The organism is Pseudomonas sp. AC083, from assembly GCF_979253165.1.
On record NZ_CEEDDH010000002.1, the window covers coordinates 456352 to 567073 of the forward strand.

The 110722-nt window shown below is 60.0% G+C and carries 114 protein-coding genes (2 of these 114 running past the window's edge); 57 read left to right on the plus strand and 57 right to left on the minus strand.

Annotation, left to right across the window (positions count from 1 at the left end; all coding sequences use genetic code 11):
• Nucleotides 1–516: the 5' portion of a murein L,D-transpeptidase catalytic domain family protein gene (locus AC0IXA_RS05220; protein ID WP_136493681.1), read on the minus strand. 198 nt of this gene lie to the left of the window's left edge; only the first 516 of its 714 coding nucleotides appear in the window; its start codon is at nt 514–516; its stop codon lies off the left edge, out of view.
• Between the two features lie 152 nt (nt 517–668).
• On the opposite strand from AC0IXA_RS05220, the gene AC0IXA_RS05225 reads away from it, so the two are divergent.
• Complete coding sequence (locus AC0IXA_RS05225; RefSeq protein ID WP_471812053.1) at nt 669–2285, plus strand: L,D-transpeptidase family protein; 1617 nt, start codon at nt 669–671, stop codon at nt 2283–2285.
• 150 nt (nt 2286–2435) lie between these two features.
• Here AC0IXA_RS05225 and AC0IXA_RS05230 read toward each other — a convergent pair whose 3' ends face one another.
• From AC0IXA_RS05230 to AC0IXA_RS05245, 4 genes are all read right to left on the minus strand, one after another.
• Nucleotides 2436–3278, minus strand: a complete 843-nt coding sequence (locus tag AC0IXA_RS05230) for an NAD-dependent protein deacetylase (RefSeq protein ID WP_471812055.1) — start codon at nt 3276–3278, stop codon at nt 2436–2438.
• Between the two features lie 54 nt (nt 3279–3332).
• Nucleotides 3333–4379, minus strand: coding sequence for a class I SAM-dependent methyltransferase (locus AC0IXA_RS05235; RefSeq protein ID WP_125918733.1), 1047 nt, complete (start codon nt 4377–4379; stop codon nt 3333–3335).
• A 149-nt stretch (nt 4380–4528) separates the two neighbouring features.
• The gene (locus AC0IXA_RS05240) at nt 4529–5839 is read right to left on the minus strand and encodes an ATP-binding protein (protein WP_471812057.1); all 1311 of its coding nucleotides are present in this window, start codon (nt 5837–5839) and stop codon (nt 4529–4531) included.
• Entirely contained in the window at nt 5836–6576 is a 741-nt protein-coding gene (locus AC0IXA_RS05245; RefSeq protein ID WP_024013314.1) for a response regulator, read from the minus strand. Before AC0IXA_RS05245 ends, AC0IXA_RS05240 begins: the two co-directional genes overlap by 4 nt.
• Nucleotides 6577–6873: 297 nt before the next feature.
• Here AC0IXA_RS05245 and AC0IXA_RS05250 point away from each other — a divergent pair, with 297 nt between their 5' ends.
• The 3 genes from AC0IXA_RS05250 (at nt 6874) to AC0IXA_RS05260 (ending at nt 8892) form a co-directional block, all read left to right on the plus strand.
• Nucleotides 6874–7137, plus strand: coding sequence for a DUF2790 domain-containing protein (locus AC0IXA_RS05250; RefSeq protein ID WP_016775158.1), 264 nt, complete (start codon nt 6874–6876; stop codon nt 7135–7137).
• A gap of 33 nt (nt 7138–7170) precedes the next feature.
• Nucleotides 7171–7593, plus strand: a complete 423-nt coding sequence (locus AC0IXA_RS05255; RefSeq protein WP_122751049.1) for a hypothetical protein — start codon at nt 7171–7173, stop codon at nt 7591–7593.
• 87 nt (nt 7594–7680) lie between these two features.
• Nucleotides 7681–8892: a cytochrome c biogenesis protein DipZ gene (locus AC0IXA_RS05260; protein ID WP_122700636.1), complete on the plus strand. Its 1212-nt coding sequence runs from the start codon at nt 7681–7683 to the stop codon at nt 8890–8892.
• Nucleotides 8893–8909: 17 nt separating this feature from the next.
• On the opposite strand, the gene AC0IXA_RS05265 is transcribed toward AC0IXA_RS05260, so the two are convergent.
• A complete protein-coding gene (locus tag AC0IXA_RS05265; RefSeq protein WP_341637224.1) occupies nt 8910–9371 on the minus strand; it encodes a GNAT family N-acetyltransferase in 462 nt (153 codons plus the stop codon).
• Nucleotides 9372–9601: 230 nt separating this feature from the next.
• Between AC0IXA_RS05265 and AC0IXA_RS05270 the strand changes: the two genes are divergently transcribed.
• Nucleotides 9602–10414 carry a class I SAM-dependent methyltransferase gene (locus tag AC0IXA_RS05270; RefSeq protein WP_024013311.1) on the plus strand — a complete coding sequence of 271 codons (813 nt, stop codon included), beginning with the start codon at nt 9602–9604 and terminating at the stop codon, nt 10412–10414.
• Nucleotides 10415–10547: 133 nt separating this feature from the next.
• Here the strand turns inward: AC0IXA_RS05270 and pcsA are convergent, their stop codons facing one another.
• Complete coding sequence (gene pcsA, locus AC0IXA_RS05275) at nt 10548–11270, minus strand: phosphatidylcholine synthase (protein WP_323164383.1); 723 nt, start codon at nt 11268–11270, stop codon at nt 10548–10550.
• Nucleotides 11271–11530: 260 nt separating this feature from the next.
• Between pcsA and AC0IXA_RS05280 the strand changes: the two genes are divergently transcribed.
• Both AC0IXA_RS05280 and ligD read left to right on the plus strand, forming a co-directional pair.
• A complete protein-coding gene (locus AC0IXA_RS05280; RefSeq protein WP_341637225.1) occupies nt 11531–12268 on the plus strand; it encodes a tellurite resistance TerB family protein in 738 nt (245 codons plus the stop codon).
• A gap of 132 nt (nt 12269–12400) precedes the next feature.
• Nucleotides 12401–15025 carry a DNA ligase D gene (gene ligD, locus AC0IXA_RS05285; RefSeq protein WP_471812061.1) on the plus strand — a complete coding sequence of 875 codons (2625 nt, stop codon included), beginning with the start codon at nt 12401–12403 and terminating at the stop codon, nt 15023–15025.
• Here the strand turns inward: ligD and AC0IXA_RS05290 are convergent, their stop codons facing one another.
• Nucleotides 15026–15427 (minus strand): hypothetical protein, encoded by a 402-nt coding sequence (locus AC0IXA_RS05290; RefSeq protein WP_471812063.1) that lies wholly within the window; start codon nt 15425–15427, stop codon nt 15026–15028.
• Nucleotides 15428–15507: 80 nt separating this feature from the next.
• On the minus strand, nt 15508–15822 hold the full coding sequence (locus AC0IXA_RS05295; RefSeq protein ID WP_039762352.1) for a DUF2388 domain-containing protein: 315 nt from the start codon (nt 15820–15822) through the stop codon (nt 15508–15510).
• A 161-nt stretch (nt 15823–15983) separates the two neighbouring features.
• Between AC0IXA_RS05295 and AC0IXA_RS05300 the strand changes: the two genes are divergently transcribed.
• The gene (locus AC0IXA_RS05300; protein ID WP_341637227.1) at nt 15984–16637 is read left to right on the plus strand and encodes a DUF2238 domain-containing protein; all 654 of its coding nucleotides are present in this window, start codon (nt 15984–15986) and stop codon (nt 16635–16637) included.
• Nucleotides 16638–16641: 4 nt separating this feature from the next.
• On the opposite strand, the gene sodC is transcribed toward AC0IXA_RS05300, so the two are convergent.
• The gene (gene sodC / locus AC0IXA_RS05305) at nt 16642–17163 is read right to left on the minus strand and encodes a superoxide dismutase [Cu-Zn] SodC (protein ID WP_471812066.1); all 522 of its coding nucleotides are present in this window, start codon (nt 17161–17163) and stop codon (nt 16642–16644) included.
• Nucleotides 17164–17406: 243 nt separating this feature from the next.
• Here sodC and AC0IXA_RS05310 point away from each other — a divergent pair, with 243 nt between their 5' ends.
• Complete coding sequence (locus AC0IXA_RS05310; protein ID WP_471812068.1) at nt 17407–19020, plus strand: methyl-accepting chemotaxis protein; 1614 nt, start codon at nt 17407–17409, stop codon at nt 19018–19020.
• Between the two features lie 55 nt (nt 19021–19075).
• Here the strand turns inward: AC0IXA_RS05310 and AC0IXA_RS05315 are convergent, their stop codons facing one another.
• From AC0IXA_RS05315 to AC0IXA_RS05325, 3 genes are all read right to left on the minus strand, one after another.
• Complete coding sequence (locus AC0IXA_RS05315; protein ID WP_041480879.1) at nt 19076–19573, minus strand: hypothetical protein; 498 nt, start codon at nt 19571–19573, stop codon at nt 19076–19078.
• The gene (locus AC0IXA_RS05320) at nt 19570–20805 is read right to left on the minus strand and encodes a hypothetical protein (RefSeq protein WP_471812071.1); all 1236 of its coding nucleotides are present in this window, start codon (nt 20803–20805) and stop codon (nt 19570–19572) included. Before AC0IXA_RS05320 ends, AC0IXA_RS05315 begins: the two co-directional genes overlap by 4 nt.
• Before the next feature lie 154 nt (nt 20806–20959).
• Complete coding sequence (locus AC0IXA_RS05325; RefSeq protein ID WP_471812073.1) at nt 20960–21391, minus strand: nuclear transport factor 2 family protein; 432 nt, start codon at nt 21389–21391, stop codon at nt 20960–20962.
• A 528-nt stretch (nt 21392–21919) separates the two neighbouring features.
• Here AC0IXA_RS05325 and mqo point away from each other — a divergent pair.
• Nucleotides 21920–23566 (plus strand): malate dehydrogenase (quinone), encoded by a 1647-nt coding sequence (mqo, locus tag AC0IXA_RS05330; RefSeq protein WP_071172807.1) that lies wholly within the window; start codon nt 21920–21922, stop codon nt 23564–23566.
• A gap of 211 nt (nt 23567–23777) precedes the next feature.
• Here mqo and AC0IXA_RS05335 read toward each other — a convergent pair whose 3' ends face one another.
• Entirely contained in the window at nt 23778–24206 is a 429-nt protein-coding gene (locus AC0IXA_RS05335; protein WP_186566573.1) for a nuclear transport factor 2 family protein, read from the minus strand.
• Between the two features lie 177 nt (nt 24207–24383).
• On the opposite strand from AC0IXA_RS05335, the gene AC0IXA_RS05340 reads away from it, so the two are divergent.
• Both AC0IXA_RS05340 and AC0IXA_RS05345 read left to right on the plus strand, forming a co-directional pair.
• Nucleotides 24384–24551: a hypothetical protein gene (locus AC0IXA_RS05340; protein ID WP_341637232.1), complete on the plus strand. Its 168-nt coding sequence runs from the start codon at nt 24384–24386 to the stop codon at nt 24549–24551.
• Between the two features lie 96 nt (nt 24552–24647).
• Nucleotides 24648–25451, plus strand: coding sequence for an OBAP family protein (locus AC0IXA_RS05345; RefSeq protein WP_471812076.1), 804 nt, complete (start codon nt 24648–24650; stop codon nt 25449–25451).
• Between the two features lies 1 nt (nt 25452).
• Here the strand turns inward: AC0IXA_RS05345 and AC0IXA_RS05350 are convergent, their stop codons facing one another.
• Entirely contained in the window at nt 25453–26319 is an 867-nt protein-coding gene (locus AC0IXA_RS05350; RefSeq protein ID WP_471812078.1) for a CAP domain-containing protein, read from the minus strand.
• A 251-nt stretch (nt 26320–26570) separates the two neighbouring features.
• A complete protein-coding gene (locus AC0IXA_RS05355) occupies nt 26571–27341 on the minus strand; it encodes an alpha/beta hydrolase (protein ID WP_471812080.1) in 771 nt (256 codons plus the stop codon).
• A gap of 111 nt (nt 27342–27452) precedes the next feature.
• Between AC0IXA_RS05355 and AC0IXA_RS05360 the strand changes: the two genes are divergently transcribed.
• On the plus strand, nt 27453–28412 hold the full coding sequence (locus tag AC0IXA_RS05360) for an aldo/keto reductase (RefSeq protein WP_177421662.1): 960 nt from the start codon (nt 27453–27455) through the stop codon (nt 28410–28412).
• Between the two features lie 6 nt (nt 28413–28418).
• Here AC0IXA_RS05360 and AC0IXA_RS05365 read toward each other — a convergent pair whose 3' ends face one another.
• Nucleotides 28419–29312, minus strand: a complete 894-nt coding sequence (locus tag AC0IXA_RS05365; RefSeq protein ID WP_471812082.1) for a LysR family transcriptional regulator — start codon at nt 29310–29312, stop codon at nt 28419–28421.
• 96 nt (nt 29313–29408) lie between these two features.
• On the opposite strand from AC0IXA_RS05365, the gene AC0IXA_RS05370 reads away from it, so the two are divergent.
• Nucleotides 29409–29879, plus strand: a complete 471-nt coding sequence (locus AC0IXA_RS05370) for a (R)-mandelonitrile lyase (RefSeq protein WP_258603012.1) — start codon at nt 29409–29411, stop codon at nt 29877–29879.
• Nucleotides 29880–30001: 122 nt separating this feature from the next.
• Here AC0IXA_RS05370 and paoC read toward each other — a convergent pair whose 3' ends face one another.
• From paoC to AC0IXA_RS05390, 4 genes are all read right to left on the minus strand, one after another.
• Nucleotides 30002–32200, minus strand: a complete 2199-nt coding sequence (paoC, locus tag AC0IXA_RS05375; RefSeq protein WP_471812084.1) for an aldehyde oxidoreductase molybdenum-binding subunit PaoC — start codon at nt 32198–32200, stop codon at nt 30002–30004.
• Complete coding sequence (locus AC0IXA_RS05380) at nt 32197–33153, minus strand: FAD binding domain-containing protein (protein WP_471812086.1); 957 nt, start codon at nt 33151–33153, stop codon at nt 32197–32199. Before AC0IXA_RS05380 ends, paoC begins: the two co-directional genes overlap by 4 nt.
• A complete protein-coding gene (gene paoA / locus AC0IXA_RS05385) occupies nt 33150–33773 on the minus strand; it encodes an aldehyde dehydrogenase iron-sulfur subunit PaoA (RefSeq protein ID WP_110645584.1) in 624 nt (207 codons plus the stop codon). The genes AC0IXA_RS05380 and paoA overlap by 4 nt, the downstream gene beginning before the upstream one ends.
• 270 nt (nt 33774–34043) lie before the next feature.
• On the minus strand, nt 34044–35798 hold the full coding sequence (locus AC0IXA_RS05390; protein WP_339101419.1) for an L-lactate permease: 1755 nt from the start codon (nt 35796–35798) through the stop codon (nt 34044–34046).
• Nucleotides 35799–36042: 244 nt separating this feature from the next.
• On the opposite strand from AC0IXA_RS05390, the gene AC0IXA_RS05395 reads away from it, so the two are divergent.
• Nucleotides 36043–36249 (plus strand): hypothetical protein, encoded by a 207-nt coding sequence (locus AC0IXA_RS05395; protein WP_016775135.1) that lies wholly within the window; start codon nt 36043–36045, stop codon nt 36247–36249.
• Nucleotides 36250–36299: 50 nt separating this feature from the next.
• Here the strand turns inward: AC0IXA_RS05395 and AC0IXA_RS05400 are convergent, their stop codons facing one another.
• The gene (locus AC0IXA_RS05400) at nt 36300–36581 is read right to left on the minus strand and encodes a hypothetical protein (protein WP_471812088.1); all 282 of its coding nucleotides are present in this window, start codon (nt 36579–36581) and stop codon (nt 36300–36302) included.
• 279 nt (nt 36582–36860) lie between these two features.
• Between AC0IXA_RS05400 and AC0IXA_RS05405 the strand changes: the two genes are divergently transcribed.
• The gene (locus AC0IXA_RS05405; protein WP_123442218.1) at nt 36861–37883 is read left to right on the plus strand and encodes a hypothetical protein; all 1023 of its coding nucleotides are present in this window, start codon (nt 36861–36863) and stop codon (nt 37881–37883) included.
• Nucleotides 37884–37973: 90 nt separating this feature from the next.
• Complete coding sequence (locus AC0IXA_RS05410; RefSeq protein ID WP_024013291.1) at nt 37974–38594, plus strand: TetR/AcrR family transcriptional regulator; 621 nt, start codon at nt 37974–37976, stop codon at nt 38592–38594.
• A 164-nt stretch (nt 38595–38758) separates the two neighbouring features.
• Here the strand turns inward: AC0IXA_RS05410 and preA are convergent, their stop codons facing one another.
• From preA to hydA, 3 genes are all read right to left on the minus strand, one after another.
• Nucleotides 38759–40033 (minus strand): NAD-dependent dihydropyrimidine dehydrogenase subunit PreA, encoded by a 1275-nt coding sequence (preA, locus tag AC0IXA_RS05415; protein ID WP_071172797.1) that lies wholly within the window; start codon nt 40031–40033, stop codon nt 38759–38761.
• A complete protein-coding gene (locus AC0IXA_RS05420) occupies nt 40034–41401 on the minus strand; it encodes an NAD(P)-dependent oxidoreductase (RefSeq protein WP_323168136.1) in 1368 nt (455 codons plus the stop codon). It lies immediately after the preceding gene.
• Nucleotides 41402–41565: 164 nt separating this feature from the next.
• Nucleotides 41566–43005, minus strand: a complete 1440-nt coding sequence (gene hydA, locus AC0IXA_RS05425) for a dihydropyrimidinase (RefSeq protein WP_262140327.1) — start codon at nt 43003–43005, stop codon at nt 41566–41568.
• Nucleotides 43006–43629: 624 nt separating this feature from the next.
• Between hydA and AC0IXA_RS05430 the strand changes: the two genes are divergently transcribed.
• The 4 genes from AC0IXA_RS05430 to AC0IXA_RS05445 all read left to right on the plus strand — a co-directional run bounded on the left by AC0IXA_RS05430 (nt 43630) and on the right by AC0IXA_RS05445 (nt 48630).
• Nucleotides 43630–45114, plus strand: coding sequence for an NCS1 family nucleobase:cation symporter-1 (locus AC0IXA_RS05430; RefSeq protein WP_471812091.1), 1485 nt, complete (start codon nt 43630–43632; stop codon nt 45112–45114).
• 136 nt (nt 45115–45250) lie between these two features.
• Nucleotides 45251–46534 (plus strand): Zn-dependent hydrolase, encoded by a 1284-nt coding sequence (locus AC0IXA_RS05435; RefSeq protein ID WP_471812093.1) that lies wholly within the window; start codon nt 45251–45253, stop codon nt 46532–46534.
• Nucleotides 46535–46735: 201 nt separating this feature from the next.
• Nucleotides 46736–48232, plus strand: coding sequence for a helix-turn-helix transcriptional regulator (locus AC0IXA_RS05440; protein ID WP_471812095.1), 1497 nt, complete (start codon nt 46736–46738; stop codon nt 48230–48232).
• Between the two features lie 140 nt (nt 48233–48372).
• Nucleotides 48373–48630 carry a DUF1652 domain-containing protein gene (locus tag AC0IXA_RS05445; protein ID WP_024013284.1) on the plus strand — a complete coding sequence of 86 codons (258 nt, stop codon included), beginning with the start codon at nt 48373–48375 and terminating at the stop codon, nt 48628–48630.
• Between the two features lie 1067 nt (nt 48631–49697).
• On the opposite strand, the gene AC0IXA_RS05450 is transcribed toward AC0IXA_RS05445, so the two are convergent.
• The 4 genes from AC0IXA_RS05450 to AC0IXA_RS05465 form a co-directional block, all read right to left on the minus strand.
• Nucleotides 49698–50465, minus strand: a complete 768-nt coding sequence (locus tag AC0IXA_RS05450; RefSeq protein ID WP_041480848.1) for an SDR family oxidoreductase — start codon at nt 50463–50465, stop codon at nt 49698–49700.
• A gap of 37 nt (nt 50466–50502) precedes the next feature.
• Nucleotides 50503–51570 (minus strand): phosphotransferase family protein, encoded by a 1068-nt coding sequence (locus tag AC0IXA_RS05455; RefSeq protein WP_471812097.1) that lies wholly within the window; start codon nt 51568–51570, stop codon nt 50503–50505.
• A gap of 163 nt (nt 51571–51733) precedes the next feature.
• Nucleotides 51734–52702: a 2-hydroxyacid dehydrogenase gene (locus AC0IXA_RS05460; RefSeq protein ID WP_024013281.1), complete on the minus strand. Its 969-nt coding sequence runs from the start codon at nt 52700–52702 to the stop codon at nt 51734–51736.
• A gap of 156 nt (nt 52703–52858) precedes the next feature.
• Nucleotides 52859–53242, minus strand: coding sequence for a tautomerase family protein (locus AC0IXA_RS05465; protein WP_471812099.1), 384 nt, complete (start codon nt 53240–53242; stop codon nt 52859–52861).
• 137 nt (nt 53243–53379) lie between these two features.
• Between AC0IXA_RS05465 and AC0IXA_RS05470 the strand changes: the two genes are divergently transcribed.
• The 3 genes from AC0IXA_RS05470 to AC0IXA_RS05480 all read left to right on the plus strand — a co-directional run bounded on the left by AC0IXA_RS05470 (nt 53380) and on the right by AC0IXA_RS05480 (nt 55419).
• Nucleotides 53380–53664 carry a hypothetical protein gene (locus AC0IXA_RS05470; protein ID WP_373877948.1) on the plus strand — a complete coding sequence of 95 codons (285 nt, stop codon included), beginning with the start codon at nt 53380–53382 and terminating at the stop codon, nt 53662–53664.
• Between the two features lie 52 nt (nt 53665–53716).
• Entirely contained in the window at nt 53717–53887 is a 171-nt protein-coding gene (locus tag AC0IXA_RS05475; RefSeq protein ID WP_016775119.1) for a hypothetical protein, read from the plus strand.
• Between the two features lie 251 nt (nt 53888–54138).
• The gene (locus AC0IXA_RS05480; protein WP_471812101.1) at nt 54139–55419 is read left to right on the plus strand and encodes a serine/threonine transporter; all 1281 of its coding nucleotides are present in this window, start codon (nt 54139–54141) and stop codon (nt 55417–55419) included.
• A gap of 166 nt (nt 55420–55585) precedes the next feature.
• On the opposite strand, the gene acnB is transcribed toward AC0IXA_RS05480, so the two are convergent.
• Nucleotides 55586–58195, minus strand: a complete 2610-nt coding sequence (gene acnB, locus AC0IXA_RS05485) for a bifunctional aconitate hydratase 2/2-methylisocitrate dehydratase (protein WP_024013276.1) — start codon at nt 58193–58195, stop codon at nt 55586–55588.
• 467 nt (nt 58196–58662) lie between these two features.
• Between acnB and AC0IXA_RS05490 the strand changes: the two genes are divergently transcribed.
• Nucleotides 58663–59133, plus strand: coding sequence for a DUF1289 domain-containing protein (locus tag AC0IXA_RS05490; RefSeq protein WP_024013275.1), 471 nt, complete (start codon nt 58663–58665; stop codon nt 59131–59133).
• A gap of 86 nt (nt 59134–59219) precedes the next feature.
• On the opposite strand, the gene AC0IXA_RS05495 is transcribed toward AC0IXA_RS05490, so the two are convergent.
• Nucleotides 59220–60083: a universal stress protein gene (locus AC0IXA_RS05495; RefSeq protein ID WP_122507981.1), complete on the minus strand. Its 864-nt coding sequence runs from the start codon at nt 60081–60083 to the stop codon at nt 59220–59222.
• A 158-nt stretch (nt 60084–60241) separates the two neighbouring features.
• On the opposite strand from AC0IXA_RS05495, the gene AC0IXA_RS05500 reads away from it, so the two are divergent.
• The 3 genes from AC0IXA_RS05500 (at nt 60242) to AC0IXA_RS05510 (ending at nt 63106) form a co-directional block, all read left to right on the plus strand.
• Nucleotides 60242–60850 carry a MiaE family protein gene (locus AC0IXA_RS05500; RefSeq protein WP_041480839.1) on the plus strand — a complete coding sequence of 203 codons (609 nt, stop codon included), beginning with the start codon at nt 60242–60244 and terminating at the stop codon, nt 60848–60850.
• Nucleotides 60851–61111: 261 nt separating this feature from the next.
• Nucleotides 61112–61819 carry a response regulator gene (locus AC0IXA_RS05505; protein WP_016775114.1) on the plus strand — a complete coding sequence of 236 codons (708 nt, stop codon included), beginning with the start codon at nt 61112–61114 and terminating at the stop codon, nt 61817–61819.
• Nucleotides 61820–63106, plus strand: a complete 1287-nt coding sequence (locus AC0IXA_RS05510; RefSeq protein ID WP_471812104.1) for an ATP-binding protein — start codon at nt 61820–61822, stop codon at nt 63104–63106.
• 99 nt (nt 63107–63205) lie between these two features.
• On the opposite strand, the gene AC0IXA_RS05515 is transcribed toward AC0IXA_RS05510, so the two are convergent.
• A complete protein-coding gene (locus AC0IXA_RS05515) occupies nt 63206–63694 on the minus strand; it encodes a GFA family protein (RefSeq protein ID WP_341637246.1) in 489 nt (162 codons plus the stop codon).
• A 139-nt stretch (nt 63695–63833) separates the two neighbouring features.
• On the opposite strand from AC0IXA_RS05515, the gene glsB reads away from it, so the two are divergent.
• Nucleotides 63834–64742 carry a glutaminase B gene (gene glsB / locus AC0IXA_RS05520; protein ID WP_471812106.1) on the plus strand — a complete coding sequence of 303 codons (909 nt, stop codon included), beginning with the start codon at nt 63834–63836 and terminating at the stop codon, nt 64740–64742.
• 182 nt (nt 64743–64924) lie between these two features.
• The gene (locus AC0IXA_RS05525; protein ID WP_471812108.1) at nt 64925–66427 is read left to right on the plus strand and encodes an aldehyde dehydrogenase family protein; all 1503 of its coding nucleotides are present in this window, start codon (nt 64925–64927) and stop codon (nt 66425–66427) included.
• Nucleotides 66428–66546: 119 nt separating this feature from the next.
• Here AC0IXA_RS05525 and AC0IXA_RS05530 read toward each other — a convergent pair whose 3' ends face one another.
• Together AC0IXA_RS05530 and cynS are read right to left on the minus strand one after the other, a co-directional pair.
• Complete coding sequence (locus tag AC0IXA_RS05530; RefSeq protein WP_110645597.1) at nt 66547–67206, minus strand: carbonic anhydrase; 660 nt, start codon at nt 67204–67206, stop codon at nt 66547–66549.
• A 58-nt stretch (nt 67207–67264) separates the two neighbouring features.
• Nucleotides 67265–67732 (minus strand): cyanase, encoded by a 468-nt coding sequence (gene cynS / locus AC0IXA_RS05535; RefSeq protein WP_341637249.1) that lies wholly within the window; start codon nt 67730–67732, stop codon nt 67265–67267.
• A gap of 121 nt (nt 67733–67853) precedes the next feature.
• Here cynS and cynR point away from each other — a divergent pair, with 121 nt between their 5' ends.
• Nucleotides 67854–68735 (plus strand): transcriptional regulator CynR, encoded by an 882-nt coding sequence (cynR, locus tag AC0IXA_RS05540; RefSeq protein WP_471812110.1) that lies wholly within the window; start codon nt 67854–67856, stop codon nt 68733–68735.
• Nucleotides 68736–68908: 173 nt separating this feature from the next.
• Here cynR and AC0IXA_RS05545 read toward each other — a convergent pair whose 3' ends face one another.
• Both AC0IXA_RS05545 and AC0IXA_RS05550 read right to left on the minus strand, forming a co-directional pair.
• Nucleotides 68909–69238, minus strand: coding sequence for a hypothetical protein (locus tag AC0IXA_RS05545; protein ID WP_041480831.1), 330 nt, complete (start codon nt 69236–69238; stop codon nt 68909–68911).
• Between the two features lie 542 nt (nt 69239–69780).
• A complete protein-coding gene (locus AC0IXA_RS05550; protein ID WP_341637251.1) occupies nt 69781–71724 on the minus strand; it encodes a DNA topoisomerase III in 1944 nt (647 codons plus the stop codon).
• A gap of 192 nt (nt 71725–71916) precedes the next feature.
• On the opposite strand from AC0IXA_RS05550, the gene AC0IXA_RS05555 reads away from it, so the two are divergent.
• Nucleotides 71917–72279 carry a DUF427 domain-containing protein gene (locus AC0IXA_RS05555; RefSeq protein WP_341637252.1) on the plus strand — a complete coding sequence of 121 codons (363 nt, stop codon included), beginning with the start codon at nt 71917–71919 and terminating at the stop codon, nt 72277–72279.
• 52 nt (nt 72280–72331) lie between these two features.
• Here the strand turns inward: AC0IXA_RS05555 and AC0IXA_RS05560 are convergent, their stop codons facing one another.
• A complete protein-coding gene (locus AC0IXA_RS05560) occupies nt 72332–73954 on the minus strand; it encodes an MFS transporter (RefSeq protein WP_024013261.1) in 1623 nt (540 codons plus the stop codon).
• Between the two features lie 176 nt (nt 73955–74130).
• Entirely contained in the window at nt 74131–75777 is a 1647-nt protein-coding gene (locus AC0IXA_RS05565) for a GMC family oxidoreductase (protein WP_341637253.1), read from the minus strand.
• A gap of 133 nt (nt 75778–75910) precedes the next feature.
• On the opposite strand from AC0IXA_RS05565, the gene AC0IXA_RS05570 reads away from it, so the two are divergent.
• The 6 genes from AC0IXA_RS05570 to AC0IXA_RS05595 all read left to right on the plus strand — a co-directional run bounded on the left by AC0IXA_RS05570 (nt 75911) and on the right by AC0IXA_RS05595 (nt 80896).
• Nucleotides 75911–76795, plus strand: coding sequence for a LysR family transcriptional regulator (locus AC0IXA_RS05570; RefSeq protein WP_016775104.1), 885 nt, complete (start codon nt 75911–75913; stop codon nt 76793–76795).
• A gap of 198 nt (nt 76796–76993) precedes the next feature.
• On the plus strand, nt 76994–77341 hold the full coding sequence (locus tag AC0IXA_RS05575; protein ID WP_016775103.1) for a metalloregulator ArsR/SmtB family transcription factor: 348 nt from the start codon (nt 76994–76996) through the stop codon (nt 77339–77341).
• 27 nt (nt 77342–77368) lie between these two features.
• Nucleotides 77369–77839 (plus strand): arsenate reductase ArsC, encoded by a 471-nt coding sequence (locus AC0IXA_RS05580; protein WP_471812113.1) that lies wholly within the window; start codon nt 77369–77371, stop codon nt 77837–77839.
• Between the two features lie 9 nt (nt 77840–77848).
• Nucleotides 77849–78547 carry an arsenical resistance protein ArsH gene (arsH, locus tag AC0IXA_RS05585; RefSeq protein ID WP_212616558.1) on the plus strand — a complete coding sequence of 233 codons (699 nt, stop codon included), beginning with the start codon at nt 77849–77851 and terminating at the stop codon, nt 78545–78547.
• A gap of 148 nt (nt 78548–78695) precedes the next feature.
• Entirely contained in the window at nt 78696–80237 is a 1542-nt protein-coding gene (locus tag AC0IXA_RS05590; protein WP_341637254.1) for a DUF2235 domain-containing protein, read from the plus strand.
• Entirely contained in the window at nt 80237–80896 is a 660-nt protein-coding gene (locus tag AC0IXA_RS05595) for a DUF2931 family protein (RefSeq protein ID WP_341637255.1), read from the plus strand. Before AC0IXA_RS05590 ends, AC0IXA_RS05595 begins: the two co-directional genes overlap by 1 nt.
• 106 nt (nt 80897–81002) lie before the next feature.
• Here the strand turns inward: AC0IXA_RS05595 and AC0IXA_RS05600 are convergent, their stop codons facing one another.
• The 3 genes from AC0IXA_RS05600 to AC0IXA_RS05610 all read right to left on the minus strand — a co-directional run bounded on the left by AC0IXA_RS05600 (nt 81003) and on the right by AC0IXA_RS05610 (nt 83684).
• Entirely contained in the window at nt 81003–82106 is a 1104-nt protein-coding gene (locus tag AC0IXA_RS05600) for a DNA alkylation repair protein (RefSeq protein ID WP_341637256.1), read from the minus strand.
• 2 nt (nt 82107–82108) lie between these two features.
• Entirely contained in the window at nt 82109–82714 is a 606-nt protein-coding gene (locus AC0IXA_RS05605; protein WP_341637257.1) for a glutathione S-transferase, read from the minus strand.
• A 61-nt stretch (nt 82715–82775) separates the two neighbouring features.
• Nucleotides 82776–83684, minus strand: a complete 909-nt coding sequence (locus AC0IXA_RS05610) for a MurR/RpiR family transcriptional regulator (protein WP_341637258.1) — start codon at nt 83682–83684, stop codon at nt 82776–82778.
• A gap of 405 nt (nt 83685–84089) precedes the next feature.
• On the opposite strand from AC0IXA_RS05610, the gene AC0IXA_RS05615 reads away from it, so the two are divergent.
• The 3 genes from AC0IXA_RS05615 to AC0IXA_RS05625 all read left to right on the plus strand — a co-directional run bounded on the left by AC0IXA_RS05615 (nt 84090) and on the right by AC0IXA_RS05625 (nt 86642).
• Nucleotides 84090–84494, plus strand: a complete 405-nt coding sequence (locus tag AC0IXA_RS05615) for a TraR/DksA family transcriptional regulator (RefSeq protein WP_016775095.1) — start codon at nt 84090–84092, stop codon at nt 84492–84494.
• Nucleotides 84495–85105: 611 nt separating this feature from the next.
• Complete coding sequence (locus AC0IXA_RS05620; RefSeq protein ID WP_471812192.1) at nt 85106–86329, plus strand: methyl-accepting chemotaxis protein; 1224 nt, start codon at nt 85106–85108, stop codon at nt 86327–86329.
• A gap of 109 nt (nt 86330–86438) precedes the next feature.
• Nucleotides 86439–86642, plus strand: a complete 204-nt coding sequence (locus AC0IXA_RS05625; RefSeq protein WP_471812116.1) for a hypothetical protein — start codon at nt 86439–86441, stop codon at nt 86640–86642.
• Nucleotides 86643–86648: 6 nt separating this feature from the next.
• Here AC0IXA_RS05625 and AC0IXA_RS05630 read toward each other — a convergent pair whose 3' ends face one another.
• Together AC0IXA_RS05630 and AC0IXA_RS05635 are read right to left on the minus strand one after the other, a co-directional pair.
• The gene (locus AC0IXA_RS05630; protein WP_122507964.1) at nt 86649–86888 is read right to left on the minus strand and encodes a DUF2789 family protein; all 240 of its coding nucleotides are present in this window, start codon (nt 86886–86888) and stop codon (nt 86649–86651) included.
• 49 nt (nt 86889–86937) lie between these two features.
• Nucleotides 86938–87150, minus strand: coding sequence for a hypothetical protein (locus tag AC0IXA_RS05635; protein ID WP_236168680.1), 213 nt, complete (start codon nt 87148–87150; stop codon nt 86938–86940).
• Nucleotides 87151–87629: 479 nt separating this feature from the next.
• On the opposite strand from AC0IXA_RS05635, the gene AC0IXA_RS05640 reads away from it, so the two are divergent.
• From AC0IXA_RS05640 to AC0IXA_RS05655, 4 genes are all read left to right on the plus strand, one after another.
• Nucleotides 87630–88079: a hypothetical protein gene (locus AC0IXA_RS05640; RefSeq protein ID WP_024013252.1), complete on the plus strand. Its 450-nt coding sequence runs from the start codon at nt 87630–87632 to the stop codon at nt 88077–88079.
• Nucleotides 88076–88273 (plus strand): hypothetical protein, encoded by a 198-nt coding sequence (locus AC0IXA_RS05645; RefSeq protein ID WP_016775089.1) that lies wholly within the window; start codon nt 88076–88078, stop codon nt 88271–88273. Before AC0IXA_RS05640 ends, AC0IXA_RS05645 begins: the two co-directional genes overlap by 4 nt.
• Before the next feature lie 125 nt (nt 88274–88398).
• Nucleotides 88399–89415 (plus strand): ABC transporter substrate-binding protein, encoded by a 1017-nt coding sequence (locus AC0IXA_RS05650; protein ID WP_076562406.1) that lies wholly within the window; start codon nt 88399–88401, stop codon nt 89413–89415.
• 92 nt (nt 89416–89507) lie between these two features.
• A complete protein-coding gene (locus AC0IXA_RS05655) occupies nt 89508–89948 on the plus strand; it encodes a DUF3995 domain-containing protein (protein ID WP_071172759.1) in 441 nt (146 codons plus the stop codon).
• Between the two features lie 114 nt (nt 89949–90062).
• Here the strand turns inward: AC0IXA_RS05655 and AC0IXA_RS05660 are convergent, their stop codons facing one another.
• From AC0IXA_RS05660 to AC0IXA_RS05685, 6 genes are read right to left on the minus strand one after another with little or no spacing between them, the layout of a single operon-like run.
• Nucleotides 90063–90425 carry a Na+/H+ antiporter subunit G gene (locus AC0IXA_RS05660; protein ID WP_130901912.1) on the minus strand — a complete coding sequence of 121 codons (363 nt, stop codon included), beginning with the start codon at nt 90423–90425 and terminating at the stop codon, nt 90063–90065.
• Nucleotides 90422–90700, minus strand: coding sequence for a K+/H+ antiporter subunit F (locus AC0IXA_RS05665; protein ID WP_016775085.1), 279 nt, complete (start codon nt 90698–90700; stop codon nt 90422–90424). Before AC0IXA_RS05665 ends, AC0IXA_RS05660 begins: the two co-directional genes overlap by 4 nt.
• Nucleotides 90697–91185: a Na+/H+ antiporter subunit E gene (locus AC0IXA_RS05670; protein ID WP_130901913.1), complete on the minus strand. Its 489-nt coding sequence runs from the start codon at nt 91183–91185 to the stop codon at nt 90697–90699. Before AC0IXA_RS05670 ends, AC0IXA_RS05665 begins: the two co-directional genes overlap by 4 nt.
• Nucleotides 91182–92861: a monovalent cation/H+ antiporter subunit D gene (locus AC0IXA_RS05675; protein ID WP_130929385.1), complete on the minus strand. Its 1680-nt coding sequence runs from the start codon at nt 92859–92861 to the stop codon at nt 91182–91184. The genes AC0IXA_RS05670 and AC0IXA_RS05675 overlap by 4 nt, the downstream gene beginning before the upstream one ends.
• Nucleotides 92858–93202 carry a Na+/H+ antiporter subunit C gene (locus AC0IXA_RS05680; protein ID WP_016775082.1) on the minus strand — a complete coding sequence of 115 codons (345 nt, stop codon included), beginning with the start codon at nt 93200–93202 and terminating at the stop codon, nt 92858–92860. Before AC0IXA_RS05680 ends, AC0IXA_RS05675 begins: the two co-directional genes overlap by 4 nt.
• Nucleotides 93202–96120 carry a monovalent cation/H+ antiporter subunit A gene (locus AC0IXA_RS05685; protein WP_024013245.1) on the minus strand — a complete coding sequence of 973 codons (2919 nt, stop codon included), beginning with the start codon at nt 96118–96120 and terminating at the stop codon, nt 93202–93204. The genes AC0IXA_RS05680 and AC0IXA_RS05685 overlap by 1 nt, the downstream gene beginning before the upstream one ends.
• Nucleotides 96121–96455: 335 nt before the next feature.
• On the opposite strand from AC0IXA_RS05685, the gene AC0IXA_RS05690 reads away from it, so the two are divergent.
• On the plus strand, nt 96456–96815 hold the full coding sequence (locus AC0IXA_RS05690; protein WP_471812121.1) for a hypothetical protein: 360 nt from the start codon (nt 96456–96458) through the stop codon (nt 96813–96815).
• Nucleotides 96816–96908: 93 nt separating this feature from the next.
• On the opposite strand, the gene AC0IXA_RS05695 is transcribed toward AC0IXA_RS05690, so the two are convergent.
• A complete protein-coding gene (locus AC0IXA_RS05695) occupies nt 96909–97853 on the minus strand; it encodes a DMT family transporter (RefSeq protein WP_471812123.1) in 945 nt (314 codons plus the stop codon).
• Between the two features lie 85 nt (nt 97854–97938).
• Between AC0IXA_RS05695 and AC0IXA_RS05700 the strand changes: the two genes are divergently transcribed.
• Complete coding sequence (locus tag AC0IXA_RS05700) at nt 97939–98502, plus strand: helix-turn-helix domain-containing protein (protein WP_024013243.1); 564 nt, start codon at nt 97939–97941, stop codon at nt 98500–98502.
• Nucleotides 98503–99906 carry an FAD/NAD(P)-binding protein gene (locus tag AC0IXA_RS05705; protein ID WP_471812125.1) on the plus strand — a complete coding sequence of 468 codons (1404 nt, stop codon included), beginning with the start codon at nt 98503–98505 and terminating at the stop codon, nt 99904–99906.
• Nucleotides 99907–100106: 200 nt separating this feature from the next.
• Here the strand turns inward: AC0IXA_RS05705 and ppnN are convergent, their stop codons facing one another.
• Complete coding sequence (ppnN, locus tag AC0IXA_RS05710) at nt 100107–101480, minus strand: nucleotide 5'-monophosphate nucleosidase PpnN (RefSeq protein ID WP_471812127.1); 1374 nt, start codon at nt 101478–101480, stop codon at nt 100107–100109.
• Between the two features lie 222 nt (nt 101481–101702).
• Between ppnN and AC0IXA_RS05715 the strand changes: the two genes are divergently transcribed.
• A complete protein-coding gene (locus AC0IXA_RS05715; protein WP_471812129.1) occupies nt 101703–102230 on the plus strand; it encodes a DUF3087 domain-containing protein in 528 nt (175 codons plus the stop codon).
• Here AC0IXA_RS05715 and AC0IXA_RS05720 read toward each other — a convergent pair.
• Nucleotides 102227–102613, minus strand: a complete 387-nt coding sequence (locus tag AC0IXA_RS05720; protein ID WP_041480792.1) for a DUF2784 domain-containing protein — start codon at nt 102611–102613, stop codon at nt 102227–102229. The genes AC0IXA_RS05715 and AC0IXA_RS05720 overlap by 4 nt on opposite strands.
• Nucleotides 102614–102742: 129 nt before the next feature.
• Here AC0IXA_RS05720 and AC0IXA_RS05725 point away from each other — a divergent pair, with 129 nt between their 5' ends.
• Complete coding sequence (locus tag AC0IXA_RS05725; RefSeq protein ID WP_024013238.1) at nt 102743–102886, plus strand: hypothetical protein; 144 nt, start codon at nt 102743–102745, stop codon at nt 102884–102886.
• A 44-nt stretch (nt 102887–102930) separates the two neighbouring features.
• On the opposite strand, the gene AC0IXA_RS05730 is transcribed toward AC0IXA_RS05725, so the two are convergent.
• Entirely contained in the window at nt 102931–103203 is a 273-nt protein-coding gene (locus AC0IXA_RS05730; RefSeq protein ID WP_016775076.1) for a hypothetical protein, read from the minus strand.
• Between the two features lie 263 nt (nt 103204–103466).
• On the minus strand, nt 103467–104147 hold the full coding sequence (locus AC0IXA_RS05735) for an SOS response-associated peptidase (protein WP_471812131.1): 681 nt from the start codon (nt 104145–104147) through the stop codon (nt 103467–103469).
• A 198-nt stretch (nt 104148–104345) separates the two neighbouring features.
• Between AC0IXA_RS05735 and AC0IXA_RS05740 the strand changes: the two genes are divergently transcribed.
• Together AC0IXA_RS05740 and AC0IXA_RS05745 are read left to right on the plus strand one after the other, a co-directional pair.
• The gene (locus tag AC0IXA_RS05740; RefSeq protein WP_471812133.1) at nt 104346–105245 is read left to right on the plus strand and encodes a polysaccharide deacetylase family protein; all 900 of its coding nucleotides are present in this window, start codon (nt 104346–104348) and stop codon (nt 105243–105245) included.
• Between the two features lie 105 nt (nt 105246–105350).
• Complete coding sequence (locus AC0IXA_RS05745) at nt 105351–105593, plus strand: DUF1652 domain-containing protein (RefSeq protein ID WP_016775073.1); 243 nt, start codon at nt 105351–105353, stop codon at nt 105591–105593.
• Between the two features lie 3 nt (nt 105594–105596).
• On the opposite strand, the gene AC0IXA_RS05750 is transcribed toward AC0IXA_RS05745, so the two are convergent.
• A complete protein-coding gene (locus tag AC0IXA_RS05750; protein ID WP_186566706.1) occupies nt 105597–105959 on the minus strand; it encodes an NUDIX hydrolase in 363 nt (120 codons plus the stop codon).
• 218 nt (nt 105960–106177) lie between these two features.
• On the opposite strand from AC0IXA_RS05750, the gene AC0IXA_RS05755 reads away from it, so the two are divergent.
• A complete protein-coding gene (locus tag AC0IXA_RS05755) occupies nt 106178–106375 on the plus strand; it encodes a hypothetical protein (RefSeq protein WP_024013234.1) in 198 nt (65 codons plus the stop codon).
• A gap of 55 nt (nt 106376–106430) precedes the next feature.
• On the opposite strand, the gene AC0IXA_RS05760 is transcribed toward AC0IXA_RS05755, so the two are convergent.
• Nucleotides 106431–106670, minus strand: coding sequence for a hypothetical protein (locus tag AC0IXA_RS05760; protein ID WP_051600740.1), 240 nt, complete (start codon nt 106668–106670; stop codon nt 106431–106433).
• Between the two features lie 184 nt (nt 106671–106854).
• On the opposite strand from AC0IXA_RS05760, the gene AC0IXA_RS05765 reads away from it, so the two are divergent.
• Nucleotides 106855–107190 (plus strand): hypothetical protein, encoded by a 336-nt coding sequence (locus tag AC0IXA_RS05765; protein ID WP_024013232.1) that lies wholly within the window; start codon nt 106855–106857, stop codon nt 107188–107190.
• Between the two features lie 189 nt (nt 107191–107379).
• Nucleotides 107380–108024 (plus strand): DUF6338 family protein, encoded by a 645-nt coding sequence (locus tag AC0IXA_RS05770; protein WP_471812135.1) that lies wholly within the window; start codon nt 107380–107382, stop codon nt 108022–108024.
• A 104-nt stretch (nt 108025–108128) separates the two neighbouring features.
• Here the strand turns inward: AC0IXA_RS05770 and AC0IXA_RS05775 are convergent, their stop codons facing one another.
• Complete coding sequence (locus AC0IXA_RS05775) at nt 108129–109028, minus strand: LysR family transcriptional regulator (RefSeq protein ID WP_471812137.1); 900 nt, start codon at nt 109026–109028, stop codon at nt 108129–108131.
• A gap of 119 nt (nt 109029–109147) precedes the next feature.
• On the opposite strand from AC0IXA_RS05775, the gene AC0IXA_RS05780 reads away from it, so the two are divergent.
• Both AC0IXA_RS05780 and AC0IXA_RS05785 read left to right on the plus strand, forming a co-directional pair.
• Entirely contained in the window at nt 109148–110515 is a 1368-nt protein-coding gene (locus tag AC0IXA_RS05780; protein WP_471812139.1) for an MFS transporter, read from the plus strand.
• A gap of 30 nt (nt 110516–110545) precedes the next feature.
• Nucleotides 110546–110722, plus strand: the 5' portion of a protein-coding gene (locus tag AC0IXA_RS05785; RefSeq protein WP_471812141.1) for a glucarate dehydratase family protein. Its footprint extends 1098 nt past the window's final position; 177 of the gene's 1275 nt are visible here — the first part of the coding sequence; it begins with the start codon at nt 110546–110548; its stop codon lies beyond the right edge, outside the window.

Below are 110722 nucleotides of genomic sequence, written 5' to 3' on the forward strand. Positions count from 1 at the left end.
GCTCCACAGCGGGTTCACGTAACTGGCGGCATGAATCACGATCGCGCGATCACGGGCCAGATCATTGAAACCGGGTTCCAGACCATCCATGCGCAGCGAATAGCCGTGAGTACCTTCGTAGCTTTCCTGAGTGCGGAACAGACCGAGGCTGGACTGATAACTGCCTTCGCGATTGGAAAACTGCGTGGCGAAGTTTTCCCCGGAGTTGGAACCGTGGGCAACCAGATCACGCAGCACCAGTTTCTTTTTGCTCAGGTCGAAGATCCACAGGCGGCGTTCGGTGGACGGTCGCGAATAATCGATGATCGCCAGATGCCGCGAGGGTTTCGCGCCGTTGTTGACCGCGCATTGCATGGCGTTCAATGCACCTTTGAGCGCCTGGGGATTGAGTTCCGGCGCGGCGTGGGCGAGGCTGTTGTAGAGAACCGGCGATGGCTTGCCGGCGGCAAATACTGGGCTGGTCACGGCGACAAGGGTCGCGGTGCTCAACAGAAGTCGGCGCAAAAACGTCAACATTTTATAAAGTGTCCTCAACTTGCTACATAAACGGCACTTTGGCTCCTGACTCCCAGTCAATACCCGCAGGCTCGCGGTTCGAGCCTGACTGTTCAGCGCACCTGATGTAAGGTTGACCGTCATCTGGACGGCCATGGATTGGAGTAAAGCAGTTGTTCAAAAAGTACGCATGCTACTTGAGCATTTGTTTGCTCGCTGCGCCGTTTGTCGCTTGCGCCGATGAGCCGCTGCCCCCGCTCGAAACCCTGCCGACGCCGGAAACGCAATTGCCGGTCGAGCCGCGCAGCCCGTTGCAGGCGGTTTTGATCAGCCTGGCGCAGTCGTGCCCGGCCATTGCTCCGCGCCTCAATGGCCCGGCGTTGAGCCAATTGCAGGCGTTTTATGAACAGCAGGACTGGATGCCGGTGTGGGCGAGTGAGTCGGCACGCTTGCCGGCATTGCGCGCGCAATTGCAGCTGTTGGCCGATGATGGGTTGAATCCGAATCGCTACGCCGTGGCTACAACGCCGCCGCAGGACGGCGAGTTGTGCGCCGACATCGACATCAGCCGCAACTACCTGCAGGCCTTGCAGGATCTGCATTACGGCCGTCTGTTGCAATCGCATTTCGAACCGCTGTGGCGTGTCGACGGCCCGCCGACCGACCGTCAGGCGCAATTGCTCAGCATTGCTGTGCCGGGCATGAACGATATTGCTGCGGCGTTCGACCTGGCGCGTCCGCATCTGCCGCAATATCAAAGCCTGCGTCAGCTGTACGCTGCGCAACGCTTGCAAGCCTTGCCGCAATGGCAGCCGGTCGGCAACGGCCCGTTGCTGCGTCCGGCGATGGCAGACCCGCGCGTGCCGGAATTGGCCCGACGCTTGTACAGCGAAGGTTATCTGGCACACGCACTGGTGACACCGGACAACGCCTATGATGACGTGCTGGTGGAGGCAGTGAAGCACTTTCAGGCCAGCCATTCGTTGCAGGCTGACGGCGTGGTCGGGCCGGGCACCATTGCCGAGCTGAACATCAGCCCGCTGACCCGTCGCGACCAGTTGCGGGTCAATCTCGAACGTTTCCGCTGGATTGCCCAGGACATGGAGCCCAGCGGGCTGGTGGTCAACGTGGCCGCCGCTGAGCTGACGCTGTATCAGGGCGGTCAACCGGTGTGGCAGACCCGCACTCAGGTCGGCCGCGCCGAACGCCAGACGCCGCTGCTCAAATCCCGCGTCACCCGTCTGACGCTGAACCCGACCTGGACCGTTCCGCCGACTATCTGGAAGGAAGACAAACTGCCGGAAATCCGCAAGGATCAGACGTTCCTCAGCCGTCAGAACCTGCAAGTGCTCGATGCCAACGGCCAGCCTTTGGCAGCGGCGGATATCGACTGGGACAACCCCGGCAATATCCTCCTGCGTCAGGACGCCGGCCCGCGCAATCCGCTGGGGCAAATGGTCATCCGTTTCCCCAATCCGTTCTCGGTCTACCTGCACGACACGCCGAGCAAGGCGCTGTTCGACAAAGGCCCACGGGCGTTCAGTTCCGGTTGTGTGCGCGTCGAGCACCCGCTGCAACTGCGCGATCTGCTGCTGTCCCCGGCGGAAAAAGCTCGCACCGAGACTTTGCTGGCGACCGGCACCACCCATGAATTTCGCCTGTCGGCGCCGGTGCCGATCCTGATGACCTACTGGACGGCGCAAGTCGACAGCAGCGGCCAGGTGCGTTATGCGCCAGACATCTACAGCCACGACAGCGCATTGCTGGCGGGGCTGGATCGGGCGCATTGAGTCCGGCACCAGCACGGCAGTCAAAGATCTGAGTTCGATGAGTGATTTCAGGTCGACGAATCCCGTACAAACACCTCGGTCAGTCCCCTCTCCCTCGGGAGAGGGCTAGGGTGAGGGGCCGATTTCAAGCCGAACCCATTACTCAAAATCTCACCGCCTCAGCTCCTCCACCAACCAAGGCAAAAGCTCCTCACACGAGCCTTCAATCTTCAAATCGAGCAGATCATCCGCCCGGGTGTTGCCCAGATTGATCGCCATCAACGGCTTGCCACGCTCGGCAATCACCCGACACAAGCGAAACGCCGAATACGCCATCAACGACGATCCCACCACCAGCAAGCCCGCCGCATTCTCGGCGGCGGCCAGCGCCCGCGCGGCTGTCGGTTGCGCCACGTTCTCGCCGAAAAACACCACATCCGGTTTCATCCGCTCACCTGCGCAATGCGGGCACTGCGGTACCTGAAAGCGCGCTTCAAATGCCGGGTCCAGCAAGGTGTCGCCATCCGGCGCCTGCACCGCATCAACACCACTCAGGTAGGGATTGTGTGCCTCCATCTGTTGCTGGATCGCATCGCGCTCGCTGCGCTGCCCGCAATCCAGGCACAGCACTCGGTGCAGGCTGCCGTGCAGTTCGATCACATCGTGGCTGCCGGCCTGATCGTGCAAGGTATCGACGTTCTGCGTGATCAAAGCGCTGATCCGGCCACGCTGCTGCAACGTCGCCAGCGCCTCATGCGCGGCATTCGGTCGGGCCTGACGCACGCGCGGCCAGCCGAGCATCGCTCGCGCCCAATAACGTCGGCGTGATTCCGGGGCGGCGAGAAACTCCTGATACATCATCGGCTGCCGCCCGCGACGCACGCCGTCACTGTCGCGATAGTCCGGAATGCCCGATGGCGTGCTGATGCCGGCGCCGGTCAATATCAGGAATTTATCGTCGGCCATGGCCTGCAACAGCGTATCGAGATGTTCGCGGATCGGGCTATCGAGCATGCTCAGCACTCCAGAATGGGCAGTGCCGGCAGGTTAGCACGCGATCCGCACGGGTTACTTGCGCGCCTCCAGAATCAGATTGAACGGCGTTTGCGTGGCGCGGCGGAACTGCTTGAACCCGGCCTCGACAAAGACTTTGCGCAGGCGCAATTCACCGGCCTGCGCACCAAGCCCGAGGCCGACTTCCTGGGACAGCGAATTGGGCGTGCAGATAAACGTCGAGGCGGCGTAGAACAGGCGCCCGACCGCGTTGAGATTGTCGTCCAGTTTGTCGTTGGCGAACGGTTCGACCAGCAACACCGTGCCGTCGTCTTTCAGCGACTCATAAGCGTGGCGGGCGGCGCCGACCGGGTCGCCCATGTCGTGCAGGCAGTCGAAAAAGCAGATCAGGTCGTAGTCGCCGCCGGGATAGTTTTTCGCCGTGCCCTCGAAGAATCTGGCGCGATTGCCCACGCCACCTTCTTCGGCCCGTTGCGTGGCGACGGTGACTGACGGCGCATGGAAGTCGAAGCCGACAAACTGCGATTTCGGAAACGCCTGGGCCATGATCACCGTCGAGGCGCCGTGGCCGCAGCCGATGTCGGCAACTTTGGCGCCGCGTTCCAGCTTCGCCACCACGCCGTCCAGGGCCGGAAGCCATTCGGCAATCAGGTGACCTTTGTAACCGGGGCGGAAGAAACGTTCGGTGCCGCTGAACATGCACGGATGGTGATCGCCCCACGACAAGGCGCCATTGCCGCGCATGGCCTTGACCAGTTTGTCCTTGTCATGGAAAAACGACGCCACCACGCCGAGACCGCCAGCGACATACACCGGCGAATCCTCCACGGCCAGCGCCAGTGCCTGTTCTTCAGGCAAGCGAAATTGACCGTCAACGTGTTCCATATAGCCCGATGCGGCATGGGCGCTGAGCCATTCGCGTACCAGGCGCGGATTGCAGGTGGTTTTCGCCGCAAGGGCTTCGGGGCTGATCGGTTGGCTGTCGGCCATTGCCCGGTACAGACCGAGTTCTTCGCCGACAATGACATTGGCCAGCATCGCCGCGCCGCCCATGTCGTTGACCAGTTTGCCCATGAATTCGTTGAGCTTCGCCTCATTCATCACGTGTGCTCCTGAAACAGGATCACCGTCCGGCGGCGTTGAATGTCGAGGCAGGCGCCACCGGCGGTGGTCACGGATAGGGGCAGGGCACAGCAGACGTCCTGCGGCCCCCTCGACTGGGTAATGAATGAGTCTAGTCGGTGTTTTTCTCAGCGTGGCAGCGGCAACTTCAGTTCCGCGCACAACCCGCCACCTTCACGATTGCTCAACATAAGCGAGCCACCGAGCGCCAACGCCAATTGCTGGGCGATCGCCAACCCGAGCCCGGTGCCGCCGGTATCACGATTGCGCGAGTTTTCCACGCGGTAGAACGGTTCCAGTACATGCGCCAACTCGGCCTCGGCGATGCCCGGGCCGCGATCGAGGACTTTCACCGACAGGCTGTTGCCCTGCGCTTCGACCTGCAATTGCGCGGCGCCGGCGAATTTCAGGGCGTTGTCGGTCAGGTTCACCAGCACCCGGCGCAGGGCCTGCGGGCGGGTTTCGATTACCGCTTTGCTTTTGCCGCCGAGCTGCACGTCCTTGCCCATGTCCTGATAGTCGAAGACCAGGCTGTCGAGGAACGAGTCGAGATCAGTACGCCGGCTTTCTTCGGTGGCGCCGTGAACGCTGCGAGCGTAAGCCACGCCTTCGCGCACCAGATGTTCGATCTCGCCCAGGTCGCTGCTCAGTTTGTCTTTCTCGACCGAGTCGTCCATGAATTCTGCGCGCAGTTTCATCCGGGTGATCGGCGTTTGCAGGTCGTGGGAAATCGCCGCGAGCAGTTGCATGCGTTCTTTCAGGTAGGCGGCGATGCGCGTCTGCATGGCGTTGAACGCCCGTGCCGCGTGGACGACTTCGGTCGGCCCTTGCTCGTCGAGTTTGATCGGGTGAGCGTTGGGGTCGAGGGTTTCCACGGCGTTGGCGAGGCGAGTGAGGGGACGGATGGCGATGCGCACGGCGAGCCAGGTGCAGAGGATCAGCAACGCCAGTTGGCCCAACAGCACCACCGGCAACCACGGTGACAACGGCACCATCGCCGGACGGATATCGATGGTCACCGGGCTGCCGTCGCTCAGGCGCAAGTGGCCCTGGAAATGTTGTCTCGGACCGCCGGGAACTTCGGTAAACACGATGGGATAAGTGTCGCCGATGGCCGCCGTAATCGAGGCAATCGCGACGGACTTTTCAGCCGAGGTCACCGGCATGCCCGGTTCGCCCTCATTGAGCAGGTAGCCGTAATTGCGCCGGGCCAGACGCGGCAGCCAGGCCTCGCGTTCGGCGGCGGGCAGGCGATCGAGGATCGCCATCGACGTCGAGACGTCGGTTTCGAGGTTGCCGAGCATGGTGCTTTTCGCGCTCTGGTAGCGCTCGTAGTACTGCGCGCCGAACGACAGGCCCTGCGCCAGAATCAGCCCGATCAGAAAGATCAGCGACAGGCGCGAGGCGAGGGTGCGCGGCCATTGCAGCTTGAGTTTCATGCCGACGCCCCGAGCAGTTCGACCGGCAGCGAAAACACATAACCTTCACTGCGCACGGTCTTGATATAGGCCGGCTCGCGAGCATCGTCCAGCAGGCGTTGACGCAGGCGACTGACCAGCAGATCGATCGAGCGATCGAACAGATCGGCCTCGCGGCCCTGGGTCAGGTTGAGCAGTTGATCGCGGCTGAGCACCCGTTGCGGATGGTCGAGGAACACCCGCAGCAGGCGGTATTCGGCACCGCTGAGGGCAACCATGGTGCCGTCGCTGTCGAGCAGGTGGCGGGCCGAGGTGTCCAGCTGCCAGCGACCGAACGCCAGCAGGCGTCCGGCTTCGGTGACCACCAGATTCGGCGGCAACATGCGTGTGCGGCGCAACACGGCGTTGATCCGCGCCAGCAGCTCGCGGGCGGCGAAAGGTTTGCTCAGGTAATCGTCGGCGCCCATTTCCAGACCGATGATGCGATCGGTCTCATCGTTGCGCGCGGTGAGCATCAGCACTGGCGTCGCCTTGTGTTTGCCCACACGCAATTCGCGGCACAGCTGCAGGCCATCGTCGCCGGGCATCATGATGTCGAGCACGATCAGGTCGACGGTGTTGGCATCAAGGAAGCTGCGCATCTGCCGGCCATCGGCGACCACTGTTGTGCGCAGGCCGTTCTTCTTCAGGTAGTTGCCTACCAGTTCACGGATCTCGCGGTCGTCGTCGACGATGAGAATGTGATCGACATGTTCCATCGGTTCAAGCCTCTGTCAAAGGGGGAATGCCGTGCAGTCTATAGCGCCGTAGACCGCACGCCTGCCTGCCTTTGTATTGCAGTGTATCTGCCGCAGCGGCGGATACACACCGACGCAAAATCACGATTTTTTCGGGGTTTTGTATCGCTCTGTATCTACACGCTGCATGGATACACAACGAGTGATTCTCGTCCTTTCCTGACACAGACGCGATACCTCGAAGGCCTCAAATAGGCTCCATCGAGGCACACACAGACCGCCTCGGCTCAAACCCACTGAAGCCTTGAGGACTACACCATGAACAACAAATCCGTATTCGCCGCCTGCCTGTTCGCCGCTCTGAACATCTGCACCCTGTCGGCTCACGCCGAAGCTGACGTCAGCCGGCAAACCTACACCTACGGCACCCATCTGGATATCCAGAAAGTGCTGTCGATGACCGAAGACACCTCGGTGACCTGCGGCATCACCGAGGCGCGCATGACCTACCTCGATTCCGCCGGCAAAACCCGCGAGCTGGATTACAGCAAATTCGCTGACGGCTGCAACAACCAGAACTGAGTCATCCCTACTTTTTCTGCAAGGAGTTTTGCCATGAACAACGTCTCGCGCTTTCTGACCGCAGCAGCCTTCGCCTTCACCGGTGCCGCCGCCCACGCCAACAGTGCTGTGGAGCAGAGCAGTTGCGCCAGCAGCACCTGCTTCCAGCTGACCACCGTGGCGAAGGAGGGCAGCGATGCCTTGATCGCCGCTGACGGCTCCAGCCGCACACCGCAGGGGCAGATGGTTGCCGCTGACGGTTCCAGCCGCACACCGCAGGGGCAGATGGTCGCCGCTGACGGCTCCAGCCGCACGCCGCAGGGGCAGATGGTTGCCGCTGACGGTTCCAGCCGCACACCGCAAGGCCAGATGGTCGCCGCTGATGGTTCCAGCCGTACACCGCAAGGCCAACTGGTCGCGGAAAACGGTGCCAGTCGTACGCCTCAAGGGCAGTTGCTCGACGGCCAGATTGCATGAGCCACGGTGTAAATAAAGCGAGCTAGCGAGGGGACGTTTCCCTCGCTGCCCGGTTGTGTGCCCAGCCCCATTCCAAGGTGACCCCTTATGTACCTCATCGCATTTCTCGGCGGTCTGCTGACCGTTCTCAGTCCGTGCATCCTGCCGGTGGTGCCGTTTCTGTTCGCTGGCGCCAACCGTACCCGCTCCTCGATCCTCCTGACTCTCGCCGGCATGGCGCTGACCTTTGCGCTGATCTCCAGCCTTGCCGTGGTCAGCAGCGAGTGGGTGATTCAGGCCAGCAACACCGGCCGCCACGTCGCCTTGCTGGTCATGGCGCTGTTCGCCCTGTCGCTGATCTCGGCCCGCGTCGGTGACTGGCTGACCAGGCCGTTTGTCGCGCTCGGCAATCGTCTCGATCAGGACACGCGTAAACGTGCCGGACCGATGGGCTCGATCATGCTCGGTGTCGCCACCGGCCTGTTGTGGGCGCCCTGTGCCGGGCCGATCCTTGGGGTGATTCTGACCGGCGCAATGTTGCAAGGCGCCAATGCCCAGACCAGCCTGTTGCTGCTGGCTTACGGCGTCGGCAGTGCCTTGTCGCTGGGCACGTTGATCTTCGCCGGGCGCGGTCTGGTCAATCGGCTGAAACCGTCGATCCCGTTCAGCGGCTGGTTGCGTCGCGGTGCCGGGGTTGCGGTACTTGCTACGGTCGCGGTGATCTCGACGGGCGCCGACAAAACCCTGCTCGCCAATACGTCTTCGGAGGGCGTGGCCAGCGTCGAGAAAAACGTCCTGGAAAACGTGCCGAAAGTGGTCGACTACTTCGTCAGCAAGGTCCGCGCCGATTCGATGATGGACGAGGCCCGGGGCGCGATGCCGTCGCTGTCGGGCGCTGTGCAGTGGCTCAATTCACCAGAGCTCAGTGCCGAATCCCTGCGCGGCAAAGTGGTGCTGGTGGACTTCTGGACCTACGACTGCATCAACTGTCAGCACACCCTGCCGTACGTCAAAGACTGGGCGAAGAAATACGAGAAGGACGGCCTGGTGGTGATCGGCGTGCATACGCCTGAATACGGCTACGAGCGCATCATCAACAACGTCAAGGATCAGGTGAAAAAACTCGGTATCACCTACCCGGTAGCGATCGACAACGACTACGCGATCTGGCGCAACTTCGACAATCAATACTGGCCGGCGCATTACCTGATCGACGCCAAGGGCCAGATGCGTTACAGCCACTTCGGTGAAGGTCGCTATGCCGAGCAGGAGCAGATGATCAAGCAGTTGCTGGAGGAGGCGAAAGCTCCGGCAGCCTGATCAACAAAACCAATGGCTCACAGGTCGCGGACCATGAGCCATTGTTGTTTTTCCCACGCCTGGAAACCCTCCAATAGCTGCCAGCCGCGTTTACGGTAGTAGTCGTGTTTGTCTTGCGTGTGCAAGTACAAGCGCGACACCCCACGCTGCTTTGCTGCCTCGCAAATCCCTTCAATCAGCTGCTCCGCCAACCCTTGCCCGCGCGCCTCGGGGTCAACGAATACGCAGGCGAGCCATGGGCCGAGATCGTCGCGTTCAGTCAAATCGTTGCGGGCCAGTGCGGCACCACCGAGCAGGCGTTCACCGTCCATGGCAATCAGGCACGACCATTCACCATTGCTTTGGCCCTCGGCAAATTCGCGCTGCCATTGAGCCAGGGGCTGGTCGGCGTATTCGTAGTGGAATTGTTGGTGAATCCACGCCGCGTAGCGATCGCTGTGTTGCATGTGCGCGGCGAGCCAGTCGAGGTGCAGTGACATCGGTCGAGTCCTTTGCTTGGGCGAGCCCGCATCAGAAACCAATCCCGCAACGCTGACAATGCGCAAGGTGTATCAGGCGCTTGACAAATCTTCACCACTCATCGGCAAAGTGCCCGGTTTACGGGGTTGCCGGACGATTGACAGGGACGCCGGGCAGCCTCGGCGCGATAGTGAGCAAGCACGGTCCGCGTCGCAGCCTGTGCATTCTCTCTGCCACGGAGCTCGCTGTCATGAGTACCCCGATTGATCTCACTGCCCTGAAGGAACGTCAGAAAGTCGCTTGGGCCAGTGGCGACTACGCCGTGATCGGCACGACTTTGCAGATCGTCGGTGAAAGCCTCGCCGAGGCCTGCGATCTGCGCTGTGATGAACAGGTGCTGGATGTCGCCGCCGGTAACGGCAACGCCACCCTGGCAGCGGCGCGGCGCGGTTGTGTGGTGACCTCCACCGATTACGTCGCGGCACTGCTGGAGCGTGGTCAGGATCGCGCCCGGGCCGAACATCTGGAGGTGATTTTTCAGGTGGCCGATGCCGAGGCTTTACCTTTTCCCGATGAAAGCTACGACGCCGTGTTGTCGACGTTCGGCGTGATGTTCGCGCCTGACCAGGTCAGCGCCGCTAATGAGCTGGGGCGGGTCTGTCGGCGGGGCGGGCGGATCGGTATGGCGAACTGGACGCCGGAGGGCTTCGTCGGGCAGATGTTCAAGATTCTCGGCCAGCATCTGCCACCGCCCGCGGTTGCTCAGCCGCCATCGAACTGGGGCTCGGATGCGTGGCTGCACAAGCATTTCGATGACCGCGATTTTGTCGTACGCGTGACCCGCAGCCACTTCAATTTCCGCTACCGCTCGGCGGCGCATTTCATTGACATCTTTCGCCACTGGTACGGGCCGGTGCACAAGGCTTTTGCAGTGTTGTCGGCGGAAGCGGGGCAGGCGTTGGAGGATGATCTGACGGAGCTGCTCAATCGCTCGAATCGCGCGGGGGAGGCATCGCTGGTGGTGCCGAGTGAGTATCTGGAGGTGGTGATTACCAAGCGCTAGTCCACATCGGATCTCCTGATCGATGAAGATCTCTGTGGGAGCGAGCCTGCTCGCGAAAGCGGTGTGCCAGCCAACCTTGATGTTGATGGAACCACCGCATTCGCGAGCAGGCTCGCTCCCACAGGGGATGTGCTTATTTCAAATGGCTGCGATCAAACCACTCCAGCGCCGTGCGCCAGATGCAGATCCCCAGGAAATAAGCCGACATCAGCAACCACAAGCCCATCACCAGCGGGTTGATCACCGGGTGATTGAGCACCAGTGACAGGCTGCACAACAGCCAGATCGCCGTCACCGCGATATTGATTGGCATGAAACGCCGCACGCGGAACGGGTGCAGGAATTTCATCCGCGTCACCGTCAGCAATGCCAGCGCGATCACGGTGAGAAAGGTGATCCACGGCCCCGGGCCGATGATGTACAAACACAACGCAACCACGTTCCAGGCCGCCGGGAAGCCAACAAAATAGTTGTCCTTGCTCTTCATGTTGACGTTGCAGAAACAGAACAGCGACGACACCAGAATCACCGACACCGTCAGCAACAGGGTGTAATCGGGCAGGGGAATGTAGCGGTAGATAAACAGTGCCGGGATGAATACATAAGTCAGGTAATCGATGACCAGATCAAGGATCGAACCGTCGAAACTCGGCAGCACCGATTGCACATTGACCTTGCGCGCCAGTGCGCCATCGAGGCCGTCGACGATCAGCGCCACGCCCAGCCACATCAGGCAATGAATCGGCTGGTTTTCCAGCAGAGCGAGGGTGGCGAGGAAGGCGGTGACCACGCCAGTCGCGGTAAAACCATGGGCGCCCCATGCTTTGAGCCTGGCGATGTGTACGGTGGATATCACGGGGGCGTTCTCCAGAAAGTGAAGCAAGCCGGGTATCGCCCATTATCAGAAAGGGCGTCGGCAAACCGGGTCGGGTTGCAGCTATCGACCGGTTTCGCCGGGATAAGGTTCACCACCCATGAATCTTAGCTGGCTCGCGGAAAATTTCTCGGGTGCGATTTCATCGGTTACCCGGCGTCAGCCCAACGGTGCTGGCGCTATGGCTGCGTCGGTCTATCGTTGCCTGACGCAATCAGGCCGGGGCCTCGGAGGATAACGTCATGAACACCAGCGATTTGCTTGAACAACTGCTGCGAGGCCAGGCCTCGGCGGGACAACAACGCGGGGCTTCGGCCAGTGACGGTTTGGGCGGATTGCTCGGTGGCCTGTTGGGCGGCGGCAGTCAGACCGGAACGGGTGGCGCGGCTGTTTCGGGTGGCCTCGGCGGCCTGGGTGGTTTGCTCGGTGGCTTGCTCGGCGGTGGCGGCTTGGGAAGCGCCCTCGGTGGCAGCAGCCGAAGCCGTTCCGGGGGCACCAATTACGCCGCACTCGCTTCGCTGGGCATGATGGCCTACCAGGCGTACCAGGCCTGGCAACGCAGCCAGGCCAGCACCGCGCCGCAAGATCTGCCACAAACCGCCGACCTGCTCGCCGGCCCGCAAATCGAAACCCACAGCCACGCGGTACTGCGCGCCCTGATCGCCGCCGCCAAGGCTGACGGCCGCATCGATGAAGCGGAAAAACACCTCATCAGCAGCGAAATCGGCAAACACACCGCCGACCCGCAGTTGCAACAATGGCTCGACGCCGAAGTCGCCAAGCCGCTGGATGCCCGCGAAGTGGCGCAATCCGCTGACGGCGACCCGGCCGTAGCCGCCGAAATGTACCTGGCCAGCGTCATGCTGGTGGACGACCAACATGACGCCGAACGCAGCTATCTCGATGAGCTGGCCGCAGCCTTGAACATCGATCCCGACTTGCAGGTGCATCTGGAACAGCAGGCGAAAGGGCAAGCCTGACACGCTGTAAAAATCCCTGACACTGCCAGCCCCGGCTATTCCATCCGTCCGGGGCTTTTTTACCTCGATTGAATTTTTCCGCCGCCGTGTCGCTCTTCTGCATAACAGAACCCGTCTGCCATCGGTGTGCTCATGAACAGGAACCTCGACGATTACAACCGCATGCGTGATTTTTCCGCGACGTCGGAACCGGCCGCAGTCAAGCGTTCGGGCCGTAAGTCGGCCAAGGATCATGCGTTGCAGTTCTGCATCCAGAAGCACGACGCTTCGCACCTGCATTACGACTTTCGCCTGGAACTCGACGGCGCCCTGAAGAGCTGGGCGGTGCCGAAGGGGCCTTCGCTGGACCCGTCGGTCAAGCGTCTGGCCATTCATGTCGAGGATCATCCGCTCGATTATGCGACGTTCGAAGGCAGCATTCCCGAGGGGCATTACGGCGCCGGCGATGTGATCGTCTGGGATCGCGGCGTGTGGATTCCGCTGGAGGATCCGCACAAGGCCTATGCCAAGGGCCGACTGAAGTTCGAGCTGCAGGGCGAGAAGCTCGGCGGCGTGTGGAATCTGGTGCGCACGCACATGCCGGGCAAGAAAGAACAATGGTTCCTGATCAAGCATCAGGACAACGCCGCGCGACCGCAGGATGATTTCGACGTGCTGGTCGCCGAGCCCGACAGCGTGCTCAGCGAGCGCACGATTGTCGGCAAATCGGCGACTGCTGCCGATAAAGCCAAACCGGTAAAAAAGGCCCCGGCCAAGCCGCGCAAGCAGGCGTCCGGGCAGCTTACCGGCGCGCGCAAGGCCAAGTTGCCGGCACTGATCAAGCCGGAACTGGCGACGCTGGTCGACAGCGCACCCGAAGGGCAGTGGAGCTACGAGATCAAGTTCGACGGCTACCGTGTCATGGCGCGGATCGATCACGATGAGGTGCAGCTGTTCACCCGCAATGGTCACGACTGGACGCACAAGCTGCCGCAGCAGGCCAAGGCACTGGCGGCATTGGGTCTGGAATCGGCGTGGCTGGACGGTGAAATGGTCGTGGCCAATGAGCAAGGCGTGCCGGACTTTCAGGCGTTGCAGAATGCCTTCGATGCCGGGCGCAGCGGCAACATTGTTTATTACCTGTTCGACGTGCCGTATCTGAATGGCGTCGACCTGCGCGATGTGCCGGTGGAAGAACGCCGCGCCGCGCTGAGCACCATCCTCGGTGCGCAGAAAGAATCCTCAACGCTGCGCTTCTCCGAAGCCTTCGAAGAAACCCCGGACGCGCTGCTCAACAGCGCTTGCCAGATGCAGATGGAAGGCCTGATCGGCAAACGCCTCGGTTCGCCATATGTATCGCGGCGCAGCGGCGACTGGATCAAGCTCAAATGCAAGCATCGCCAGGAATTCGTCATCGTCGGCTACACCGATCCGAAAGGTGCGCGCAGTGCTTTCGGTGCCTTGCTGCTCGGCCTGCACGACCGTGACAGCGGCGAGTTGCGCTATGCCGGCAAGGTCGGCACCGGGTTCAACGAAACCACATTGAAAAGCATCCTCGCCCAACTCAAGCCGTTGCAGACCAAAAGCGCCGCAGTGGTCAATCCGCCCAGCGGTTTCGAGGCCAAAGGCGTGCACTGGCTCAAACCCAAACTGCTGGCCGAAGTGGCATTCGCCGAGATGACCAAGGACGGCTCGGTGCGCCACGCCGTGTTCCATGGTTTGCGCGATGACAAACCGGCCAAGGACATCACCGAGGAGCGAGCGAAGCCTGTGAAAGCTGCCAAGTCCGAAAAGAACGAAAAAACCGAAAAGACCAAAACCGCCGACAAGCAGCCGGCAAAGAAAACCGCCGCCAGCAAAAAAGCCGAGACCGCACCGTCGCAATCAGGACTGGCCGGCGGCAAGGTACGCATCACCCACCCGGATCGGGTGATCGACGCGGTCAGCGGCACGACCAAAATGCAACTGGCGCAGTACTACGCCAGTGTCGCCGAATACATCCTGCCGCAACTCAAGGATCGCCCCGTGGCGTTGGTGCGTGCACCGGACGGCATTGCCGGCGAATTGTTTTTCCAAAAGAACGCCGAACGCTTGGCTATCCCGGGGATTACTGCACTAGACAAGGACATCACCGGCCAGCCAGTGATGATGATCAACAATCCCGAAGCGCTGGTCGGCGCGGTACAGATGAGCACGGTGGAGCTGCACACCTGGAACGCGACGACGGTGGATCTGGACAAGCCAGATCGCTTCGTCCTTGACCTCGACCCGGATCCGGCGCTGCCATGGAAAAGCATGGTAGAAGCCACCGCGCTGACCCTGACCGTGCTCGATGAGCTGGGCCTCAAAACCTTCCTGAAAACCAGCGGCGGCAAAGGCATTCACCTGGTGGTGCCATTGACGCGCAAGCACGGCTGGGACGAGGTGAAGGACTTCAGCCACGCCATCGTCAGCCACATGGCCAAGTTGCTGCCGGATCGCATTTCGGCGGTGTCCGGGCCGAAAAACCGCGTCGGGCGGATCTTCATCGATTACCTGCGCAACGGCCTCGGCGCCACCACCATTTGCGCCTATGCCGCACGGGCACGGGAAGGCATGCCGGTTTCGGTGCCGCTGTACCGAGAGGAAGTCGCTGAAATCAAGGGGGGCAATCACTGGAACATCTACAACGTTCACGAACGTTTGACCGAAGTCGGCGATGAGCCTTGGGCGGACATGAAGAAAACCCGTCAGACCATCACTGCCGAAATGCGCAAGCGCGTCGGCATGAAAAAGTGATCAGGTATCGCGCAGCAAGTCGTGGGCGTTGAGCAGTTCGAAGGCGATTTGCGGGTGGTTTTCCAGACCCTTGCGGATCGCCGCCGGGATTGCCGCGCGAGTCTTGCGACACAGGCCTGGCAGTTCCTCGATCTGAATGGCGATGCCGCGCATGGTGCGGACTTCGTTGAAACCGGGGGCGACGTCGACACGGATGCCGAGTTGCTCGTACATGCGCTGTTGCAGGCGTTTGAGGTCATCGAGGTCTTTGAGTTGTTCCAGTCGCGCCAGGAGAATTTTTTCCTCGGCACGAGTCAGGCGCAGAATGCGCAAGTCCGCGCCAGGCGTTTCCAGCAACGGATCGCGCCCGCAGATGCAGGCGCCGGGTGGGCAGGGTGAGCGCAAGGGCAGGGTCGTCGTCATGGCCTCCATCATAGAGGCCGTCGGACGGATTTGCCTATGCGCACTCAGCGGCCGTCCATCGGCCGCTGCTTCCCTCGTGACTATTGATGCACGCCTTCGTATTGCACCAGAATGGCGTTGGCCAGGTCTTCATCGCTGGCGTTCAAGCCAGGGTTGGCCTGGCGCACCTGTTGCAGTACCGACTCAAGATAAACCCCACGGATGGCCCCGCCGCTGGCGACAAAGGCAGACACGTCGTCACGGGCCGGAATCACCATTTTGTCGTCCTTGAAGGTCGAGTACAGCGACGCGGAAACACCTGCCGAGGTGGCGACGTCACCCGCGTCAACGCGGGCCAGCGCCGAACCGACCGGCAGGCAAAGCATTAAAGAAGAAATCAGGACTAACTTGCGCATGACGTGTTCCTCCACAGGCGCTAAGCAAAAAGGGAAGGGACTACATAACCTCAGAGGTGAACGGCGCGCCGGAGTTCCGTTAGCGCTGAAAACGAAGCGGCGAGGAACCGGGCCGAACGGTGGGCGGTCTACCGCTTGCCTGTATAGCTGAGAAATCAACCATGCTCGTCAGAGCCAGCCACGACATTGCCCGCCCCGCAGACCCGCGTATCGAAGGCGCATTGCTCAGCGGATTTGTCCTGTTGACCTTCGTCCTCGGCATCGACCCGCGCAGCCGCGTCGACTGGCTACTGGAGAATGTCCTAGCGCTAGCGCTGGTGGTGACCCTGCTGCTGGCGCATCGGCGTTTTCGCCTGTCGACTTTGTCGCTGGGCATGATCTTCGCCTTCCTGTGCGTCCACGAAGTCGGTGCGCATTACACCTATTCCCGCGTGCCGTACGATCAGTGGAGCACCCTGCTGACCGGCGTCAGCGTCAACAAAGTCCTTGGCCTGGAACGCAATCACTATGACCGGCTGGTGCACCTGAGTTACGGGCTGCTGCTGGTCTGGCCGATGCGCGAAGTACTGCAGCGCCTGACGCCGTTGCGTGGTGCGTGGCTGGCGCTGCTGACCTTGAATGTGGTGCTGGCGACGTCGGCGTTATACGAATTGATCGAATGGGTCGGCGGCGCTTACCTGGGCGACGACACTGGCCAGGCCTTCGTCGGTGCGCAGAATGATCCGTGGGATTCGCAGAAGGACATGGCCCTGGCGCTGTTCGGCGCCGGGCTGTCCTTACTGGTATTGACGCGCTGGCGCCGAGCGCCGCGCTGAGGGATCAGATTACGCCGCAAGCCATGCGATCGCCGCCACCGCCCAGAGGCTTGGGCATGTCGGAATGGTTATCGCCGCCGGCGTGAATCATGAGGGCGTGGCCCTTGATCTCAGAAATCTTCTTCAGGCGCGGCGCCAGCACCGGGTAGTTGGCGACACCATTAGCCGTCACATATACCGCCGGCAGATCGCCCAGATGCCCATCGGCGTACGGGCCAAGGTGCTTGCCGGTTTTCGCCGGATCGAAGTGTCCGCCAGCGGCCAGTGCGGCGCCTTTGACGCCATCCTTGGTGCCTGCTTCGCAGCTGCCGTTTTCATGGACATGGAAACCGTGAATGCCGGCCGGCAACGATTTCAGGTCGGGGGTGAACAGCAGGCCGTATGGCGTCTCGCTGACAGTGACCGAGCCGATCGCCTGCGGCGCGCCGTCGGCGCTGACCAGGTTGATCGCGACTTTCTCCGTTGCCGCTTGCGCGGTGCCGATTGCCAGGGTGCCGAGCAGACCAAACCACAGTGCGCGTTTCATAAGCGTTTCCTTCAGCTGCATGAATGTTCGAAGCGCTGGATTGATAGCCTGCCGGGGTTAACCGGCGATGAAGGCATTATCCAGCGGCGCTGCAAGGTGTGACCGGGTTCACGCTTGAAAAGTTTTGCCGGGTTCAAGTCGCCGCTGACATCAGCCGATACGCTCTGTGTCGGCAGTTCCCTGCACATAGGCTTAACTGAAATCCGACAAGCGCAATCCAGCGTGCCCACGGGAGATTCCACGGTGTCAATCAAACTGCGTTTGGTGTTGCTGATTGCGACCAGCCTGCTGACGGCGCTGATCGTGAGTCTGGTCAGTTACGTCGGCAATCTGCGGATGGCCACGGCGGTCGGCGATAACACGGTGAGCATGAGCGCGCTGCGCAATCACATGGAAGCCGACATGATGCACGACGCCCTGCGCGCCGATGTCTATTCGGCGATGCTGGTCGGCCTGGGCAAAAGCACCGCCACCGCCACCGAAGTGCGCGATTCGCTCACCGAGCACGCCGGGCATTTTCGTGAAGTGCTGAATGACAACCTGAAGCTGCCGATCAACCCGCAGTTGCGCACGGCGCTGGAGCAGATCAAGCCGAGCCTCGACACGTACATCAAATCCGCCGAGCAGATCGTCGGCGTGGCGCTGGACAAACCGGATGCCGCCCAACAGCAGCTCGGCACGTTCAATAGCGCCTTTACTCAGCTCGAAGAGCAGATGGGCGCGCTCAGCGAACTGATCGAAAACAACACCCTGCACACCAGCGAAGGCACCGAAGCGGCCATCCGCCACGCCAATCTTGCGCTGGCAGTGGTGCTGGTCGTCAGTCTGTTGCTGCTGCTGATTCAGGGGCGCTGGGTGATCCTGAGTATCATGGGGCCGCTCAAATCCGCCAGCCGCATCGCTGAAAGCATTGCCCATGGCAATCTCAGCGAACCGATTGTCGAGCCCGCCGGCAAGGACGAAGCCAGTGTGCTGATCCGCACTCTGGCGACCATGCAGCGCGATCTGCGCAGCATGATCGACGTGGTCCGGCGCAATGCCCACGGCGTCAGCGGCATGAGCGAGCAGCTCAGCCACGGCTGCCATCAGGTCGCTGACAGCAGCCAGCAGCAAAGCGTCGCCGCCGGCACCATGGCGGCTGCCGCCAGCCAGATGACCGCCAGCATCGAAGAAATCACCCGCCACGCCGAACGCGCCCTGAGCATGGCCAATCAGGCCGAAATCTTGGCCAAGGAGGGCGGCGGAGTGATTCATCAGGTAGTCAGCGACATGGACGACATCGCACGCTCGGCACAGCAGTCGGCGCAGGTGATCCGCACGCTTGATCAGGAATCCGAGGCGATCTTCAACATCATTCAGGTGATCAAGAGCATCGCCGACCAGACCAATCTGCTCGCGCTCAATGCAGCGATCGAGGCGGCGCGGGCGGGTGAGCAAGGCCGTGGCTTTGCCGTGGTCGCGGATGAAGTGCGCAGTCTGGCCGCACGCACCAGCGCCTCGACCCAGGAAATCGCCGCGATGGTCGCGCGCATTCAGAGCAGCACGCGGGAGGCAGTCAGCAGCATGGAGGCGGGTGTGGCGCAGGTCGACAAGGGTATGGCGGTGACTGCGGAGGTTGAACGGGCAATTCGCGAAATTCTCGACGCCACGCTGAGCACCACGCAACTGGTCAATGACATCACCCGCACGATTGGCGAACAGAGTCAGGCCAGTAATGAGATCGCCCATCAGGTGGAGATGATTGCGGGGATGAGCGAGGGCAATAGCCGGGTGATCGGGCAGACGGCGACGACTACCGATGAATTATCGAATCTGGCGGGGCAGCTGGCGCAGTCGGTGGATCGGTTTCGGTTGTGAACTTGAGGGGGGGCCGAGCACGGCACTCGATTGTTAAAGCTCTAACGAAGAGCTTTCATACGATGAGTACCGTCGTTTGTATGTCCAATTTGAATTTATAAGTTCTGAAGAAATATTGTTTTCTATCCGTTTCAATAGTGACGAATGGCTTTTTCTTCCGATTACAGACAAATGCTTTTTTGGGGCTGAAACTATTGAGGTAGTCCTCGCCGTGTGTTGCCCGGAGAAACTGAATAGTGGATTCGAGTTGCTCTATCGCATGGTTTTTCCATGCGCTACCGTTTCTTTCCTTCAGCTCTACTAGATAAAGCTGCTTCTCGGTGGTGAGCATGCAGTCACAACGCCCTCGACCAGGTTGTTCCATGTCGCTTATCACGCACTTGTCGATGGCTGTAAAAATAACTGCTTTGCGCTCCGGATTGCTGACCGTAGCGATCCAGTTTTCTTCTGACTCTGAATCGGCGTAAGCGATCGGACGAGATGTGTTATCACAAAGTCCAAACCGCTCTTGTACGAACGGGCCGCTTTGACATTGAGCATCGAGGAAATTCACGCCTCCAATGCCTCCTCGATATCGAGAAGTTGATCGAATAAATCGTTGCCTTCGCGAAGCGATTCGTTGAGGTAATTATGGTCCGAAGGAATTCCTCCCGACATAGGCAGCTTCTCGATGCTTCCAGTCATTTCATCAGCCTGATAAATCGCGAGCTCGTCAGCGTCGACCAGTGAGTGAAGCGGAACTACCTTTGCGAGCCGGGCTAACAGTTCCTCCGCATTTCTCTCAATTATGGCGTCATGCAGATGCTTACCTTGGACAGCGATTGTGAGATAACTCACCACATAAGGGCTGTGAGTCGTCAATACCAACCGATTTTCCTTACCCTGATTATTGAATTGCAGAAGACTTTGCAATACGCCCCATTGCGAACGCGGGTATAGATTCTGTTCGGGTTCTTCCACGATGTTTATGAACGCAGTTTTATTGAATCTCGATGATAATGCGGACAGAGCAATGCGACGCTGTTCCTCCGTCAGCGTCTCGACGGAGAAAATTTCCATGACTTCTTTCCTGAAACGATCCAGCTCGTCAGTACTCATGGTTTCCGGGCGTTCTTCGCTTCTTTCTTCAACAGTATTGGCCAGGTAGTGGCTCACGAGATGCAGAGGCACTGCCGATTGAAAACCGCTGGAAGCATCGGCCAATCTCAGTTTGTAATCCGATTCCCGAATGTTGAGTATGTCATTCAGTTTGTCGTATTCGAGTTCTGCCTGATTGATCGGAAGCAGCAATGCGCCTTTTATATTGGCTTTCGCCGCGTCGAATTCAGTCAAGAACTCTTTGAGAGAGTCAGAAGAAAGTTTCAATTCCCGAGGGTGCCTGACATAAGCAATAAAGTTGCGCTCGGCAGGCACGTACATGATTTGAGGCAGGTGGTACTTTTTACCCGTCAATTCGCTGATATGAAGCTGCCCGCGCAGATACTTGATGGCATACGCTTCACCTTCGTATTCGATTTCAGTTTCCGCAGAAAGATAATTTTCGAGCCGATGGTATGTCAGGTAGGGTTTGATAAATTTGTTTTTTCGCTCGAACCATTTGTGGTCATAGTCGCCTCGCACCAACGCCTTTTCAATCCATGAAAAAGTCGAATAAAGCTTGGCGAGTGTGCTTTTCCCCGAGCCTTGATTGCCCACAAAAACGGTCACGCGTTTGAACTCTATCCAGCCATTGTTCTTCACACCATTGCGGATAGGGCCAAAATGCTTGACGCGTAGTCGGGTCATTGATCACTCCATAAAGACGAACTGAGGCGGTATAGCGGTGCAGCATATCAGGGCGGGGAGGAAACGGGAGCGGGGAAATGCCAGGAGTACAGACAAGGCTTCATTTTATGAGGTAAGGACTCTGCTCGTTTTCCGGCAGAGCCCTTTGCGTCTATCAAAACCTGAACGCCTGTCGCCCCACCAACAACCATTTCCCGCCCTGTATCTGCCAGATCTGGAAATTCTCGATCTCGGTCGGAATCACCTCGGTCCCCTTCAACGCCTGTGCGGAGAAGTGGTGGCGTACCAGCGCGGTATCACCCGACATCGTGATGGTCTGCTTTTGCATTTCGAGGGTCTTGAATGCGCTACGGCCGGTTTCGATGTCGGCGATGAATTCCTGCTTGTCCTGAATCTTGCCGCTGGAGTGGCCGTAGGTCAGGTTCGGCGCGGTCAGAGCGTTCAGTTCGGCGATGTCTTTGTGCAGCATCGCTTGGGTCAGGTGATCCACTGCTTGGGCAACGTCCTTCTCCGCTGGGGCAGGGGCGGCCATGGCGCAGGCGCTGAAGGCGCAGAATAAACCGATGAGGAGGCGGGATTTGGTCATGTTGTTTCCTTGTTGTTATTGGGTTGGGATGACTGGCTTGGTTCGTCAGTCATCGTACAACTTAGCAGGTTATTTTCTGCATGAACAACGGGCGGTTGGCACTGATTTATCAAGTTGCGATGCGCATCGCGCAAAAAACTTTGCAGGCCAGTGCCTGATCGCAGTCATGTTTGCTCGGCGATGGCCGATAAGTCTCTGAGCGAAAAAAACTTTCAAGTCGGGAACAGACGCGCGGGTTCGCCCTGACGTGATATTCTCCGCGCCAAATTTGCTTTGACTTAATTCGGTTGGCTGGCCTTTCGGGCGGGCCGACGGGATCCCTGTCGCTCAAGCAGCTGAAGCCAATAACGATAAGAAGTCAGTTCAGAAGGGACATTAACTGAGGTCGATGCCACATGTCGGCCTTGTGTGCCCACCCGTCAATATTGAAGTGTGCCGGATTGCGCGACGCCAGCCTGAGCGTCAGCAAAGCGCAACGCAGACTGATAACAACGACGGGCGGAAGGCGTTTTATCATAGGTGCAACAGATGTTTAAGAAAGTGAACACAGCCTTGCTCGGTCTGGCTTTGGCGATGGGGATGTCGTCTGCCAATGCTGCCGAAGCCAAGAAAGTTGACGTCCTGCTGATCGGCGGCGGCATCATGAGCACCACCCTGGGTGTGTGGATCAATGAGCTGGAACCGACCTGGTCGATGGAAATGGTCGAGCGTCTCGATGGCGTCGCCCTGGAAAGCTCCAACGGCTGGAACAACGCAGGTACCGGTCACTCGGCCCTCGCCGAGCTGAACTACACCCCGGAAGACGACAAGGGCAACGTAACGATCCCGAAAGCTGTCGAGATCAACGAAGCGTTCCAGGTTTCCCGTCAATTCTGGGCCTGGCAGGTTCAGCAGGGCGTGCTGAAGAACCCTCGCTCGTTCATCAACACCACACCGCACATGAGCTTCGTGTGGGGCGATGACAACATCAAGTTCCTGAAAAAGCGCTACGAAGCCCTGCAGGCGAGCCCGCTGTTCGCCGGCATGCAGTACTCCGAAGACCCGGCAGTGATCAAGAAGTGGGTACCGCTGATGATGGAAGGGCGTGACCCGAACCAGAAAATCGCGGCCACCTGGAGCCCGCTGGGTACGGACATGAACTTCGGCGAAATCACCCGCCAGTTCGCCGCTCACCTGCAAACCAAACCCAACTTCGATCTGAAACTGTCGAGCGAAGTCGAAGACATCACCAAGAATGCCGACGGCACTTGGCGTGTGAGCTACAAAAACCTCAAGGACGGCAGCAAGACCGAAACCGACGCCAAGTTCGTGTTCATCGGCGCTGGCGGCGGTGCTCTGCACCTGCTGCAGAAGTCGGGCATTCCTGAAGCCAAGGAATACGCAGGCTTCCCGGTTGGCGGTTCGTTCCTGGTGACCGAGAACCCGACGATTGCCGAGCAGCACCTGGCCAAGGCCTACGGCAAGGCTTCGGTTGGCGCGCCACCGATGTCGGTTCCGCACCTGGACACCCGTGTTCTGGATGGCAAGCGCGTCATTCTGTTTGGCCCGTTCGCGACCTTCAGCACCAAGTTCCTCAAGGAAGGTTCGTACTTCGACCTGCTGACCAGCACCACCACCCACAACATCTGGCCCATGACCAAGGTCGGCATCAAGGAATACCCGCTGGTCGAGTACCTTGCCGGTCAGTTGATGCTGTCGGATGAAGACCGTCTGAACGCGCTGAAGGAATACTTCCCGAACGCCAAAGCCGAAGACTGGCGCCTGTGGCAAGCCGGCCAGCGCGTGCAAATCATCAAGCGTGATGAAGCCGCTGGTGGCGTGCTGAAGCTGGGCACCGAGATCGTTGCTTCGCAAGACGGCTCGATCGCCGGCCTGCTGGGCGCATCGCCAGGCGCGTCGACCGCTGCACCGATCATGCTGAGCGTGCTGCAGAAAGTCTTCAAAGACAAAGTCGCAACCCCTGAGTGGCAGACCAAGCTGCACCAGATCGTGCCGAGCTACGGCACCCAGCTGAACAGCGATCCGGCCAAAGTGGCTGCAGAGTGGGCTTACACCGCGAAAATCCTCGAACTGCCGACGCCTCCAGCGATCGGTCAGGTAGCTGCTCCGGCGGCACCTGCGGCTGACAAAGCCGTAGCGCCGAAGGAAAACGCTGCACGTGACATGGCTCTGTAAGCAGAACCCTGACACACAAAACCCACTGAACCGGCGACGGTCAGTGGGTTTTTTATTCCTGGTTGGTAGGAGCTGACGAGTGCAACGAGGCTGCGATCTTTTGACTTTGACTTTGACTTTGACTTTGACTTTGACGTTTGAAGATCAAGATCAGGATCAAAAGATCGCAGCCTCGTTGCACTCGTCAGCTCCTACGCTGCGGTGATTGGACTCAGGCTTTTGTGGATGCCAGATATGCCCCCAAGCGCCGACCCATTTCTTCGCCCAGTGCCTGCAAGCCGCTCAGCGGCCGTACCATCACTTCGAACTCGACAATCTTGCCGTGCTCATCGAAGCGAATCATGTCGATGCCTTTGAGTTCCTTGCTGCCGACCCTGGCGCTGAATTCGAGAATCACATTCAGGCCATCCGCCGTCGCCAACTCGCGGTGATAGGCGAAATCTTCGAAAACTTCGAACACGGTGTTGAGGATCATCGCCACCACCGGCGCGCCGGGGTAGGGCGTGTGGGCCATGGGCGAGCGGAACACAGCTTGCGGATCGAGCAGTTCGGGCAGGGCTTTGAGATTGCCGCTGCGGATCATCTCGTGCCAGCGCTCGAGGGACGCGGCGACGTTGGGCTGCAAGGCGAGGTCGGGCATGGTCACTCCGGTTTTTCTTGTTGTCGGTCGGCAATGACTGTAGATCAACCGCGCCGAAAGTGGATCCTCAAATCTCAGCCTGAATACCGCTTCATCCCCGAAGCGGATCAGATGCGCATCTGATCCGTATTTTTCTGTTTCATCTGCCTCTGTATTCAGTACAGCCACAGGCTCAGAATGCCCCGGCAGTGCGGCCAGTCACCCTCCGACCTCATCCCGCAGCGTCCGGTGCACCGCATACCCAGCCTCAAGGAGCGCAACATGTACAAGATGGCGATTTTTCTCGGCGGCTTTCTGACCTTGACCATTCTGATCGGCGTGCTGGCGACGATCTCTCCCGTCTGATCCGCACGCAGCTTTTTCGAACTCTGCCGTTCTCCTGCTTTCAGTTGCAGAACAGGGCCAGCACGCGCCCGTCACTGACAGTTCGAGGAGTGAAACATGCGTACGACAACCTCACAGGGACGTTGGGTTCCCATAGGTTTGATGGTCGCCGCGTTGACCGGTTGCGCCATGAGCAACACCGATTCGCCGGTGCAGACGCCCGGCCAGGCCAAGGAGTCCGACACGGAAATGCTCGAAGTCGGCGCGCAGTGGTTGCAGGACAAGCCGCCAATTCGCGCGTTGAACATGTACCTCGATGGTTTCCATTTTTACAACGGTCATCCCGGCGCGCAGATGGAAGCGCACCACTACTGCTCGGCGCTCAACGAAGAAGTGTTCCAGTGCGTGATCTATGACGGCAACACTGCTGAAGCCAAGCTGATGGGCGTCGAATACATCATCAGCCAGCGCCTGTTCACGCAATTGCCAGCGAAAGAAAAAGCCCTGTGGCACAGCCACGCTCACGAAGTCAGTTCTGGCCAACTGGTCGCGCCGGGCATCCCGCAAGTGGCAGAAACGCGCTTGATGGAAAAACTCGCCAATACCTACGGCAAGACCTGGCACACCTGGCATACCGATCAGGACAAGCAACTGCCGCTGGGCGTGCCGCAGTTGATGATGGGCTTTACCGCTGACGGTCAGGCCGATGCGCAAATGGTCCGCCAGCGCGATCACCGCCTGGGCATCGACAGTGCCGAGAAGAAAAAGGCCCGCGCCGAGATCAAACCGGCGCCTGTCGCAACGGGGGCTGATGCGTGGCAGAAGGGTAATGTCATCCAGCTCAACGACCCGACCGGCCATCAACACGTCATGCCGCGTCCGGCCACGCCAAGCGATGAGAATGCGCGGAGTCAGCCGTGATTTACGGCGCGCCGAACAGCATCGTCCAGTAAACGCCGTCGTCGCTGCGCGTTTCGCTGGCGAAGCCGGCGCCGACCTGAGTGAACATCGGGTTCATCAGGTTGGCGCAATGGCCCGGGCTGGCCAGCCAGCCGGCCATGGCTTTGCCCGGTGAGCTTTGCCCGGCAGCGATGTTTTCCCCGACCTGGCGGCCGCGATAACCGGCAGCACGGGCGCGGTCGGCCGGCATGTCACCGTCGGGATCGCGGTGGGCGAAATAATTGCCGTAAGCCATGGCTTTGCTGTGGCCCTGAGCCGCTGCGCCGAGGGCGGCGTTCCAGCTCAACGGCCGCGCGGCGGCAAAGCGCTGGCGGCCGCACATGCGCGGCCGGGCGCGGGCAGCGTTGACCTCGGCGAGCAGCGCCTTGCCGACGCTGCGGTTGTCACCGACGCGGCTGTCGAGCACCGGTTGCGCCAGCACCACCTGCCATTGATTGCGCGAATGGCTGATGCCGATGTCGGCGTAGTTCGCATCCAGCAAGGCGCCGCAATAATCGCTCTGCAACTGATCGAAGGCCTCGTCGGCGTCTTCGGCTCCGATAATGCGGATGCTGCGCACCGTGATTGCTGAATAGCCGGAAGACTTCAACGCCTCGCGCATGCCGCCGCCGTAGCGATAGCCGATCGGCAAGGCCAGATTCGATTTCAAAGCCAACGGCGCCAGACGCTGCGCAGGGCGGCGGTCGCAGCGTTGCGGATGGGCGCGGTAATCATTGATGGCGGCCACCAGTTCGCGCTCCGCACTGGCGTGGGCGGATTCAGTGAAAAAGGGGAACAGGCTCAGCAGGCACAGCGAAACGAAGCGAGACGAACGAACGGCGTGGCGCATGGGACGGACAGCTCTGAAAGGGGACAGCGCTAGAGTGAGGGAGCCGTGTGTGGCGGCGCGGATAGGACTGGGTTTTTTGGACTTGGTTCAGTGGCGGCAAATGCAATTGAATTGCTGTTGTTCGAACCGCTGCCTTCGCGAGCAGGCTCGCTCCCACATCGCGCTTACGGCGTACTCGGAACAACTGTGGGAGCGAGCCTGCTCGCGAAGACGCCGCCCCGGTCGACCTCTCTATCACTGGCAAACAACCACTAGCGATTCAACACATTCCCCATCCACCGCAAATACTCCCCCCGCTCGGAAATGGAGTTATGCCCCGAGTCCGGCACCACCTTCAGCGTCGCCACGCCCGCAGGAAAACTCTCGAACAAGCGCTGCGTGCTGCTGCGTCCAATCACGTCGTCATCGCTGGCCGCCAACAGCAACGTCGGCGTGCGGATATGCGCCGCGTACTCGCCCGATTCAAAACGATCCTTGAGCAACCACTTCACCGGCACCCACGGGTATTGCCGTGCGGCGATTTCCTCGAGGCTGTTGAACGGCGTCACCAGAATCAGATTCTGCACCGGCCGCTGACTGGCCAGGCGCACCGCCACCCCCGAACCGAGGCTGCGACCGACCACGGCGACCTGCGGATGAGTGGCATAGACCTGATCGAACAACGCCAGTGCATCTTCGGCAATCGCGGCTTCCGATGGCGAGCCGGTGCTGCCAGCAAAGCCCCGGTAATGAAGGAAATACAGCGAGTAGTCAGGAAACGCCTCAGTGAATTCCGGCAGATTTCGCGATACGTCCTCGGCATTGCCGCCGAAATAAATCAGTGCGCGCGATCCGCTGCGCTCTCGGGTTGTCACCCAGACCTCGGCATCCGGCATCGGCAGTTTCATTCGCGAGTCCGCTGCAACCACGGCGGCAGGCTGGGGAAACCAGATCAGCGAGCGCTGAAACACGAACAGCGCGGCGCACAGCACCAGGTACACGGCAATGATGAAAATGACGAGTAACATCAGGGTTCGGGACATTCGGCTACTTTTAACGGGGAGAGAGGTTGGCTGTGGCAGTGTAGTTCAGCGACTGCGCCTGACAGCCGGCGCACACACCGTGCAACAGATCCGCGCAGCAGGAGGACTCGCATGCGCCACACTGAGGGTTACTCACGTCGCCGCTTGCTCACGCTGGCTGCCCAAGCTGCGGCGCTGCTCACCATTGATCGGGCATTGGCCGGCAGCGTAGCGCCGACCGCCACTGCGCCGCCCACGGCAGGAGACCAGACCATGCAGACCCGCGCCATCCCTTCCAGCTCCGAGGCACTGCCCATGGTCGGGTTGGGCACGTATCGCGGTTTCGACGTCGCCCCGGGCGATCCGGTTTACCGGCAATTGCCCGCTGTCCTCGAGGCGCTGTTCAGGAAGGGCGGCACGCTGATCGACAGCTCACCCATGTACGGCCGCGCCGAGCAAACCACCGGTGAACTGCTGTCGATCCACGAACCGCGCTCGCCGGCGTTTCTCGCCACCAAGGTATGGACGCGCGGGCGCAAAGAGGGCATCGCGCAGATGGAGCAGTCGTTCAGACTGCTGCAAACCGAGCGCATCGACCTGATGCAGATTCACAACCTGCTCGACTGGCAAACCCACTTGCCGATGCTGCGCGAATGGCAGGAGCAGGGGCGGATTCGCTACATCGGCATCACCCATTACACCTCGTCGGCGTATGACGAGGTCGAAGCGGTGCTGAAAGCCGAGAAGCTGGATTTTCTGCAGATCAACTACGCCCTCGATGATCGTGCGGTCGAGAAACGCATCCTGCCGCTGTGCCGCGAGCGTGGGGTGGCGGTGATTTGCAATCGGCCCTTTGGCGGCGGTGGTTTGCTCGCCCGGCTCAAAGGCAAGTCGCTGCCGGCGTGGGTCTCGGATGTGCAGGTCAACAGCTGGCCGCAACTGGCACTGAAATTTCTCCTGGCGCATCCGGCGGTGACCTGCGTGATTCCCGGCACCAGCAATCCGCGCTACATGGTTGACAACGCCGGAGCCGGTTTTGGGCCGATGCTGACCGATGCGCAGCGGCATCAGTTGATTGCGTTGCTGGGCTGAGCCGGGTCAACCGCGATAGCGCAACGCCTCCAGCAACAACGCAAACGCTGGCGCTGCCTGGCGCCGGCTCGGGTAGTACAGGTGATAACCGGAAAATGTCGGGCACCAGTCTCCCAGCACCTGGACCAGGCGGCCGTCGGCGAGAAACGGCGCGACGACGTTTTCCGGGATGTAGCTCAGCCCGAAACCGTCCAGTGCGGCGTCGAGCAATGGGTACACGCCATTCAGGGTGACCTGCCCGGCAACGCGCACTTTCAGGCTTTCACCGTCCTTTTCGAACTCCCACGAATACAGCCCGCCATTGGTTGGCAGGCGCAGGTTGTTACAGGCGTGGTCGGTCAGGTCGCGCGGGGTTTGCGGTGCAGGGCGCCGGGCGAAGTAGGCGGGGGAGCCTACCACCGCCATGCGCATGTCCGGACCGATACGGGTGGCGATCATGCCTTGGGCAACGTCTTCGCCCAGGCGCACACCGGCATCGAAGCCTTGGCCGGCGATGTCGACGAAGCCATAGTCACAGCAAACCTCGACGGACACATCCGGGTACTGCGGCAGGAAATCCTGCAACACCGGACGCAGGATCCAGTTCAGCGAATGGTCGGTGGCGCTGATGCGGATCTTTCCCGCCGGGGTTTCGCGCAGGTTGCTCAGGGCGGCCAGTTCCACCTCGATTTCCTCGAAGCGCGGGCCGATGGTTTGCAGCAAGTGTTCGCCGGCCTCGGTCGGCGACACGCTGCGCGTGGTGCGGGTCAGCAGGCGCAGGCCGAGTCGCGCCTCGAGACTGCGAATGGTGTGGCTGAGCGCCGATTGCGACACGCCGAGTTTGGCTGCGGCCTTGGTGAAACTGCGTTCACGGGCGACGGCGAGAAAGGCGAGCAGGTCGGTGGCGTTTTCCCGAAGCATTGATGATTGTCCTGCATAAGTTTTTTCGGATTCTAGTCGATTATCCAAAGAGTGCGGATCGCTACAGTGGTTGCATCATTTATTGGAGGAAATGCCATGAACCCGATTGCTGCTTCCGCGCTGACGCTTTCGCTGCTTGCTGGTGAGGTGCAGGCCACCGAAAATCCCCGTGTCACGGTCACACCGAATGGCTCGCAACCATCGGCGAAAGGCCCGGCTGACTGGTTTACCGGCACGGTGCGGGTGGATGCGCCGTTCAAAGGCACCGATGAGGCGCGGGTCAGTGGTGCGACCGTAACGTTCGAGCCGGGCGCGCGCACTGCATGGCATACCCATCCGCTGGGGCAGACATTGATCGTCACCTCGGGGGCAGGCTTCGTGCAGGAGTGGGGCCAGCCGGTTCGTGAAATCCGCCCGGGCGACACCGTGTGGATTGCCCCGGGCGCCAAACATTGGCACGGCGCAGCACCGACGACGGCGATGAGTCATATCGCGATTGCCGAAGTGCTGGATGGCAAGGTGGTGGACTGGATGGAGCAGGTCAGTGAAGAGCAATATCCGCGCTAAGCGAGGCTCCCTGTAGGAGCTGTCGAGTGCAACGAGGCTGCGATCTATTGATCTTGCTTTGGAGATTAAAAGATCACAGCCTGCGGCAGTTCCTACAGGGGGGTTTTAACGTCGACGTTTCTTCAGATCATCTCCGGCAACGAATCAAGAATCTTGTCCAGCGTAATCGGATACTCCCGCACCCTTGCGCCGGTGGCGTTGTAGATCGCATTCGCCACCGCCGCACTCACGCCGCAAATTCCCAATTCACCCACGCCCTTGGCCTTCATCGGCGACGAAATCGGGTCGGTTTCTTCGAGGAAGATCACTTCCTGATGCGGGATATCGGCGTGCACCGGCACTTCGTATCCGGCGAGGTCATGGTTGACGAAAAAGCCCAGGCGCTTGTCCACCGCCAGCTCTTCCATCAACGCCGCGCCGACGCCCATGGTCATCGCGCCGATGACCTGACTGCGCGCCGACGTCGGGTTGAGGATCCGCCCCGCAGCGCACACCGCCAACATGCGCCGTACACGCACTTCGCCAGTGGCAGCATCGACGGCGACTTCGACGAAATGCGCGCCGAAGGTCGATTGCTGATATTTCTCGGCCAGATCACCGAACTCGATGCTGTCCTCGCCGACCAGCGCGCCGCCTTCAGCGGCATTGCGCAGCGGCAGGCTATTGCTGCCGACGCGCACCTGACCATCGGCGAACTCCGCCTGATCCGCCGCGAGTCCCAGCTTCTGCGCCACCGCTTCGCGCAGTTTCACGCACGCAGCGTAGACCCCGGCGGTCGAGCAGTTGCCGCCGAACTGGCCACCGGAACCGGCCGACACCGGGAAGTCCGAATCGCCCAGACGCACCACCACATCATTGAGACCAACGCCCATCATCTCGGCAGCGGTCTGCGCAATGATCGTGTAGCTGCCGGTGCCGATATCGGTCATGTCCGATTCAACAACGACCTTGCCGTCACGCTCCAGGCGCACACGGGCGCCGGACTTGACCAGCAAATTGTTGCGAAACGCCGCCGCCACACCCATGCCGATCAGCCAACGGCCTTCACGACGGCTGCCCGGTTGTGCCTTGCGCTGATCCCAGCCGAATTTCTCGGCGCCGATCTGCAGGCATTTGACCAGTTGGCGTTGGGAGAACGGCCGCTCGGTTTTCACCGGGTCGACTTGAGTGTCGTTAGCGATGCGGAACAGCACCGGGTCCATCTTCAGCTGTTCGGCCATTTCGTCCATGGCGATTTCCAGCACCATCAGCCCCGGCGCTTCACCCGGCGCGCGCATGGCATTGCCTTCGGGCAGGTCGAGCGGGGCGAGGCGCATGCTGACGCGGCGGTTTTCTGCGGCGTAGAGCAACTGGCTCGGTTGCGCGGCCAGTTCGACCTTGCCGTCGGCGAGGTTGCCCGACCAGCCTTCATGGGCAATGGCGGTCAGCTTGCCGTCCGCCGTGGCGGCCATGCGGATGCGCTGAATCGTTGCCGGGCGATGGGTGGTGTTGTTGGCCATTTGCGGGCGGGCGAGGGCGACTTTCACCGGCCGCCCCGCCATGCGCGCGCCGAGAGCGGCGAGAATCACGTCGGCGCGGATGAACAGTTTGCCGCCGAAACCACCGCCGATGTACGGCGAGACCAATCGGACTTTTTCCTTCGGCAGGCCGAGGGTTTTCGCGATGTCACCGACACTCCAGGCGACCATCTGGTTCGACGTCCACACGGTCAGCTGATCGCCTTTCCACGCGGCGAGTGTGGCGTGCGGTTCCATCATCGCGTGGGACTGGTCTGGTGTGGTGTAGGTCTGATCGAACTGCACCGGAGCGGCGGTGAAGGCCTTGTCGAAGTCGCCGTGATTGACGTCCGGCAACTCGTCTTTCGGCTCGACACCGAGGTCTTTGACGCTGGCCAGATCGAACTTGCCTTCGCTGGTCTCGTAATCGACCCTGACCAATTGCGCAGCGGCGCGGGCCTGTTCGAAGGTTTCGGCAACCACCAATGCAACGGCTTGCTGGTAGTGCTGTACCTCGGGACCGGCGAGCAGATGCGCGGCGTTGTAATCACCTTTGTCTAGCTTGCCGGCGTTCTCGGCAGTGACGATTGCGAGTACGCCGGGTGCGGCTTTGGCCTCGTCGAGATGAATGGCTTTGATCCGCCCTTTGGCAATCGCCGAATCGACCATGAAACCGTAGGCCTGATTGGCTGCCGCCTCATGTTGCTCGTAGGCGTAAGTGGCTTGGCCGCTGGTTTTCAACGGGCCTTCGATGCGCTCGGTGGGCTGGCCGACGACTTTCAGGCGGTCGATGGGATTGGTGGTGGCGGGCGTGTCGAATTTCATGCGGTTTCCCTCGCTTGCGCCAACACCGAAGCCAGCGTGCGCTCGACCAGTGTCAGTTTGAATTGATTGTCATCGGTGGGTGTCGCGCCCTCAAGCAGGCGTTCGCTGACCGCTTTGGCGCCCTTGGGCAACAGCGCTTCAGCGGCTTCGACCCGCCACGGTTTCGGCGCAACGCCGCCGACGGCGACACGGCCGGTGCCGTCCTTTTGCAGGATCAGACCGACCGAGACCAGGGCAAACGCGTAGGACGAGCGATCCCGCACCTTGTGATAAATGTGCGTGCCGCCAACCGGCGCCGGCAGGGTCACGGCGGTAATGAATTCACCGGGCTTGAGACTGGTTTCGATGTGCGGCGTGTTGCCCGGCAATTGATGGAAATCCGCCATGGCAATGTTGCGCGTGCTGCCGTCAGGCTTGACCGTTTCGATCTGCGCATCGAGTGCGCGCATGGCAATGGCCATGTCGCTCGGGTGGGTTGCAATACAAGCGTCGCTGACGCCGATGATTCCGAGTTGCCGAGTCACGCCACCGATCGCCGCGCAGCCGCTGCCGGGGTTGCGTTTGTTGCAGGCTTGGTGGGTGTCGTAAAAGTACGGGCAGCGGGTGCGTTGCAGCAGGTTGCCGGCGGTGGTCGCCATATTGCGCAGCTGCCCGGAAGCCCCGGCGAGCAGGGCGCGGGAGAGCAGGGCGTAGTCCTTGCGCACGCGCGCGTCGGCGGCCAGATCGGTGTTGCGTACCAGCGCACCGATGCGCAGTCCGCCTTCGGGCGTGGCTTCGATCTGGTCCAGGCCGAGGTGGTTGATGTCGATCAGGTGTACCGGGGTTTCGATGTCGAGTTTCATCAGGTCGAGCAGGTTGGTGCCGCCGGCGATGAACTTGGCGCCCTCGACTTGCGCAGCCTGGGAAGCGGCTGCGGCAGGCGAGTCGGCGCGGCTGTAATTGAAGGCTCTCATGCCGGCACCTCCGCGACTTCAGTGATGGCTTCGATGATGTTCGAGTAAGCGCCACAGCGGCAGATATTGCCGCTCATGCGCTCCTGCAGTTCGGCGGCAATCAGTTTCGGCGGCTCGGTCAGGCTCGGGCTGACGTGGCTGGGAATGCCGTCGCGGATTTCTTTGAGCACAGCGACCGCCGAGCAGATCTGCCCAGGGGTGCAATAGCCGCACTGGTAACCGTCGTGCTTGATGAACGCGGCCTGCATCGGGTGCAGCTTGTCCGGCATGCCGAGGCCTTCGATGGTGGTCACGTCACTGCCGTCGTGCATGACTGCGAGGGTCAGGCAGGAATTGATCCGCCGACCGTCGGCGATCACCGTGCAGGCGCCGCACTGGCCGTGGTCGCAGCCTTTTTTGGTGCCGGTCAGGTGCAGGTGTTCGCGCAGGGCGTCGAGCAGGGTAGTCCGGGTGTCTACTTCGAGGGTTTGCGGTTTACCGTTGACTTGCAGGGTCACTTTACTCATGGCCGGTTGCTCCAGACTGGCCGCGTAGGCCTTGAGGCTGATAAAGGGGGGCATGGCGAACGCCGTCGCGGTTACGGCGCCGAGGATCATGAAGTTGCGTCGGGAAATCGGCATGGTTCGATTCCTTTTCTCTCATCGGGCGGCAGGATTGCAAAAGGCCCAAACGGGCGCGCCGGCATGCATGCCAGTCTCGTAAAAGGAGTGACCGCAGCGGGAGGGAAAAGGTTTTGTCGGATTTGCGCTAAAGAGTTATGTGCGGAGCTCATCAATAGACCCGTGGGAGCGAGTCTGCTCGCGAAAGCGTCGGGCCAGACCCAGCCGCTGCTGGATGTGCCGACCTCTTCGCGAGCAGGCTCGCTCCCACAGTGGAGATGTGTTTTTCAGTTATGGCCCACCCACCACCATCGAGGTAAACGGTGCGACATACGCCTGCAACGTCACCAGCCCGCCGACCAGGATCGCCAGCACGATCGAGTGGAAGAACACGTAACGCAGGATCTCGCCTTCATGCCCATACCAACGGGTCGCGGTGGAGGCGACGACGATCGACTGCGCGTCGACCATCTTGCCCATCACCCCACCGGAACTGTTCGCTGCCGCCATCAGCACCGGACTGATACCCAGCTGTTCCGAGGTCACCCGTTGCAAGCCGCCAAACAGCACGTTTGACGCGGTATCGGAACCGGTCAGCGCCACCCCCAGCCAGCCGAGCAGCGTGCCGAACATCGGGTAGAAAATCCCCGTCGCCGCAAACGCCAGGCCCATGGTCGCATCCAGCCCCGAATAGCGCGTGAGGAAGCCCAGCGCCAGCATCGCCGCAATCGTGATCAACGAAAACCGCACCACCCACAACGTGCGCAGGTACTGCTTGATCAGTTGCGGGATCGAATAACCCATCAGCAGACCGCCGACAATCGCCGCCAGCAAAATCCCGCTGCCGGTCGCGGTCAGCCAGGTGAACTTGTAAATCGCTTCCTCGGCTTTCGGCGCCGCGACAACCGGCGGTACTTTCTCGATTTGCAGGTGCAGACCGGTGAAGGTCAGCGCCGGGGCGAAGATCGGATTGGCCTCGCGCATCGGTTTGCCTTGCGGGTCGAGCTTGGCCGATTGCGTGACCGGGTCGATCACCGGGCGCGTATCGAACATGTTCTTGAAGCCCTGCGTGCCCCAGGCAAACACGAACACCGTGAGAATGATCCACGGCATCCACGCGCGCATCACTGCCGGGCGCGCCTGATCGCTGAACGCGGCGCTGGCGGTGACTGTTTCTTCGTCGACCTTGGAGTTGTCGACGCGCCCGGACAGCGCCGCCGAGGTATGGATCGTCGCTGGTTTCCATACCTTGAGGAACAGCGTCAGACAGGCCATGGAAATCAGCGCAGCGATGACGTCCACCAGCATCGGCCCGTGGTAGTTGGACACGAGAAATTGCGGGATGGCGAAACTCACCCCGGCCACCAGAATCGCCGGCCACACCTCCAGCATCTTGCGCCACCCGGCAAACGCCCAGATCAACCAGAACGGCACCAGCACCGAGAAGAACGGCAACTGCCGGCCGACCATCATCGACAGCTCCATCTCATCCAGCCCGGTGACTTTGGCCAAGGTGATGATCGGTGTGCCCAGCGCACCGAAAGCGACGGGCGCGGTATTGGCGATGAGCGCCAGACCCGATGCGGCCAATGGCGAAAAACCCAGGCCGATCAGAATCGCCCCGGTGACCGCCACCGGCGTGCCAAAGCCTGCCGCGCCTTCGAAGAACGCACCGAAACAGAAGGCGATCAGCAGCAACTGCAAACGTCGGTCATCGGTGATGCGCGCGAGGGAGTCCTGCAGCACTTTGAACGAACCGTTTTCGGTGGTCAGGCGATGCAGAAAGATGATGTTGAGCACAATCCAGCCGATCGGCAGCAAGCCATTCGCCGCGCCGAACAACGCCGCCGAACCGGCCATGCCCGCCGGCATGTCGAAGGCGAAAATCGAGATCAGCAGGGCCGACGCCAGCGCCAACAACGCCGCCAGATGCGCCTTGACGTGAAAGAACGCCAGCGCCGCGAGCATCACCACCACCGGCACTGCGGCCATCAGCGTGGAGAGTACCGGGTTGCCGAACGGGTCGTAGATTTGCTGCCAGACCATGATCCACCTCTGCTTATTGTTATTGAGGGCGCAGATCCATTGCATGGGGGTAGGTTGCAAGCAGTATAGGTGGCGTTACGCCGCTGTTCGGCTGCGACGAACGAGCCGACAAACGGTCGATAGTGGCCACTGAATCAACGCGCTTTTGCCCGGTCGTATCTGCGGCTGCGCGTACTGCGTCCCGAAGACGCGGGCAGCGTGGCGATTTCCGTCGTCAAGACCTTGGGTTTTAGGGAAGTGTTGAATGAAGCAAGCGACAACCATGCTGCTCACTGTGACCGCCGCCGTATTGCTCAGCGGCTGTATTGCGGATTTTGATGATGACCACCGCCATGGCCGGCACTACGACCGCGACCATGGCCGCTATTACGACCATGACCGGCGCTGGGACGACCGCGATGACGACCGCCGCGATGGCCGTCGTTATCACCGTGATCGCGATGATGACTGATTGAATGAAGAGGGCGTTCCCGTCAAAGGAACGCCCTCTGTGCATCAGCCTCAGTTGAAAAAACGAGCGTTCGCCTGGACGCGGGATCGCGCAGGCACCGAGGCCTCGTGATCGAGCAAATGGGTGGCGAGTATGTCGCTCAGAAAACGGAACTGATCGTTGAGGTCGACCACTTCATTGCTGAAATGATTGCTGGCGGCGGGCATCAGCAGATCGTCGAAATCCTTGTTGAACACCAGCGTCTGCGCTTTGCGCGGCACGACGTGCTGTTGGTAGTAGTTGCTGCCGAACACCGGGAAACTCACGGAGAGGGTGACTTGGGTGTGGATCATGATGTGAACGCCTCGTTGTGTTTCGGATGGGTCAATCGTGCCTTTCAGCAAGGGAGGGCGGAAGGCAATCGTGGCGATGGTGGATATCGATGGTGGTGATGGTTGAGGTTTGTGGTGCTGCTGTTGGCGCCTTCGCGAGCAGGCTCGCTCCCACAGGTGCAAGGCATTCAGATGTGGGAGCGAGCCTGCTCGCGAAGAGGCCGGAACCTTCAGCATCGAAATCGACTGACCCACCTATACTCAAACCTGCACCTCCCCAAGCCAAAGGACACCACCACCGTGAACCCACGCGCGCTGGTCGTCGCCGCACTGCTTTTGCTGGCCGGCTGCGCCACTTCGGCCCGGGCGCCGGTGAGTGCGCCGCAGGCGGTGGTGGTGTCGGCGCAAACCTGGCAGCAGATCGACCGCGAGATCCTCAGCGCATCGCAACAGGCCACCGAGCAGGTCAAGCTGTTCGCCCGTGGCTCGATGGAACATTGGCGCACTCGGGTCTATCAGCAAACTGAAGAAAATTTCATCCCCTGGTTCAGCAGCTACTGGACCCAGGAGTGGCTGTCGATGAAGGTCAGTTGGTACACGATCAGCGCCGGCGGTGAGCAGGACGCTTCGGCGAAACGGCTGGCGGCGTATCTGCTTGAGCAATATCAGGAAAAAGTCCTTGCGCCGGTCGCCGTGGAGATCGATCCGGATGCGATCCTGGCGCAGGCCACGGCGTTCTACGCGCAATTGATGGCGCAGCAGATGCCGCTCATCGCCCAGCGTCATGGTGTGCCGATTGCGCAGCTCAACGGGCGCTTGCAGAAGATCCCGGCCATCGCCCTCGGCCCGCCGCCTGCGCGGGATGCGTCGCTGTTCAAAGTCATCAGCACCGAGCCGCTCAACACCCTCCCGGCGTACGCCGCACTGATCGACAAGATCCACACCGACGGCGGCGCCAAGGGCATTTCCTCCACCGACGCGGCGATGGCCCCGGTGGCCAAGCGCGCCAGCCAGCGCATCGAAGCAGAAATGGCCCCGCGCGGCGCCGCCAGTGCGGTGGCGGCAGCGGCGGGTAAACTCGCCGGGGCGATGATTTCGGTCGGCGTGGCCGGCATACGCGCAATCATCCAGGCCAACGACCGCCCCGACAGCGAAGCGCTGATCCGCAGCAGCCTCGGCAACACCTTCGACAAGGCCTGGCAGAAGCTGCTGCAGAATCCGACCACGGGGGTGATGGCCGGCACGCTGCACATGGCCGGGCAGGTCGAAGGTAATCTGGGCGTGAGTGAACCATCGCCTATCGGTGTGAGCGCTGTGCCATAGCGCTTGTACCTGCGAAGTTTTGTTGGCGGCGGTCGCGCCCGGATCAGAGCGGATGCTAGTCTTGCGCAACGCTGTTGTCAGGGAGCCCACATGGGCAATCACAAGATCGAAATTCGCCGCAGTAACGTCGAGAAAATCCTGCTGGCGGCGGAAAAGGTTTTCGCCGAAAAAGGCTTCGGCAGCACCGCCATGGCGGACATCGCTGCCGAAGTGCAGTTGCCGCGTTCCAATCTGCATTACTACTTCAGCACCAAGAGCGAGCTGTACAGCGCAGTGCTGTTCGATCTGCTGGAAGTGTGGAAGCAGGACGCGCTGTGCTTCGAGATGTTCGACGACCCGCGCGTGGTGCTGAGCAGCTACATCCGCGCCAAGATGAACCACTCACGCAGCCGGCCCTATGGCTCGAAAGTCTGGGCCAACGAGATCATCCACGGCGCGCCGACCCTGGGCGAGGCGCTGGATGCGAGCCTGTATGACTGGGCGAAGATGAAGGAAGCGAAGATTCGCCAGTGGGTCGAGGACAAGCGGATTCTGCCGGTGGAGCCGTCGGGGTTGCTGTACATGATCTGGGCGTCGACCCAGCACTACGCCGACTTCGATCATCAGGTGAACATTCTCAATGATCACCAGCCGTTGTCGGATATGCAGTTCGAGCGGGCGGTGCAGACCGTGACAGGTGTGATTTTGCGCGGGATCGGGCTGGAGCCTTGAACCCTGTAGTGGCCGGATTGGCCTCTTCGCGAGCAGGCTCGCTCCCTCGCGAAATTGATCGTTCCCACGCTCCGCGTGGGAATGCTTCCAGGGACGCTCCGCGTTCCAATGGGACGCAGAGCGTCCCGGGCTGCATTCCCACGCAGGAGCGTGGGAACGATCAATTAAACCGCGACGTGATAGGGGTTGCGTGGATCATGATTCCAGTCCAGAAACGGCTTGCCCGTGTCCATCGGCACCATCTCGATGCAGTCGGCCACGGGGCAGGTGATCTGGCACAGGTTGCAGCCCACACATTCCTCATCGATCACTTCATATTTATGCGTGCCGTCGGCCTGTTTCAGACTGCCGATCGCCTGGTGTGAGGTGTCCTCACAAGCGATGTGGCAACGCCCGCAACCAATGCACGCCTCCTGGTCGATCTTCGCGATCACTTGGTAGTTGATATCGAGGTATTTCCAGTCGGTGGTATTGCCCACGGCGCGCCCGGAAAATTCGGCGATGTTGGCGTAACCCTGGCTGTCCATCCACCGCGACAGGCCATCCTTCATCTCTTCGACAATGCGGAAACCATGCAGCATCGCCGCCGTGCACACCTGCACCGCGCCGCTGCCCAGCGCCATGAACTCGGCGGCGTCGCGCCAGCTGCCGATGCCGCCAATGCCGCAGATTGGCAAGCCCTGGGTCTGCGGATCACGGGCGATTTCGGCAACCATGTTCAGCGCAATCGGCTTGACCGCCGAGCCGCAGTAACCGCCGTGGGTGCTTTTGCTGCCGACGGTGGGCAGGGCGACCATGTGGTCCAGGTCGACGCTGGTGATCGAGTTGATCGTGTTGATCAGCGACACCGCATCGGCGCCACCACGATGCGCCGCCCGGGCAGCGACGCGGATGTCGGTGATGTTCGGGGTGAGTTTGACGATCACCGGCAGCGAGCAGTACGTCTTGCACCAGCGCGTCACCTGCTCGACGTACTCCGGCACCTGGCCGACCGCTGCGCCCATGCCGCGTTCGGGCATGCCGTGGGGGCAGCCGAAGTTCAGTTCGATGCCGTCGGCGCCAGTGGCCTCGACCAGCGGCAGGATGTGTTTCCACGACTCCTCGACACACGGCACCATCAGCGACACTATCAACGCGCGATCCGGCCAATCCTTTTTCACCTGAGTGATTTCGCGCAGGTTGATTTCCAGTGAACGGTCGGTGATCAGTTCGATGTTGTTGATGCCCAGCACTTCGCGATTGGCACCGTAATGCGCCGAATAACGCGAGGAAACGTTGACCGCCGCTGGATCCTCACCCAGGGTTTTCCAGACCACGCCACCCCAGCCCGCTTCGAAGGCGCGGACCACGTTGTAGGCTTTGTCGGTGGGTGGCGCTGAGGCCAGCCAGAACGGGTTGGGCGCTTTGATACCGGCGAAGACTATCGAGAGATCGGCCATTTACGCAGCCTCCACGTTGAGCATCAGTTGAGCGTTGATCGCCTCGGCGGCGCGTTTGCCATGCTGCACCGCTTGCACGGTGAGGTCCTGATCGAGGCTGGTGCAGTCGCCGCCGGCATACACGCCGGGGACGCTGGTGCGCAGGTGTTCATCGACCTCGATGCGTTCGCCCTGACGTTTGAGCTCGCGCGCCAGCGGATCGCTGAGGGCGTTGTCATCGAAGCTTTGGCCGATCGCTTTGAAGATCGCATCGGCAGCCAGCTCGAAGGTTTCTCCGGTGGTTTGCAGACGGCCTTCAACCAGATCGGTGCGGGCGAAACGCATGCCGCGCACGCGGCCCTGATCATCGAGCAACACTTGCTCCGGCTGCGCCCAGGTCAGCAATCGCACCTGATTGGCTTTGGCGATGTCCTGCTCATGGTGGGTGGCGCCCATGTCTGCGGCACCACGGCGATACACCAGATTGACGTCGCGCGCGCCGAGGCGGGCCATTTGCACGGCCATGTCGATCGCGGTGTTGCCGGCGCCGAGAACGATGCAGCGTTCGGCCAAGGGCAGTTGCGTGAGGTCATCGGCCTGGCGCAGTTCGCGGATGTAGTCGGTGGCGGCGAGCAGGCCCGGCGCGTCTTCGTGGGCCAGACCGAGTTGCTTGCTGGCATTCAGGCCGAGGCCGAGGAATACCGCGTCAAACTGCTGATGCAGTTCGCTGAGGGTGAGGTTTGCACCGAGTTTCTGGCCGTGGCGGATTTCTATCCCGCCAATCTGCAGGAGAAAGTCCAGCTCCTTCTGCGCGTAGTCATCGACCAGTTTGTACTTGGCGATGCCGTACTCGTTGAGCCCGCCGGCCTTTTCCCGTGCTTCGAAAATCACCACGTCATGCCCGTGCATCGCGCTGCGATGGGCGCAGGACAACCCGGCCGGCCCGGCGCCGACCACGGCGATACGTTTGCCTGTGGCCGGGGCGCGCTGGAACGGATGTTCGGCGAAATGTGCGTTGTCTACGGCATAACGTTGCAGCAGACCAATCAGCACCGGCGCACATTCCTGCGCGTTGTTGCGCACGCAGGCCTGCTGGCAGAGGATTTCCGTCGGACAGACCCGCGCGCAACTGCCGCCGAGGATGTTTGCCGAAAGGATTTTCTGCGCCGCGCCTTGGACGTTGTCCTGATGGATGTTGCGGATGAATGACGGGATGTCGATTTCGCTGGGGCATGCATTGACGCAAGGCGCGTCGTAGCAATACAGGCAGCGCGAGGCTTCCAGATGCGCCTGACGGGCATTGAGCGGCGGCGCCAGATCAGTGAAATGGCCGGCGAGGGCGGCCGCGCTTTCGTGCGGGTGGGGGAGGTGGTTCAGGGTCTCGATCACGGTTTATGGCCTCATGGCTAATTGAGGTGCTGCCTCTGGTGGGCAGTGGTTGATCGTTCCCACGCTCTGCGTGGGAATGCCTCAAGGGACGCTCTGCGTTCCAATGGGACGCAGAGCGTCCCGGGCTGCATTCCCACGCAGAGCATGGGAACGATCACTAGGGGTCAGCGTTTAACGGCAGTCGGCTTATGCAACTCCGCCCGCTTGCTCAACAAATCAAACACCGCCGGGTAGGCCGGCCGTTCGATGTAGCGCCCGGCGCCGCGTTCGGCGCGCAGGTCGCCGTCGGCCCAGACCACACGGCCCTGGCTGACGGTGTGGCTCGGCACGCCGCGCACGGTCTTGCCTTCGAAGATGTTGAAGTCCACCTGCTGATGGTGGGTCTTGGCGGAAATGGTCCGAGTGCCTTGCGGATCCCACAGCACCAGATCGGCATCGGCGCCCACGCGGATCGCACCTTTGCGTGGATAGAGATTGAAAATCTTCGCGGTGTTGGTGGAGGTCAGCGCAACGAAATCCTGCATCGACAATCGCCCGGAGTTGACGCCTTCATCCCACAACACCGCCATGCGGTCTTCGATACCGGCGGTGCCGTTGGGAATCTTGCTGAAGTCGTCGCGGCCGGCGGCTTTCTGCTCGGCGCAAAAGCAGCAGTGGTCGGTGGCGGTGGTGTGCAGATTGCCGTTCTGCAGCCCGTGCCACAGCGCCTCCTGATGGCCGCGCGGACGGAACGGCGGGCTCATCACGTAGCCGGCGGCGGTCTGCCAGTCCGGGTGTTGATAGACGCTGTCGTCAAGCAGCAAGTGCCCGGCCAGCACCTCGCCGTACACCGGCTGGCCCTTGCTGCGGGCATAGGTGATTTCGTCGAGGGCTTCCTTGGTGGAAACGTGCACCAGGTACAACGGCGTTCCGATGGTTTCGGCGATACGGATCGCCCGGCTCGCGGCTTCACCTTCGACCTGCGAAGGTCGCGACAGCGGATGCGCCTCCGGCCCGGTAATGCCCTGGGCCATCAGCTTGCGTTGCAGGTGATAGACCAGCTCGCCATTTTCCGCGTGCACGGTCGGCACCGCACCGAGTTCCAGGCAGCGCTCGAAACTCGCCACCAGGGTGTCGTCGGCGGCCATGATCGCGTTCTTGTAGGCCATGAAATGCTTGAAGCTGTTGATGCCGTGGTGGCTGACCAGCTCGGCCATTTCCTCGCGCACCTGCTCGCTCCACCAAGTGATCGCGACGTGGAAGCCATAGTCCGACGCAGACTTTTGCGCCCAGCCGCGCCACTGATGAAACGCGTCCATCAGCGATTGCTGCGGATTGGGAATGACGAAATCGATGATCGAGGTAGTGCCGCCGGCCAGGCCGGCAGCGGTGCCGCTGTAGAAATCCTCGCTGGCAACGGTGCCCATGAACGGCAGTTGCATATGCGTATGCGGATCGATGCCGCCGGGCATCAGGTACTGGCCACTGCCGTCGAGCATTTCTGCGCCGGCGGGAATATCGAGGTTTTCACCAATGGCTTTGATCACGCCGTCAGCGCAATAGACGTCGGCGCGGTAACTTTCATCATGGGTAACAACGGTGGCGCCACGGATCAACAGAGACATTCCGGATTCCTCGCAGGCATGACCGACTTGTGCCGGTTCTAGATGTTTTATTGAAGTACAGCGACGCAGTTCGTATTCCTGTCATCGCTGTCAGGAATAGAAACTAGTCGCGATTTCAAGAATGATCAAGAATATTTTTCATAAGCTTATAGCCTGTTCAAGTTACTGAAAAATAACGATAAAAACTGGAAATCACCAAAATGGTGAGGCTGCTCACCATTTTGACGCACTTGACAGGATGGAAATATGAGCAAGATTTCCTATGTGAAATCAGCCGCTTGAAGTTGTGCTGCGGTTGCGGGTTCACCGACAAAAATGAATGCAGTGCACCAGTTTGAGTCCTGACACTTCGGACAACTTGCCCGACGTTTAGCCTGAGCGTTCAGACAAGTTTTCCCGGACTCATCGAATAATCAATTAAAACTGATGAATATCAGAAAGTTGCAAAGCGTCCAGTGCACCGCCCAAGCGTTCAGCGCCAGACGCGGCACGTTTATTGATGCCGTCGCTGACACCATGGCCGGTGTATGAAAGTTGTCAGTTCCTCCGGCCATCGTCCGGCTGGCGTCGTATGCGCCAGCCGCCTGATGAGCAAAAAATAATCAGAAGAACAGTGGAGCGGCCATGCAACAGACCAGATCACAAGTGACCGAGCGCGACGGCTTGTACGAGCTCGAAGCGGGCAGTGATGTCCTCGACAGTCCCCGCTACAACCACGACATGGCACCGACCAAGGTGCGCGAACGCACCTGGAACAAATGGCACATCACCGCGCTGTGGGTCGGCATGTCGATTTGCGTGCCGACCTACACCCTCGGCGGCGTGCTCACCGCCTATTTCGGCTTGAGCGTCGGCGAAGCGCTGTTGGCGATTCTGTTTGCCAACGTCATCGTGTTGATTCCGCTCACCCTCAATGCTTTCCCCGGCACCAAGTACGGCATTCCGTTTCCGGTGCTGCTGCGCTCGTCGTTCGGCATTCTCGGTTCCAACGTGCCGTGCCTGATCCGCGCGTTGGTGGCGTGTGGCTGGTTCGGCATCCAGACCATGTTCGGCGGCCTGGCGATTCACCTGTTTCTTGGCTCGGTGTTCGAGGGCTGGAAATCCCTCGGCGGCACCGGCGAGGTGATCGGTTTCATGGTGTTCTGGGCGCTGAATCTGTGGGTGGTGATTCGCGGTGCCGAGTCGATCAAATGGCTGGAAACCTTGTCGGCGCCGTTACTGGTGGCGGTGGGCATAGGCCTGCTGGTGTGGGCGATGCCCAATGTGTCGATGACTGAGTTGCTGGCGATCCCGCCCAAGCGTCCGGAAGGCGCCAGCGTGGTCAGTTACTTCGCGGCAGGGCTGACGGCAATGGTCGGGTTCTGGGCCACGCTGTCGCTGAACATTCCCGACTTCAGTCGCTACGCCAAGAGCCAGAAGGATCAGATCCTCGGGCAGATTTTCGGCCTGCCGCTGACCATGTTCCTTTTCGCTGCGCTGGGCGTAGTGATGACCGCCGCATCGGTGAAACTGGTCGGCGTCACCGTGTCCGACCCTGTCACGCTGATCGGCCATATCCAGAGCCCAATGTGGGTCGCTGTGGCCATGGCGCTGATCATCGTTGCCACACTGTCGACCAACACCGCCGCCAATATCGTCTCGCCAACCAATGACTTCCAGAACATCGCACCGAAGGTGATCAACCGCACCAAAGCGGTGTTGCTCACCGGTCTGGTCGGGCTGGTGCTGATGGGCCATGAACTGCTGAAAAAGCTTGGCCTGATCGTTTCCGACATCAGCCTGGAAACCGTGTATTCGAACTGGCTGCTGGGCTACTCAAGCCTGCTCGGGCCGATCGCCGGGATCATGGTGGTGGATTATTTCCTGATCAAGAAACAGCGACTGGACCTCGCCGGGCTGTACCGCGATGACGTATATCCGGCGTGGAACTGGGCGGGTTTTCTCGCCTTTGGCGTGCCGGTGGCGCTGACCTTGCTGTCGCTGGGCAGCGATGCGTTCAGCTGGTTCTACAGCTATGGCTGGTTCACCGGCTCGGCGTTGGGCGGGATTATTTATTACGGGTTGTGTGTGATGCGGGCGCAGCCTTCTGCCGTGAAAACAGCGGTGTAACACATGATCGTTCCCACGCTCTGCGTGGGAATGCAGCCCGGGACGCTCCGCGTCCCAACAGCGGACGCAGAGCGTCCATGGATGAATGCCCACGCAGAGCATGGGCACTATCGGCATCAGCATTGAGGAGATCCCCATGAACGCAGCCGTAGACGTTCTGCAATCCACCCATCAGCACATCAACCGCGATCGCCTCTGGGCCTCGCTCATGGAACTGGCCAGACTCGGCGCCACGGTCAAGGGCGGGGTCTGTCGCCTGGCCCTGACCGACCTCGACCGCCAGGCCCGCGACCTGTTCGTGCAGTGGTGCAAGGACGCCGGTTGCAGCGTCACGGTCGATGCCGTCGGCAACATTTTCGCCCGCCGCGCCGGGCGCAACCCGAGCCTGCCGCCGGTGATGACCGGCAGCCACATCGACACTCAACCCACCGGTGGCAAGTTCGACGGTTGCTTCGGCGTGCTCGCCGGCGTCGAAGTGCTGCGCACCCTCAACGACCTTGGCGTGGAAACCGAAGCGCCGCTGGAAGTGGTGGTCTGGACCAACGAAGAGGGCTCACGCTTCGCCCCGTGCATGATGGGCTCCGGAGTCTTCGCCGAGAAATTCACCCTCGAAGAAACCCTCGCCAAGGTCGATGCCGACGGCGTCACCGTCGGCGAAGCGCTGAATGCGATCGGCTACGCCGGCCCGCGCAAGGTCAGCGGGCACGCGGTCGGCGCGTATTTCGAAGCGCACATCGAGCAAGGCCCGATCCTCGAGGACGAAGAGAAAACCATCGGTGTGGTACTCGGCGCGCTCGGGCAGAAGTGGTTCGACCTGAAATTGCGCGGCGTCGAAGCCCACGCTGGCCCGACGCCGATGCACCTGCGCAAGGATGCCCTGGTCGGCGCCTCGGTGATCGTCGGCGCCGTCAACCGCGCCGCCCTCGGTCATCAGCCCCACGCCTGCGGCACGGTTGGCTGCCTTCAGGCCTATCCCGGCTCGCGCAACGTCATCCCCGGCGAAGTGCGCATGACCCTCGACTTCCGGCATCTGGAGCCGGCGCGGCTGGATTCGATGATTGCCGAAGTGAAACAAGTGATCGAGGCGACCTGCGAAGAGCACGGCCTTACCTACGAATTGACCCCGACCGCCGACTTCCCACCGCTGTACTTCGAAAAGGGCTGTGTCGAGGCGGTGCGCGGCGCCGCGAAAGGGCTGGGTCTGTCGCACATGGATATCGTCAGTGGCGCCGGGCATGACGCGATCTTTCTCGCCGAGCTCGGCCCGGCGGGAATGATTTTTGTGCCATGCGAGGGTGGGATCAGCCACAACGAAATCGAGAATGCCGCACCGGATGATCTCGCGGCGGGGTGTGCGGTGTTGCTAAGGGCGATGCTCGCTGCTTCGGCGATGGTGGCGGACAGCGAGCGTGCCGCCTAAGGTAAACACACCCAGTAAACCTGTGGGAGCGAGCCTGCTCGCGAATGCGCCGGGTCAGTCACCGAATGGTCTATCTGACCCAGCGCTTTCGCGAGCACGCTCGCTCCCACAGGGGATTTCTGGCGATTTTGAGGCTGTGGCACGATCCCGAGCCGCTGCGGTCGTACTCTTCACCTAGCCGCATCACAGTGTGGAGATCCAATGAGCCAGGAAGTCCTGACCACCGAAACCAACCGTCGCCAGTTGCAGCAGATCATCGCCGGGCTGTCGGACGGGGTGATTCTGCTGGAACTCGACAAAAGCATTCTCTGGGCCAACGAAGCGGCGCTGACCATGCACGGTGTCAGCACCATCGGTGATCTGGGCAGCAACGCCGACGAGTACGCCAAACGCTTCACGCTGCGCTATCGCAACAATCATGTCTTGCCGCCTGACAACTACCCGATCAGCCGCGTCGCCCGTTGCGAGGCGTTCAATGATGTGCTGATCGAAGTCTCGTCCGCGGACGACCCGGAGCGGGTCTGGGTGCACAGCGTGCGCAGCATGGTGCTGACCGACCGCGTCGGCCAGCCCGAGTCGCTGGTGCTGATCATGAGCGACGTCACCGATTGGGCCAACGCCGAGCTGCGCTTCGAAAAAACCTTCAACGCCAACCCTGCGCCGGCAGTGATCTGCCGACTCAGCGATTTGCGTTACATCAAGGTCAACCCGGGCTTTCTGGAAATGACCGGCTATACCCGCGATCAGGTGATCGGCACCTCGGCTTACGAAATCGATATCTTCGAGCAGGCCGATCAGCGCGATCTGGCCGTTCAGCGCTTGCGCGATGTCGCGACCATTCCGCAGATGCAGGCAGAACTGCGCCTCCCCGACGGTGGCAGTAAACAGGTGATCGTTGCCGGTCAGCCGCTGCTGCTCAATGACGAGAATTGCATGCTGTTCTCCTTCGTCGACATGGAGCCTCGGCGCCGGGTCGAAGTGGCCTTGCGTCAGAGCGAGGAGCGCTTTGCCAAGGCTTTTCGTCTGACTCCGGTGCCGATTCTGATCTGCACCGCTGAAAAGCAGGAGGTCATCGACGTGAATCAGGCGTTCCTAGATACCCTGGCCTATGACAGCGATGACGTACTCGGCAAAACCGTGACGCAATTGAGCTTCATCCACGATGACGGCGCGCGCACCCGGTTATTGTCGGCGTTGGCGAAGAACGGTCGGGTCGATCGGGTCGATGTGCCGGTGCGCAAGAAGGACGAGGAGTTGCTGGAGTGTGCGGTGTCGGCCGACACCGTGAACATTCACGACACCTCCTGCTATCTGCTGGTGCTGATGGACATGACCGAGCGCAAGCGCACGGAGCTTGAGCTGGTCGCGGCGATTGAAGAGGTGATGAAGGATGCATCGTGGTTCAGCCGGACGCTGATCGAGAAGCTGGCCAACGTGAAGAAGATCAACTCGCCGCAGCTGCCCAGTGCCTCGTTCACTGACCTGACGGCCCGTGAACGCGATGTGCTGGGCTTGATCTGTGAAGGACTGGCGGACAAGGAGATCGCCGCGCGGTTGAAACTGGCGCCCAATACCGTGCGCAATCATGTTGCCACTGTGTACTCGAAAATCGATGTGCATAGCCGCAGCGAGGCGATCGTCTGGGCTCGGGAGCGCGGTTTGTTTTCGGGAGAGTGGGGCACCAAGGGCCAGCGCTGAGGGGTGCAAATGCACTAGTTACAAGGGTGCAAATTCATGTATTGGCCAAGGCGTTGTGTTCTTAGGCTGGTGGGGTGCGGTGTAGACCATTTCGGGTTTGCGATCGTGCCCCTTTTGAAACAGTCATAGGAACAACGTCAATGATGAATCTTGCGCAGTTGCGCGCTCGGCTCGAGCACAGTTTTGCGCCGCTGGCTTGTGAGTGTTCGGTGGATGGTGATCATTCGCTGACGGTCAAGTTGTATCACCGGGATTCGGGGCAGGTGGATCTGGTGATCAGCGGGCTGGATCTGGCTTCGCTGCGTACGCCTGGGGCGGTCGAGGCGTTGGTGGATGAGTTGCGGTATGAGCTTGAGAGCAATTCCTTGCGTTCTTCGCGGGATCCGGATTTGGCTTAAGCGCGCTTTGGTCTTGGCGGCCTTTGGGCCGGCCATGCTCTGGGGGGTTGGGTGTATATCCGTTTCTGCGGGTGTTGCGGCTGGCGGTTTCGCCCTTACGGCGAGTCACCTTTTCCAGACGCCGAAAAGGTAACCGAAAAGGCTTGCTCCTGCGTTCGGCCCTCGCAGGCTCGGGTTCCTTCGCTCCGGGACTGATCCGGGCGCAGCGGCTATGGTTTGCTTCGCTGCACCTCCTTCCGCTGTGTACGACTGCGTCGTACGGTCGCTGCGCTCCCACGCCCGGATCAATCCCTCCACTCAGCCTTCCGACGTCGCCTGTGAATCAAGATCAAAAGCGGTACTCGAGCTAACGCTCATTGTTTTGAGTGGTGAAGAGCGGATGAGCTTTGCTTTTTGCTTTTCTGTGGGAGCGAGCTTGCTCGCGAAGGCGGCCTGACAGCCGACCTGGTTGTTACTGAACTCACTCGATCAAAACTGTAGGAGCGAGCCTGCTCGCGATGAGGCCCTCGCCGGCAACGATGATCTCAATCCAGCCCTCTGCCGGAAAATCCCAGCAAAACCGACAGCCAATCCCACCCGATCACCCCAATCCACTGGCGCTAACAAGGCACTCAGCTATAAAGAATGAGTGGTCAGGTCTTCCGCGGCCGGTTGGGTTGCGGGAGTTTGTCTCTCTTTACCGCGGGTCGTCCTATGAATAATCCTGGGAAACGCGTATTGCCGTTGGCTTTTCTTGCAGCGTTGTTGGCCGGTTGTGCCAGTCCTCCACCCCCTGCGCCTGTCGCGCCGCCGCCTCCGCCGGAACGTCGGTGTGAGGTGCTGGAGAATACTGAGGTTGCCGGGGATATGTATGTCGATGGGCAGGTAACGCGCCACATCACCACTACCCGTTGCATAACCCAATAACACTCGCGATTCCTCGATTGCACGAGGCCTGGAACCCAGCAGTGACCTTGTGGGAGCGAGCCTGCTCGCGAAGGCGTGGTATCAGTCAAAACACAGCTGACTGACCCAACGCCTTCGCGAGCAGGCTCGCTCCCACACGGGTTAGCAATTTGCCCTGGAAATCAGGACAGGAAACCGCCATCCACATTCAGCGCCACGCCGGTGGTGTAGCTCGACGCATCGCTGGCCAGGTACAACACCGCGCCGGCCATTTCGCTCGGGTCGGCTACGCGTTTGAGCGGGATCTGCGTCAGTGCCTGTTTCAGAATCGCATCGTTCTTGACCAGCGCCGAGGCGAATTTGGTGTCGGTCAGGCCGGGGAGCAGGGCGTTGCAGCGGATGCCGAATTGCGCGCATTCCTTGGCGAAGACTTTGGTCATGTTGATGACAGCCGCTTTGGTCACCGAATAGATGCCCTGGAAGATGCCCGGGGAGATGCCGTTGATCGAGGCGACGTTGATGATGCTGCCGCCACCGTTTTCGCGCATCAGCTTGCCGGCTTCGACCGACATGAAGAAATAGCCGCGAATGTTCACATCGACGGTCTTCTGGAACGCGCCGAGATCGGTGTCGAGCACGTTGCAGAATTGCGGGTTGGTCGCGGCGTTGTTGACCAGGATGTCGAGGCGGCCGAATTGTTCCTTGATCCCGGCGAAGACCTGGCTGATCTGCTCCATCTCACCTATGTGGCAGGCCACGGCTGTTGCCTTGCCGCCGGCGGCGATGATGGCGTCGGCGACGTGTTGGCAGCCTTCGAGCTTGCGGCTCGAGACGATCACATGGGCGCCTTGCTGGGCCAGCAGTTTGGCGATGGCTTCACCGATGCCACGGCTGGCGCCGGAGACGAAAGCGATTTTGCCGTCGAGGTCGAACAACTGAGTCTTGGACATGGGTTTCCCTTGTTGAAAGTCTTGTTATTGGCCCGGATCAGAGGCTGGATTTCTCGATGACCTGCAGGCTCATCTGCTCCAGCAGTTTGTTCATTTGAATGAACTGCGCGAAGCGTTTGTCCTGCGTCTGGCCATGGTAGAAGCGGTAGTAGATCTGCTGCACGATGCCGGCCAGGCGGAACAGGCCGTAGGTGTAGTAGAAGTCGAAATTGTCGATGCGGATGCCCGAGCGCTCGGCGTAGTAGTCGACGAATTCGCGGCGGGTCAGCATGCCCGGCGCATGGCTTGGCTGGCGGCGCATCAGTTGCACCGGTGCCGGGTCGCCGGCTTCGATCCAGTAGGCGAGGGTGTTGCCCAGGTCCATCAGCGGGTCGCCGAGGGTGGTCAGTTCCCAGTCGAGCACGCCGATGATCTGCATCGGATTGGCCGGGTCGAGGATGACGTTGTCAAAGCGATAGTCGTTGTGGACGATGCTCGAGGTCGGGTGGTCGGCCGGCATCTTGTCGTTGAGCCAGGCTTTGACTGCTTCCCAGTGCGGCGCGTCCGGGGTCAGGGCTTTTTCGTAGCGTTCGCTCCAGCCCTTGATCTGCCGCGCGACGTAGCCTTCGGGCTTGCCCAGATCGCCGAGGCCGCAGGCGTTGTAATCAACCCGATGCAGTTCGACGAAGCGGTCGATGAAGCTTTTGCACAGCGCTTCGGTTTTCGCCGAATCAAGGCCCAGTTCCGGCGGCAGTTCGGCGCGCAGGATGATGCCTTTGACCCGTTCCATCACATAAAACTCGGCGCCGATGACGGCCTCGTCAGTGCAATGCACGTAGGCCTTCGGGCAATACGGAAAGCCGTCGCGCAGTTGGTTGAGAATGCGGAACTCACGTCCCATGTCGTGGGCGGATTTGGCCTTGTGGCCAAACGGCGGACGGCGCAGAACGAATTCCTGCTCCGGGTATTCCAGCAGGTAGGTCAGGTTCGACGCGCCGCCGGGAAACTGGCTGATCTGCGGCGTGCCGGTCAGGCCGGGAATGTGCGCCTTGAGGTACGGATCGATCAGGCTGGCATCGAGTTCTTCGCCCGCGCGGATCCGGGTGGACTGGTCAGTAAGCGCCATGCTTATCCCTTCTGCTTATTTTGGAGGCCAGACATCATTGGCTAATCTAATGGCGCGCTCGGGTGCTCACAAGCGCGGGTCGGTCTTATAGGTTAGCGTGTTGCTTGATAATCAACTTTGAGAATGGGGCGAGCAGCGGCGCAGACCGAGGATCCTGCGCGCTTTAATGCACGCGCTGGTTACTGAGTTTTGGCGGCAGGGCGACAGGCGTCAGCACCGGTTGCCCGGAGAAAAACGCCATCAGGTTTTTGCCGACCAGTTCGACAGTGCCTTGCGTGGCTTCAGGGGAAAGCCCAGCGACGTGGGGAGTCAGCACAACGTTGCTGAGGTGTTTCAGGGCATCGGGCACTTCCGGTTCGTGATCGAACACATCCAGTGCAGCGCCGGCGATACGACGTTGTTCAAGTGCGGTGATCAGGTCTGCCGTTGCGATAACGCTGGCGCGGGCGATGTTGACGATAAATCCCTTGGGGCCGAGGGCATCGAGCACGGCTCGCGTCACCAGATGTTGAGTAGCAATGCCACCGGGCGTGGCAACGACCAGAAAGTCCGAGGCTCGCGCCAGATCGGTCGGTGTCGAGCAGAACGCATAAGCGACGTCGCTGCGCACCTGGCGGTTGTGGTAGCTGATCTGCATGTCGAAACCCAGCTCCGCACGCTTGGCAATCGCCATGCCCACGGCGCCCAGCCCGAGGATGCCCAGACGCTTGCCGGCCAGCGACGGGCGCATGATTTTCGGCCATTCACCGCGGCGCACGGCGGCATCGCAGCGCGGGATGTCGCGGACCAATGCCAGCAGCAATGCCATCGCATGATCGGCCACTGACGAGGCGTTGACTCCGGCGCCATTGGTGACGGTGATCCCGCGGTCGCTGGCCGCTTGCAGGTCGACCTGTTCATAACCTGCACCGATCACCGTGATTATTTTCAGGGCGGGCAGGGCGCTGATCTCTTGCGCAGTCAGGCCAAGTGGGCCACGAGTGAGCACGGCGTCGATGCGACTGCCATGGGTGGCGATGGCTTGCGCGCGTTCGGCTGGCGTTGGTGCAAGGATCAGGTGGAATCCCTGATGCTCAAGAATCGGCAGATAGTCATTGATCGTTTCAACCAGTACCAGAACGGTTGCGGGCATTGCGCGGCTCCTGTGATTGGCGGCGGGTGGGTCGCGAAAGTCGACTCAGAGTGCTGAATCCGCAGCGGCTTGGCAATCATTGCATTCACGCAGTGGTGCTTTGATTCTGGACGGGTTCGTGGAACAAGCAAGTACGCAGGCATGGCGCACGACCCATCAGCTGACGTATTGCGCAACACCATTACCGAACGACCAGTTCTCTTTCTTTACCTCTAGCAGATTGATGAACACATCCTCCAGGCGAATACCCAGTTGCGCATGCAGGCTCTCGGCAATGGTTTTGAACAGCAATTGTTTCTTTTCCACGCTGCGCCCTTCGCTGATGGTGATCTGGATGAACACCACGCCGTCGCTGCGCTGGATGCCGAGGTATTGCGGGTCATAAACGAAATGCTGGGCGTCATGCTCGTTGAGGATCTGGAAATTGTCGTGTTCGGGGACATCGATACAGCTGCGCAGGGCGGCGTAGATCTGTTCGCCGACGCGCCTGGCGAAAGTGGGGTCGGGGTTTTGCTGGATGTCGACGCGGACCAGTGGCATGGGAGGCTCCTTGGGTTATGGCTTCTCACACGCTAGATCAAGGTCAGGGTTCTGGCAGGTAATTGGTCTGGAATATTGCAAATTCCGTGTATGAGGCGGCTTACGTGACTCGCGGATTTTGCCTACGGGAATGGCAGATGCGTCTGCTGGTCAGCACCCGTATGGATGCGAAATCATCACGCCTCAGAGCAGCTTGCGCGATAGCTGCCACCAGCCAGGGAAGGCGAATGCTTCAAAACGACCGGGAAAACCTCGAACTGGACAAGCTGATGAATGAAATACGCAAGCTTGTGGCCGAGAGGAAAAAACTTGTGGCGGAAGAAAAAAAGATGAAATGGGAAACCTATTTCTACCCGGTTGCGGTAGTGGCCGGAATGTTGACCGCGACAGCGGCCTTGATCGGCCTTTCGCTCAAGTTATGAATGTGCGCGTTTCGCTCTATCCAACCCGTTACCCGCGAAAAAGGAAATCACCATGAGTACGTTCGACCGCCAAGCCATGATTGACCGTTCCGATCGAGAGCACGACGAGTACGTAGAAAGGTTACGCCTCAAGCAGCGAGGCGACATCGTTCCGATCCTCGCATTGCTGAGTCTTGCCTTGCTTTGCATGTCGTTTGGCTTTCTGGTCGCTCGATTGATCTGATCGTTCCGGCTGCGCACGGTGCCGGAAAAACTGCCAGAAAACGACATGCAGCGTAGCTGGAAACGGCAAAAATCATTCCGAAAACGACTCCCCATCGGTCTGCTCCGCACAACCATTCCTCAGCTAAGTCTTTGCTTGCATTGATTTATCACGGAGAATCGCGCCCCTGTTTCGGCCGGAGCATGTCTGTCGGTTTTTTCCGACGCGTCCTGACCGAGTGGCAAGTGACCGGAATGCGGAGATCCGACCGGATGAATGATCAGGCCAATAGCCTCGAAAAGCGCTTCGACGCAGCAGCACCCGCTGAACTTTCGAGCTGGAATCGCCAGGACACCACCTGGATGCTGGGACTGTTTGGGACGGCCATTGGCGCCGGCACCCTGTTTTTGCCGATCAACGCAGGATTGGGTGGCTTCTGGCCGCTGGTAATCCTCGCGCTGCTGGCCTTCCCGATGACGTTTTACGCGCACCGTGGCCTGACCCGTTTTGTGCTGTCCGGTCGCGAAGGCGCCGATATCACCGAAGTGGTCGAGCAGCATTTCGGTATCAAGGCCGGTGCCTTGATCACGCTGCTGTACTTCTTTGCCATCTTCCCGATCCTGCTGATCTACAGCGTCGGCCTGACCAACACGGTCGCCAGCTTCCTCCAACACCAACTGCACATCACGCCGCCACCGCGCGCGCTGCTGTCGTTCGTGCTGATTCTCGGCCTGCTGGCCGTGGTGCGTTGCGGTGAGCAGGCGATCGTCAAGGCCATGAGCCTGATGGTCTATCCGTTCATCGTCGCGCTGCTGTTCCTTGCCGTGTACCTGATTCCGCACTGGAACGGCGGCATCCTCGCCACCGCCTCGCAAGTGCCGGCGCCGTCAGCGCTGCTGCACACGCTGTGGCTGGCGATTACGGTGATGGTGTTCTCGTTCAACCATTCGCCGATCATCTCGGCGTTCGCGATGGACCAGAAGCGTCGTTACGGTGTGCACGCCGACGAGCGCAGCTCACAGATCCTCGCGCGCGCTCATGCATTGATGGTCATTTTGGTGCTGTTCTTCGTATTCAGTTGCGTGCTGACCCTGTCGCCAGAGCAACTGGCTGAGGCGAAAGAGCAGAATCTTTCGATCCTGTCGTACCTGGCCAACCACTTCAGCAACCCGACCATCGAGTTTGCGGCGCCGTTGATTGCGTTTGTGGCGATATCCAAGTCGTTCCTCGGTCATTACATCGGGGCCAGCGAAGGCCTCAAGGGCCTGATCGTCAAGAGCGGCAAACGTCCGGGCGCCAAGGCGCTGGATCGCATCGTGGCGGCGTTCATGCTGGTGATCTGCTGGATCGTCGCAACGCTTGATCCGAGCATCCTGGGCATGATCGAAACCGTCGGTGGGCCGGTGATTGCGGCAATCCTGTTCCTGATGCCGATGTACGCGATTCGCAAGGTGCCAGCGATGGCGCGCTATCGCGGTCAGGCGTCGAACGTGTTTGTTACGGCGGTGGGACTAGTGGCGATTTCGGCGCTGGTTTACAAGCTGGCTGTGTAATGACTGATCGTTCCCACGCTCTGCGTGGGAACGCCTCTTGTGACGCTCTGCGTCACGCTTGGGGACGCAGAGCGTCCGGGGCTGCATTCCCACGCGGAGCGTGGGAACGATCAAAAAAAACGCCGCTCATCTCACGATGGGCGGCGTTTTTTATTGCTTTGCAGCGTTAGGCTTGAACGACCGGGATCTTGGCGTTCGCAGCAGCTTCACGGAACTCGGCGATCTGGTCGAAGGACAGGTAGCGGTAGACATCGGCCGCCATGCTGTCGATCTTGCCAGCGTATTCCATGTACTCCTCGACGGTCGGCAGGCGACCCAGGATCGAAGCAACGGACGCCAGCTCGGCCGAGGCCAGGTAGACGTTCGCGCCGTCGCCCAGACGGTTCGGGAAGTTACGGGTCGACGTCGAGACCACGGTGCTGTTCGGCTCAACGCGTGCCTGGTTACCCATGCACAGCGAGCAGCCTGGCATTTCCATGCGAGCGCCGGCCTTGCCGTAGATGCCGTAGTAGCCTTCTTCGGTCAGTTGGTGAGCGTCCATCTTGGTCGGCGGCGACAGCCACAGACGGGTTGGCAGCTGACCCTTGACCTGATCCAGCAGTTTACCGGCAGCGCGGAAGTGACCGATGTTGGTCATGCACGAGCCGATGAACACTTCGTCGATCTTCTCGCCAGCAACGCTGGACAGCAGACGGGCGTCGTCCGGGTCGTTCGGCGCGCAGAGCACAGGCTCGTTGATCTCGGCCAGATCGATTTCGATGACTTCGGCGTATTCGGCGTCGGCATCGGCTTCCATCAGCTCAGGATTGGCGATCCAGGCTTCCATCGCTTGAGCGCGGCGTTCCAGGGTACGCGCATCGCCGTAGCCTTCGCCGATCATCCAGCGCAGCAGGGTGATGTTGGACTGCAGGTACTCGGTGATCGACTCTTTCGACAGCTTGATGGTGCAACCGGCAGCCGAACGTTCGGCCGAGGCGTCGGACAGTTCGAACGCCTGCTCCAGGGTCAGACCTTCCAGGCCTTCGATTTCCAGGATGCGGCCGGAGAAGGCGTTTTTCTTGCCTTTCTTCTCGACGGTCAGCAGACCGTTCTGGATAGCGAAGTACGGAATGGCATGAACCAGGTCACGCAGGGTGATGCCAGGTTTCATCTTGCCTTTGAAGCGCACCAGGATCGATTCCGGCATGTCCAGCGGCATGACGCCAGTGGCAGCGGCGAACGCGACCAGACCGGAACCGGCCGGGAACGAGATGCCCATCGGGAAACGGGTGTGCGAGTCACCACCGGTACCGACGGTGTCCGGCAGCAGCATGCGGTTCAGCCACGAGTGGATAATGCCGTCGCCCGGACGCAGGGAAACGCCGCCGCGGGTCATGATGAAGTCAGGCAGGGTGTGGTGGGTGGTCACGTCGATCGGCTTTGGATAAGCCGCGGTGTGGCAGAACGACTGCATCACCAGATCAGCGGAGAAGCCCAGGCACGCCAGGTCTTTCAGTTCGTCACGGGTCATGGGACCTGTGGTGTCCTGCGAACCCACGGTGGTCATCTTCGGTTCGCAGTAGGTGCCAGGACGCACGCCCTGGCCTTCTGCCAGACCGCAAGCCTTGCCGACCATTTTCTGCGCCAGGGTGAAACCCTTGGTGCTTTCAGCCGGAGCTTCAGGCTTCTTGAACAGATCGAACGCTGGCAGACCCAGTTCGGCGCGAGCCTTTTCGGTCAGACCACGGCCGATGATCAGCGGGATACGACCGCCGGCACGGACTTCGTCCAGCAGCACCGGGGTTTTCATTTCGAAAGTGGTGATGACTTCGTCGGTACCGTGCTTGCAGACTTTGCCAGCGTGCGGGTACAGATCGATCACGTCGCCCATGTTCATGTTCGACACGTCGAACTCGATCGGCAGGGCGCCGGCATCTTCCATGGTGTTGTAGAAGATCGGAGCGATCTTGCTGCCGAAGCAGAAACCGCCAGCGCGCTTGTTCGGTACGTACGGGATGTCGTCGCCGAAGAACCACAGCACCGAGTTGGTCGCCGATTTACGCGACGAACCGGTACCGACCACGTCACCGACGTAGGCGATCGGGAAGCCCTGGCCGCGCATTTCTTCGATCTGCTTCATCGGGCCGGTCTTGCCTTGCTCGTCCGGAACGATGCCGTCACGGGCCATTTTCAGCATGGCCAGGGCGTGCAGCGGGATGTCAGGACGCGACCAGGCGTCTGGCGCAGGGGAAAGGTCGTCGGTGTTGGTTTCGCCGGTGACCTTGAATACGCGCAGGCTGATCTTGTCGGCCAGAACAGGGCGCTTCTTGAACCACTCGCCGTCAGCCCAGGATTGCAGCACGGCCTTGGCGTGAACGTTGCCGTTCTTGGCTTTTTCAGCGACGTCGTGGAAGGCATCGAACATCAGCAGGGTGTGCTTGAGTTCTTCGGCGGCGACTGGCGCCAGCTCGGCATCGTCCAGCAGTTCAACGAGGGTGACGATGTTGTAGCCGCCCTGCATGGTGCCGAGCAGTTCTACAGCGCGTTTCTTGTCCAGCAGAGGGGAGGTGGCTTCGCCCTTGGCCAGGGCAGACAGGAAACCGGCCTTGACGTAAGCGGCTTCGTCCACTCCAGGTGGTACGCGATTGGTGATCAGGTCAACGAGGAAAGCTTCTTCGCCAGCCGGAGGGTTCTTCAGCAGCTCGATCAGGCCTGCTGTTTGTTCGGCGTTAAGCGGCTGGGGAACGATACCCAGGGCTGCACGCTCTTCGATATGTTTGCGGTAGGCTTCAAGCACAGTTATTACCCTCATCAGTGGTCCCAAATGGGTGTCCGGGACGCTCATCCCGAAATTGCCGTACTCATGCGCCTCACGACGTTGTGGGTCGTTCGGCCAGAATTACCGGCAATTCCTTACAGAAGCTGCTTTCAAAGTTTTACGCCTGCAGAACGGGGAGCTGATGAGGGTTGGCGTTGGGCTTTTCCCCGCTGGAAAAACCCTTCGCCAACACCGCTCTGAAGGAACGACTGTGCTCGTGACGCTTTGAAAACAGCTTCTAACGGACATTGGCGCCTTAAAAGGCTGGCTGATTCTACGGCAAAAAAAATTTAAAGGTAAGTCGCGCTCTATTGGACTTTCGTGGCAATCAGCGCGGCCGGAGCAAACCTGCGACGCTGGCGAGACCTTGCTGTTTGAGGGGTGATCAATGCCCGACAAAGGGCTAACATGCCGGCCTGTTCCGCGTTTCAGTGTTCTGCCCATTTATGCCCAATCAGACCATCAAGACCCCCTGCGTCGGCCTCTGCTCCACCGTTTACGGTGACCTGGTGTGCCGTGGCTGCAAGCGTTTCCACCACGAAGTGATCCATTGGAACGGGTACAACGAGGAGGAAAAGCGTGCGGTCTGGCTGCGTCTGGAGCAATTGCTGTCACAAGTGATGGCGAGCAAAGTCGAGATCTTCGATCCGGCGCGCCTGCGCGAGCAGCTCGAACAGCGCAAGATCCGCTTCGTACCGCATCAGTCGGAATATTGCTGGGCCTATCAGCTGATTGCCCGGGGCGCGCGGGTGATCATTAATCTTGAGGCGTACGGGATGGTATTGCTGCCGGAGTTCCGCGACTGGAACCTGCCGGAACTGCGCGATGCCATTGATCGGGAATTCTTCCTGCTGTCGGAAGCGCATTATCAGCGCTACATTGCCCCGGGCTTTCTGAAAGACGCCTTCGGCGCCTGAACAGCAAAAGATCGCAGCCTTCGGCAGCTCCTACATGGGAATGCGTTCTACCTGTAGGAGCTGCCGAAGGCTGCGATCTTTTGCTCTTAATGTTTCACGGCCAGTTCCACCAGATGATCCTCAACCTCCTGCGGCTTGAGCACCAGCACATCGCTTTCCAGCGTATCCAGCACCGCTTCAGCCGTATTGCCGATCAACGCGCCTGACAGACCGCTGCGCGCCACCGTGCCAATTACCGTTACCGCTGCCTGGAGCTTGTGCGCCATGAACGGGATCAGCACATCTGCCGGGCCTTCCTCAACGTGCAGGTGCTCGTCATCGACATCGAACTCCGCCTGAAACGCCCGGCACTGCTCGCGGTATTTGGCTTCTATGGTCGATTTCAGCTGAAACGTCGGGTCCGCCGCCGAGAGCATCGGCGACGGATGCGCGGTAATCACATGCAGATGCGCCTTGGCCAGACTGGCGATGTCATAACCGTGATCGATGATGGTGCTGTGCAGATGCCGATGCTCACCATCGGCATTGCCGACATCGACGGCAGCGAGAATCACTTTGTCTTTCCACGAACCGGCGGTTTTGACCAGCAGCACCGGGGTAGGGCAGTGGCGCAGGAGTTTCCAGTCGGCCGGGGTCAGCAGGGCCTTTTTCAGCGAGCTGTCGGGGAAGTGCTGTTTGATCACCAGGCCGCATCCCTCGGCCTGCTGCACATCGATGATGGTTTCGTGCAGGCTCTCGTTCCACGCCTGTTCGGTGGTCACGCTATAGCCTTCGGCGAGCAATGCAGCCTTGAGCACGCTGAGCAGGCCGGCGTGGTCATGCTTCTTGTCACACACCAGCAGATGCAGATGGGCCTGGGTGACACCGGCGATCAACTTGGCGCGCTTGAGCGCCAGGCTTTCTGCATGTTCAGGTTCGATGACCACCAGAATGCTGCGAATGGCTTGCATGAGCGGAGTCTCCAGCAAAGAAAAGGCACGGCGTTGCACAACTATAGTTGCTACCCGAACGTCTGCGACTTGATGCATATCAACAGCCGCCGCTGGTGGTCTGCGGGCAGGCCGGTATAATCGGCGCCCTTCGCTCGAACACCTTTACCGTGAGCCCCATGATCCTTCCCGAAATCCACGAATTCCTTGGCTGCCGCACGCCCGACGCCTGGGTCCAGGCGGCACTGGCCGACCAGGAAACCCTGCTGATCGATCACAAGAACTGCGAGTTCAAGGCCGCCAGCACGGCGCTGAGCCTGATAGCCAAGTACCACGCCCATGTCGACCTGATCAACATGATGTCGCGCCTGGCCCGGGAGGAACTGGTGCACCACGAGCAAGTCATGCGCATCATGAAGCGGCGCAAGATCGAGTTGCGTCAGCTGCATGCCGGCCGCTACGCCTCGGGCCTGCGCAAAGTGGTGCGCAGCCATGAGCCGGTGAAACTGGTCGACACGCTGGTGGTTGGCGCTTTCATCGAAGCACGCAGTTGCGAACGCTTTGAAGCATTGGTGCCGCATCTGGATGAAGAACTGGGCAAGTTCTATTTCGGTTTGCTGAAAAGCGAGGCGCGGCACTTTCAGGGTTATCTGAAACTGGCCTATCAGTATGGTGATGCCAAGGATGTCGCGCAGGTGATTGAGCGCGTCCGTGCGGCCGAGCAGGAACTGATCGAATCGCCGGACGAGGAATTCCGCTTCCACAGCGGTGTGCCGGTCGCCGCATGACTGGGTAGGAGCTGCCGAAGGCTGCGATCTTTTGACCTTGTTTTTAGAAATCAACATCAAAAGATCGCAGCCTTCGGCGGCTCCTACAGAGGTCTGCATTTCAAAAAGGACATCATTGCTTGATTGTAAAAAACTCTTAAGAGTATGAAACATCACCGAAACCGGCCCGAGTGGCCGGTTTTTGCTGTCTGCCGTCATCGCCTGTTCGATGAATGCCAGCATAATATCGGCCCTTCCACGTTTGGCTTGGCAACGGTTGTTATGGATAACCTGGGTTTCGGCAAAGTTCTGCTGGTCGAAGACGATGAGCGTCTCGCCGCACTGATCGCACACTTTCTAGAACAACACGGCTACGAGGTACGCACGGTGCATCGCGGTGATCTGGCCATGGCTGCGTTCCTGGAATTCAAGCCGAAAGTGCTGGTGCTCGACCTGATGTTGCCGGGGCAGAGCGGTTTGCAGGTCTGCCGGGAAATTCGCAGTGTCTCGGACACGCCGATCGTGATCCTTACGGCCAAGGAAGACGATCTCGATCACATTCTCGGTCTGGAGTCCGGCGCTGACGATTACGTGATCAAACCGATCAAACCGCCGGTATTGCTCGCGCGGCTGAGGGCGTTGCAACGGCGGCAGACGCCGGACACCAGCGTGGTCAGTTTCCTCGAGTTCGGGCAATTGAGCATCGACCGCAGTTGCCGTGAAGTGCGCCTGACCGGTGAGCTGATCGAGCTGACCACCATGGAGTTCGAATTGCTCTGGTTGCTCGCCAGCGCGGCGGGCAAGATTCTTTCCCGCGATGACATTCTCAATCGCATGCGCGGCATTGCCTTCGACGGCCTCAACCGCAGCGTCGACGTCTACATCAGCAAATTGCGCAACAAGCTCAAGGACAATCCCCGCGAGCCGGTGTGCATCAAGACCGTGTGGGGCAAGGGCTATCTGTTCAATCCATTCGCGTGGGAGCTGTAGATGCTGCGCTTGTTCCTCGGCCTGTTTCTGGTAATGACGGTAGGGCTGGTGCTGGCCTTGCAGGCGGTCGAGCACACCTTCAATGCGTTGCTCGACAGCCAGATGCAGGATTACAACCGTGAAGCCGTGCGTGGTCAGGCGTGGTCGCTGGTCGATCATCTGCAAGGCCGCCAGGGCTCCGAGCGTGAACAGAAACTCGATTCATTGCGTGCGCACTACGGTCTGTCGCTGAGTCTGGTCGAGGCCGATCAACTGGCCCTGACACCGCAGGAAAAAGCCGAGCTCGCGCGGAACCTGTTGGTGATCCGCGACGATTACACGCAGTTCATCAGCAACATTGATGGCGGCTCGCAGTTGCTCAGCATCAAGCTGCCGCCAGAGCCGAGCCTGATGCCGTTCTACATCACCGCGGCGTACATGATGCTCGCGGTGTTGATCGGCATCGTTCTGTTTTTTTGGGTGCGTCCACACTGGCGCGATCTGGAAAAGCTGCGGCTGGCGGCCGAGCGTTTCGGCGACAACGATCTGTCGGTGCGCATCCAGTTGTCGCGGCGCTCGAACATCCGCGATCTGGCCGAGCACTTCAATCTGATGGCGGCGCGCATCGAGGGCTTGATCGCCAACCAGCGCGAACTGACCAACGCGGTGTCTCACGAATTGCGCACACCGATTGCGCGGCTGTCGTTCGAACTTGATCAGCTCAAACAGCTACCGGACGCCAGCGAGAATCGCGAGCTGATCGCCGACATGTATGCCGACCTTGGTGAGCTGGAGGAGATGGTCTCGGAGCTGCTGACCTACGCCAGCCTCGAGCACGGCGCGACAGTGATCAAACGGGAGAATATTCACGCGGCCGATTGGCTAGACAGCGTCGTCGGCAGTGTGGCGCTTGAGGCCGAAGCAGTGGGCGTGCAGTTGTCGATCGCCGGTTGCCAGGTCGACACGGTAAGCATCGAACCGCGCTTCATGGCGCGGGCGGTGATCAACCTTTTGCGCAATGCCATTCGCTATGCCGAACAGCGCGTCGAGGTGTCGCTGCTGCGCAATGGCGATGACTATGAAGTGCGGGTGAGTGATGACGGCCCGGGTGTGCCGCTGGAGGGACGGGAGAAAATCTTCGAACCGTTTTCACGACTGGATGCCAGCCGGGATCGGCGTACTGGCGGTTTCGGGCTGGGCCTGGCGCTGGTGCGGCGGGTTTCCCAGTCCCATGGCGGGCAGGTTGAGGTTGGCGATTCGGTGTGGGGTGGAGCGCTGTTCAGAATGACCTGGGCGCATCTGGACTGATTGATATTGCGTGAATCGGCCCCTTCGCGAGCAGGCTCGCTCCCACAGGTGATCGCAATCCAAATGTGGGAGCGAGCCTGCTCGCGAAGGGCGCGGTATTTAGCGGGTCACGCCGAGTCGCTCATGCCACTGGGCGATCGATTCTTCGGGATATTCATCAAACTGCTGATCCTTCGGCTTCGCCTCCACCTCGACCCACGGCGCTTTCGAGCCGAGCATCAGGTGCGTGCGTTCCGGCGGCACCGGCAGCGGCGTATCGATTGCCGAGGCGAATGGATGAATCAGCCCCGGCCACTCCGGGCTGAACAGCCACAGGCCGCTGCCGCACAGCGAGCAGAAGTGACGCTCGGCGCTGCTGCGATGGGCGCGTTTATCGCCGTCGGCTTTCATTTTTGCGTGGTAGATATTGATGTTTTTGCGTCCGCGAACCTGGAGAGTGGTCGCGTCACCGCCAAGGTTGATCGCATAACCGCCGCCGCCCTGGGTCTTGCGGCAGATCGAGCAATAGCAGCGTTGATAGGGATAAGGATGGGCGCTGTCGAGGCTGAACGTGACTTCGCCGCAATGGCAGGAGCCTTCGAGGTGCATGGTGCTCTCCTGTGTCTGAATGGTCCGCTTCAGCCTAGAACATTTTGCGAAGCGCTTGCCGGTGTGATGCGACCGGCGGGCGCAGCGTCTAGCCCCAGTGTCCCCGCGATCCCATGGGGCGAGACTTTCGGAACCCGGCATGCAAGCGCTGTTGAACGAGATCCTTGACGCCGTCCGGCCCCTGATCGGGCAGGGCAGGGTCGCTGACTATATTCCCGCCCTCGGCACGGTGCCGGCCAACCAGTTGGGCATCGCCGTGTACAGTAACGATGGCGAAATGTATTGCGCCGGCGACGCTGAAACGCCGTTCTCGGTGCAGAGTATTTCCAAGGTGTTCAGCCTGGTGCAGGCCATCGATCACTCCGGCGAAGCGATCTGGGAACGGCTAGGCCACGAGCCGTCCGGCCAGCCGTTCAATTCGCTGGTGCAACTGGAATTCGAGCGCGGCCGCCCGCGTAACCCGTTCATCAACGCCGGGGCGCTGGTGATCTGCGACATCAACCAGTCGCGATTCGCTGCGCCGACACTGTCGATGCGCGACTTCGTCCGACGCCTGTCGGGCAACCCGCAGATCATGATCGACGGCAAGGTCGCCGACTCCGAATATCAGCATCGCGCGCGTAATGCGGCGATGGCCTATCTGATGCAGTCGTTCGGCAACTTCCACAACGATGTCGAAGCGGTGCTGCGCAGCTATTTCAGCCATTGCGCACTGCGGATGAATTGCATCGATCTGGCCCGAGCGTTCTGCTTTCTGGCCAATGACGGGTTCTGCAAGCACAGCGGCGAGCAGATCCTGACGCGCCGCCAGACCCAACAGGTCAACTCGATCATGGCCACCAGCGGTTTGTACGACGAGGCAGGCAATTTCGCCTATCGCGTCGGCCTGCCGGGCAAGAGCGGGGTCGGCGGCGGCATCGTTGCGGTGGTGCCGGGGCAGTTCAGCGTGTGCGTGTGGTCGCCCGAGCTGAATGCCGCCGGCAACTCGCTGGCGGGGATGGCGTCGCTGGAACTGCTGAGCTCGCGGATTGGCTGGTCCGTCTTCTGAAGACACACCACGATTTCCAGTGTGGGAGCGAGCCTGCTCGCGAAGAGGTCGGCACATTCAGCATCGATGTCGTCTGATCGGACGCTTTCGCGAGCAGGCTCGCTCCCACAGGGTGCAGTGTTGCTTTGCAGGATCGTGTTCTATACATTTTCCGGCCGCCCTCTGCATGGTGAATCCGCTTCATGTCTCTTGCGCTCGAACGTCTAGTCGCTGGCACGCCGATCCCTTTCGCTGGTAACCGCGTCACCGTGGTCAGCCCCGAACTGGCCGCGCGGTTTCAGCCCGGTGACCATCTGCTGGTCGAGCAGGTCAGTGGCGAGTTGTTGCTGATCCCCGTGGCCGATCAACAGGCCGCCTCGGTGGCAATCGAGCGTGCGGCTGCGGCATTCACAGCGTTGTCGGCGGTGTCCGATGAAGCCATCAGCCAGTTTTTCGATCTGTTCGCTCAGCGCCTGGAAAGTCCTGAATGCTGGACGCAGATCGAAGCCGCCAACCGCGCCGACATCGAACGGGCCAAGGCGCGCGGCCGCTCGACCACACGCTTGCTCGCTGATGAACGCATGCGCCGCGACATGATCGCCGGGCTGCGCGCGTGGCGTGATGCGCCACCGACCCGGGGCAAAGTGATCAGCAGTGTCGAGCACGACGGCTGGAAGGTGGAGCAAGTAGTCTCGCCGCTGGGCATCGTCGCGTTTGTCTTCGAAGGCCGGCCCAACGTATTTGCCGACGCCGCCGGGGTGTTGCGCACCGGTAATACGGCTGTGCTGCGTATCGGCAGCGATGCGTTGGGCACTGCGCAAGCCATCGTCACTCACGCCTTGAACCCGGCGCTGGCCGAAGCCGGTTTGCCGGTGGGGGCGGTGTCGTTGGTCGAAAGTGTCAATCATGCTGCCGGTTGGGCGATGTTTGCCGATCGGCGTCTGTCACTGGCGGTGGCGCGGGGCTCGGGCCGTGCGGTCAGTCAGTTGGGCAGCATTGCTCAGCAGGCCGGCACTCCCGTCAGCCTGCACGGCACCGGCGGCGCGTGGTTGATCGCCGACCGTGACGCCGACGCCACTCGCTTCGCGGCAGTGGTGCGCAACTCGCTGGACCGCAAGGTCTGCAACACCCTGAACGTCTGCCTGATTCAGCGCGAACGCGCCGATGAGCTGGTGCCGCTGTTCCTCGATGCCTTGAAAGACGCCGGTACTGCGCGCGGCCAAGGCTGCAAATTGCACATCGTCGCGGGCAGTGAAAGTTGCCTGCCAAGCGAATGGCAGAACGCAACGGTCGAGGTTTATCGGGCCGAGGGTTACCAGACCGAAGCGCTGGCCGAGTCTTTGCCCGAGTCGGACCTGGGCCGCGAGTGGGAATGGGAAGAAACCCCGGAAGTCAGCCTGATGATTGTCGACGATCTGGATCAGGCGATTGCGCTGTTCAACCGTTACAGCCCGCAATTCACCGTGTCGTTGATCAGCGAGGCGGCGGCGGTTCAGGAACGTTTCTACAACGCGGTGAACGCGCCGTTCGTAGGCAACGGCATTACCCGTTGGGTCGATGGCCAGTACGCGTTGAACAAGCCGGAACTGGGGCTTTCGAACTGGGAGAGCGGGCGCCTGTTTGCGCGCAGTGCGATTCTTTCCGGGGATGGCGTGTTTACCGTGCGCAGCCGGATGACTCAGGTTGATCTCACGGTGAAACGCTGATCTGTTGATCGTTCCCGTGCTCTGCGTGGGAATGCAGCCCGTGACGCTCCGCGTCACTGGACGCAGAGCGTCCCTTGAGGCGTTCCCACGCAGAGCGTGGGAACGATCACGGTGGGGAGTCAGGCAGCGTGGCTGGCTTGCGCGCTGATCGCGCAAGTCTCAGGTTGCTCGACCAGCGGCACAAAGGTGCGGCGATCGGAAGAGAGCGCGTCGATCGAACCGGTCTCGATGTCGTACACCCAGCCATGCAGATTCAGCCGCCCTTGCTCCTGGGCCAGGCGCACACTCGGGTGGGTCTGAATATTCGCCAATTGCGCGATCACGTTCTCGCGCACCATCGAACTCAATTTCGCCGCGTCGCTGCCATGCACGCGCGCTTCGTTCATCACCTTCGCCGACTCGGCATGCTGCAGCCAGCCGCTGACGGCGGGCAGGTGATCCATGCATTTGCACTGGGCAATCGCCGTCATTGCGCCGCAATCGGAGTGGCCGCAAATCACGATATCGGTCACCCCCAGTACCGCCACCGCATACTCCACCGTCGCCGAGACCCCGCCCGGATGCGGGCTGTAGGAGGGCACGATATTGCCGGCGTTACGGATCACGAACAGTTCGCCGGGCTCTTGCTGGGTCAGCAGCTCAGGCACCACGCGACTGTCGGAACAGGTGATGAACAGCGTGCCGGGTTGCTGAGTCGTGGCCAGATGTTTGAATAGTTCGCTGCGTTGCGGGAAGGCTTCGTTCTGGAATTTCAGGAAGCCGTCGATCAGGGCTTTCATGGGCGTGTGCTCGTGGCAGAAATGAGATGGTCCGCACGCAGGATGCGGGCCGGGCGCATCAGAACGGGCGCAGCGGCAGGAACTTGCCGTCGAGCGTCACCACCGCGCGGGAGCCGCCTTCCGGGTCTTCGACTTTCTTGATGTCCAGTTTGAAGTTGATCGCACTGATGATGCCGTCACCGAACTGCTCGTGAACCAGCGCTTTCAGCGTGGTGCCGTAGATCTGGATCATTTCGTAAAAACGGTAGATGGTCGGATCGGTCGGCACGCCGCTGAGGCTGCCGCGCAAAGGAATGATCTGCAGTGCGGCGACGTCATCGGCGCTGAGGTCGAGCTTGTCGCCGACCACTTGAGCAGCGTTTTCCGGCAGCGGATGCTGGCCGAGCAGGGCGGCGGTGACGTAGGCCAGGCTGAGGCCGGTGCCGTCAGCAAGATTCTGCCACGACAGATCTTTTTTCGCCTTGGCGTCGAGAACGCGGGTGGTCAGGGCCAGGCTGTTGTCGTTGTAGGCGTGGGACTGTTGCATGGTGTCACTCCTTTCAGGGGTTGGCTTGCTTGTGTGGAAACAATGTTGCGCCGGTTGATTCATAGCGTCCAAGACCGATATACAATGCTTCGCATAAGCCCTGCCTATAGATGGTGCCCTCATGCTGTTGCGACATTTGCGTTATTTGCTCGCCGTTGCCGATCACGGTGGCTTCACCCGCGCCGCCGAAGCGCTGCATGTGTCGCAGCCGACGTTGTCGCAGCAGATTAGGCAACTGGAAGAAACCCTCGGCGTGAGCCTGTTCGATCGCACCTCGCGCACGGTGAAGCCGACGGATGCAGGCGCGGCTTATATTGAATGCGCACGGCGCGTGCTGGTGGAGCTGGAGGCCGGGCAGCGCGCCTTGCACGACGTGAAGGACTTGTCCCGCGGCACGCTACGTCTGGCGATGACGCCGACGTTCATGGCGTATCTGGTCGGGCCACTGGTGCGCGACTACGGGGCACGGTTTCCCGGGATTCATCTGGAAGTGTTCGAACTGTCGATGGACGACATCGAGGCCGGGCTGGCGGATGACTCGCTGGATGTCGCGATCGCGTTTACCCCGGTGCGCAATGCCGATATCGAATGCATACCGGCGTTTACCGAGACGCTGGGGATCATGGTCGGGCCTGGGCATCCGCTCTATGACAGCTCTTCGGTGTTGACGCCGACAGAATTGGCTTCAATGGATTTCGCCTTGCTGGCGCCGGGCTTCATTACGCGGTTATTGGTGGATGAGTATTTCCGTGAGCACGGGATTACGCCGCAGGTGCGGATTGAAGTGAATTCGGTGAGTACGTTGCTGGAAGTGGTGCGGCATGCGCCGCTGGCGACCATGCTGCCCGAGGCGATTGCCAGCGAAGACCGCGCGTTGCGCCGCTTGCGGGTCGAAGGGGAGGCGCCGCAGCGGGGAGCGGCGTTGTTGCGGCGCAGGAATAATTATCACAGTGCGGCGGCGTTGGCGTTTGTTGATCTTGTTCTGCAAACGCGTACGACATGAACAAGACCTGTGGGAGCGAGCCTGCTCGCGAATGGGGTGTGTCAGACACTGATGTTTGCGCCTGAAGAGTGCATTCGCGAGCAGGCTCGCTCCCACAAAGTTGCAGGGTGAGTTCTGGATGTAAAAAGGGCCTGTTTCTTATCAATGCAGGCCCTTTTTTACTGAAGTGTTATTCAATACAACCGATCAATCACCCGAACTTCATTCTGATTCTGCATCGAATCCCACGCCTGTTTCAGCGTCTGCAGCACACTGCCGATGAAGTCCTTGTCGGCCGCAGCCTTCTTGCCGACATAACCGTGGCCGCGGCGGTACATCTTCAGGCGGGCCAGCAGGTTTTGGTGGTTGCGGTCGAATTCCTCTTCGCCAGCGTGAGGCGACAGGCAGTCGATGTGTACCTGGCCCGACTTGCTGATCCAGAGAATATGGCTGTCGTGGCTGTCTTTCTGCGCCGCGAACATACGCGCCAGTTCTTCGATAGTGGGTTGATTGTTCAGATTCATTGTTATGCCCCTTGACCAGTCTGGTGATCTTTCAAAGTTGGTTCGCTAATACAGGTAGCCCATCGGTTAGTTGATCCCTGGCACCGAAACCAGGACGTCAGCGCTCGCCCGTATGAAGTACGGGGTCATGCATCTGTTGCATGTAGTCGTGTTGAATAACTGCTACGCAATAGCGTCACAACGAGGAGAAGCAGCGAAAACCGGGAGGCTCCTTGACGACAATCCAGTGTCGGCCACAAGCGTCTTGAGAATTTTCGCCAGCGCTTCTCGTCCTTGTACTGGACGTTCAGGCCAGGTCAGCTTCTTCAATCTGCCTTGTGGGCAGCGTGTATCCGGAAAAAACAACTCGGCGGTCAGACGAGTTTGCTCAAGCATGTTACCAGTGCTCCCGATCGGGGAGCGTCTTCATCATGCAAAAGCAAAACGATGCCGTCAACAGTTTTGTAGTGATTATTTTCAAGCACTACATATTGTCGGACAAAGCTGTTTTGGAATGAGAAAAGGTCCGTTTCGACAAAGTCGAGAAGGGAACCGCGAGGGATTCAGCGAGTCGTCGGACGCGCCGTGCGTTTGCGCGTACCGGCGGCTTTGCTCGCCGTCGACTTGCGCTTTTTCTTCCACGGCGCTGCGGCTTTGCCGGCAGGCGGCGGGCCGCTGATGGTCAGGCTGAGGGCGGAGCAGCGGCTGACCTGCTTGCTCATCCACGCAGCCTGTTTGGTGACGAATTCTTCCAGACTCATCTCGCCGCTTTGCACCATGTCCAGCGCCTGTTCCCAGATCGCCGTAGTGCCAGGATCGGCGATCGCGCGCGGCACTGCATCGATCAGGCTGAACGCCGCAGGTGTCGCCGCCAGCGCCTTGCCGTTCTTCACCAGATAACCACGATCCAGCAGCCCTTGGATGATCGATGCGCGGGTAGCTTCGGTGCCGATGCCGGTGGTGTCCTTGAGTTTCTGTTTGAGCAGCGGATCCTCGACCAGTTTGGCGACGTTCTTCATCGCCTTGATCAGATCGCCTTCGGTGTAGGGTTTTGGCGGTTGCGTCCACAGATCCTTGAGATTCACTTTCGCCACAGCGCATTCGACGCCCTGGCTGAGGGTCGGCAAGGTTTGCGGCGCGGGGGCTTCGCGGCCCTTGGCCGGGGCCAATGCCTCTGGCAGTGCACGCTTCCAGCCCGCTTCGATGATCTGCTTGCCCACCGCGCGCAGGGCCTGCCCGTTGCAGTCGAAATCAGCCTGAGTGCGATCGTATTCGTGATTGGGCAGGAACTGCGCCAGGTAGCGCGCGCGAATCAGCGTGTACACCGCGCGATGCTTGCCGGTCAGACGTTCGAGGTTCTTCGCGGCGATGGTGGGGATGATGCCGTGGTGAGCGCTGACCTTGGCGTCATTCCAGGCCCTTGAGCGCCGCTGCGGTTCGAGAAAATCCTGCAACGCTTCAAGGCTCGTATCGGCCTGGCGCAACGCTATGAGGATCGACGGCGCCTCACCGTGCTGGCTCAACGGCAGAAAGCCGCAATCACTGCGCGGATAGGTGATGACTTTGTAGGTTTCGTAAAGGGCCTGGGCGATGTCGAGGGTTTCCTGGGCGCCGAGGCCAAGCTTTTTCGAGCAGACTTCCTGCAAGGTGCCGAGATCGAAGGGCAGGGGCGCCACTTCGCGCATGCGCTCGGTTTTCAGCTTGATCACCCGTGCGCTGTCTGCACTGCTGATCGCCGCCGCTGCTTGTTGCGCCAACGCCTGATTCAGGCAGCGATCCTGATCATCACAAACGTCTGATGGTGCGCGCCACTGTGCGGTAAACGTCGTGCCGTTGTGCAGCAAATCCATGTCGATTGCCCAGAACGGTACGGGCACGAAATCGGCGATGCTGCGGTCGCGGTCGACCACCAGTCGCAGGGTGGGCGTCTGCACTCGGCCCACAGGCAGCACGCCCTGATAACCCGACTGCCGGCCCAACAAGGTGAACAGTCGACTCATGTTCATGCCGATCAGCCAGTCCGCCCGTGAACGGCCCAGCGCCGAGTGATACAGGCTGAATGTTTCGGCTCCCGGTTTCAGCGCGGCCAAGGCCTTGCGAATCGATGCCTCGTCCAGCGCCGACAGCCACAAGCGGCGGATCGGCCCGCGATAGCGGCAGTGCTCGACCAGTTCCCGGGCGATCATCTCGCCTTCACGGTCGGCGTCGGTGGCGATGATCAGTTCGCTGGCCTCGCCAAGCAGACGCTTCACCGCTTTGTACTGGCTGGCGGTGCGCGGCTTGACGGTCATCTTCCACTTGTCCGGAATGATCGGCAGATCGGCCAGCACCCAGCGCTTGTAGCGCGCGTCGTAGGCATCCGGCGGCGCTGTTTCGAGCAAGTGGCCAATGCACCAGGTCACTGTGACGTCCGTCCCCAACCAGCAGCCGTCGCCGCGCCGTTTGGCGCCGAGCACGGCCGCAATGTCTTTGGCCTGGGAAGGTTTTTCACAGAGGTACAGCCGCATAGCTACCATCGCTGGTTGGTGTGTGGAGAGGGCACAGAATGGCGGGAGTTCGCGGCGGGAGCAACTTTTATCTGTATGGATATACAGATAAAAGCGTTGCAGGAGGTTTAGCCGTTCGGCCGTAATCCAGTCGAGCTGCGCAACCATCAGCTATACCTGAACCGGTCTCTTCGCTGTGCTCAGGAGAACCTCATGAAAAGCCCCAGTCCCGTGATCAGCCTGGAACAACTTGCCGGGTGCCTGCTGGTGAAATTCCACGGCATCCAGGTCGCCGCGTCCTCCCACGCGCTAATCCTCAACGAAGCCAACTATCCGCCGGTGTACTACATCCCGCGCGAAGACATCGACGAAAAATACTTCGCCCGCACCGACCACACCAGCTATTGCCCGTACAAGGGCGACGCCAACTATTTCAGCCTGCAAGTGCCCGGACATGAGGGTGCCAACGCGGTGTGGACGTACGAAAACCCGAAGGTCTCCGTCGCATCGATCCGCGACTACGTGGCCTTTTATCCGGACCAGGTGACATTCGAAGTGATCAAGGCGGACGCCTGAGCAAAAAAATGGCGAGAGAATCGCTTCCCTCGCCATTGTGTCAGCGGGTTTTTCAGTTCTTGTCGAGATCGATATTCTTCGTCTCACGCAGACAGATCATCCCTACCACCAGGCTCACCCCGGTGATCAGCACCGGATACCACAGCCCGTAGAAAATATCCCCGGTGTACACCACCAGCGCAAACGACACGGTGGGCAGGAAGCCGCCGAACCAGCCGTTGCCGATGTGATAGGGCAGCGACATCGAGGTGTAGCGAATGCGGGTCGGGAACAGTTCGACCATCAACGCGGCCAGCGGGCCGTAGCACATGGCCGAGATGATGATCAGCGCGACGATCAGGGCGACGATCATCGGTTTGTTGATCTGCTGCATATCGGCTTGTTGCGGGTAGCCGGCGAGGGTGATCGCGCCGCGCAGTGCCGCCTCATCGAAACCATCCAGCTTCACGTCGCCGACACTCACTTGCACGGCGCTGCCCGCAGGCGCTGCGACGCTGGAGTAGGGCAGGCCTTGTTTGACCAGGAAGGTCTTGACCTTGTCGCAGGGGCTGTCGAATTTAGCCTTGCCCACCGGATCGAACTGGAAGGTGCAAGTGGCGGGGTCGGCGAGGACGGTGATCGGCGCCTGACGGCTGGCCTGATCGATCGCCGGATTGGCGTAGTGGGCCAAGGACTTGAAGATCGGGAAGTACAGCGCGGTCGCCAGCAGCAGGCCGAGCATCAGCACCGGTTTACGCCCGACCTTGTCCGACAGCCAGCCGAAAAAGATGAAGAATGGGGCGCCGATCACCACACTGATGATCAGCAGACTGTTGGCCACCGCCGGGTCCATTTTCAGGAACTGGGTGAGGAAGAACAGCACATAGAACTGCGCAGCGTAAAAGGTCACCGCTTGCCCGGCGTTGATGCTGAACAGCGCGATCAGCACGACTTTGAGGTTTTCCCATTTGCCGAAGGATTCGCGGATCGGCGCCTTCGAGGTTTTGCCTTCTTCCTTCATTTTCAGGTAGGCCGGCGACTCGTGCAGGCTCAGGCGAATCCAGGTGGAAATACCCAGCAGCACGATCGACAGCAGAAACGGAATGCGCCAGCCCCAGACTTCAAACTGGTCGCCGGTGAAGTAGCGGCAACCGAGCACTACCAGCAGCGAGAGCAGCAGGCCGAGGGTCGCGGTGGATTGAATCCAACTGGTGTGGAAGCCGCGTTTGCCGATGGGCGCGTGCTCGGCCACGTAGGTCGCCGCACCACCGTATTCGCCACCGAGCGCCAGGCCCTGAAGCATGCGCAGCACCACCAGAATGATCGGCGCGGCGATGCCGATGCTGGCGTAGGTCGGCAGCAGGCCGACGCAGAACGTCGCCACGCCCATCAGAATGATCGTCGCCAGAAAGGTGTATTTGCGCCCGATCATGTCGCCCAGGCGGCCGAACACCAACGCGCCGAACGGCCGTACGATGAAGCCGGCGGCGAACGCCATGAGCGCGAAGATGAATGCCGTGGTGTCGTTGACCCCGGCGAAGAACTGCTTGCTGATCACCGCCGCGAGGGCGCCGTAGAGGAAGAAGTCATACCACTCGAACACCGTCCCGAGTGATGAGGCGAAGATGACTTTCTGCGTGGCGTTGCTGGTCTCGGCGCTGCCCGCAGCGTCCAGCGGCTGAACGTGTTCTGACATATCGGTATCCCTCACAGTGATTGTTTTTGTTGTTCCACTGGTGTTGCGTGTCCGGTAATGCGCGATGCCTTGAATCTAACGCGGTGTCCTGTAGGAGCTGCCGAAGGCTGCGATCTTTTGATCTTGTTTCAGATCTGGAAGAAACAAAGTCAAAAGATCGCAGCCTTCGGCAGCTCCTACCGGGTCTGAGCCAATTCCAGTTTTGGGGTGTTGCTCCTGGTGTTGGGTTTGAGCATGAGTTGTGCTGCCTTCTCGGCAATCATCAGCGTAGGCGAACAGGTATTGCCCGAGGTAATTCTTGGCATGATCGACGCATCGGCAACGCGCAGACCCGGCACGCCATGCACGCGCAATTGCGCATCGACCACTGCGTCACCGTCGTTGCCCATACGGCAGGTGCCGACCGGATGGAAAATCGTCGTGCCGATTTTCGCCGCCGCTTCATGCAGTTGTTCTTCGCTTTGCAAGCTGTCGCCGGGCAGGTATTCCACCGGTTTGAACGCTTGCAGGGCTGGGGCGCTGACGATGCGCCGGGTCAGGCGAATTGCATCGGCGGCCACGCGCAGATCTTCTGGATGGCTGAGGTAATTGGGCTGGATCAGCGGCGCCGCCTGCGGATCGGAGGAGCGAATCTCGATGCGCCCACGGCTCTGCGGGCGCAAGTCGCACACCGAGGCGGTGAACGCCGGGAAGCTGTGCAGCGGCTCGCCAAAGCGCTCCAGCGACAGCGGCTGCACGTGATATTGCAGGTTCGCCGAAGTCTGCTCAGGGCCGGAGCGGGCAAACGCGCCCAACTGGCTCGGTGCCATCGACAGCGGCCCGCTGCGGTCGTACAGATAACGCAGGCCCATGCCCATCTTGCCCCACACGCTGCCGGCGATCTGGTTCAGGGTGCGAGCGTTTTCCAGCTTGTAGATCAGGCGCAGTTGCAGGTGATCCTGCAGGTTGCCGCCGACGCCCGGCAGCTCATGAATCACGCCGATGCCCAAACGTTCGAGCAGCGGCCGCGGACCGATCCCGGAGCGCTGCAGAATGCTCGGCGAGCCGACCGAGCCGGCGCACAAGACAATCTCCTTGCGCGCCTTGAACTGTCTGGTCTGGCCTTCATGCTGCGCGCTGACTTTCGCCGCGCGGCCATTCTCCAGCAAGACACGATCAACCTCGACGCCGGTCAGCACAGTCAGGTTCGCCCGGCTGCGCAGCGGTTTCAAAAAGGCCTTGGCCGCGTTCCAGCGCACCCCGGCTTTCTGGTTGACCTGAAAGTAACCGCAGCCCTCGTTGTCGCCCTGGTTGAAGTCATTGATGCTGGCGATGCCGCTTTGCTCGGCAGCGCTGCGAAAGGCATCCAGAATCGGCCACGACAGGCGCTGCTGCTCGACCCGCCATTCACCCTGATCGCCATGAAATTCAGCGCCGCCGGCAAAGTGGTTTTCGCTCTGTTTGAACAGCGGCAGCACGTCTTTCCAGGCCCAGCCCGGATTGCCCGCCGCCGCCCAGCCGTCATAGTCGCCGGCCTGGCCGCGCATGTAGATCATGCCGTTGATCGACGAACAGCCGCCCAGCACCTTACCCCGCGGATAACTCAGCGCGCGGCCATTGAGACCCGGTTGTTGTTCGGTTTTGAAGCACCAGTCGGTGCGCGGGTTTCCGATGCAGAACAGGTAACCCACAGGAATGTGAATCCAGGCGTAGTTGTCGCGTCCGCCGGCTTCGAGCAGCAACACCCGTTGCTGTGGATCCGCTGAGAGCCGGTTGGCCAGCAAGCACCCGGCAGGGCCGGCGCCGACCACGATGTAGTCGAATTCATCCAGGGACGTCTGCATGCCCTGACCTCGCTTTTTGTTTTTATTGTCGGACACTCTAGTTGTTAGCTTTCGTTAAAAGAATGTTAGTTTTTGCGCAGCCGCTGTGCGTTTTCAAACAGCCCGAAGTGACGACAGCTGACAAGGACCTGCCATGTTCGACTGGAACGACCTGCGCTTTTTTCTCGAGCTGCAACGCAGCGGCCGCCTGCTCACCGCCGCGCGCCGGCTCAACACCACCCACGCGACGGTGGCGCGGCATATTGAATCGATCGAGAAAAGCCTCGGCACGGCGCTGTTCGTCCAGCACGCCCAAGGCTATGAAATGACCCCGGCGGGGGAGGCGCTGCTCAAGCACGCCGAAGCGATGGAAAACGTCGCGCTGCTGGCGCAGGAAGAAATCACCCAGTCCACCGCGCCGCTGGGCAAGATCCGCGTCGGCGTCACCGAAGGCCTCGGCATTAAGTTTCTCGCCAGTCGCATGATTGGCTTGTTCGAACGTTATCCGGGGCTGGAAGTGGAACTGGTCGCCGTGCCGCGCTTTGTCAGCATCCTCAACCGTGAAGCGGAGATCAGCATCCACCTCGAACGGCCGTCCGCCGACATGCTGGTCACGCGCAAGCTCACTGACTATCGGCTCGCGCTTTACGCCAGCCAAACCTACCTCGACAACGCACCGCCACTGCACAGCCGCGAAGACCTGGGCCGACATGCTTGGATCGGTTACGTTGACGACCTGCTGTTCAGTCAGGAACTGATGTTCCTCAACAGCTTCTGCCGCAGCCCGCGTGTGGTGTTTCACAGCACCAGCGTCATCGCCCAACAGGAAGCCGCTCGGTCAGGATTGGGCATTGCGGTGTTGCCTTGCTACATGGCCGCTTCCGACCCGGATCTGGTGGCGCTGTTGCCCGATGAAAGCATCGAGCGCAGCTACTGGATCAGCACCCGCCGGGAGCTGCACAAATCCGTGCGGCTGCGAGTGGTCTGGGATTATGTGGTGGGGTTGTGTGAGGCCGAGCAGGGCCTGTTGCGCGGTTAAACCTGCCGCATCCAAATCCCCCTGTGGGAGCGAGCCTGCTCGCGAAGGCAGTCTTTCAGCAACATCGATGCTGACGGAACCACCGCTTTCGCGAGCAGGCTCGCTCCCACAGGGTTATACACCGTGGCTGCTTTCGCGGATTGATAAATATATGGATATCCGTATATTCGTTATCCCGCATATGGCGAGCCGATCACCATGATCACCCCCACCGAAGTCTTCAAAAGCCTCGCCGACGAAACCCGCGTCCGCGCCATCCTGCTCATCGCCGAGCAAGGTGAACTCTGCGTTTGCGAGTTGATGTGTGCGCTCGACGACAGCCAGCCGAAAATCAGCCGCCATCTCGCGCAACTGCGCAGTAACGGTTTGCTGCTCGACCGCCGTCAGGGCCAGTGGGTGTATTACCGCCTCAATCCGGAACTGCCGGCATGGATCGGCGAAATCCTTCAGCTGACATCCAAGGCCAATGCCGATTGGCTCAAGGACAACGCCGCGCGCCTGCAAAACATGGATGGCCGTCCCGTGCGCGAACGCGCCTGCTGCTGAATCTTCCACTATCTACGGAGCGCATCGATGCGAGTCCTGTTCATGTGCACGGCCAATAGCTGCCGCAGCATTCTTTCCGAAGCCATGTTCAATCACCTGGCTCCCGCTGGTTTCCAAGCGGTGAGTGCCGGCAGTTTTCCCAAAGGCCAGATTCTGCCGCGCAGCCTGTCGACGCTGCAAAAGCACGGCATCGCCATCGACGGGTTGCACAGCAAAGGCAACGATGCCTTCGCAAACAACCCGCCGGATATCGTCATCACTGTCTGCGACAAAGCCGCCGGCGAAACCTGTCCGGTGTATTTCGGTCCGGCACTGAAAACGCATTGGGGACTGGAAGATCCGTCCGAAGTGCAGGGCGACGAGGCGGCAATCGACGCGGCATTCCAAGCCACTCTGATGCGCATCGGTGAACGCTGCCAAGCCTTCCTCGATCTGCCGTTTCACTCGCTCAGTCGCGAGCAACTGAAAGCCGAACTCGATCGCATCGGCACGCTGTAAGGAGGCTTCATGACAAATCATTTGCCCAACCTCGACGCCAGCCTGATCGACGCTGTTAAGCCATCGAATGTCGGCGAACACAAACCGCGCATCCTTCTGCTCTACGGCTCGACCCGCGAGCGCTCGTTCAGCCGTTTGCTGGTCGAGGAGGCCGCGCGCCTGCTCGAACACTTTGGCGCCGAAACGCGGATCTTCAACCCATCCGGTTTGCCATTGCCCGACGACGTCCCGGTCGACCATCCCAAGGTGCAGGAATTGCGCGATCTGGTGTTGTGGTCGGAAGGCCAGGTCTGGTGCTCGCCGGAACGCCACGGCGCGATGTCCGCCGTGTTCAAAGCGCAGATCGACTGGATCCCGCTGGAACTCGGCGCTGTGCGCCCGACCCAAGGCAAAACCCTGGCGGTGATGCAAGTCTGCGGCGGCTCGCAGTCGTTCAACGTGGTCAACCAACTTCGCGTCCTCGGCCGCTGGATGCGCATGTTCACCATCCCCAATCAGTCCTCTGTACCCAAGGCCTACATGGAGTTCGATGAAGAAGGGCGGATGAAACCCTCGCCGTTCTACGATCGGGTGGTGGATGTGATCGAGGAGTTGGTGAAGTTCACCGTGCTGCTGCGGGGGCAGCAGGCGCATCTGGTCGATCGTTATTCCGAGCGCAAGGAGAGTGCTGAACAGTTGATGGCGCGGGTGAATCAGCGGTCGATTTGACCCGCCATCCCCAGCCAGGCTCATTCCTTTTTGGGAGTGAGCCTGCTCGCACTGACGCTCCATGGCTGGCACACCGCCACGGCTTGCACCGCCCCCTCTCGACTGTCACTCTTCTGGCCGTTCTTCAAGGATCAGAAGGAATCAAGGATTGAGTGGCTACGTTCCAAACCCGCCGAAAAACTATCGCTACGAAGAAGCCAAACCCGTCGACATACACGCCCAGCATTGGGCCGAGTATGAGAAGCATGGGAAAGAGCCTGCGCGCGAGCCTGAGAAAATCGGGATTGCGTTGAGGATCGGGGTGTTCTTTGATGGCACGGGCAACAACGCGAACAACTCAGCTGCGGGGTTGTTGTGTGGGGCTCAGCATCCGATTGCGCCTGAGGATATTCCCGCCAGTTGCCAGCCTTATATGGGTGATCCGGATAGTAGTTATGGTAACGATGTCAGCAATGTGAAGAAGCTGAGCGACTTGTACTTCGCACCGCAGCAGGCCGAAGGTGATGGTCTTCAAAAACAAGCGTTTCGTATGATCTATGTCGAAGGGATCGGAACTCGAGCAGGAGAAGAGGACAGCACGTTCGGTGCGGGTAGCGGTCGAGGAGAAACAGGCGTAGCTGGTCGAGTTCAGCTGTCATTTACAGACATCAAACTACGTATCAAGGACGTTTTGGATAGCCATCCAAATAGCGAGATTACCTCGCTCACGTTTGACACTTTTGGCTTTAGCCGTGGCGCTGCTGCTGCTAGACACTTCGCGAACGAAATCGTACGGGGAAAACAAGGTCCGCTAGGTGATGTTCTGCGCAGTAACGCCCGAGCATTTAGCCGAACCTTCGTTGAACAGTACAACGGCAGTATCAGGATGGGATTCATTGGTCTTTTCGACACTGTGCCGTCGGTTGCAGGCTGGTCAAATCTGGGCAACGTAAAAAGCCCCATCGCGACGGGCATTAAGTTGTACCTCGACCGGCGTTTTTTTACAGATGTGATTCAACTCTCTGCTCGCGACGAGTGCCGAGCTAACTTCGCCTTGAGTCGCGTCAAAGCAGACCATTTGGAAATCACCCTGCCAGGTGCTCATTCCGACATCGGCGGCGGCTACCTTGATGAGGTCCAGGAGTGCGTGCTCGTAACTCCCATGCAGACACTTGAGGTCTCGCAGTTTACCGATGTCTCGACCACCTCGATCTACCTCGACGCGATGGCTATCAAAGACCAGTGGCTGGCGCAGGGTTGGCCTGCAGAGATGCTAGAAGTCGTCACCCCAAATGCATTGCTTCTGCCAATCGATAGACAGGATCGACTTGGTCCTCGCAAGAAACGTGTTTACGCAGCACTTCAACTCAAGCGCCCAGTGAGTGGCATGCTGTCCAGGGTATATCTTCGAGTGATGCTCCAGTTCGCAAAAGAAAAAGGGGTGAAGTTCAACGACATTCCAGACACCCCGGAATTGGCAGTGCCAGCGGAACTTCGTGCGCTATGCGATCGATTCCTGGCAGGTGATTACAGCACCACCCCGCAGGAGGAAAAACAACTGAGGCTGAAATACATTCACATGTCCGCAAACTGGAACCATCCCCTTGGGCGAAGGGATGGCAGTGGTATCCGTGCCGTCTACATCAATGCACCTACGGCCGACTCGATTCGCGTGCAGCATCCCCATGTACCTGACTGGACACTTTGGTAATGAAAATATTTATACCCTTGCTGTGCGCGCTGGTCATTGCCGGTTGCCAGTCTGCTGATCCACTCTCAGCCAAAAATGACCCGAAGTCCGAATGGTGGGAGCTGGCGTTCATTGAGCCGGCTTATATGAAGGTATGGGTAGAGAACAGTTCGGTGCAAGACATTAGAGGAAGGATTTTCTATAAAACCGGCGGCGGTACCGCTGCTGGGGGCGAGCCTGAAGATGGTACAGAGTCAGGCCGGGGGTGGACGGGTGGAGTAGGTGGCAGTGGGAAGAGAGTAGTGGGAGCCGATTTACCTGTTCGCATCTGGGTCCGTTGGCAATCAATCGTCGAACAGAAAACCTGGCAAGCGTGGGTAGACATTCCAGAGGAGGCCCGGCAGTTGATGGTGACGTCCGTTAATCAACGTTGCCCGATGACCCCGGACCAAGAGGCGAGATCCATGGCCTCGGTCTATCTGGGCCTGGCTCCCGGTGGTGTCGTACAAGTCTGGGTCAGAGACTCATGCCACCATCCTGTAAAAGTCGCCAGAGCACAGGCAGAGATCGAGCCTTTAGGACCGAGTCAGGGTAAGAACCAAGGACGCTACGCCTATCCCGTCAGCGAAAAGTCCAAGCGCTATATCGAGAAATTCGGCATTCCATACGGAAGTTGGTAAGCGCTGACGCCGTGAGTCGTCCACTGTGCCGCCGCGCGCAATGTCGATTCACGGCTGCCAGTGCACTGATCCGCTACCGGCTCTTTTGGTGAATAAACAACTCACCTCAAATCAAAACCTCAAACGCCGCACTCCCCAGCACCTCTCCATTAACCATCACCTGCACCCCATGTCGCCCGGCAAAATGCTTGCGCGTCGTAAAATCCTTGATGACTTGATTCCGTCGCACTACATCAGTCCCGAAACCCGCTAATGCCAGAGTCTTCAACTTGAAAACCTTCCTCGAAACCCCGCCATTCGCCTTCACATACTCAATCGCATAATCAATCACCAGCCTTTGCTCGTGCGCCACCATGGACTTCACCGTAAACGACAAAGTAATCGCTTCCCCCAACCTCACCACCGCCGGCTCGACCCGCACATCCAACAACTCAACCTCAGCCTTCGCCCCTGCGCCAATCACCGTCAGCGCGCGCACGTCGCCCTGTTTGATCAAACTGCGCAGCGCATGCTTGGCAATCCAGGCCGTGTGCTTGTTCTCCAGCGACCAACCTTCAATCGTGTCCAGCACCCACTCCGGATGCACCTTCGTCACGTCATTCAAATGATTTGCCACCGACTTGCGCACGTAAAAGCTCTCGTCCGCCTTCAATTGATCCAGTATCCCGGCGGCCAGCCGCGGATCAGCCTGCACCGCTTCCAGGCGGAACGACCACGGCAGGCGAGGGCGGCTGCCTTCGCTGGCTAGGCGTCGAACGTGGTGGTTTTCTTCGCGGGTCCACTCGTGCATCCGTTCCAGCGAGCGCTCGAGGTCGCTGCGCAAAAAGTAGCGGATGGCGAATTCGGAGGAGCCGAAGGTGGTGAAGTACTTCAGCGCGTCCATTGAGGTGTCGAACGCATGGGCGCCGTAGCTCGCGACGTAGTGTGGAAGGCACATGCTGACAAAGCCGCTGTTCAGCCTTGGTGCGAGTTCACGTAACACATGTAAGGAATCTTCGTAGTCCAGCGGCAGCACGGCATGCAGGCTTTCGCTGACACGCGCCATGCGTTGCATCACTGATAGTTCAGCGAGTCCGTCCTGGGCGTGTTTGAGAAAGGTCCTGGCCTTGAACGCCGGGTACACCGCGCTCATTTCGTCAGCGATGTGCTGCAAGCGCTCGGCGTTGAAGATTTCCTTTAACGCCGGGGCGGCGGTGTCGGTGGAGCTCATGATCAGTTCATCGGTGTGCTGATGAACGCATCGGTGCCTTCTGCGTAGGCGGTGTACTCGGCGATACGCGCAAAGCGTGCTGCGTCGATCTGATCGGGTACGACGAGTTCGGTGAAGCTCCAGGCAACCGCCAGGCTGATGCCGGTCTGGGCGAGGGAGCCGTCGACAGGCAAGTCACTGTGTTCAAGTTCTTTTTCCAGCGCGGTAAATGCGGCGGCGAGCTGGCTTTCGACGCGTTCGACCCACGGCTGATATTGAATGTCGGCCGGGCGCAGGTTGCGTTCGTAGTAGAGCTGCACGGCTTTTTCGCAGGCGGCGAGGCTCAGGCCGATCAGGCGCAGAGCCTGGGCGCGTTGTTTGAGATCGCTTGGCAGCAGGCTTTTGCCGGAGCTGGCTTCGAGGTAATCGAGGATGAGGGTCGAGTCCATCAGGACCACGCCGTCGTCGAGGATCAATGTGGGCGCCTTGACCACAGGGTTGATCTGCTGGAATCGTTCGAAGTGGCGGAACACCGAGACCGACTCGTGTTCGAGGTCGATTCCCAGGCATTTGGCGGAGATTGCTACGCGGCGCACATAGGGAGAGTCGAGCATGCCGATCAGTTTCATGACGCGTTCCTTCAAGTCGAACCGGTGGGAACGCATAACCTAGCCGAGAGAGAGGCAATTGTCAGTCGTCGAATCCGGCCTGCTCGTGAATTTCATCGACGTTCAAGCCCAGCCGATACGCCACTGCCACAAACAGCGCCTGGCACAAACACAGCGTTGCACTGAGCGAACGAAAGGCCAGCGCACTGCCTTCATTGACCAGCAACACGCTATTGGCAAGTTTCGCCAGTGGCGAAAGAGGGCTGTCGGTGATGATCAGGGCATTGGCGTTCTGCTGCTGTGCGAAGCGCAGGCAGTGTTGGGTTTCCTTGGCGTAGGGCACAAAACTGATGGCGATGACCAGGTCGTTGGCGCGCACGCTGCGCATTTGTTCGCGATAGCTGCCGCCGATGCCGGAAACCAGATGAATGCGCTTCTGCGTGTGCTGCAGGTTGTAAACCAGATAATCGGCGACGGCGAACGAACGGCGGACCCCGACAACGTAAATGTCGTCGGCATTGACGATGAGATCGACGGCTGTATCGAACGCCACCTCGTCCAGTTCGCGGCCCAAGCGTTCGATGCCCGAGAGCGTTGCGTCGATGCACTCGCGGGCCAGGTCGACGCTGTTGGCGGTCTGCGAGTTGTTGGCGATCAGGCTACGGATGCGTTGCTGATAGGTTTGCGCTGGTGTGGTTTTGTGCGTCCAGGCCTGGCGGAACAGCGCCTGCATCTCGCTGAAGCCGCTGAAACCGAAACGTTGCGAGAAACGCACAATGGCTGACGGATGCACTTCGCACTCGCGGGCGATGTCGCTGATGCGCTCGACCATGATTCGCTCGCTCTGCTGGCTGATGTAGCTGGCCACGCGTTTGAGCTGGCGCGGCAGGGCGTCGTACTCTTCGCTGATCATTTGCAGCAGGCGCTCGACGTTGACCGGCGCGCTGGCGAAAGAAATTTCGTCTGTGGCCGGCAGAGCGGGGCGGGGCATGGGCAGCATCCTTCAGGCGAGTTGAGCACGCGGTGGGCCTGATAATAGAAGGGCTGCGTAAGCTCTGCCGGGCTGAAACGATGCACCTAGCGAGAATAATCTCGGCTGTCGCTGGCGGGATGGTTAGCCGTTTGTCTTCTATATACAGCCGCTGGACTGAATTTCTTGCTATAAACGCACTCCGATGGCCGTGTGAAGCCTGTGTCAGAGCAGTTTCCAGGTCCTGTCGGACAAATTCCCTGTATTTACAGTTGCTGAGGTCTTGATCGGGCCTTAGACTGCCGCCCCTCGTAAATTGAGTGCCGGGTGGCGTTTGCAATAAAACGATGCCTTTTCGACGGCCGACACGGTTCGCCGAAACGCTCCCTTATTCGCCTTAATGCACGTTTTTTTATAGAGATATCAATGACAAAGGACAAGTTGCTGGCTATGCCGGCAGATGACTACATGAATGCAGAGCAACACGCTTTCTTCACTGAGCTGTTGCAGAACATGAAAGTCGAAACCCACGAGCGCATTGAGCAAAATCGTATCGCCATCGAAAGCCTGGACACCCCGGCTGACCCGGCGGACGCGGCTTCGGTTGAAGAAGAGCGCACTTGGCTGGTCAACGCGATCGATCGCGACCAGCGCATGCTGCCGCAACTGGAACAAGCCCTTGAGCGCATCAAGGACGACAGCTTTGGCTGGTGCGACGACAGCGGCGAGGCCATCGGCCTGAAGCGCCTGCTGATCAGCCCGACCACCAAGTACTGCATCGAAGCTCAAGAGCGTCACGAGCAGATCGACAAGCACCAGCGTCAGGCCTGATTCTGTGAGGTGACCCTTTTAAAAGGGAGCGCCTTGAAAAGATCGCAGCCTTCAGCAGCTTCTACATGGAGTTGCGGGAGGCTGCGATCTTTGTTTTTGCTCGTCTGCGCCATTTCCCCCGTCGTTCCATTGACCTGCCACAGACCCCACGACTAATGGACCATGGATAATGGCGTTGTAGTGGCGTTTAATGCAGTCACAACAATGAGAACAAACGTGGGGTGATCAAGATGACGAGAGATGGATCTCTGGTTGCGGCGCTGCCTGCACCAGTGCTTTTGCCGAAAAACCGCTGGATCGCGCCGACCCTGCAAAGCATCGCCCTGATGCTGTTGCTCGCCGGCATGGCCGTGGCCGAATGGTCGCTGTACCTCGGCATGCCGCTGGCGATGCTGATTGTCTGGCTGCCGCGTCTGCGTTCGCGCAGCGCTCCTGTTGCTGCCTCGGTCGATAGTGCGAGCGCATTGTCCGCACTGACCCGCGATCTTTCCTACATCACCAGTCACAACGCACTGTCAGCCGCCGGCGTGGCGTTCTCGGTCAAGGCGCTGGCGAACAAACTCGAATCGCAACTCGACGCGGCGGCGCAGATCGTCAGCAACGCCGAAGTGATGATCGCCACCGAGCAGGCGACTTCACAGCTCAGTCGCGACGCGCTGGATGCCGCCAGCGAAGCGCATCACAGCAGCGCGGCGGGGCGCAGCGAACTGCTCGACTCGATTTCGCGCATGCGGCAACTCAGTCAGCGCGCCAATGCCAGTCGCGAATTGATCGAGGCCTTGAGTGTGCGCAGCGACGACATACAGCGGGTGACGCTGGTGATTCAGTCGATTGCCAGCCAAACCAATCTGTTGGCGTTGAACGCAGCGATTGAAGCGGCCCGGGCCGGTGAGCATGGTCGCGGTTTCGCTGTGGTCGCCGACGAGGTGCGCGGACTGGCCGCGCGTACGGCGGCGGCCACGGGTGAGGTCGGTGAGATGGTCGCTGACATTCAGCAACGCACCGCGCAAGTGGTGGCGCAGATTCGCGAGTTGTCGAGCGATCTGCACACCGGCGTCGAACAGGTCGAGCACACCGGTCAGCATCTGGAGAACATCGCGCGACTTGCCGCCGGAGTGGAAACCCAGGTCAGCGAAATCGCCCGTGGCGCGCAAACCAATCGCGAGCAGCTTGATGCGCTGTTCAGCGCGATTGAGCAAATGCGTAGCGATCTGGCGATCAGCGATCAGCAGACCCGCCGCCTCGCCGAGGCCGCTGTGCAGATGGAAGGACAGGCGGAAACCATCAGCGAACGCCTGGCCGAGGTCGGCCTGGATGACTATCACCAGCGCATTTATGACTTGGCGCGCGAAGGTGCGAGCCAGATCGCGGCGCGCTTCGAGGCGGATGTCGAGCAGGGGCGGATCAGCCTGGATGACCTGTTCGATCGCAGCTACCAGCTGATTTCGGGCACCGAACCAGCCAAATTTCAAACCCGCTTTGATCGATACACCGATCAGGTCTTGCCGGCGATCCAAGAACCTTTATTGGCGCGTCATGAAGGGCTGGTTTTTGCGATTGCCTGCACGCAGCAGGGTTATGTACCGACGCACAACCAGGCATTCAGCCAGCCATTGACCGGCGATGTGCAGGTCGACACGGTAAATAATCGCACCAAACGCAAATTCGCTGACCGCACCGGTATCCGCTGCGGCAGCCATCAGCAACCGGTGCTGTTGCAGACTTACACGCGCGATACGGGTGAGCTGATGCATGATTTATCGGTGCCGATCATGATCAAGGGCCGACACTGGGGCGGCTTGCGTCTGGGCTATAAACCTGAGAATCCGCGCTGAGATTATTACCGGTGACGCAATGAATCTGTGCACGGCGGTTGCTGTTTCCCCTCGACGGAAAGCATTAATCTGACGACTTAGTTAGGTAGCTAATTATTTCGGAGGGCGCATGCAGTGCAGGGTAGACGTGGCAGTGATGATCGGCAGCGGTGTTCCGGCCGGCTTACGTGCGATGGGGCGCAGTGTTTGCTGGGTAGTTTTGCTCAACGGGGAGCGACGCGGCACAGCCTTCGCCAGTCGCGATGAAGCGGAGGAGTGCAAGGCTGCGTGGGTCGAACAATTGAACATCGAGCCCGGCGACAGCCTGCACTGATCGTACTTACTTGCCGCGATGCAAACGTACGTTCAGCTCATCGACGATCGGCGCTTCTTCGCCATCGGCCCGCAGCCATTCCTTGAGTAATTGCGCCTGCTGGGGTGACCAGAAGTCGGCATCGATGAGTTTAGTTTCCGGATCCAGCGGATGTGCTTCGACAAAGTCATTGATCGACGCTTCATCGGAAGGAAGGCCCAGCTGTTCGAAAAGGGTGGTCAGGTTAAGCTCGGTTGGCAGTTCCATCATCTACTCCTGGGTTGGTGCCGGTACGGCTTGTTCGTTCACTCCCTTATCAGAGGCAGGCGCTGGCGCGGAGTTCGATTTTTGATTCAAGCGAGCGGGCGAGGGCGCAGGCTTCGTTGTGATTGCCACGGAAACCTCTGACACGTCCCGTGGATATCTCCTTGATGTGAAAGAACGCAATACCCGCTGGCACCACTTGAAAGTGTGGGGTTCGATGATTGTTAGAAGATGTCGGAAGGTTGTCGAGGTCGGCAACCTTCATCGTCAGAGGTGTGTTGATTCGCGCGTCGGCCGACGTGGCAAAATGAGTCAAAGTGCACATATGAAGTCCTTTTCATCAGTCGGCCGGGATTTAACGGCCGTTGCGGGTAGTCGTAAGGAGCATCGCTGCTCTAGAATCGCCAGTACCTGTTGACGACCGGGCTTATCTAAAGCAATTTTTCGCCAGCGATATGTCGGAAAAGTGCTTTTTTTCGTGAGAAATTTCCCTGAAGTTCGTAGTCAGATCTTGCTCCAGTCGCACTTGAGGCTTTTTCCTTCAAGCTTTGCCGATTTCGGGGCGGGTTCCGCTAATGACAATCCAGTAGTCTACGAACCTCGCGATCAAGAGCGCTTCGCTCGCTTCGGGTTTTTGAGTGATTTTGCAGTTTTCATCGGCATTGCCGTTTTTTGCCGTGCGTGTTTTCCGCTGCACGGTTTTTCAAATGTGGGGATGTTTCTTTGGCAGTCAGTAACCTCGATATGCATGCTTTGTTCGTGCTGGGTGATTTGCGTGCAAAGCTGGTCAAGCAATTCCAATCACGTTTTGTTTACATCACCGAGCAAAACGCCGAAGGCATTTACATCGCCGAAATCGATACCGAAAGTGCATTGGTAGTCGATGACAAACCGGGGCTCAAGCTCAAGGTCGGCGACCATTTCATCGCGTCAGTGTTGCCCAGCCGTGAAGGCGGCAAGATGGACATTCGTTTTCGCGACATCAAACTCACGGTTTACGGCTTGGGCGACTACGCATTTGTCAGTACGGCCGACGGTCACGCGATTCTGTTCAAGGAAGGTCATAGCGTCGTCACGGTGTTCGCCGCCAATGAACAATTGCAGGAAGGCCTGACCAAAACCTTGAAAGCCGTCACCGCCAAGGCTGCCAAATGGCGCAAAGGTGAACTGATTTCCTTCAAGGCCAGCGAGTGAGCCGCGCGCACTTCCATTCGCAAAATCTCGACAGCGCACGCGAAGACGCTCAGCGCCTGTTCGCCCGCAAGGCCGAACTGCAAGGTGCCTGGCTGAGTTGGGTGGCGTCGCAGCTCTACGCATTGCAACCGGCGGCATACGCCAGCATGGTCAGACGTGAGCTGCAAAGCCTGCAGGAAAAGTCTGAAACGTAACCTCGCACGCAGCGGACCCCGGAAAAAGCAGGAACCTCGGCTAAAGTCAGTTGACTGAGTCATTCAGAGGCTTGCGTTTCTGTCAGGCCAACTGCCATTGCTGTGAACAGCACGAGGTGTGATGCATGAACGGATTTCGACGGTTACTGGCCGCCAGCGTGGCCACCTTTGGTTTGCTGACGTCAGCGCAATCGCTGCAGGCGGCACAGGCGCCGATCCACTTTGCCGACCTGAACTGGGAAAGCGGCAGCCTGATCACCGAGGTGCTGCGGGTGATCGTCGAGAAAGGCTACGGCTTGCCGACCGATACCTTGCCGGGTACCACTATTACTCTCGAGACCGCGCTGGCCAATAATGACATCCAGGTGATTGGCGAGGAGTGGGCCGGGCGCAGTCCGGTCTGGGTCAAGGCCGAAGCCGAGGGCAAGGTCGTCGGTTTGGGCGATACGGTAAAGGGTGCCACTGAAGGCTGGTGGGTGCCGGAATACGTGATCAAGGGCGATCCGGCCAAAGGCATCAAGCCACTGGCGCCGGATCTGCGCAGTGTCACTGATCTGAAGAAATACAAGGACGTGTTCAAGGACCCGGAAAGCCCGGGCAAAGGGCGTTTCCTCAACAGCCCGATCGGCTGGACGTCGGAAGTGGTCAACAAGCAGAAGCTCACGGCGTATGGCTTGCAGGACGACTACACCAACTTCCGCAGCGGTTCCGGCGCTGCGCTGGATGCCGAGATCAGCTCTTCGATCCGTCGCGGCAAACCGGTGCTGTTCTATTACTGGTCGCCGACGCCACTGCTTGGCAAATTCAAACTGGTGCAACTGGAAGAGCCGCCGTTCGATGCCGAGGCGTGGAAGACGCTGACAGACGCCGATAATCCCAATCCGAAACCAACCCGCTCGCTGGCATCGAAACTGTCGATTGGCGTGTCTACGCCGTTTCAAAAGCAGAACCCGCAAATTGCCGAATTCTTCAGCAAGGTCGATTTTCCCATCGAGCCACTGAACAAGGCATTGGCGGATATGAGTGACAAGCACACCGCGCCTCGTGAGGCGGCGGTCGCGTTCATGAAGGCGCATCCGGATGTGTGGCAGGCGTGGCTGCCCAAGGATGTGGCCGACAAGGTGACGGCTGATCTGAAATAACGCGGTCAACGCCGTGCACCGCCGACCGGTCGTGCACGGCCAAAAAATCCGACTACGATGGTTTGTTCAAATCCCTTTGAAGGATTTCAACCATGACCTTTGTGTTGGCTCAATGGCTGGTGACTGTGTTCGCGGCAATCGGCCTGATGCATGTGTATTGGGCGTTGGGTGGGCAATGGGCGGCTGCGGTGGTGGTGCCGCAGGTGCCGGTGTCGGGCTTCGTCGCCACGGTACGCCCGGCCTTCAAGCCCTCAGGCTGGCTGACGCTGGCAGTCGCCGCTGCGCTGCTGATAATTGCGGCGCTGGTTTGTATGCGGGTCGGTTGGGGCGTGCCGGCGGTGCAGCACAAGGCACTGCAATGGGTGATCAGCGCGATCGCGTTGCTGATGTTCGCTCGGGCGATCGGTGATTCGAATCTGGTCGGGTTCTTCAAGGAAGTGAAGGATTCGCGATTTGCGCGGCTGGATACCTGGGTGTATTCGCCGTTGTGTGCGCTGCTGGGGGCGGGGTTGTTGGCAGTCGCGTGGGTTTGAGCCGATCCGGAATTGGCGACGCCCCGACTGGCCTCTTCGCGAGCAGGCTCGCTCCCACAATCGAGGGCGCGTTCCTACTGTAGCGATGGCGCCATCACAGGCGCCACAAAATCATCAGTTACCACTTTCAGTCTGACGACTGCTCACCTCGGCCGGCACATCATCCCCGGCCATACGTTTGCGGAACAACGCCGCCCGCGCCAGCAGCAGGGTGGTCACCGGCACGGTGATCGCCAACAGAATCGGAATCAGCCAGGCATGCACCACTGGCCCGGACTTCAGCGCTGAAAAGCAAATGATCGACGCCAGTGCCACACACCAGGCACCGATTGTCGAGGCCAGCGCTGGCGGGTGCATACGCTGGAAGTAATCCTTCATGCGCAGCAATCCGGTTGCGCCCAGCAGGGTAAACACGCCGCTGAGCACCAGCAGCACCGCCACCGGAATCTCGACCCATAAAGACAATTCGGTATTCATTCGATCACCTCGCCACGCAGCAGGAATTTTGCCAGGGCAAACGAGCCGACGAAGCCGAACAGCGCGATCAGCAGCGCCGCTTCGAAGTAGGTATCACTGGCGTAACGAATGCCCAGGGTCAGCATCATCAGCATCGCGACGATATACAGGTAATCCAGCGCCAGTACCCGATCCTGAGCTGACGGGCCTTTGAAAAGGCGCACCAGGGTCAGCGCCATCGCCACGCAGTACAGAAACAGCGTCAGCAGAATCGCATTCGACAGCAATGGGCTCATTCGAAAATCTCCATCAACGGTCGCTCGTAAGTGCTTTTGAAGTGCTCGATGAACTGCGCTTCGTCGTGCAGATCCCAGACGTGCAGCAACAGAACGCTGCGGTCCAGCGCCAGTTCCGACCATACAGTACCGGGCACCACGGTGCAGATCATCGCCAGTGCCGCCAGACCGTGGGCATCGCGCAAGTCCAGAGGCACCTTGATAAAGCATGAGTTGGGCGGACGACGTCCGGCGTTGACTACGCCCCAGGCGACGATCAGGTTGGACATGATGACGTCGCGGCCGACCAGGAAGAACAGACGCAGGATGGCCATGGGGTTGCGGATGCGCGCACGTTTCGGCCGCAATTTGCGCATCATCAGCGGCGCGGCGAAACCCAGCGCGGCACCGAGTAGCAGATTGCCCGGGCTGACGGACAGGTTCAGGGTCAGCCACAGAATCCACAGGGCCAGCGATAACCACGGAGCCGGGAACAGTCGATTCATGGCTGCACCTCGAGCATGTCGGCTCTGGCTTGCGGGCTCGGCACCGCCCGAGTGCCTAGAACTGCGAACACATATTGCTGCGGATTGTTCAGCGCATCGGCCGTGGCCTGGGTGTAGCGCAGCAGCGGTTCAGCCTTGAACGTAAGCGCAATGCTCAGCCCGAGCAGCAGGAAAATCGGCGCGCATTCGAGTTTGCGCAGCAATGGCGAGGGGCGCTCTTCCGGCGTCCAGAAGCGCTGAATGCCGAGGCGGGAGAAGGCCATCAGCGAGGCCAGACCGGTCAGGATCAACAGGGCCAGCAATCCCCATGCGCCGGGAGACAGCGGCGCCGCAGTGCCAAGTCCCAACGGGTTGAGCAATGCCCCGATCAGGCTGAGCTTGCCGATGAACCCGGACAGCGGTGGCATGCCGATGATCAACAGCGCGCAGGCAATAAAGCTCAAACCGAGAAACGCCATGGTCCAGGGGATGACTTGGCCGACCACGGCTTTCTGCTCGTCGTCGAGGTTGATGCCCTTGGGCGGTTGCAGGGATTCCTGCGGACGCGGCAGCAGTTCGCTTTCGTCCTCGAGGGGAATCTCGTTGGCCGAGCGCGAGCGCTCGATCAGTTCGGCGAGCATGAATAATGCGCTCAGCGCCAGGGTCGAGCTGACCAGATAGAACAGCGCAGCGCCGATCAGGTTCGGCTGGGCAAAGCCGATCGCCGAGAGCAGGATCCCTGCCGACACCAGAATGCTCAGGCTGGCCATGCGCTCCAGGCGTTGCGCGGCGATAATCGCCAGCCCTGCGCAAGCCATGGTCGCCATGCCGCCGTAAATCAGCCAGTCGCCGCCGAAGAATGCCGAGGCGCCGGCCTGACCAGAAAACAGCAGGGTCCACAGGCGCAGGAGGGTGTAGACGCCGACCTTGGTCATGATCGCAAACATCGCCGCCACCGGCGCGCTGGCCGAGGAATAGGCCGGCACCAGCCAGAAATTCAGCGGCCACATGCCAGCCTTGGCCAGAAACGCTACCGCAAGAATTCCCGCGCCAGCATGCAGCAGGCCACGATCGGCTTCCGGCACCAGCGGGATCTTCATCGCCAGATCGGCCATGTTCAGCGTGCCGGTCACCCCGTAGATCAACGCAGCGCCGATCAAAAACAGTGACGATGCCAGCAGGTTGATCGAAATGTAATGTAACCCCGACGACACCCGCGCCCGGCCCGAGCCGTGCAGCAACAAGCCGTAGGATGCGGCGAGCAACACTTCGAAGAACACGAACAGGTTGAACAGATCCGCCGTCAGGAACGCGCCATACAGGCCCATCAATTGAATCTGGAACAGTGCGTGGAAACTCGACCCGGCACCGTCCCAGCGGGCCATGGCAAACAGCAGGGCGCTGACGCCGATGATTCCGGTCAGCACCAGCATCAGTGCCGACAGGCGATCAACCACCAGAACGATGCCGAAAGGTGCCTGCCAGTTGCCCGGCAGGTACACGCCAATGGATCCGGGCACGCCGGTGGTCTGCGTCCATTGCAGCAGCATCACTGAAATGAACAGGCCGAGGAGGCTGGAGAACAGATTGATTTTCGCCTTCAGCGGCCGGTGCTTTTCGCCCAGCATCAGCATGATCGCAGCCGTCAGCAGCGGCAGCAGGATCGGTGCAGCGATCAGGTGAGTCATCGCCATCATTCTTTAGGCTCCCGGCCGTCGACGTGGTCGGTGCCGGTCAAGCCGCGCGAGGCGAGCAATACGACGAGAAACAGCGCGGTCATGGCGAAGCTGATGACGATCGCCGTCAGTACCAGCGCCTGGGGCAGCGGGTCGGTGTAATGCAGCAAGTCCTGGGTCACGCCGTCCTTGATCACCGGTTCCTTGCCGATGAACAGGCTGCCCATGCTGAAAATGAAGAGGTTGACTGCATATGACAGCAGGCACAGGCCCATGACCACCTGAAAGGTTCGCGGGCGCAGGATCAGCCAGACCCCGGACGCGGCGAGAATGCCGATGGCGATTGCGATGACTTCTTCCATCAGACGGCTCCTTTGCTGGCGACGGACTTGGGCAGCGATGCAGTCTTGTGACCACGCACCGATTGGTGGGCGAGGGCGGTGAGGATCAACAACGTCGATCCCACCACCACGGCGTACACGCCGATGTCGAAGAACAGCGCACTGGCGATATGGATATCACCGAGCAACGGCACGCTGATGTGCCAGGTGTGAGTGGTGAGGAACGGATAACCGGCGAGCAGCGCACCGAGACCGGTGGCAGTGGCGAACAGCAGCCCGGTGCCCATCCAGCGCAATGGCCGCAGGCTCATTTGCGCCTCGACCCACTGGGTGCCGGCAACCATGTATTGCAGGATAAAGGCCACCGACATCACCAGCCCGGCGACAAAACCGCCGCCCGGCTGATTGTGCCCGCGCATGAACAGATAGAACGACACCACCAGCGCGACAGGCAGCAGCAGGCGCACCAGTACCGCCGGCACCATCATGAAACCGAGCGCGGTGTCGCTGGCCGAACGCGGGTTGACCAGATCGGTGACCACGTCGGGCGCGAGCAGACGTTGCTGGGCCGGCAACTGCAGGCTTTCCTTCGGCGGACGGAAGCGGCGCAGCAGGGCGAACACGGTGAGCGCCACGGCGACCAATACGGTGATTTCGCCGAGCGTGTCGAAACCACGGAAGTCCACCAGCATCACGTTGACCACGTTGCTGCCGCCGCCCTCGGGCAGGGCGCGGCTGAGGTAGAACGAGGAAATATGGTTCGGCGTTTGCCGGGTGAGCATGGCGTAGGACAGCAGCGCCATCCCCGCACCGACCGCAATCGACAGCAGCAAGTCGCGCAGACGCCGAATCCGCGCCTTGCGCAGGCTGCTCGGCAATGGTGAGACCTCTTCGATGCGTCGCGGCAACCAGCGCAGGCCAAGCAGGATCAACACCGTGGTCACCACTTCGACTGCCAGTTGCGTCAGCGCCAGATCAGGCGCCGAGAACCAGACGAAGGTTACGCAGGTCATCAAGCCACAGACGCTGACCATCGTCAGGGCGGCGAGACGGTGATATTTGGCCTGCCAGGCGGCGCCGAGTGCACAGGCGATCGCCAGCAGCCACAGGGTCACGAAGACAATGGATCCGGGGATTTTCGGCCGGTCGCCCCAGGTCAGCGTGCTGTGCAGCATCGGGATCAGACCGGCGAGCACCGCAGCCGAAACCATCAGGAACAGCTGCATCTGCAAGCGCTTGGTGCCCAGTCGCCGCTCGACGCGCCGGGCGATGCGCATCATTACGACCAGACTGCGCTCGAACAAACGCTTGCCGTTGAAGCGGCCCACCAGCGGCGGGTACTTGAAACGGCCCAGCTTGAACTGCTTGCGCAGCAGCAGATAGAGGAGGATGCCGCCGGACATGGCGATCAGGCTCATGATCATCGGCGCGTTCAAGCCGTGCCAGATGGCCAGGCTGTATTCCGGCAACTCCCCGCCAACTACGGGCAGCGCTGCAGCGGCGAGCAGTGGCCCGACGATCTGCGCCGGGAAAATCCCCACCAGCAGGCAAGTGAAGACCAGCAACTCGACGGGTGCGCGCATCCAGCGTGGCGGCTCGTGCGGCGTGTGCGGCAGGTCAGTGGCGGTGGGGCCGAAGAACACGTCGACGGTGAAACGCAGGGAGTAGGCCACGCTGAACATGCCGGCGATGGTCGCGACGATCGGCAGACTGGTTTCGACCCACGCGGTGGCGTTGATGAACACGGTTTCGGCGAAGAACATTTCTTTCGACAGGAAACCGTTGAGCAGCGGCACGCCGGCCATTGAGGCGCTGGCGACCATGGCCAGTGTTGCCGTATAGGGAATCAGCTTGATCAGACCGCTGAGTTTGCGAATGTCACGGGTACCGCTTTCGTGGTCAATGATGCCGGCGGCCATGAACAGCGAAGCTTTGAACGTCGCGTGATTGAGAATGTGAAACACCGCCGCCACTGCGGCCAGTGAACTGTTCAGGCCCAGGAGCAAAGTGATCAGGCCGAGATGGCTGATGGTCGAGTAGGCCAGCAAGCCTTTGAGATCGTTCTGGAACATCGCGCAGTACGCGCCGAGCAACAGCGTACAGGCGCCCGCTCCGCTGACGATGTAGAACCATTCCTCACTGCCGGACAGCGACGGCCACAGACGTGCCAAAAGGAAAACTCCGGCCTTGACCATGGTCGCCGAGTGCAGATAGGCCGAGACGGGCGTCGGTGCCGCCATCGCGTGGGGCAGCCAGAAGTGAAACGGGAATTGCGCGCTTTTGCTCAGCGCGCCGATCAGGATGAGTGGCAGAAGAACGGGGTAGAGGGCATGTGCGCGAATCAGATCGCCGGCGGCCAGGACCTTGTCCAGGTCATAGCTGCCGACGACATGGCCGAGAATCATGACCCCGGCCAGCAGACATAACCCGCCAGCACCGGTGACCATCAGCGCCATATAAGCACCGCGCCGCGCATCGGCGCGGTGGTGCCAGTAGCCGATCAGCAGGAACGAGAAGAGGCTGGTCAATTCCCAGAAGAACACGATCTGAATCAGGTTGCCGGAGATCACCAGCCCGAGCATGGCGCCCATGAACGCCAGGAAAAATGCGAAAAAGCGCGGCACCGGGTCGTCCGGCGACATGTAGTAACGGGCATATAAAGAGACAAGTGTGCCGATGCCGAGCACCAGCATCGAGAACAGCCAGGCGAAGCCGTCCATACGCAGAATGAAGTTCAGCCCGAGGCTGGGCAACCACATGAATTCTTCGCGGATCACGCCGCCGTGGGCGATTTGCGGGTACAGCATCGCGACCTGAACGGTGCCGATCAAAGCGACCAGACCCGCCAGCAGCGATTCGGCATTGCGCGCATTGTGCGGCAGCACCGCTGCCAGACAGCTGCCGATGAACGGCAGAAGCAGTAGAACTATCAGGGACATAGGCTTCTAATCTGCGGAAGTTTGTGAAGCATCATACGTGCCAGCTCCCTGATCACCAAACGCGAGGATGTCTCAGAATCCTACAAAGTAGTCTGGAATTTTGTGTTTGGCGTTGTTTCCGCTTGGTCAGACAACCGCAGAATCCAATTGCAAGGATGAAATTTCACTCAAAGGCGGCGTTTGGTTATCGACCGTTCATCGGGAAAAGCTCTTTACCTGTAATTTCTGACAGTAGACGACCTTTTGTAATGCCGTTGTACTTGAGTTGCACCGAGGTGCATTGAACTGCCAGCCGGACGAGCGCTGGCCATACCAGGTACAAGGAGAGTTGGAAGATGCATATTCAAACAGAAGGGAAACGTACACTAAAAAAAGACCAATTGGAGCCGCCCCTCTTTTCTGAAGCAGTCGGGACTGTTATTTCCCGGGCAAAAATCAAGAATGGCGCTACGTTCGTGGTTCCTCCTATTTCTCAGGCAAAAGTCGGGGACATTCTCGACATCTATTCCGATACAGAAACAGGGCTCTGGACGTCTCGTCTGCACCTCGGTGAGTTGCATCTGGGCAAGCCCTTGGAATTCAGAGTCCTGGCGTTTCACTTTGATGAAACTGATTGGGCAGATGCGTATTACGTGTTGACCCAAGGAGGCGCACCGTTTGTCTCTGAAACGAGCAAGTATGAAGTGACGGATTGATTTGGAGTAGTCGGGTCGGTACCTCACTGTGAATTGTGAACGCACCGGCCTGGCAGTTTGTACTGGGGCTGGTTTTGTGCCAGGCGTACACTTTCAGTCCCTACTGACCTCAGCTTCCTGGCCCTGATCCACGTCGGATGACACATCCTTACCCTTGGTCTTCAACTCACTGACTATCACCGCCGCAACAATCAATCCTGCGCCCACCAGCGCAATTGCCGGCAAGCGCTCCCCGGCAATCCGTCCGACAATCCCGGCCCACACCGGTTCACCCGCATAGATCAACGTCGCCCGAGTCGGCGAAACACTCTTCTGTGCCCAGTTCATCGCTACCTGAATCGCCGCACTCGCTGCGCCCAGGCCCAAAGCCGTCGCCAGCAACAACCAGGAAAAATCCGGAATCACTTCACCTGTCGGGACTACCAGCAAGAACGACAGCACCGCCGTCACCGCCAGTTGCACCACCGTCACTCGCCGCACATCCACCTGCCCGGCGAAAGTGCTGATCAAAATGATTTCAGCAGCAATCGCAACGGCGCTGATCAATGTCGCAATTTCTCCGGGACTGAAATTCAGCGCCGCCCCTGAAGGACCCGACAACAACATCAAACCGGTAAACGCCAGCATGATCCCGATACTTGGCATCAACCCCGGACGCCGTCCCAGCACCAGCCATTGCAGCAGCGGCACAAACGGCACGTACAGCGCGGTAATGAACGCCGACTGACTGCTCGGAATGCTTTGCAACCCGACCGTCTGCAAGCCATAACCAAGCATGATCGCTACACCGATGAACGACCCTGCCTTGACTTCGAACAAGGTCAACTCGCGCAAGTGCCGCCAGGAAAACATCGCCACGATCGCCGCCGCTGCGGCGAAGCGCAGGCCGACGAAAAACATCGGGCCGCTGACCGTCATGGCATGTTGCACAATCAGAAACGTGCCGCCCCAGATCATGGTAATCAGCACCAGCACGCACTCGGCTTTGCTGAAGCGGGAGAAGCGGATTCGGGACGCAGAATTGTTTGGCGACATCATGACCTTGCGCACATTAAAAGGGAGGCCGCACAATGCCGCCAACGTTGCGCAGTATACTGCCCAGCCCCACCGAGTGAGCAATATAGTGCACAAAGATTTGACTCAGCGAGCCTCCGTTCTGCAACACGTCAGCCAGAACGTTCGACGCCTGCGCCATGCTGCGGATATGAGCCAGACCGCACTGGCGGAAAAATCCGGGGTGAGCCGACGGATGCTGGTGGCGATCGAGGCAGGCGAGAAGAATGTCAGCCTGACCACGCTTGATCGCGTCGCCGAAGCGCTTGACGTTGCCTTCAGTGATCTGATCCAAGCGCACGATGCGCGCGATCCGAGCCGGATCAATGAAGTTGCCTGGGCGGGCACGATTCCCGGCAGCAGAGCCGTGCTACTGTCCAAAGCCACCGCGAGCCGCGAAGTCGAGCAATGGGAGTGGTGCCTGCAACCGGGCGAGGTCTACCCGTCGCAACCGGATGCCGATGGCTGGAGCGAGCAGATTTACGTATTTGAAGGATGCCTGACACTGATGCTCGGCGATCAGGCGCAGCACATCAATAAAGGAGAGTTTTTCATGTTCGCCAGCAATCAACCGCATGCCTACCGCAACGATGGCGATGTGGCTGCGCGGTTCGTGCGTAATGTGGTGATCTGAATGGAGCAGCCTGCGGACATCCTGATCATCGGCGGCGGCCTCAGTGGCACCATGCTGGCGGTGCAATTGTTACGCCTGCCTGGACAACGAAGAATTGCGATCATCGAGCCGCGTGCGGAACTGGGACGTGGCGAGGCTTACAGCGCCGTCGAGTTGGGACATACGCTGAACGGCAACGCGGCGCGGATGAGCGTCGACCCGGATAATGCTGATGATCTGACGCAGTGGCTGACCGCGCATATTGCCGGCGGCGGCTGGCCGGAATCGGCTGAGCAGGACGTGCCGGTCAGTGAGCTGTTTCCGCCGCGTGGCCTGTTCGGGGTCTATGTGCAACAGCGCCTGGCCGAAGCCAGGGCCGTGGGTGGCCTGCAAGGTTCGACCGTTAAACATATATGTGCTGAAGCCGTCGACCTGCAAATCGATTCCGCTTCAGCGCAGCTCACCTTGAGCGATGGCCAGACTCTGCGTGGATCGCTGGCAGTGCTGGCCACCGGCATGTTTCCCGCCGCTCGCACGCCGCAGACGCAGTCCAGTGGCCTTAACGCCGCAGCGCTCGATCCGTGGGATGTGGCTGCCATGCGCGAACTCGACCCGCAGTCCACCGTGCTGATCATTGGCTCCGGGCTGACGATGGTTGATGCCGTGGTGTCGCTCGAGCAGGCCGGGCATCGCGGGCCGATCGAGGTGTTCTCCCGGCATGGCCTGCTCCCGCACGTGCGCCGTCAACCGCCGGCCTGGGTGGACTTTCTGGCAGCAGATCACAGCATCCGTACGCCCCGCCAGTTGGTGCGCGAATTGCGACGGCACTGTCGCGACGCACTCGCCCAAGGCATCGACTGGCAGGCGCCGCTGGATACGGTTCGCGCGCACATCGCGCGGTTGTGGAGCCAGGCGACTGACCTGCAGCGTCGACAATTCGTACGGCACGTGCGGCCATGGTGGGAGAGTCATCACCATCGTTCGCCGCCGCTGAGTGCCGAGTTGATCGAGCGGCTGCAGAAGGAAGGGCGCTTGCGCATTCATGCAGCGTCGTTCAAGGGCATTGAGCCCGGCGCGGGCGATGCTGTGACCATTCGCATCCGTCCGCGGGGTGAGACTGAAACATCTACAGTGAGCGGTGCGGCGCTGATCAACTCCAGCGGTATCGAATACGACTGGCGGCGAGTCGCACGACCGTTGCCGCAGCAATTGCTGGCGCGGGGACTGGTGCAGCCGGGGCCTTTGGCGTTGGGTATCGAAGCAGTGGACGGTGCAGTGGTGGATGCCGATGGGCAGGTAAGTGCTCGGTTGTTCGCCATGGGCCCGCCGTTGCGCGGGATGTGGTGGGAGAGTACGGCGGTGACGGATGTGGCGGCGCAGGCTAAAGCGTTGGCTGGGCGGTTGGTTGATAGCCTGAGAGATTGATGTGTTCTCTTGGGCCTCTTGGCGAGCAGGCTCGCTCCCACAAGGGGATTGAGGTTGTGGATGCAATTTGCGCCACACCACAAATACTGTGGGAGCGAGCTTGCTCGCGAAAGCGTCATCTGATTCAACGTCTCTGTGAATGAAAGACCGCTATCGCTGGCAAGCCAGCTCCCACATTGGGTTTTTGTGACGGCTTGAGACTATGCGACGACCTGGTAGCAAGGCACATACGCCGCGCCGCCCGGCAACTTCATCCGGTGCTGGGCGACGAAGGCTTTGAGCAGCGCATCAAGCGGCTGCATGATCGCCGCATCACCGCGGATCTGATATGGCCCGTGCTCTTCGATCAGGCGAATGCCTTTGTCCTTGACGTTACCGGCGACGATCCCGGAAAACGCCCGACGCAGATTGGCCGCCAGTTCATGCGGTGGCTGGTCGCGATGCAGTTTCAGGTTGGCCATGTTTTCGTGGGTTGGATCGAACGGGCGCTGGAAGCCTTCATCGATCTTCAACAGCCAGTTGAAATGGAACGCGTCGTTACGCTCGCGGCGGAACTGCTTCACCGCTTTCAGGCCTTGAGTCATCTGCCGCGCCACTTCGGCCGGATCATCGATGATGATCTCGTAATGCTGCTTCGCCGCTTCGCCGAGGGTCGCGACGACAAACGCATCCAGCTGTTCCAGATACGGCGCGGCATGCTTCGGCCCGGTGAGGATGACCGGGAAGGGCAGGCCTGCGTTGTCCGGGTGCATCAGGATGCCGAGCAGGTACAGGAACTCTTCGGCCGTACCGGCGCCGCCCGGGAAAATGATGATGCCGTGGCCGACACGGACGAAGGCTTCCAGACGCTTTTCGATGTCCGGCAGGATCACCAGCTCATTGACGATCGGGTTCGGCGCTTCGGCGGCGATGATGCCAGGCTCGGTCAGGCCGAGGTAGCGACCGCCGTGAATGCGTTGTTTGGCATGGGCAATGGTCGCGCCTTTCATCGGGCCTTTCATCACGCCAGGGCCGCAACCGGTGCAGATGTCGAGGCTGCGCAGGCCCAGTTCGTGGCCGACTTTCTTGGTGTATTTGTATTCTTCGGTATTGATCGAGTGGCCGCCCCAGCACACCACGATTTTCGGCTCGACGCCCGGGCGCAGGGTGCGCGCGTTGCGCAGCAGGTGGAATACGTAGTCGCTGATGCCTTGGGAATTGCTCAGGTCGATGCGCTGACTGTCGAGTTCGTTCTCGGTGTAGACGATGTCGCGCAGGGCGCTGAAGAGCATTTCGCGGGTGCTGGCGATCATCTCGCCGTCGACGAACGCGTCGGCCGGAGCGTTCAGCAGCTCCAGGCGTACACCGCGATCCTGTTGGTGAATGCGGATTTCGAAGTCCTTGTAGGCTTCGAGGATGGTCTTGGCATTGTCGACATGCGCGCCGGTGTTGAGGATGGCCAGGGCGCACTGGCGGAAGAGGGTATAGGTGCTGCCGGATCCGGCTTCGCTCAGTTGCTGGACTTCACGTTGAGAAAGGGTTTCCAGACTGCCTTTCGGGCTGACCGAGGCATTGATTACGTGTCGTTGGGTCATGCAGTGATCCTTAAAACGATGTCATCCACAACGCAGCGGATGGCATCCGAATAGTGTGTATCCATTAATGAAGATGGCACGATCTGCGTTATACCGCCATGTCCCGTTGGACTTTGAAAAGATGAAAAGGAGCCCCAGCATAGCTAAAACCCGGTGCGATGCGATAATGCGCTGGCGAGTTTTCTCCGTTGCGCGTTTTGCCACTCAAGGAAGTCATTTTCGATGTTCGAGATTCAGCCGATGGACCCCGCTACCTTTCGTCAGCAGACCCGCCGCAGCACGATCATCATCGCCGTGCTGTTTCTGCTGCTGGCCATGCTGTTTTCGTCGGTAGCGGTGGCAGTGTTCGGTGAACCCGACGGGGATAACCTGCGTTTCAATGTCGGCGGCGTATTCGTGGCGTTTCTGCTGACGGCGGCGCTGTTGCGCGGACGTTTCTGGCATCAGACCTGGATAGCCCCGGCGGTGTACAGCTGGCGCCTCAAGCGCAATCTGATGAGCATCACCAATGTCATGCATCAGGTGACAGAGGCGGTGCAGAACAACGATCCGACGGCGATGAAGGTGTTGCGTTTCTATCACCTCGGATTGCTGCAAATGCATGAGCTGGACGGCAACTCCAGCGATCATGGACAACTGCGTGATGAAGTCGAACAGCACAAGGCGCGGATGCAGGCGCAGGGACTTGATTCTGACCAGCCACGCTTCGATCCGCAGTGGCTGGAAACGTTGAAACCGGCCTCGCGTTAAAACGGAATGCGCCGGGCCCGGCGCAGTTTCCACGAGCGCAGCAGTCGTGCGTACACCAACAGGTTGACCGCCAGCACCACGCTGCCGAGGGCCAGTTGAATCTGCGGCGTCAGACCGGCCGGGTAGATGATCGGCCAGATGTAATGCTCAATGAAGCCGCCGGCGTATTCGGTCTGCCCGGCCGCGTGGCGCATGAGGTTTTCCCAATAGGTCAACGGACAAGTCAGGTGCAATACCTCGACCGCTACGCCCCAGGCAGCCGCCGGCAAGTGCAACCACATCAATCGTGGCCAGCGCAGCACCAGCAGCCCGCCGAACAGTACGAACAAGATGAAACACAAGTGAAACAGCACCAGCCCGTCGGCGGCGATTCGGTACAGCATGGCGTCTTCCTGACGTAAGGGGAGATGGCGCTATGGTACGCCGCGCGGGACAAAATGCGTTGGTGAATCTGGGCGCGCAAAAGTGTTCTACCCTTTAACGATCATCAACTGTTCTGAAGTGAGGTGCACATGGCAACTGAGCAAACGCGTGCGGAAGATGATGAGCCAACGGAAGAAGAAATCGAGCGGCAAAAGAGGCAGGAAAAAACCTGGAAGCACGATGACAGCCGCGAGCTGTCGGACCGCGATCAGGAGCGTCCGCTGAAACCTTGAACAACCCATACGAAGAGCCCCGCAGCAGCGGGGCTCTTCGCGTTTCAGAGGTCTGCCAGCTGCGTGAAGTCCGGGTAGGTCGCGCGATACCCCAACGTTCGATCGATCCACGCATTGAGCTCATTGACCATCACCGGCGGATGACCGGGGTAACCTTCGAGGGTGCTGCGCAGGGTGCGTTCGATATCGGGCACGCTGTGCAGGTTTCGGGTCTTGATGTAATGGCCGATAAAACAGTCGAGTTCCAGGCGTTCTGTCTTGGACAGATGGACACACTTCAGGCCGCTGACCTGTTTGATTGCAAAATCGTCGCTCACTTATTTCTCTGCAAGGCTTGAAAGTTGTTGATGGATTCCTGATTTCTTTGACTCTTTGGTCAACTGGTATACCAATCGGAAAGGCGGCGCGCATGCTATCCGCAGCGCGGGAAAATGTATGTATGACTGTCGAAATGTCTGACAGGCGGTTGATTCGCTCAAACGGCTGTTTTACGGGGGATGTATCGCGGTTGAAACACTTCTTGTAACGCAGGGGACTCAGTGGCGGCGTTGCTTGATTAACGCAAGAATGGCCGGATTATTTAGTCGACTCGTTCTATCAATTGCGCACCCTGATTACGCGTATTGCCGACCGCTTTGCCGACTTTGTACCATTCGAAGGCCTCACTGGGCTCGCCTTCAAACAGCAGCATCTGCTCGGCGCGTTCCAGCGGCGTAGCCGGATCAAGCCATTCCCGAGCCCGCGTCGAATCGAAGACCACCGGGCGGCGATCGTGAATATCGAGGAGGCCGCCCAGGCTGTCAGCGGTGATGATGACGAACCCGTCGTCCTCCCTCGGCGCAACCCCCGGTGCCGGAAACTGGCCGATACCGGCACAGAAAACCGGAGCCTGATCCGCCCGACGAATCAACCAGGGCTGTCGGGATTTTTCCCCGCTATCAACCCATTCAAACCAATTGTCGACCGGCACGATCAGCCGCTGCCGCCAGATCGCCCGGAAGAACGCGCCGTGGGCGACTTTCTCTACCCGAGCGTTGATAGGCGGGGCACGATCCCTGGCCCAATGCGGCCGCCAGCCCCAGCGCAGATTGTCGGCATGAATGGCCTGTTCGTGCTGATGCAGAACCGCCAGCGCAGTGGTGGGCGCTGCGTTGTAGCGATTGAGCGGCGCATCGCCAACGTGATTGATCAACGCATCGGGGATGCTGAGCACCGCGACGAAATCGTGAATCCCACGGTACTGCGTGAGTCTTCCGCACATGGCTGAAATCTCCTTGAGGAAATTTGAGTCTAGTCGGACATGCCGATGTGCCTGGCCGATGACGCACTGGAACCAGCACCGGAACCAAACCCTGTGTACCTTATCCAACCTGCGCTCGCGGATAGCCGCGCAGGGATGGACAAAGGCGAGGGAGTTTTGCCATTCGACAACACGACGGCCTCGGCCTCAGGGCAAGACATGACATCCGGATGCAAACTTCTTTGTGTTGCGCTCATCGCGCTCGGTCTGGCCGGTTGTATCGCCGCCCCGATCGACATGACCACGCAAACCGAAACGCGCCTGATGGCCCAGGCCCCCGTACGTTTTCTCCTGACCTTCGACGATGGCCCCAGCGCTTCAGGATGGTGGAATCCCACGGCGACGGTGCTCGACAGCCTCAAAAGCAATCCGCTGCAGGCAGACATCAAAGCCGTGTTTTTCGTGCAGACCCGAGCACCCAGGGCAGGCAACAGCGAGATCGGTCGCAGCCTGATGCGTCGTGAACACGCCGAGGGGCATATTCTCGCTTTCCACACTGCGACTCACTGGCACACCAACCATCGCTCGCTCGACCCGCGAGAGCTGGAGCAATCGCTGACCGATGGCAGCGCTGACATCGCCGCTATCACCGGGGTGCAGCCCCAGCTGTTGCGCCCGCCGTTCTGGAACTACGACAAGCGCACATTTGCGGCCTATCAAAAACACGGCTTGCATGTCTTGCTCACGGACATGAGTGCCAACGACGGCAAGATCTGGGGCTTCAACGCCAGCCCTCGGCGTCGGGCGAACATGCTGCGGCAGTTATCGGAAGTGCGCGAGCGCATCGCCGTGGGTCAATTGCCGACCGTGGATGGCGTGATCCCGGTCGTGGTGACGTTCCATGACCTCAATCGCTACACCGCGCGCCACACTCGCGAATATCTGCAGATTCTGCTCGATAGCGCGGCGGCGACCGGGGTCAGACTGGCGGACAAGCCGTTCTACGACAATCAGGCCGCACTGGAAAAAGCTGCGTTGGCGCGTACGGTTCAGCAAAGCGCTGAGCCGGTGAATCTGCCCGGAATGTGGAACTGGATCTGGGATCACGACGCGCATTGAATGGCATGAGTGAGTTGTGATCGGCTTGGCATTCTCGAGCGGGCAGTAAACACACCGTGGGTCTATGCTCGATGGATCGATTCTCCGCCTGCGAGGCGCCCGTCCATGCTTGCCATTGCCGATATTTGCCGGATCGTCGAGTCAGGCTTCCCCACGTTCAAGTGTGATTGCACACCAACCGGACAAGGTCTGTTGCGGATCAAGGTGTATGAGCCGGGCAGTGGGCGTGTCGAGTTGTTGCTTGACGGCGTTTCTCCCGAGCATCTGGTGACGATTCGCGATATTTCCAATTTCATCGGTGAGTTGCGAACGGAAATCAGCGCCGGTCGCAGGGCGTTCGCCGGCTGATTGTCATAAACGCCGTTGAAAGGCCTGCACGATGCGCCTTGTCGCTTCATTGGTTTCAAGATTGTGCACGGCATCGAGCGGGTACCAGATGCAATCGACGATTTCGTTCTGCGGGCGCACATCGTCGAGGTTGACCACCGAAGCCTCGTACACATGATGCCGCGTACTGCCCGCCTGGAAATCCATCAGGTACAGGACGTCCTCAGCATTGAGCCCGGTTTCCTCCTGCAACTCGCGCACGGCTGCCGCCGCACGGGTTTCCCCGGGTTCGACCTTGCCGCCGGGCAATGACCAATGATGGCGGGGTTTGCGTACCAGGAGGATATGGCGATCCTGTTCGCAAATGACGGTGGCGCGTACTTTCATGATTGCCCTGTTGATGCGTGTCATAAAACTGTAATCAATCTGCAATATTCGAGCCGCAAGCGGATTTAAAGGTTCCCTCTTGATTCGGAGCCATTTGCGTAGCAAAAAGTGCCAGTGAATTGACATGTGCCAGGGCGAATCCGGTTTACACCGCAGCGGGGAGCGGGTGTAAGGTAAGTCCGTACATCGAAAACACCGTTGACGAAATGGAGGTGCTCATGAGCATTCCAATGCTGAACAAGCTGCACATGAACGGTTATGACGTGCTCAGCGTGAACAACGGCCCATGGCGGGTTTGCACTCAGGGCGACCGGTTGGCGTCATTCACCAGCAGGGAGGAAGCGATGGCCTATGCGGCGGCGCTTCCTGGTTACAAGCAACGCGCCAAGCGGGTGCAAAGCCAGAACGTGAGTTGACGCGTTATAACGAAAGAGCCCCGGTTTCGACCGGGGCTTCTGTTTGGATCAGAACTCAGTGCACCTTGATTCGGCTGATGGTCCGGGCTTTTACCTCCTTGGCATAGATCTGCAATCTCTCTTCGTCGTTTTGCAGGATTTCGCAAGACCGCAATACAGTCTGGGCGTCTGCCTCATTGCCGGATTTGCGCAATTGTTCGGCAATGCGCTTGAGATCGACCGCCGACCACCTCAGGTCAGAGGCCACGCTTTGCAAATCCCGTTGAAGTTCGTGTTCGTATTCATTGAGCCGCATGATCACCTCCAGAACATTCTCGGTAGAAAAGAGTAGTCGCATTTTTCCACATGGGGCCAGGCCATCTGACGCCCGGCTGAACCGATGTAAAAAATTGTCCAAACCCAGGTAACGACGGGGTGCCACGATGGATGTGCACGCAGTTAAACGGTACATTCACGTTTTTTCGGAACAGGTAAACAGCATGCGCGTATGGATCGGCACTTTGGCACTGGCCCTGTTGACGGGTTGCTCGTTACCAGCATCGCTGGTGCCAGGCGAGCCCAACCTCAGCAAGACCAGTGACAAGCCTCCCAAGGAATATGCCGCGTGTTTGTTACCGTTGTGGCAGAAGGACGTGGCCAAGACTTCGCAGACGTCGATTTCCAACGGCTACCGGATTACCGCGCCGAGCATTATCACGGCGGATGAGATTCTCGATATCGTCAAATACAAGGACGGCAGCAAAGTGTCTCTCTACCAGGGGCCGCCGTGGGCCAAGTCCGGATCGCTGCGCCAATCGGTGCGTGACTGCCTGTAACCGGGCGCCCGGATCTTAAAAAAGGCAGACACCGAAGTTCGGTGTCTGCCTTTTTTCATTGGATGGAGACTCCAGCCAAACGCTCGCAATGAGCTGTGACAGTTGCCCGCGAGGCGCAGCAGGATCCTTGACTAGGCTTTGAATGTCGACCCGTGACGGGATCGGCATGACTGAAAGGAGTCTCGGATCATGGATGATCTGGTCAAGGACATCATTCCGCTGTTGCAGTATCTAATCCCAGGTTTTCTATCGACCTGGATCTTCTATTCACTTACGGCATTCAAGCGACCGGATACGTTCGGCCAGATCGTGCAGGCGCTGATATTCACATTTGTGATTCAGGGCGCGGTGTTGGCGGTGGGCAACCTCTGTTTGTGGATTGGCTCGAAGGGTTTTTCTCTAGGACACTGGGACGGCCGGGCGCAGACGCTTTGGGCATTTATGTTTTCGCTGATGCTGGGATTGTTTGCCTGTTATCTGGCGACAAGTGACAAGTTGCACCGCTGGTTGCGCAGGCGAAATGTAACGAAACAATCTTCTTTCCCCAGTGAATGGTTCTGCGCTTTCGCCCAACATGAGCGCTTTATAACCCTGCATTTAAACGATGAAAGGCGCGTATTTGGCTGGCCGGTCGAGTGGCCACGGGAATCATCCAATGGTCAGTTCGTGATGAAATATCCGCGTTGGCTCACGGATGATGGCCAACCAGCATCTATTGGCGCGGAGTTTTTGTTGATAGATTCCGCGAAAGTCAAATGGGTCGAGTTCAGCCCAGTATCAGAGGGATCAACATGCCAACTGCCAGAGCACCACAACCCATGCCAAAGCATTTAGAGCGACTCTTTGTCGGGCCGGACGGAAAAATGCTGGACGTGCCCTTGATCAAAGGCCCCAGTGCGCCGCCGCCTCTGAAACCACGGTCTAGACGATAAACTTCTTCAGCCCCAACCCTGCACCACCGCCCGGCGAATCGCCTCCAGCAACATCGCGAACGCCGGGTTGTCATTGTTCTCCCGCCAGATCAGATGCAATTCGCTTTGCACCCCTTCGCCCAGATCGATCTCGCGAAACACCACATTCCTGAACACCACGCTGGTCGCGCAACGCGGTACCAGCGCCAGACCCATGCCAGCGTTGACCAGCGCCAGAATCGTCAGCGACGAGCCCAGCCACTGCACGTAATCCGGCGCCACCCGCGCTGAACGCAGAGTGCCGGTCAACAGTTCGTTGAACGGCGGATAGGCTTCATGGGAGTACATCAGGAACGGTTGTTTATCCAGATCAGCCACTGACACCTCAGCTGCATTGGCCAACCGATGCCCGCTCGGCACCGCCAGCACAAACGGTTCGCGCACCAGGCATTCGGTGGCATAGCCCGGTTCCTGCAATGGCGCCCGGGCGATGCCCAGGTCGATACGACGAGCGCGCAATGCCTCGTGCTGCTGATAGGTATTCATCTCTGCCAGATCGATTTTTACCTGAGGCTGTTTAAGTCGCGCTTCGGCGATCACCTTGGGCAGAAATTCATATACCGCGCTGCCGACGAACGCGATGTTCACCGAGCCAATGTCGCCCTCGGCAAACCGGCGTGCGGTGATCGCTGCTTGCTGGGCGCGCTCCAGCAGATTCTGCGCTTCAACGAAAAACGCCCGGCCCGCCGCCGTCAGCGCAACGCTTCGGGTGCTGCGGGTAAACAATTCGACGCCAAGGTGATGCTCCAGCAGCTGAATCTGCCGACTCAGCGGCGGCTGGGTGATGTTCAGGCGCTCGGCGGCGCGGCGAAAGTTGAGTTCGGTGGCGACCGTGGTGAAACAGCGCAGTTGGGTGAGCTCGAACATTGATCTAATCCGGGTATTAATCGAATGCCTGTTTAGATTAGACGGGATCAATGCGCGACGTCCATGATCGGCTCATTGCTTCAAGTCATCCCTAAAAAAACAAGATCGGGAGTCGCCCCTTGAAAATCCTTCAGAGTCCGCCGGACATCTCGGTGCTCGCCCGCGCCGCCGCCAAGGTCAAACGCCACGTGCTGCCGCTGTTCGTGGTGATGTTCATCGTTAATTACATCGATCGGGTCAATATCGGTTTCGTGCGCAGTCATCTGGAGACCGATCTGGGTATTGGCGCAGCGGCTTATGGACTTGGCGCCGGACTGTTTTTCATCGGTTATGCGCTGTTCGAAGTGCCGTCGAACATGCTGTTGCAGCGCTACGGCGCGCGGGTCTGGCTGACGCGGATCATGTTCACCTGGGGCGCTGCGGCCATGGCCATGGCCTTTGTTCAGGGCGAAACCAGCTTCTACGTACTGCGCTTTATTCTTGGCGCGGCTGAGGCCGGGTTCTTCCCGGGGATCATTTACTACTTCACCCAGTGGCTGCCAGCGTCCGAGCGCGGCAAAACCATGGCGGTGTTTCTCAGCGGCTCGGCGATTGCCTCGGTCATTTCCGGCCCGGTGTCCGGTGCGCTGTTGCATATCAGCGGATTGGGCATGCACGGCTGGCAGTGGATGTTTCTGATCGAAGGCGCAGCGTCGGTGGTGCTGTGTGCTTTCGTCTGGTTCTGGCTGCAATCGCACCCGCGTCAAGCCAAGTGGCTGAGCGAGGAAGAGCGGGACGCACTGGTCGCGGCGATTGCCGAGGAGCAGCGCGCTCGCGAAGCGGTACAAGTCGCCAAGCCGTCGATGTTCAAGCTGTTGGCTGACCGGCAGATCGCGCTGTTCTGCTTCATCTATTTCTCCATTGCCCTGACCATTTATGGCGCGACGTTCTGGTTGCCGAGCATGATCAAGAAGATGGGTAACCTGGGAGATTTCCAGGTCGGACTGCTCAATTCGATTCCGTGGATCATCTCGATTGTCGCCATGTATGGCTTCGCAGCGATGGCCGGCAAATGGAAATTCCAGCAAGCCTGGGTCGCGCTGACCCTGGTGATCGCCGCCATCGGTATGTTCATGTCAACCATCGGCGGCCCGGTGTTTGCCTTCGTCGCCATCTGCTTTGCCGCCATCGGCTTCAAAGCGGCATCGGCGCTGTTCTGGCCGATTCCGCAAAGCTATCTGGACGCGCGCATCGCTGCGGCGGTGATCGCGCTGATCAATTCCATCGGCAACCTGGGCGGCTTCGTCGCGCCGACCGCGTTCGGCATTCTCGAACAAACCACCGGCTCCATCGAGGGCGGCCTGTATGGCCTGGCGGCGACATCGCTGATCGCCGCCGTGGTGATCTTCTTCGCCCGCACGGCGCCTGGCTCCAAATGTAAAACCCCGGCAAAGCCAAGTGACGAAGCCGCCGCTGTGGTGCCGGCTCGTCCGGCTGCGAGCCACTGAATCGATTGTTGATCTGTCAGGAGCGTTATCTTGAAAATCACCCGTGTCAGCGTCACCCCGATTGCCTTCCGCGATCCGCCACTGCTCAACGCCAGTGGCATCCACGAACCTTTTGCCCTGCGCTCGATCATCGAGATTGAAAGTGACAACGGCTACATCGGCCTCGGCGAAAGCTACGGCGATGCCCCGGCGCTGGCGATCCAGCAA

Bases quoted from the DNA above. Each gene is read 5' to 3' on its own strand.
- AC0IXA_RS05230 (WP_471812055.1), bottom strand. From the start codon at position 3,278: ATGCTCGATAGCCCGATCCGCGAACATCTCGATACGCTGTTGCAGGCC.
- AC0IXA_RS05235 (WP_125918733.1), bottom strand. From the start codon at position 4,379: ATGAATGAGGCGAAGCTCAACGAATTCATGGGCAAACTGGTCAACGAC.
- AC0IXA_RS05240 (WP_471812057.1), bottom strand. From the start codon at position 5,839: ATGAAACTCAAGCTGCAATGGCCGCGCACCCTCGCCTCGCGCCTGTCG.
- AC0IXA_RS05245 (WP_024013314.1), bottom strand. From the start codon at position 6,576: ATGGAACATGTCGATCACATTCTCATCGTCGACGACGACCGCGAGATC.
- AC0IXA_RS05250 (WP_016775158.1), top strand. From the start codon at position 6,874: ATGAACAACAAATCCGTATTCGCCGCCTGCCTGTTCGCCGCTCTGAAC.
- AC0IXA_RS05255 (WP_122751049.1), top strand. From the start codon at position 7,171: ATGAACAACGTCTCGCGCTTTCTGACCGCAGCAGCCTTCGCCTTCACC.
- AC0IXA_RS05260 (WP_122700636.1), top strand. From the start codon at position 7,681: ATGTACCTCATCGCATTTCTCGGCGGTCTGCTGACCGTTCTCAGTCCG.
- AC0IXA_RS05265 (WP_341637224.1), bottom strand. From the start codon at position 9,371: ATGTCACTGCACCTCGACTGGCTCGCCGCGCACATGCAACACAGCGAT.
- AC0IXA_RS05270 (WP_024013311.1), top strand. From the start codon at position 9,602: ATGAGTACCCCGATTGATCTCACTGCCCTGAAGGAACGTCAGAAAGTC.
- AC0IXA_RS05280 (WP_341637225.1), top strand. From the start codon at position 11,531: ATGAACACCAGCGATTTGCTTGAACAACTGCTGCGAGGCCAGGCCTCG.
- ligD (WP_471812061.1), top strand. From the start codon at position 12,401: ATGAACAGGAACCTCGACGATTACAACCGCATGCGTGATTTTTCCGCG.
- AC0IXA_RS05290 (WP_471812063.1), bottom strand. From the start codon at position 15,427: ATGACGACGACCCTGCCCTTGCGCTCACCCTGCCCACCCGGCGCCTGC.
- AC0IXA_RS05295 (WP_039762352.1), bottom strand. From the start codon at position 15,822: ATGCGCAAGTTAGTCCTGATTTCTTCTTTAATGCTTTGCCTGCCGGTC.
- AC0IXA_RS05300 (WP_341637227.1), top strand. From the start codon at position 15,984: ATGCTCGTCAGAGCCAGCCACGACATTGCCCGCCCCGCAGACCCGCGT.
- sodC (WP_471812066.1), bottom strand. From the start codon at position 17,163: ATGAAACGCGCACTGTGGTTTGGTCTGCTCGGCACCCTGGCAATCGGC.
- AC0IXA_RS05320 (WP_471812071.1), bottom strand. From the start codon at position 20,805: ATGACCCGACTACGCGTCAAGCATTTTGGCCCTATCCGCAATGGTGTG.
- AC0IXA_RS05325 (WP_471812073.1), bottom strand. From the start codon at position 21,391: ATGACCAAATCCCGCCTCCTCATCGGTTTATTCTGCGCCTTCAGCGCC.
- mqo (WP_071172807.1), top strand. From the start codon at position 21,920: ATGTTTAAGAAAGTGAACACAGCCTTGCTCGGTCTGGCTTTGGCGATG.
- AC0IXA_RS05335 (WP_186566573.1), bottom strand. From the start codon at position 24,206: ATGCCCGACCTCGCCTTGCAGCCCAACGTCGCCGCGTCCCTCGAGCGC.
- AC0IXA_RS05340 (WP_341637232.1), top strand. From the start codon at position 24,384: ATGCCCCGGCAGTGCGGCCAGTCACCCTCCGACCTCATCCCGCAGCGT.
- AC0IXA_RS05345 (WP_471812076.1), top strand. From the start codon at position 24,648: ATGCGTACGACAACCTCACAGGGACGTTGGGTTCCCATAGGTTTGATG.
- AC0IXA_RS05350 (WP_471812078.1), bottom strand. From the start codon at position 26,319: ATGCGCCACGCCGTTCGTTCGTCTCGCTTCGTTTCGCTGTGCCTGCTG.
- AC0IXA_RS05355 (WP_471812080.1), bottom strand. From the start codon at position 27,341: ATGTCCCGAACCCTGATGTTACTCGTCATTTTCATCATTGCCGTGTAC.
- AC0IXA_RS05360 (WP_177421662.1), top strand. From the start codon at position 27,453: ATGCGCCACACTGAGGGTTACTCACGTCGCCGCTTGCTCACGCTGGCT.
- AC0IXA_RS05365 (WP_471812082.1), bottom strand. From the start codon at position 29,312: ATGCTTCGGGAAAACGCCACCGACCTGCTCGCCTTTCTCGCCGTCGCC.
- AC0IXA_RS05370 (WP_258603012.1), top strand. From the start codon at position 29,409: ATGAACCCGATTGCTGCTTCCGCGCTGACGCTTTCGCTGCTTGCTGGT.
- paoC (WP_471812084.1), bottom strand. From the start codon at position 32,200: ATGAAATTCGACACGCCCGCCACCACCAATCCCATCGACCGCCTGAAA.
- AC0IXA_RS05380 (WP_471812086.1), bottom strand. From the start codon at position 33,153: ATGAGAGCCTTCAATTACAGCCGCGCCGACTCGCCTGCCGCAGCCGCT.
- paoA (WP_110645584.1), bottom strand. From the start codon at position 33,773: ATGCCGATTTCCCGACGCAACTTCATGATCCTCGGCGCCGTAACCGCG.
- AC0IXA_RS05390 (WP_339101419.1), bottom strand. From the start codon at position 35,798: ATGGTCTGGCAGCAAATCTACGACCCGTTCGGCAACCCGGTACTCTCC.
- AC0IXA_RS05395 (WP_016775135.1), top strand. From the start codon at position 36,043: ATGAAGCAAGCGACAACCATGCTGCTCACTGTGACCGCCGCCGTATTG.
- AC0IXA_RS05400 (WP_471812088.1), bottom strand. From the start codon at position 36,581: ATGATCCACACCCAAGTCACCCTCTCCGTGAGTTTCCCGGTGTTCGGC.
- AC0IXA_RS05410 (WP_024013291.1), top strand. From the start codon at position 37,974: ATGGGCAATCACAAGATCGAAATTCGCCGCAGTAACGTCGAGAAAATC.
- preA (WP_071172797.1), bottom strand. From the start codon at position 40,033: ATGGCCGATCTCTCGATAGTCTTCGCCGGTATCAAAGCGCCCAACCCG.
- hydA (WP_262140327.1), bottom strand. From the start codon at position 43,005: ATGTCTCTGTTGATCCGTGGCGCCACCGTTGTTACCCATGATGAAAGT.
- AC0IXA_RS05430 (WP_471812091.1), top strand. From the start codon at position 43,630: ATGCAACAGACCAGATCACAAGTGACCGAGCGCGACGGCTTGTACGAG.
- AC0IXA_RS05435 (WP_471812093.1), top strand. From the start codon at position 45,251: ATGAACGCAGCCGTAGACGTTCTGCAATCCACCCATCAGCACATCAAC.
- AC0IXA_RS05440 (WP_471812095.1), top strand. From the start codon at position 46,736: ATGAGCCAGGAAGTCCTGACCACCGAAACCAACCGTCGCCAGTTGCAG.
- AC0IXA_RS05445 (WP_024013284.1), top strand. From the start codon at position 48,373: ATGATGAATCTTGCGCAGTTGCGCGCTCGGCTCGAGCACAGTTTTGCG.
- AC0IXA_RS05450 (WP_041480848.1), bottom strand. From the start codon at position 50,465: ATGTCCAAGACTCAGTTGTTCGACCTCGACGGCAAAATCGCTTTCGTC.
- AC0IXA_RS05455 (WP_471812097.1), bottom strand. From the start codon at position 51,570: ATGGCGCTTACTGACCAGTCCACCCGGATCCGCGCGGGCGAAGAACTC.
- AC0IXA_RS05460 (WP_024013281.1), bottom strand. From the start codon at position 52,702: ATGCCCGCAACCGTTCTGGTACTGGTTGAAACGATCAATGACTATCTG.
- AC0IXA_RS05465 (WP_471812099.1), bottom strand. From the start codon at position 53,242: ATGCCACTGGTCCGCGTCGACATCCAGCAAAACCCCGACCCCACTTTC.
- AC0IXA_RS05470 (WP_373877948.1), top strand. From the start codon at position 53,380: ATGCGTCTGCTGGTCAGCACCCGTATGGATGCGAAATCATCACGCCTC.
- AC0IXA_RS05475 (WP_016775119.1), top strand. From the start codon at position 53,717: ATGAGTACGTTCGACCGCCAAGCCATGATTGACCGTTCCGATCGAGAG.
- AC0IXA_RS05480 (WP_471812101.1), top strand. From the start codon at position 54,139: ATGAATGATCAGGCCAATAGCCTCGAAAAGCGCTTCGACGCAGCAGCA.
- AC0IXA_RS05490 (WP_024013275.1), top strand. From the start codon at position 58,663: ATGCCCAATCAGACCATCAAGACCCCCTGCGTCGGCCTCTGCTCCACC.
- AC0IXA_RS05495 (WP_122507981.1), bottom strand. From the start codon at position 60,083: ATGCAAGCCATTCGCAGCATTCTGGTGGTCATCGAACCTGAACATGCA.
- AC0IXA_RS05500 (WP_041480839.1), top strand. From the start codon at position 60,242: ATGATCCTTCCCGAAATCCACGAATTCCTTGGCTGCCGCACGCCCGAC.
- AC0IXA_RS05505 (WP_016775114.1), top strand. From the start codon at position 61,112: ATGGATAACCTGGGTTTCGGCAAAGTTCTGCTGGTCGAAGACGATGAG.
- AC0IXA_RS05510 (WP_471812104.1), top strand. From the start codon at position 61,820: ATGCTGCGCTTGTTCCTCGGCCTGTTTCTGGTAATGACGGTAGGGCTG.
- AC0IXA_RS05515 (WP_341637246.1), bottom strand. From the start codon at position 63,694: ATGCACCTCGAAGGCTCCTGCCATTGCGGCGAAGTCACGTTCAGCCTC.
- glsB (WP_471812106.1), top strand. From the start codon at position 63,834: ATGCAAGCGCTGTTGAACGAGATCCTTGACGCCGTCCGGCCCCTGATC.
- AC0IXA_RS05525 (WP_471812108.1), top strand. From the start codon at position 64,925: ATGTCTCTTGCGCTCGAACGTCTAGTCGCTGGCACGCCGATCCCTTTC.
- AC0IXA_RS05530 (WP_110645597.1), bottom strand. From the start codon at position 67,206: ATGAAAGCCCTGATCGACGGCTTCCTGAAATTCCAGAACGAAGCCTTC.
- cynS (WP_341637249.1), bottom strand. From the start codon at position 67,732: ATGCAACAGTCCCACGCCTACAACGACAACAGCCTGGCCCTGACCACC.
- cynR (WP_471812110.1), top strand. From the start codon at position 67,854: ATGCTGTTGCGACATTTGCGTTATTTGCTCGCCGTTGCCGATCACGGT.
- AC0IXA_RS05545 (WP_041480831.1), bottom strand. From the start codon at position 69,238: ATGAATCTGAACAATCAACCCACTATCGAAGAACTGGCGCGTATGTTC.
- AC0IXA_RS05550 (WP_341637251.1), bottom strand. From the start codon at position 71,724: ATGCGGCTGTACCTCTGTGAAAAACCTTCCCAGGCCAAAGACATTGCG.
- AC0IXA_RS05555 (WP_341637252.1), top strand. From the start codon at position 71,917: ATGAAAAGCCCCAGTCCCGTGATCAGCCTGGAACAACTTGCCGGGTGC.
- AC0IXA_RS05560 (WP_024013261.1), bottom strand. From the start codon at position 73,954: ATGTCAGAACACGTTCAGCCGCTGGACGCTGCGGGCAGCGCCGAGACC.
- AC0IXA_RS05565 (WP_341637253.1), bottom strand. From the start codon at position 75,777: ATGCAGACGTCCCTGGATGAATTCGACTACATCGTGGTCGGCGCCGGC.
- AC0IXA_RS05570 (WP_016775104.1), top strand. From the start codon at position 75,911: ATGTTCGACTGGAACGACCTGCGCTTTTTTCTCGAGCTGCAACGCAGC.
- AC0IXA_RS05575 (WP_016775103.1), top strand. From the start codon at position 76,994: ATGATCACCCCCACCGAAGTCTTCAAAAGCCTCGCCGACGAAACCCGC.
- AC0IXA_RS05580 (WP_471812113.1), top strand. From the start codon at position 77,369: ATGCGAGTCCTGTTCATGTGCACGGCCAATAGCTGCCGCAGCATTCTT.
- arsH (WP_212616558.1), top strand. From the start codon at position 77,849: ATGACAAATCATTTGCCCAACCTCGACGCCAGCCTGATCGACGCTGTT.
- AC0IXA_RS05595 (WP_341637255.1), top strand. From the start codon at position 80,237: ATGAAAATATTTATACCCTTGCTGTGCGCGCTGGTCATTGCCGGTTGC.
- AC0IXA_RS05600 (WP_341637256.1), bottom strand. From the start codon at position 82,106: ATGAGCTCCACCGACACCGCCGCCCCGGCGTTAAAGGAAATCTTCAAC.
- AC0IXA_RS05605 (WP_341637257.1), bottom strand. From the start codon at position 82,714: ATGAAACTGATCGGCATGCTCGACTCTCCCTATGTGCGCCGCGTAGCA.
- AC0IXA_RS05610 (WP_341637258.1), bottom strand. From the start codon at position 83,684: ATGCCCCGCCCCGCTCTGCCGGCCACAGACGAAATTTCTTTCGCCAGC.
- AC0IXA_RS05615 (WP_016775095.1), top strand. From the start codon at position 84,090: ATGACAAAGGACAAGTTGCTGGCTATGCCGGCAGATGACTACATGAAT.
- AC0IXA_RS05620 (WP_471812192.1), top strand. From the start codon at position 85,106: ATGATCGCCACCGAGCAGGCGACTTCACAGCTCAGTCGCGACGCGCTG.
- AC0IXA_RS05625 (WP_471812116.1), top strand. From the start codon at position 86,439: ATGCAGTGCAGGGTAGACGTGGCAGTGATGATCGGCAGCGGTGTTCCG.
- AC0IXA_RS05630 (WP_122507964.1), bottom strand. From the start codon at position 86,888: ATGGAACTGCCAACCGAGCTTAACCTGACCACCCTTTTCGAACAGCTG.
- AC0IXA_RS05635 (WP_236168680.1), bottom strand. From the start codon at position 87,150: ATGAAGGTTGCCGACCTCGACAACCTTCCGACATCTTCTAACAATCAT.
- AC0IXA_RS05640 (WP_024013252.1), top strand. From the start codon at position 87,630: ATGCATGCTTTGTTCGTGCTGGGTGATTTGCGTGCAAAGCTGGTCAAG.
- AC0IXA_RS05650 (WP_076562406.1), top strand. From the start codon at position 88,399: ATGAACGGATTTCGACGGTTACTGGCCGCCAGCGTGGCCACCTTTGGT.
- AC0IXA_RS05655 (WP_071172759.1), top strand. From the start codon at position 89,508: ATGACCTTTGTGTTGGCTCAATGGCTGGTGACTGTGTTCGCGGCAATC.
- AC0IXA_RS05660 (WP_130901912.1), bottom strand. From the start codon at position 90,425: ATGAATACCGAATTGTCTTTATGGGTCGAGATTCCGGTGGCGGTGCTG.
- AC0IXA_RS05665 (WP_016775085.1), bottom strand. From the start codon at position 90,700: ATGAGCCCATTGCTGTCGAATGCGATTCTGCTGACGCTGTTTCTGTAC.
- AC0IXA_RS05670 (WP_130901913.1), bottom strand. From the start codon at position 91,185: ATGAATCGACTGTTCCCGGCTCCGTGGTTATCGCTGGCCCTGTGGATT.
- AC0IXA_RS05675 (WP_130929385.1), bottom strand. From the start codon at position 92,861: ATGATGGCGATGACTCACCTGATCGCTGCACCGATCCTGCTGCCGCTG.
- AC0IXA_RS05680 (WP_016775082.1), bottom strand. From the start codon at position 93,202: ATGGAAGAAGTCATCGCAATCGCCATCGGCATTCTCGCCGCGTCCGGG.
- AC0IXA_RS05685 (WP_024013245.1), bottom strand. From the start codon at position 96,120: ATGTCCCTGATAGTTCTACTGCTTCTGCCGTTCATCGGCAGCTGTCTG.
- AC0IXA_RS05690 (WP_471812121.1), top strand. From the start codon at position 96,456: ATGCATATTCAAACAGAAGGGAAACGTACACTAAAAAAAGACCAATTG.
- AC0IXA_RS05695 (WP_471812123.1), bottom strand. From the start codon at position 97,853: ATGATGTCGCCAAACAATTCTGCGTCCCGAATCCGCTTCTCCCGCTTC.
- AC0IXA_RS05705 (WP_471812125.1), top strand. From the start codon at position 98,503: ATGGAGCAGCCTGCGGACATCCTGATCATCGGCGGCGGCCTCAGTGGC.
- ppnN (WP_471812127.1), bottom strand. From the start codon at position 101,480: ATGACCCAACGACACGTAATCAATGCCTCGGTCAGCCCGAAAGGCAGT.
- AC0IXA_RS05715 (WP_471812129.1), top strand. From the start codon at position 101,703: ATGTTCGAGATTCAGCCGATGGACCCCGCTACCTTTCGTCAGCAGACC.
- AC0IXA_RS05720 (WP_041480792.1), bottom strand. From the start codon at position 102,613: ATGCTGTACCGAATCGCCGCCGACGGGCTGGTGCTGTTTCACTTGTGT.
- AC0IXA_RS05725 (WP_024013238.1), top strand. From the start codon at position 102,743: ATGGCAACTGAGCAAACGCGTGCGGAAGATGATGAGCCAACGGAAGAA.
- AC0IXA_RS05735 (WP_471812131.1), bottom strand. From the start codon at position 104,147: ATGTGCGGAAGACTCACGCAGTACCGTGGGATTCACGATTTCGTCGCG.
- AC0IXA_RS05740 (WP_471812133.1), top strand. From the start codon at position 104,346: ATGACATCCGGATGCAAACTTCTTTGTGTTGCGCTCATCGCGCTCGGT.
- AC0IXA_RS05745 (WP_016775073.1), top strand. From the start codon at position 105,351: ATGCTTGCCATTGCCGATATTTGCCGGATCGTCGAGTCAGGCTTCCCC.
- AC0IXA_RS05750 (WP_186566706.1), bottom strand. From the start codon at position 105,959: ATGAAAGTACGCGCCACCGTCATTTGCGAACAGGATCGCCATATCCTC.
- AC0IXA_RS05755 (WP_024013234.1), top strand. From the start codon at position 106,178: ATGAGCATTCCAATGCTGAACAAGCTGCACATGAACGGTTATGACGTG.
- AC0IXA_RS05760 (WP_051600740.1), bottom strand. From the start codon at position 106,670: ATGCGGCTCAATGAATACGAACACGAACTTCAACGGGATTTGCAAAGC.
- AC0IXA_RS05765 (WP_024013232.1), top strand. From the start codon at position 106,855: ATGCGCGTATGGATCGGCACTTTGGCACTGGCCCTGTTGACGGGTTGC.
- AC0IXA_RS05770 (WP_471812135.1), top strand. From the start codon at position 107,380: ATGGATGATCTGGTCAAGGACATCATTCCGCTGTTGCAGTATCTAATC.
- AC0IXA_RS05775 (WP_471812137.1), bottom strand. From the start codon at position 109,028: ATGTTCGAGCTCACCCAACTGCGCTGTTTCACCACGGTCGCCACCGAA.